Annotated in this window: 106 protein-coding genes and 1 pseudogene (2 of these 107 only partly in view); 54 read left to right on the top strand and 53 right to left on the bottom strand. The window is 69.6% G+C overall.

The features are described 5' to 3' along the window. The 5 genes from HNV26_RS00785 to HNV26_RS00765 all read right to left on the bottom strand — a co-directional run. On the bottom strand, positions 1-441 hold the 5' portion of the coding sequence (locus HNV26_RS00785) for a cupin domain-containing protein (protein WP_366816712.1). Its footprint begins 210 nt before the window's first position; 441 of the gene's 651 nt are visible here — the first part of the coding sequence; it begins with the start codon at positions 439-441; the stop codon falls past the left edge of the window. 41 nt (positions 442-482) lie between these two features. Further along, positions 483-1,307 carry a 2,3,4,5-tetrahydropyridine-2,6-dicarboxylate N-succinyltransferase gene (locus HNV26_RS00780; protein ID WP_090487878.1) on the bottom strand — a complete coding sequence of 275 codons (825 nt, stop codon included), beginning with the start codon at positions 1,305-1,307 and terminating at the stop codon, positions 483-485. 53 nt (positions 1,308-1,360) lie between these two features. Next, entirely contained in the window at positions 1,361-1,678 is a 318-nt protein-coding gene (locus tag HNV26_RS00775; protein ID WP_216611671.1) for a hypothetical protein, read from the bottom strand. Between the two features lie 224 nt (positions 1,679-1,902). After that, positions 1,903-2,418 carry a hypothetical protein gene (locus HNV26_RS00770; protein WP_171441125.1) on the bottom strand — a complete coding sequence of 172 codons (516 nt, stop codon included), beginning with the start codon at positions 2,416-2,418 and terminating at the stop codon, positions 1,903-1,905. Positions 2,419-2,444: 26 nt separating this feature from the next. Beyond that, entirely contained in the window at positions 2,445-2,681 is a 237-nt protein-coding gene (locus HNV26_RS00765; protein ID WP_237078921.1) for a SelT/SelW/SelH family protein, read from the bottom strand. A gap of 188 nt (positions 2,682-2,869) precedes the next feature. On the opposite strand from HNV26_RS00765, the gene HNV26_RS00760 reads away from it, so the two are divergent. Together HNV26_RS00760 and HNV26_RS00755 are read left to right on the top strand one after the other, a co-directional pair. Beyond that, positions 2,870-4,312, top strand: coding sequence for a pyridoxal phosphate-dependent decarboxylase family protein (locus tag HNV26_RS00760; RefSeq protein WP_171441123.1), 1,443 nt, complete (start codon positions 2,870-2,872; stop codon positions 4,310-4,312). Between the two features lie 81 nt (positions 4,313-4,393). Next, positions 4,394-5,113 (top strand): glycosyltransferase family 2 protein, encoded by a 720-nt coding sequence (locus HNV26_RS00755; RefSeq protein ID WP_171441122.1) that lies wholly within the window; start codon positions 4,394-4,396, stop codon positions 5,111-5,113. 42 nt (positions 5,114-5,155) lie between these two features. Here HNV26_RS00755 and HNV26_RS00750 read toward each other — a convergent pair whose 3' ends face one another. Both HNV26_RS00750 and HNV26_RS00745 read right to left on the bottom strand, forming a co-directional pair. Continuing rightward, a complete protein-coding gene (locus HNV26_RS00750; protein WP_171441121.1) occupies positions 5,156-7,255 on the bottom strand; it encodes a monovalent cation:proton antiporter family protein in 2,100 nt (699 codons plus the stop codon). A gap of 139 nt (positions 7,256-7,394) precedes the next feature. Further along, positions 7,395-7,844 (bottom strand): hypothetical protein, encoded by a 450-nt coding sequence (locus HNV26_RS00745; protein ID WP_253816032.1) that lies wholly within the window; start codon positions 7,842-7,844, stop codon positions 7,395-7,397. Positions 7,845-8,231: 387 nt separating this feature from the next. On the opposite strand from HNV26_RS00745, the gene HNV26_RS00740 reads away from it, so the two are divergent. From HNV26_RS00740 to HNV26_RS00730, 3 genes are all read left to right on the top strand, one after another. After that, a complete protein-coding gene (locus tag HNV26_RS00740; protein ID WP_171441119.1) occupies positions 8,232-10,208 on the top strand; it encodes a hypothetical protein in 1,977 nt (658 codons plus the stop codon). A 184-nt stretch (positions 10,209-10,392) separates the two neighbouring features. Then, on the top strand, positions 10,393-10,944 hold the full coding sequence (locus HNV26_RS00735; RefSeq protein ID WP_171441118.1) for a putative ABC transporter permease: 552 nt from the start codon (positions 10,393-10,395) through the stop codon (positions 10,942-10,944). A 169-nt stretch (positions 10,945-11,113) separates the two neighbouring features. Beyond that, positions 11,114-12,148, top strand: coding sequence for a rod shape-determining protein (locus HNV26_RS00730; RefSeq protein ID WP_011556714.1), 1,035 nt, complete (start codon positions 11,114-11,116; stop codon positions 12,146-12,148). A 58-nt stretch (positions 12,149-12,206) separates the two neighbouring features. On the opposite strand, the gene HNV26_RS00725 is transcribed toward HNV26_RS00730, so the two are convergent. Together HNV26_RS00725 and HNV26_RS00720 are read right to left on the bottom strand one after the other, a co-directional pair. Beyond that, on the bottom strand, positions 12,207-12,965 hold the full coding sequence (locus HNV26_RS00725; protein WP_171441117.1) for a glutathione S-transferase family protein: 759 nt from the start codon (positions 12,963-12,965) through the stop codon (positions 12,207-12,209). A 208-nt stretch (positions 12,966-13,173) separates the two neighbouring features. Further along, the gene (locus HNV26_RS00720) at positions 13,174-14,208 is read right to left on the bottom strand and encodes a zinc-dependent alcohol dehydrogenase family protein (protein WP_216611670.1); all 1,035 of its coding nucleotides are present in this window, start codon (positions 14,206-14,208) and stop codon (positions 13,174-13,176) included. Positions 14,209-14,305: 97 nt separating this feature from the next. Here HNV26_RS00720 and HNV26_RS00715 point away from each other — a divergent pair, with 97 nt between their 5' ends. From HNV26_RS00715 to HNV26_RS00705, 3 genes are all read left to right on the top strand, one after another. Continuing rightward, positions 14,306-15,223 (top strand): LysR family transcriptional regulator, encoded by a 918-nt coding sequence (locus HNV26_RS00715; protein WP_171441116.1) that lies wholly within the window; start codon positions 14,306-14,308, stop codon positions 15,221-15,223. A gap of 134 nt (positions 15,224-15,357) precedes the next feature. Then, positions 15,358-15,663 (top strand): DUF378 domain-containing protein, encoded by a 306-nt coding sequence (locus tag HNV26_RS00710; protein WP_090487855.1) that lies wholly within the window; start codon positions 15,358-15,360, stop codon positions 15,661-15,663. Between the two features lie 423 nt (positions 15,664-16,086). Beyond that, positions 16,087-17,010 (top strand): bestrophin family protein, encoded by a 924-nt coding sequence (locus tag HNV26_RS00705; RefSeq protein WP_171441115.1) that lies wholly within the window; start codon positions 16,087-16,089, stop codon positions 17,008-17,010. Positions 17,011-17,108: 98 nt separating this feature from the next. Here the strand turns inward: HNV26_RS00705 and HNV26_RS00700 are convergent, their stop codons facing one another. Both HNV26_RS00700 and HNV26_RS00695 read right to left on the bottom strand, forming a co-directional pair. Beyond that, a complete protein-coding gene (locus tag HNV26_RS00700; RefSeq protein WP_171441114.1) occupies positions 17,109-17,492 on the bottom strand; it encodes a VOC family protein in 384 nt (127 codons plus the stop codon). Between the two features lie 100 nt (positions 17,493-17,592). Next, positions 17,593-18,324: a helix-turn-helix domain-containing protein gene (locus tag HNV26_RS00695; protein WP_090487849.1), complete on the bottom strand. Its 732-nt coding sequence runs from the start codon at positions 18,322-18,324 to the stop codon at positions 17,593-17,595. 126 nt (positions 18,325-18,450) lie between these two features. Here HNV26_RS00695 and HNV26_RS00690 point away from each other — a divergent pair, with 126 nt between their 5' ends. Further along, positions 18,451-18,849 (top strand): hypothetical protein, encoded by a 399-nt coding sequence (locus HNV26_RS00690; protein ID WP_171441113.1) that lies wholly within the window; start codon positions 18,451-18,453, stop codon positions 18,847-18,849. Between the two features lie 16 nt (positions 18,850-18,865). Here the strand turns inward: HNV26_RS00690 and HNV26_RS00685 are convergent, their stop codons facing one another. Continuing rightward, positions 18,866-20,158 carry a type I restriction enzyme HsdR N-terminal domain-containing protein gene (locus HNV26_RS00685; protein ID WP_171441112.1) on the bottom strand — a complete coding sequence of 431 codons (1,293 nt, stop codon included), beginning with the start codon at positions 20,156-20,158 and terminating at the stop codon, positions 18,866-18,868. 189 nt (positions 20,159-20,347) lie between these two features. On the opposite strand from HNV26_RS00685, the gene HNV26_RS00680 reads away from it, so the two are divergent. Next, positions 20,348-21,241, top strand: coding sequence for a symporter (locus HNV26_RS00680; protein WP_253816030.1), 894 nt, complete (start codon positions 20,348-20,350; stop codon positions 21,239-21,241). On the opposite strand, the gene ppsA is transcribed toward HNV26_RS00680, so the two are convergent. Further along, positions 21,238-23,577, bottom strand: a complete 2,340-nt coding sequence (gene ppsA / locus HNV26_RS00675) for a phosphoenolpyruvate synthase (RefSeq protein WP_171441110.1) — start codon at positions 23,575-23,577, stop codon at positions 21,238-21,240. The two genes, HNV26_RS00680 and ppsA, sit on opposite strands and share 4 nt — an antisense overlap. A 301-nt stretch (positions 23,578-23,878) precedes the next feature. Between ppsA and HNV26_RS00670 the strand changes: the two genes are divergently transcribed. From HNV26_RS00670 to rpsD, 4 genes are all read left to right on the top strand, one after another. Beyond that, positions 23,879-24,934 carry an NAD(P)-dependent alcohol dehydrogenase gene (locus HNV26_RS00670; protein WP_171441109.1) on the top strand — a complete coding sequence of 352 codons (1,056 nt, stop codon included), beginning with the start codon at positions 23,879-23,881 and terminating at the stop codon, positions 24,932-24,934. A 33-nt stretch (positions 24,935-24,967) separates the two neighbouring features. Further along, positions 24,968-25,105: a short-chain dehydrogenase gene (locus tag HNV26_RS00665; protein WP_171441108.1), complete on the top strand. Its 138-nt coding sequence runs from the start codon at positions 24,968-24,970 to the stop codon at positions 25,103-25,105. 110 nt (positions 25,106-25,215) lie between these two features. Next, entirely contained in the window at positions 25,216-26,556 is a 1,341-nt protein-coding gene (locus HNV26_RS00660; protein WP_253816028.1) for an MATE family efflux transporter, read from the top strand. A 139-nt stretch (positions 26,557-26,695) separates the two neighbouring features. Further along, positions 26,696-27,328: a 30S ribosomal protein S4 gene (rpsD, locus tag HNV26_RS00655; protein ID WP_171441106.1), complete on the top strand. Its 633-nt coding sequence runs from the start codon at positions 26,696-26,698 to the stop codon at positions 27,326-27,328. A 62-nt stretch (positions 27,329-27,390) separates the two neighbouring features. Here rpsD and HNV26_RS00650 read toward each other — a convergent pair whose 3' ends face one another. Then, a complete protein-coding gene (locus tag HNV26_RS00650; protein WP_171441105.1) occupies positions 27,391-28,392 on the bottom strand; it encodes an alpha/beta fold hydrolase in 1,002 nt (333 codons plus the stop codon). A 250-nt stretch (positions 28,393-28,642) separates the two neighbouring features. Here HNV26_RS00650 and HNV26_RS00645 point away from each other — a divergent pair, with 250 nt between their 5' ends. After that, positions 28,643-30,313 (top strand): carboxylesterase family protein, encoded by a 1,671-nt coding sequence (locus HNV26_RS00645; protein WP_171441104.1) that lies wholly within the window; start codon positions 28,643-28,645, stop codon positions 30,311-30,313. Positions 30,314-30,415: 102 nt separating this feature from the next. On the opposite strand, the gene HNV26_RS00640 is transcribed toward HNV26_RS00645, so the two are convergent. The 4 genes from HNV26_RS00640 to HNV26_RS00625 all read right to left on the bottom strand — a co-directional run bounded on the left by HNV26_RS00640 (position 30,416) and on the right by HNV26_RS00625 (position 36,842). Next, positions 30,416-30,643, bottom strand: a complete 228-nt coding sequence (locus HNV26_RS00640; protein WP_253816026.1) for a hypothetical protein — start codon at positions 30,641-30,643, stop codon at positions 30,416-30,418. 20 nt (positions 30,644-30,663) lie between these two features. Beyond that, on the bottom strand, positions 30,664-33,228 hold the full coding sequence (locus tag HNV26_RS00635) for a polynucleotide kinase-phosphatase (protein ID WP_171441103.1): 2,565 nt from the start codon (positions 33,226-33,228) through the stop codon (positions 30,664-30,666). After that, entirely contained in the window at positions 33,225-34,625 is a 1,401-nt protein-coding gene (locus HNV26_RS00630) for a 3' terminal RNA ribose 2'-O-methyltransferase Hen1 (RefSeq protein WP_171441102.1), read from the bottom strand. The genes HNV26_RS00635 and HNV26_RS00630 overlap by 4 nt, the downstream gene beginning before the upstream one ends. Before the next feature lie 129 nt (positions 34,626-34,754). Beyond that, positions 34,755-36,842 (bottom strand): prolyl oligopeptidase family serine peptidase, encoded by a 2,088-nt coding sequence (locus HNV26_RS00625; protein WP_171441101.1) that lies wholly within the window; start codon positions 36,840-36,842, stop codon positions 34,755-34,757. Positions 36,843-37,270: 428 nt separating this feature from the next. Here HNV26_RS00625 and HNV26_RS00620 point away from each other — a divergent pair, with 428 nt between their 5' ends. The 3 genes from HNV26_RS00620 to HNV26_RS00610 all read left to right on the top strand — a co-directional run bounded on the left by HNV26_RS00620 (position 37,271) and on the right by HNV26_RS00610 (position 40,370). Next, entirely contained in the window at positions 37,271-38,002 is a 732-nt protein-coding gene (locus HNV26_RS00620; RefSeq protein ID WP_171441100.1) for a 2OG-Fe dioxygenase family protein, read from the top strand. 162 nt (positions 38,003-38,164) lie between these two features. Next, positions 38,165-39,331 carry a bestrophin family protein gene (locus HNV26_RS00615; RefSeq protein ID WP_171441099.1) on the top strand — a complete coding sequence of 389 codons (1,167 nt, stop codon included), beginning with the start codon at positions 38,165-38,167 and terminating at the stop codon, positions 39,329-39,331. Between the two features lie 4 nt (positions 39,332-39,335). Then, positions 39,336-40,370 carry an acyltransferase family protein gene (locus HNV26_RS00610; RefSeq protein WP_171441098.1) on the top strand — a complete coding sequence of 345 codons (1,035 nt, stop codon included), beginning with the start codon at positions 39,336-39,338 and terminating at the stop codon, positions 40,368-40,370. Positions 40,371-40,399: 29 nt separating this feature from the next. On the opposite strand, the gene HNV26_RS38845 is transcribed toward HNV26_RS00610, so the two are convergent. Then, positions 40,400-40,801 carry a hypothetical protein gene (locus HNV26_RS38845; RefSeq protein ID WP_216611688.1) on the bottom strand — a complete coding sequence of 134 codons (402 nt, stop codon included), beginning with the start codon at positions 40,799-40,801 and terminating at the stop codon, positions 40,400-40,402. Positions 40,802-40,903: 102 nt separating this feature from the next. Between HNV26_RS38845 and HNV26_RS00600 the strand changes: the two genes are divergently transcribed. Next, positions 40,904-41,152: a DUF2171 domain-containing protein gene (locus HNV26_RS00600; protein ID WP_171441097.1), complete on the top strand. Its 249-nt coding sequence runs from the start codon at positions 40,904-40,906 to the stop codon at positions 41,150-41,152. A 3-nt stretch (positions 41,153-41,155) separates the two neighbouring features. Here the strand turns inward: HNV26_RS00600 and HNV26_RS00595 are convergent, their stop codons facing one another. After that, positions 41,156-42,541 carry a phosphatidylglycerol lysyltransferase domain-containing protein gene (locus HNV26_RS00595; RefSeq protein ID WP_171441096.1) on the bottom strand — a complete coding sequence of 462 codons (1,386 nt, stop codon included), beginning with the start codon at positions 42,539-42,541 and terminating at the stop codon, positions 41,156-41,158. Between the two features lie 234 nt (positions 42,542-42,775). Between HNV26_RS00595 and HNV26_RS00590 the strand changes: the two genes are divergently transcribed. From HNV26_RS00590 to HNV26_RS00565, 6 genes are all read left to right on the top strand, one after another. After that, on the top strand, positions 42,776-43,489 hold the full coding sequence (locus HNV26_RS00590) for a hypothetical protein (RefSeq protein WP_171441095.1): 714 nt from the start codon (positions 42,776-42,778) through the stop codon (positions 43,487-43,489). After that, entirely contained in the window at positions 43,486-44,073 is a 588-nt protein-coding gene (locus HNV26_RS00585) for a hypothetical protein (RefSeq protein WP_244171514.1), read from the top strand. Before HNV26_RS00590 ends, HNV26_RS00585 begins: the two co-directional genes overlap by 4 nt. A 47-nt stretch (positions 44,074-44,120) precedes the next feature. Next, on the top strand, positions 44,121-44,699 hold the full coding sequence (locus HNV26_RS00580; protein ID WP_171441094.1) for a Wss1p-related putative metallopeptidase: 579 nt from the start codon (positions 44,121-44,123) through the stop codon (positions 44,697-44,699). Between the two features lie 13 nt (positions 44,700-44,712). Continuing rightward, positions 44,713-47,265, top strand: coding sequence for a M1 family metallopeptidase (locus HNV26_RS00575; protein ID WP_171441093.1), 2,553 nt, complete (start codon positions 44,713-44,715; stop codon positions 47,263-47,265). Continuing rightward, positions 47,262-48,626 (top strand): DUF6986 family protein, encoded by a 1,365-nt coding sequence (locus HNV26_RS00570; RefSeq protein WP_171441092.1) that lies wholly within the window; start codon positions 47,262-47,264, stop codon positions 48,624-48,626. Before HNV26_RS00575 ends, HNV26_RS00570 begins: the two co-directional genes overlap by 4 nt. A gap of 192 nt (positions 48,627-48,818) precedes the next feature. Then, positions 48,819-49,925, top strand: coding sequence for a hypothetical protein (locus HNV26_RS00565; protein ID WP_366816711.1), 1,107 nt, complete (start codon positions 48,819-48,821; stop codon positions 49,923-49,925). A 15-nt stretch (positions 49,926-49,940) separates the two neighbouring features. On the opposite strand, the gene HNV26_RS00560 is transcribed toward HNV26_RS00565, so the two are convergent. From HNV26_RS00560 to HNV26_RS00545, 4 genes are all read right to left on the bottom strand, one after another. Further along, positions 49,941-51,008: a DUF2804 domain-containing protein gene (locus HNV26_RS00560; RefSeq protein ID WP_171441090.1), complete on the bottom strand. Its 1,068-nt coding sequence runs from the start codon at positions 51,006-51,008 to the stop codon at positions 49,941-49,943. A 128-nt stretch (positions 51,009-51,136) separates the two neighbouring features. Next, the gene (locus HNV26_RS00555; RefSeq protein ID WP_171441089.1) at positions 51,137-52,309 is read right to left on the bottom strand and encodes an ABC transporter permease; all 1,173 of its coding nucleotides are present in this window, start codon (positions 52,307-52,309) and stop codon (positions 51,137-51,139) included. Then, positions 52,306-53,043 (bottom strand): ABC transporter ATP-binding protein, encoded by a 738-nt coding sequence (locus HNV26_RS00550; RefSeq protein ID WP_141253215.1) that lies wholly within the window; start codon positions 53,041-53,043, stop codon positions 52,306-52,308. The genes HNV26_RS00555 and HNV26_RS00550 overlap by 4 nt, the downstream gene beginning before the upstream one ends. 13 nt (positions 53,044-53,056) lie before the next feature. Then, positions 53,057-54,574: an alpha/beta hydrolase gene (locus HNV26_RS00545; RefSeq protein ID WP_171441088.1), complete on the bottom strand. Its 1,518-nt coding sequence runs from the start codon at positions 54,572-54,574 to the stop codon at positions 53,057-53,059. Positions 54,575-54,659: 85 nt separating this feature from the next. Between HNV26_RS00545 and HNV26_RS00540 the strand changes: the two genes are divergently transcribed. The 5 genes from HNV26_RS00540 to HNV26_RS00520 all read left to right on the top strand — a co-directional run bounded on the left by HNV26_RS00540 (position 54,660) and on the right by HNV26_RS00520 (position 57,933). Next, positions 54,660-55,502, top strand: coding sequence for an LEA/WHy family protein (locus HNV26_RS00540; RefSeq protein WP_171441087.1), 843 nt, complete (start codon positions 54,660-54,662; stop codon positions 55,500-55,502). A gap of 106 nt (positions 55,503-55,608) precedes the next feature. Beyond that, positions 55,609-56,001 (top strand): aspartate 1-decarboxylase, encoded by a 393-nt coding sequence (gene panD / locus HNV26_RS00535; RefSeq protein WP_011556755.1) that lies wholly within the window; start codon positions 55,609-55,611, stop codon positions 55,999-56,001. 108 nt (positions 56,002-56,109) lie between these two features. Continuing rightward, positions 56,110-56,553, top strand: coding sequence for a hypothetical protein (locus tag HNV26_RS00530; protein WP_011556756.1), 444 nt, complete (start codon positions 56,110-56,112; stop codon positions 56,551-56,553). 3 nt (positions 56,554-56,556) lie between these two features. After that, positions 56,557-57,189: an EcsC family protein gene (locus HNV26_RS00525; RefSeq protein ID WP_171441086.1), complete on the top strand. Its 633-nt coding sequence runs from the start codon at positions 56,557-56,559 to the stop codon at positions 57,187-57,189. A 159-nt stretch (positions 57,190-57,348) separates the two neighbouring features. Next, positions 57,349-57,933, top strand: coding sequence for a MarR family winged helix-turn-helix transcriptional regulator (locus HNV26_RS00520; RefSeq protein WP_171441085.1), 585 nt, complete (start codon positions 57,349-57,351; stop codon positions 57,931-57,933). Between the two features lie 411 nt (positions 57,934-58,344). Here HNV26_RS00520 and HNV26_RS00515 read toward each other — a convergent pair. After that, a pseudogene (locus HNV26_RS00515) lies at positions 58,345-58,917 on the bottom strand (ISKra4-like element ISMfu2 family transposase); the annotation flags it as partial. Positions 58,918-59,183: 266 nt separating this feature from the next. Between HNV26_RS00515 and HNV26_RS00510 the strand changes: the two are divergent. The 7 genes from HNV26_RS00510 (at position 59,184) to HNV26_RS00480 (ending at position 65,721) form a co-directional block, all read left to right on the top strand. Beyond that, positions 59,184-59,882 (top strand): DUF6484 domain-containing protein, encoded by a 699-nt coding sequence (locus tag HNV26_RS00510; protein WP_171441084.1) that lies wholly within the window; start codon positions 59,184-59,186, stop codon positions 59,880-59,882. A gap of 10 nt (positions 59,883-59,892) precedes the next feature. Then, positions 59,893-61,188, top strand: a complete 1,296-nt coding sequence (locus HNV26_RS00505) for a TIGR02270 family protein (protein ID WP_171441083.1) — start codon at positions 59,893-59,895, stop codon at positions 61,186-61,188. Positions 61,189-61,201: 13 nt separating this feature from the next. After that, entirely contained in the window at positions 61,202-62,326 is a 1,125-nt protein-coding gene (locus tag HNV26_RS00500) for a DUF2169 family type VI secretion system accessory protein (protein ID WP_171441082.1), read from the top strand. Next, positions 62,323-63,387, top strand: a complete 1,065-nt coding sequence (locus HNV26_RS00495; RefSeq protein WP_171441081.1) for a hypothetical protein — start codon at positions 62,323-62,325, stop codon at positions 63,385-63,387. Before HNV26_RS00500 ends, HNV26_RS00495 begins: the two co-directional genes overlap by 4 nt. After that, positions 63,387-64,487, top strand: coding sequence for a PAAR-like domain-containing protein (locus HNV26_RS00490; protein WP_171441080.1), 1,101 nt, complete (start codon positions 63,387-63,389; stop codon positions 64,485-64,487). The genes HNV26_RS00495 and HNV26_RS00490 overlap by 1 nt, the downstream gene beginning before the upstream one ends. 178 nt (positions 64,488-64,665) lie before the next feature. Continuing rightward, positions 64,666-65,394: a hypothetical protein gene (locus HNV26_RS00485; RefSeq protein ID WP_171441079.1), complete on the top strand. Its 729-nt coding sequence runs from the start codon at positions 64,666-64,668 to the stop codon at positions 65,392-65,394. Between the two features lie 105 nt (positions 65,395-65,499). Then, positions 65,500-65,721, top strand: a complete 222-nt coding sequence (locus HNV26_RS00480) for a hypothetical protein (RefSeq protein WP_253816024.1) — start codon at positions 65,500-65,502, stop codon at positions 65,719-65,721. Here the strand turns inward: HNV26_RS00480 and HNV26_RS00475 are convergent. Beyond that, entirely contained in the window at positions 65,718-67,430 is a 1,713-nt protein-coding gene (locus tag HNV26_RS00475; RefSeq protein ID WP_171441078.1) for a carboxypeptidase regulatory-like domain-containing protein, read from the bottom strand. The two genes, HNV26_RS00480 and HNV26_RS00475, sit on opposite strands and share 4 nt — an antisense overlap. 4 nt (positions 67,431-67,434) lie before the next feature. Beyond that, on the bottom strand, positions 67,435-68,298 hold the full coding sequence (locus HNV26_RS00470; RefSeq protein WP_171441077.1) for an exonuclease/endonuclease/phosphatase family protein: 864 nt from the start codon (positions 68,296-68,298) through the stop codon (positions 67,435-67,437). A 312-nt stretch (positions 68,299-68,610) separates the two neighbouring features. On the opposite strand from HNV26_RS00470, the gene HNV26_RS00465 reads away from it, so the two are divergent. The 5 genes from HNV26_RS00465 (at position 68,611) to HNV26_RS00445 (ending at position 72,234) form a co-directional block, all read left to right on the top strand. Further along, positions 68,611-68,901: a hypothetical protein gene (locus tag HNV26_RS00465; RefSeq protein WP_253816022.1), complete on the top strand. Its 291-nt coding sequence runs from the start codon at positions 68,611-68,613 to the stop codon at positions 68,899-68,901. A 47-nt stretch (positions 68,902-68,948) separates the two neighbouring features. Further along, a complete protein-coding gene (locus HNV26_RS00460) occupies positions 68,949-69,554 on the top strand; it encodes a hypothetical protein (protein ID WP_253816021.1) in 606 nt (201 codons plus the stop codon). A gap of 133 nt (positions 69,555-69,687) precedes the next feature. Next, entirely contained in the window at positions 69,688-70,323 is a 636-nt protein-coding gene (locus HNV26_RS00455) for a hypothetical protein (RefSeq protein ID WP_253816018.1), read from the top strand. A gap of 117 nt (positions 70,324-70,440) precedes the next feature. Further along, positions 70,441-71,142: a hypothetical protein gene (locus HNV26_RS00450; protein ID WP_253816016.1), complete on the top strand. Its 702-nt coding sequence runs from the start codon at positions 70,441-70,443 to the stop codon at positions 71,140-71,142. 108 nt (positions 71,143-71,250) lie between these two features. Next, the gene (locus tag HNV26_RS00445; protein ID WP_216611668.1) at positions 71,251-72,234 is read left to right on the top strand and encodes an Ig-like domain-containing domain; all 984 of its coding nucleotides are present in this window, start codon (positions 71,251-71,253) and stop codon (positions 72,232-72,234) included. Between the two features lies 1 nt (position 72,235). Here HNV26_RS00445 and HNV26_RS00440 read toward each other — a convergent pair whose 3' ends face one another. Together HNV26_RS00440 and HNV26_RS00435 are read right to left on the bottom strand one after the other, a co-directional pair. Continuing rightward, positions 72,236-73,555 (bottom strand): MFS transporter, encoded by a 1,320-nt coding sequence (locus HNV26_RS00440; RefSeq protein ID WP_171440344.1) that lies wholly within the window; start codon positions 73,553-73,555, stop codon positions 72,236-72,238. Positions 73,556-73,598: 43 nt separating this feature from the next. Continuing rightward, entirely contained in the window at positions 73,599-74,186 is a 588-nt protein-coding gene (locus HNV26_RS00435) for a Crp/Fnr family transcriptional regulator (protein ID WP_171440343.1), read from the bottom strand. A 65-nt stretch (positions 74,187-74,251) separates the two neighbouring features. Here HNV26_RS00435 and HNV26_RS00430 point away from each other — a divergent pair, with 65 nt between their 5' ends. Further along, a complete protein-coding gene (locus HNV26_RS00430) occupies positions 74,252-75,499 on the top strand; it encodes a sterol desaturase family protein (RefSeq protein ID WP_171440342.1) in 1,248 nt (415 codons plus the stop codon). 7 nt (positions 75,500-75,506) lie between these two features. On the opposite strand, the gene HNV26_RS00425 is transcribed toward HNV26_RS00430, so the two are convergent. Next, positions 75,507-76,346: a hypothetical protein gene (locus HNV26_RS00425; RefSeq protein WP_171440341.1), complete on the bottom strand. Its 840-nt coding sequence runs from the start codon at positions 76,344-76,346 to the stop codon at positions 75,507-75,509. Beyond that, positions 76,343-78,799 (bottom strand): TonB family protein, encoded by a 2,457-nt coding sequence (locus tag HNV26_RS00420; RefSeq protein ID WP_171440340.1) that lies wholly within the window; start codon positions 78,797-78,799, stop codon positions 76,343-76,345. Before HNV26_RS00420 ends, HNV26_RS00425 begins: the two co-directional genes overlap by 4 nt. Positions 78,800-78,915: 116 nt before the next feature. Here HNV26_RS00420 and HNV26_RS00415 point away from each other — a divergent pair, with 116 nt between their 5' ends. Then, positions 78,916-79,803, top strand: a complete 888-nt coding sequence (locus HNV26_RS00415) for a hypothetical protein (RefSeq protein ID WP_436410023.1) — start codon at positions 78,916-78,918, stop codon at positions 79,801-79,803. A 7-nt stretch (positions 79,804-79,810) separates the two neighbouring features. Here the strand turns inward: HNV26_RS00415 and HNV26_RS00410 are convergent, their stop codons facing one another. The 7 genes from HNV26_RS00410 to HNV26_RS00380 all read right to left on the bottom strand — a co-directional run bounded on the left by HNV26_RS00410 (position 79,811) and on the right by HNV26_RS00380 (position 86,689). Next, positions 79,811-81,046: a hybrid sensor histidine kinase/response regulator gene (locus HNV26_RS00410; RefSeq protein WP_171440338.1), complete on the bottom strand. Its 1,236-nt coding sequence runs from the start codon at positions 81,044-81,046 to the stop codon at positions 79,811-79,813. Positions 81,047-81,239: 193 nt separating this feature from the next. Then, positions 81,240-81,614 carry a thioredoxin gene (gene trxA / locus HNV26_RS00405; RefSeq protein ID WP_171440337.1) on the bottom strand — a complete coding sequence of 125 codons (375 nt, stop codon included), beginning with the start codon at positions 81,612-81,614 and terminating at the stop codon, positions 81,240-81,242. Positions 81,615-81,627: 13 nt separating this feature from the next. Continuing rightward, positions 81,628-81,951, bottom strand: coding sequence for an FKBP-type peptidyl-prolyl cis-trans isomerase (locus tag HNV26_RS00400; RefSeq protein WP_011556774.1), 324 nt, complete (start codon positions 81,949-81,951; stop codon positions 81,628-81,630). 150 nt (positions 81,952-82,101) lie between these two features. Further along, a complete protein-coding gene (locus HNV26_RS00395; RefSeq protein ID WP_216611667.1) occupies positions 82,102-83,238 on the bottom strand; it encodes a hypothetical protein in 1,137 nt (378 codons plus the stop codon). A gap of 165 nt (positions 83,239-83,403) precedes the next feature. Then, entirely contained in the window at positions 83,404-85,296 is a 1,893-nt protein-coding gene (gene nadE / locus HNV26_RS00390) for an NAD(+) synthase (protein WP_171440335.1), read from the bottom strand. A 78-nt stretch (positions 85,297-85,374) separates the two neighbouring features. After that, positions 85,375-86,031 carry an LON peptidase substrate-binding domain-containing protein gene (locus HNV26_RS00385; RefSeq protein WP_026114049.1) on the bottom strand — a complete coding sequence of 219 codons (657 nt, stop codon included), beginning with the start codon at positions 86,029-86,031 and terminating at the stop codon, positions 85,375-85,377. A 46-nt stretch (positions 86,032-86,077) separates the two neighbouring features. Beyond that, positions 86,078-86,689 (bottom strand): hypothetical protein, encoded by a 612-nt coding sequence (locus HNV26_RS00380; protein ID WP_171440334.1) that lies wholly within the window; start codon positions 86,687-86,689, stop codon positions 86,078-86,080. A 52-nt stretch (positions 86,690-86,741) separates the two neighbouring features. Here HNV26_RS00380 and HNV26_RS00375 point away from each other — a divergent pair, with 52 nt between their 5' ends. Beyond that, entirely contained in the window at positions 86,742-87,731 is a 990-nt protein-coding gene (locus tag HNV26_RS00375; RefSeq protein ID WP_171440333.1) for an alpha/beta hydrolase family protein, read from the top strand. Between the two features lie 27 nt (positions 87,732-87,758). Here the strand turns inward: HNV26_RS00375 and espC are convergent, their stop codons facing one another. Further along, complete coding sequence (espC, locus tag HNV26_RS00370) at positions 87,759-90,287, bottom strand: serine histidine kinase EspC (RefSeq protein ID WP_171440332.1); 2,529 nt, start codon at positions 90,285-90,287, stop codon at positions 87,759-87,761. Between the two features lie 131 nt (positions 90,288-90,418). On the opposite strand from espC, the gene HNV26_RS00365 reads away from it, so the two are divergent. Continuing rightward, on the top strand, positions 90,419-90,640 hold the full coding sequence (locus tag HNV26_RS00365) for a DUF5683 domain-containing protein (protein ID WP_026114050.1): 222 nt from the start codon (positions 90,419-90,421) through the stop codon (positions 90,638-90,640). A 57-nt stretch (positions 90,641-90,697) separates the two neighbouring features. Here HNV26_RS00365 and HNV26_RS00360 read toward each other — a convergent pair whose 3' ends face one another. From HNV26_RS00360 to HNV26_RS00335, 6 genes are all read right to left on the bottom strand, one after another. Continuing rightward, complete coding sequence (locus HNV26_RS00360) at positions 90,698-91,819, bottom strand: HupE/UreJ family protein (protein WP_171440331.1); 1,122 nt, start codon at positions 91,817-91,819, stop codon at positions 90,698-90,700. Continuing rightward, on the bottom strand, positions 91,816-93,036 hold the full coding sequence (locus tag HNV26_RS00355) for a tetratricopeptide repeat protein (RefSeq protein WP_171440330.1): 1,221 nt from the start codon (positions 93,034-93,036) through the stop codon (positions 91,816-91,818). Before HNV26_RS00355 ends, HNV26_RS00360 begins: the two co-directional genes overlap by 4 nt. Before the next feature lie 144 nt (positions 93,037-93,180). Beyond that, positions 93,181-93,840 (bottom strand): HAD family hydrolase, encoded by a 660-nt coding sequence (locus tag HNV26_RS00350; protein ID WP_171440329.1) that lies wholly within the window; start codon positions 93,838-93,840, stop codon positions 93,181-93,183. An 85-nt stretch (positions 93,841-93,925) separates the two neighbouring features. Next, entirely contained in the window at positions 93,926-94,510 is a 585-nt protein-coding gene (locus HNV26_RS00345; protein ID WP_171440328.1) for an ExbD/TolR family protein, read from the bottom strand. A gap of 26 nt (positions 94,511-94,536) precedes the next feature. After that, positions 94,537-95,025 carry an ExbD/TolR family protein gene (locus HNV26_RS00340; RefSeq protein ID WP_090487712.1) on the bottom strand — a complete coding sequence of 163 codons (489 nt, stop codon included), beginning with the start codon at positions 95,023-95,025 and terminating at the stop codon, positions 94,537-94,539. A 122-nt stretch (positions 95,026-95,147) separates the two neighbouring features. After that, complete coding sequence (locus HNV26_RS00335; RefSeq protein WP_171440327.1) at positions 95,148-95,885, bottom strand: MotA/TolQ/ExbB proton channel family protein; 738 nt, start codon at positions 95,883-95,885, stop codon at positions 95,148-95,150. 325 nt (positions 95,886-96,210) lie between these two features. Here HNV26_RS00335 and HNV26_RS00330 point away from each other — a divergent pair, with 325 nt between their 5' ends. Further along, on the top strand, positions 96,211-97,101 hold the full coding sequence (locus HNV26_RS00330; RefSeq protein WP_171440326.1) for a GspE/PulE/PilB domain-containing protein: 891 nt from the start codon (positions 96,211-96,213) through the stop codon (positions 97,099-97,101). Between the two features lie 184 nt (positions 97,102-97,285). Beyond that, complete coding sequence (locus HNV26_RS00325) at positions 97,286-98,401, top strand: bifunctional methionine sulfoxide reductase B/A protein (RefSeq protein WP_253816014.1); 1,116 nt, start codon at positions 97,286-97,288, stop codon at positions 98,399-98,401. A gap of 8 nt (positions 98,402-98,409) precedes the next feature. Here the strand turns inward: HNV26_RS00325 and HNV26_RS00320 are convergent, their stop codons facing one another. Genes HNV26_RS00320 through HNV26_RS00310 form a run of 3 tightly spaced genes read right to left on the bottom strand, consistent with a single transcriptional unit; the run spans position 98,410 to position 103,981 of the window. Then, the gene (locus HNV26_RS00320) at positions 98,410-100,326 is read right to left on the bottom strand and encodes a GAF domain-containing sensor histidine kinase (RefSeq protein ID WP_216611666.1); all 1,917 of its coding nucleotides are present in this window, start codon (positions 100,324-100,326) and stop codon (positions 98,410-98,412) included. Continuing rightward, positions 100,316-102,298, bottom strand: coding sequence for a PAS domain S-box protein (locus HNV26_RS00315; protein WP_366816710.1), 1,983 nt, complete (start codon positions 102,296-102,298; stop codon positions 100,316-100,318). Before HNV26_RS00315 ends, HNV26_RS00320 begins: the two co-directional genes overlap by 11 nt. A gap of 54 nt (positions 102,299-102,352) precedes the next feature. Next, a complete protein-coding gene (locus HNV26_RS00310) occupies positions 102,353-103,981 on the bottom strand; it encodes a right-handed parallel beta-helix repeat-containing protein (RefSeq protein ID WP_253816012.1) in 1,629 nt (542 codons plus the stop codon). A 401-nt stretch (positions 103,982-104,382) separates the two neighbouring features. Between HNV26_RS00310 and queD the strand changes: the two genes are divergently transcribed. From queD to HNV26_RS00285, 5 genes are all read left to right on the top strand, one after another. After that, the gene (gene queD / locus HNV26_RS00305) at positions 104,383-104,745 is read left to right on the top strand and encodes a 6-carboxytetrahydropterin synthase QueD (RefSeq protein ID WP_171440323.1); all 363 of its coding nucleotides are present in this window, start codon (positions 104,383-104,385) and stop codon (positions 104,743-104,745) included. Positions 104,746-104,787: 42 nt separating this feature from the next. Further along, positions 104,788-105,537, top strand: a complete 750-nt coding sequence (gene ydfG / locus HNV26_RS00300) for a bifunctional NADP-dependent 3-hydroxy acid dehydrogenase/3-hydroxypropionate dehydrogenase YdfG (RefSeq protein WP_171440322.1) — start codon at positions 104,788-104,790, stop codon at positions 105,535-105,537. 140 nt (positions 105,538-105,677) lie between these two features. Further along, positions 105,678-106,115 (top strand): hypothetical protein, encoded by a 438-nt coding sequence (locus HNV26_RS00295; protein ID WP_171440321.1) that lies wholly within the window; start codon positions 105,678-105,680, stop codon positions 106,113-106,115. Position 106,116: 1 nt separating this feature from the next. Further along, entirely contained in the window at positions 106,117-107,241 is a 1,125-nt protein-coding gene (locus tag HNV26_RS00290; protein WP_171440320.1) for an alpha/beta fold hydrolase, read from the top strand. Continuing rightward, the gene (locus HNV26_RS00285; protein ID WP_090487692.1) at positions 107,238-108,146 is read left to right on the top strand and encodes an alpha/beta fold hydrolase; all 909 of its coding nucleotides are present in this window, start codon (positions 107,238-107,240) and stop codon (positions 108,144-108,146) included. The genes HNV26_RS00290 and HNV26_RS00285 overlap by 4 nt, the downstream gene beginning before the upstream one ends. A gap of 19 nt (positions 108,147-108,165) precedes the next feature. Here HNV26_RS00285 and HNV26_RS00280 read toward each other — a convergent pair whose 3' ends face one another. From HNV26_RS00280 to HNV26_RS00260, 5 genes are all read right to left on the bottom strand, one after another. After that, entirely contained in the window at positions 108,166-108,915 is a 750-nt protein-coding gene (locus HNV26_RS00280; RefSeq protein WP_171440319.1) for a queuosine precursor transporter, read from the bottom strand. Between the two features lie 40 nt (positions 108,916-108,955). After that, entirely contained in the window at positions 108,956-109,735 is a 780-nt protein-coding gene (locus HNV26_RS00275) for an SDR family NAD(P)-dependent oxidoreductase (protein WP_171440318.1), read from the bottom strand. Between the two features lie 30 nt (positions 109,736-109,765). After that, complete coding sequence (locus HNV26_RS00270) at positions 109,766-110,605, bottom strand: dihydroneopterin aldolase (RefSeq protein WP_171440317.1); 840 nt, start codon at positions 110,603-110,605, stop codon at positions 109,766-109,768. Next, positions 110,602-111,327, bottom strand: a complete 726-nt coding sequence (locus HNV26_RS00265; RefSeq protein WP_140795766.1) for an SDR family oxidoreductase — start codon at positions 111,325-111,327, stop codon at positions 110,602-110,604. Before HNV26_RS00265 ends, HNV26_RS00270 begins: the two co-directional genes overlap by 4 nt. 121 nt (positions 111,328-111,448) lie before the next feature. Then, positions 111,449-111,880 (bottom strand): hypothetical protein, encoded by a 432-nt coding sequence (locus HNV26_RS00260; RefSeq protein ID WP_253816010.1) that lies wholly within the window; start codon positions 111,878-111,880, stop codon positions 111,449-111,451. 126 nt (positions 111,881-112,006) lie between these two features. Between HNV26_RS00260 and HNV26_RS00255 the strand changes: the two genes are divergently transcribed. After that, positions 112,007-112,335, top strand: partial view of a class I SAM-dependent methyltransferase gene (locus tag HNV26_RS00255; protein ID WP_171440315.1) — the beginning only. Its footprint extends 388 nt past the window's final position; only the first 329 of its 717 coding nucleotides appear in the window; it begins with the start codon at positions 112,007-112,009; its stop codon lies off the right edge, out of view.

Below are 112,335 nucleotides of genomic sequence, written 5' to 3'. Positions count from 1 at the left end.
GGGGTAGCGCCCCCCCGGGTGGAGCCGGAGGATGGCGGCCATCGTCCCTGCGCGCGCGGGGCCCGGCTCCACCGGCATCAGCTCCGAGCCCTCCACCGGTCCGGGCATCCACGCCGCCGGGTCGCCCACGGCGTCCAGCAGCGCCAGCGCCCGCTCGCGCGACAGGTCGAAGAAGGCCGCCACCCGGTCCGCGAAGCGGGCGAGCCGCCCCGGCCCCTCCATCTGGTCCATCAACCGCGCCAGCACCGCGGGCGGCGGCACCACCAGCGACGCCAGCGCCGCGTGGGTGGACACCAGCCGGTCCGCCACCTCGCGGCACCTCGCGCACTCCGCGAGGTGCTGCTCGACGGACGCCCGGACTGGGGCCTCCAGCATCCCCAGTGCCCATTCGGGCAGGATGTCGTCCAGATGGTGCGCCATCGTCACGTTCCGTGCCGCCACACGCCTTCTACGGCGCGCGCGGGCTGCTGGATTTCAAGCCTTTACACCGCCACCGCGAAGTCGCGCAGCGCCGCATTGAGGCTGGTCTTCTGGTCCGTGGACTTCGTCCGCTGACCGATGATGAGCGCGCACGGCACCATGTACTTGCCGGCCGGGAACTGCTTCTCCCGCATGCCGGGAATCACCACGCTGCGCGCGGGGACGCGGCCCTTGAAGACACGCTCCTCGGGGCCGGTGACGTCGATGATTTGAGTGGACGCGGTGAGCACCACGTTGGCGCCCAGCACCGCCTCCTCCTCCACCACGACGCCCTCCACGACGATGGAGCGGCTGCCCAGGAAGGCACCGTCCTCGATGATGACGGGCGACGCGGAGGGCGGCTCCAGCACCCCGCCCAGCCCCACGCCGCCGGACAGGTGGACGTGCTTGCCCACCTGGGCGCAGCTGCCCACCGTGGCCCACGTGTCCACCATGGTGCCCGCGCCCACGCGCGCGCCGATGTTCACATAGCCCGGCATCACCACCGCGCCCTTCTCCACGAAGGCGCCGTAGCGCACCGTGCCCGGAGGCACCACGCGCACGCCCGCCGCCTCCAAGCCCTTCTTCAGCGGCACCTTGTCGTAGAACTCGAAGGGGCCCACCTCCATCACCTTCATCTCCGACACCGCGAAGAAGAGGAGGATGGCCTCCTTCACCCAGGCGTTCACCTTCCAGCCGTCCACGCCCTTCTCCGCCACGCGGAGCTCACCCGAGTCCAGCCGCGCCAGCGTCTCGCGCACGGCGGCCACGTGGGCCGCGTCCTTCAACAACGTCCGATCCGCGAACGCGGCGGACACCCTCTGGGACAGCTCTTCGATAGGGGCCATGGCGCCTCCTTGAAGCACAAAACCCCGCGCGGCGCCGCACCTGGTTGAAGGGCTCAGGCGGGAGTGGACGCCTCGTCCAGCTCGGCCAGCGGCAGGGTCTGCGTGGGAATCTCCGCGTGTGCGCCCTTGTCGGCCGCCACCACCCGGCCCGGCATCTGCCCCGCCAGGAACACCGAGCCCCGGGAGACATGCCGCACGCGGGCCAGCGGGAACTCCGTCCACTGCCGGCTGAAGGGCCAGCGCCGCGCATAGAGGTGCTCGCGGCCAATGAGGGCCACGTAGCCCAGCATCGCCCCGCTTTCGTCCCGAACCCGCAGTCCACTGGTGAGGGAGCGCCGCTCGTAGGGCGACGCGACTGTCGGCCACGCCATGCGTGTCACCTCCTGTGCCCTAAAGCTGGGTGCCCCTCGCCATGTCCGGGAGCGGTCCACCGGGGCCTGATTGCCGCCCGGCTGCCTGGCCGCCTGCCCCGCGCGGCACTCGGCTCTTCCTGCCTCTCCTGGGTTGGTGACTGGACGCTTGCACATCCACGGCGAGGGACGCGGAACGTGAGCGAGCCGCGCGTGGCGCCGTTCACGTTCTTGTGAGGGGCATGTCAGTGAAAACCGTCCAAGGGGATGATGAGCGAGTCCTCCCCGTGGCATCCATCCACAATGGGCGCGTCCCTGCCTTTGACGCCATAGGAGGCCGATACGTTCATCAACGGCGGACGGCCCTCCTTGAGCTCATGCCGAGCGCAGCAGACCTGCAGCCACGCGGCGCCGAGCCTCCAGTCATGGCAGCGCTGATGCAGCCCGCCATACCGCAGCGGGATATGCGGTTTCAGACTGCGTGGCGCGCCGAAATCCTGCTCCAGGTACCGGCGCACGCTCTCCAGCGCCTCCGGACAACTCCCCTGCCGGAACGTGGCAATCGCGTCGACGCGCTGAAGCGCACCTTCGCTCGTGAACGAGGATATGAGATGCCCCTGGTATGCCCCCAGGGACACCTTGTTCCCGAGCTTCTCGACCTCGGCGCGAGTCATTGCGGGATGCAGCCGCGCAAAGACAGACTTCTCAGCCGCCGCCAGGGACGTGACCCCAAGAAGAGCAGCAACGCCCAGGACCCTCATGGCACAGCGCCGTGCAGACATTCCCACTACCGCCCCAGCACCTTCGCCACCGCGTCCACCACCTCGTGGTCCGTGGGGAATGCGAGCGAAGCCTTCCGGATGACGACCTTGCCACCCACGGCGACCTCGTAGCTGCCCGAAGGGCCCGGCAACAGCTCCGCCTCTACATCCAGCTCATCCTTCAATGCGGCCGCCGCACGGGCGGCCCGAGGCCTGTAGCCTCAAGCGGTACAGTAGGTAATCGTCACCTTCGGGTCGGCCATGGCCATCCTCGTCACGTGAGCAGGGCACACGGCATGCGCGCCCCAGGCGCCAGATTTAGTGCGCGCCGCCACCACACGCCACCCCGCCTGCTCACTCGCCCCTTCCTACCAGGGGTTCTCCGCACACCCGGTAACGGACGAAGGGGCCATTCCGCCCTCGCACCGACACGGTTACGTTCCGCCGCGCCATGACGGATTTTCGAGCGCGAATCGCCGCCGCCTACGATGCTGACGCCTTTCGCCGTGAATCCCACCGGCTGATGGACACGCTCTCCGACTACCTCGCGCGCACCACCCGCGCCGAAGGTCCCGTGCTCCCCTGGGCCGCCCCCGCGGTGAACGTGGACCGCTTCGCCGCGGCCTTCCCCGAAGCGCCCACCGGCGACTTCGCGGACCTCATCACCCGCGTGCTCTCCGGCTCCAACCACCTGCACCACCCACGCTACGTGGGTCACCAGGTGACGGCCCCCGTGCCGCTGGCCGCCCTGTGCGACGCGGTGTCCTCCCTGCTCAACAACGGCATGGCCGTGTACGAGATGGGCCCCGTCTCCACCGCCATGGAGCGCAACGTCCTGCGCTGGATGGCCGCGCGGCTCGGCCTGCCCGAAACAACCGACGGCGTCCTCACCTCCGGCGGCTCCCTGGGCAACCTCACCGCCCTGCTCGCCGCGCGGCAGGCCAAGGCCGGCTACGACGCGTGGAACGGCGGCGCCCACGCCGGCCCGCCCCTCACCGTGCTGGCCGCCCAGACGACGCACTACAGCCTCGCCCGCGCCACCCGCATCATGGGCTTTGGCGAGGGCGGCGTGACGCCCGTCCCCGTGGACGAACACTTCCGCCTGCGCCCCGAGGCACTCGACGCCGCGCTCGAGTCCGCCACCCGCGCTGGGCGCAAGCCCATCGCCGTGGTGGCCAGCGCCGGCTCCACCGCCACCGGCGCCTTCGACCCACTGGAACCCGTGGCCGACTTCTGCGAGCGCCACGGCCTCTGGTTCCACGTCGACGGCGCGCACGGCGCCTCCGCCGTCCTCAGCCCCGCCCACCGGCACCTGGTGCGCGGCATCGACCGGGCGGACTCCGTGGTGTGGGACGCCCACAAGGGGCTGCTGATGCCCGCGCTGGTGACGGCCGTCCTCTTCCGTGACGGCGCCCGCTCCTTCGAGTCCTTCTCCCAGGAGGCCAGCTACATCTTCCACGGCGACGCGGAGCGCCCCTGGAGCGACGTGGCCCTGCGCACCCTGGAGTGCACCAAGGAGATGATGGCCCTCAAGGTGTACGCCTGCCTCGCCGTGCTGGGCACCCGGCTCTTCTCCGACGCGGTGACGGAGTCCTACGAGCAGACCCGCCGCTTCGCCCAGCGCCTCTCCGCCGCCAGCGACTTCGAGGTCGCCGTGCCGCCCGAGTGCAACATCCTCTGCTTCCGCCACACGCCCGCGCACGTCCCCGCCGAGCAGTGGGACACCCTCCAGACGAAGCTGCGCGAGCGACTGGTGACTCGCGGAGATTTCTACCTGGTGCAGACAAAGCTGCCCCGTGGCGTCTATCTCCGTGTCACCCTCATCAACCCGCTCACCACCGACGCGGACCTGGATGCCCTCATGGACGCGCTCCGGGCCGCGGCGCTCCGCTGAACGCCGCGCTCCACCCGGCCCGCACCTTCCGCGCCAGAAGGTCGCCCCGTGACGCAAAATGCGGTACAGCCGCAAAACGCCATGCTCGTCTCACTCGTCATCCCCGTCTACAACGAGATTCCCACCCTCGCCGAACTGCTGCGCCGCTGCGTCGCCGTCGACTTCCCGAAGGAGCTCGTCCTCATCGACGACTGCTCCAAGGACGGCAGCCGCGAATTCCTGCGCCAGCTTCAGGAGCAGGGAGTGGGTCTGTTGGGCGGTACACCGCGCAACCGCAACGAGGTGCGCGTCCTCTTCCAGGAGAAGAACCAGGGGAAGGGCGCGGCGCTGCGGCGAGGCTTCACCGAAGCCACGGGTGACATCATCATCGTCCAGGACGCGGACCTGGAATACGACCCGCGCGACATCCCCAACGTCATCCAGCCCATCATCGACGGGGTCGCGGACGTCGTCTTCGGCAGCCGATTCACCGGCACGCCCCGGCGCGTCCTCTATTACTGGCACACCGTGCTGAACAACGTGCTCACCACGCTGTCCAACATGACCAGCGGACTGAACCTCACCGACATGGAGACCTGCTACAAGGCCTTCCGCGCCGAGGTGCTGCGCTCCGTGAAGGTGGAGGAGGACCGCTTCGGCTTCGAGCCGGAAATCACCGCCAAGGTGGCCCGTGGCCGCTGGCGCGTCTTCGAGGTGCCCATCAGCTACCACGGGCGCACCTACGAAGAGGGCAAGAAGATTGGCTGGAAGGACGGCGTCCGCGCCCTCTACGCCATCGCCAAGTACAGCGTGAAGCGGTAGGCCCCGGGGGCGGAACGAACGCCGCCCCCAGGCCCGTGTCCCTTAAACCTGGGCGCCCGTCGGCTCCGGCGCCGAGGCGGGCGTCGGCGCACCGGTGAGCAGGCTCTTGGCCGCCTCCACCGCGTCCTGCGTGCCCGTCAGCGCCAGCACGTCACCCGGCTGCAGCACCTCCTGCGCGGACGGCACGGACACGCTCGAGTCGCCGCGCCGGATGGCCAGCACCGTGGCCCCCGTGAGGCCGCGGAGGTTCACCTCGGCCAGCGTCTTCCCCGCCGCGGGACTGGAGGCCTCCAGCCGCACGGGCACGGGCTCGCCCAGGCCCGGGAGCACCTTGGAGACGTGGTCCAGCGCGAGCTCATCCGCGCCCGGCTCTCGCGAGTGGGACTGCGCCGCCAGCGCCTCCACGATGACCTGCGCGCCCGCGCGGACGTGGCCGTGCAGGTTGGTGGCGCCTCGCCAGAACGTCACGCCCAGCGCGCCAATCAGGGCCAGCACCACGAGGGGGCCCATGGCACCCCGCACGAAGGGCTGGGTAATCGCCACCACGGGCACGCTCACCAGCAGGATGATGCCCAATTGCAGCGTCACCAGCAGTACGCGCCGGGGCGCCGCCGCCAGGTCCACCCGCCCGTCCTTCCGCCCGGGCAGCGCCGCCTCCGCCAGCTCCTCGCCCAACCGGCGCGCCACCTGCACCACGCCCACCAGGAACGGGATGGAGAGCAGCACCGCGCCGCCCAGGATGATGTAGCGGGACAGGTTCTCATCGATGCCCAGCCGCTGCTCGATGAGGGAGCCCAGCTTGCCCGCCGTCAACGAGGTGCCAATCACCAGGACAATCAGCAGCACGGCGTCCAGCACCATCAACCGCGCCAGCCGCCGCACCGAGGCCCCGAACGTCTGGCGCCGGGGCGCGTCGCGCAGCCGCTCGACCCAGGTGCCGTACAACGTCACGAACGTCTGCAGCGGCTTGGGCAGCTTGCGGTCCACATAGCTGGCCACCGGCCCCGACACGCGAATCAACAGGGGCGTCGTGAGCGTCGTCACCGCGGAGACGGCCACCGCCACCGGGTAGATGAAGTTGCCCGTGGCCTTCAGCGACAGGCCCAGGCCCGCGATGATGAAGGAGAACTCGCCAATCTGCGCCAGGCTCAGGCCCGCCTGCACGGAGGTCCGGGTGCTATGCCCCGTGAGGAACGCGCCCAGCGTCACGCTGAAGAGCTTGCCCACGATGACCACGACGGTGAGCACCAGGATGGCGGCCCAGTGCTCCGCGATGAGCGCCGGGTTGATGAGCATGCCCACGGACACGAAGAAGATGGCCGCGAAGATGTCCTTCACCGGCTGCACCAGGTGCTCCACCACCTTCTCCTCGCCGGACTCCGCCACCAGCGAGCCCGCCAGGAAGGCCCCCAGCGCCACCGAATACCCGAAAGCCTGCGCCAGCAGCGCCACCGCGAAGCAGATGCCCACGCTGGCCACCAGGGTCGTCTCCGGCTTGTTGAGCTTCACCACGTAGCGCACCGCGCGGGGGATGATGAACAACCCCACCGCCACCAGCCCGACGAGGAACGCCACCAGGCGGCCCGTCGTCAGCGACAGCTCCCCCACGGACAGGCCGGTGCCAGAGGAGATGGCCGTCAGCGTCGCCATCAGGAGGACGGCGATGAGGTCCTCGACGATGAGGACGCCCACCACCAGCTCCCGCAGCCGGCCCCGGATGTTCTGCTCGTCGAAGGCCTTGGCGATGATGGTGGTGCTGGACACGGAGATGAGCGCGCCCGTGAAGAGGCTCTCCAGGGTGGTCCACCCGAAGGCGCGCCCCACCACGAAGCCCAGCCAAATCATGATGCTGCACTGGATGACGGCGGTGACACCCGCCGTGGGGCCCACGGCGAACAGCTTGCGGAGGCTGAACTCCAACCCCAGCGAGAACATCAGGAGGATGACGCCCAGCTCCGAGAGCGTCGTCACCACCTCCGGGTTGGCGACGAGCGGAATCGGCAGGTACGGGCCAACGACGAGGCCGGCCAGGATGTAGCCCAGCACCACGGGCTGGCGAAGCTTCTGGAAGAGGACCGTCGTCACTGCCGCGACGCACAGGACGACGGCAATGGCTTGGAGGACCTCGTGGGCTCCATGCATCGGTACACCTCGAAAAAAACAACCTAGCGGAAGATTGAGGTTCAACCCGGCCCGGCGGAGTGCGTCGGACCGCGCATCATGCGGGAGGAAACAAAGAAGGCAGGCGCGTTACCCGCCGGCCCGACTCCGAGCGCAGTCTTCAGCCGTGCCCGGGAGGGCCGCGCAACGACTGGGTGACGAGCGTCGGCCGGTCACCGGCGTTGCCGCCTCGCACCATCAGGGCCGCGGAGCGCAGCAGCCGGACGGTGTCGGTGGCAACGGCCTGCCGCCGTTCTCGGGCCTGACGGTGGGCTTCATGGAAGCCCGGCTGGAAGGACTCTCGCTCCCGGCCCAGGGCCGGTTTCGTCTTCACCCCGGCCGGGGCGTTCATCACCGCGGCCCAGGTGTCGCTCCCCACCCCGGCCAGGTGCCCACAGCGCAACTGGCGGGTGCGCTTGCCCACGAAGGCCACGCCGCCCCGGTCCACCCGCGCGCCGTTTCTCTCGGAGGGCCCGTACACGGCGTGGACCTCGGCGGCCACCACCTGTTCCAGCGCGTTGCTCCCCGGCACGGACGCAAGCGCCGTCCCCAGGGCAATGGCCAGCAGCATCCCGCGCGCGCGTCGCCCGGGTGGGGATAGCGGGGCTGTCGGGCCGGCGGGGCACATCCGCTCCTCCTGTATTACGCGGGTGCCACCCAGTAAAGCGCTCCCCCGCAGCGGGAAAACGCCAATTCAGCGCTCGGCCGCCAGGTTTCTGCCGCGCCGACGAAACTCTTCCACCTCATTTCCTGAGAATCCCCGCAGCCCTCACAGATTACCCGCTCTTTCCAAAGGGCAGGAGTCGTCCGTGCCTGCTTTCAAGACTCGACACTGCCGAGGGCTTCGGCGGGCCCGCCACAAGGCCCCAGCCGGCACCACACCCTGAAGCGCGCACGCGCCGCGTCCCGCCCCCGCGAGACGACCCACGGCCGTGACAGCCTGGAGAAGGAAGCCCCCATGGGAATCGGAAAACTGATTGGCGGAGCGGCGGACGCGGCGAAGCGGGCCGCCGAGGCCGCGGCGAAGCGTGCGGCGGAGGCGGCCCGGCGCGCGGCGGAGGCGGCGGCACGCAAGGCCGCGGAGGCCGCGGAGCAGGCGGCGGCCAAGGCGCAGGAGGCCAAGGAGAAGATCTCCAACGTGGCCCAGGAGCGGACCCGGGACGTCTTCGAGGGCGCCAAGGACAAGGCCGGTGACGCCGTGGGCGGCGTGGCCAACGCCACCAGGAACGTCGTGGGCGGCGTGGCCAACGCGACGCAGAACGTCGTCGAGGGCGCCAAGGACAAGGCCGGCGACGCCGTGGGCGGCGTGGCCAACGCCACCAAGAACGTCGTGGGCGGCGTGGCCAACGCGACGCAGAACGTCGTCGAGGGAACCAAGGACCGCGTGCAGGACGCGGCGGGCAACGTGCGCAACGCCGCCGGTGACGTGTTCGAGGCGGGCCGCACCGCGACCCAGCGCACGCTGAGCGCCACGGGCACCGCGGCCGCCGTCACCGCGAATGGCCTGGGCAATGTCCTCAAGGATGCGGCGGAGCGGGCGGGCCCGGTGCTCGACAAGGCGACCGACATCGCCGCGGACGGCCTGGACGTGGCGGGCCGGGCCATCCAGGACGCGCCCACGCTCAACCCCCTGCAGGGCATCACCAACGACATCATCGGCGGGGCGCTCCAGGGCACCGCGGACGTGGTGCGCGACCCGGTGGACACCGCCCGGGCCATTGGCGACGCGGTCAACCTCAACCGGCAGGTGGACCAGCTCAAGCCGGGTGAGAGCACCTCCATCAGCCTCTACGCCGAGGCCAACGGCGCCACGCTGGCCGGCAAGGTGAAGGGCACCCTGGGCGTCAGCCGCAGTGAGGAAGAGGGCGGCGGCTACACGGTGTCCGTCACGGGCGAGGTGGGCGCGGGCGTCGCGGCCAAGCTGGGCGCCAAGGGCGCGGCGGACGTGGGCGCGGAGGCCTTCGGCACCGCCGGGGCCACGGTGGAGTTCAAGTTCGACACGGCCGAGGAGGCCAAGAACGCCACCCGCATCATCGCGGCCTCCACCGCCACCGCGGGCGCCACCGCGAGCAACCCCGTGCTGGGCGCCGGCGTGAATCACGTCCTTGGGGATCCGCTGTCGGACCTGGCGGGCCTGACGAAGAACATGAGCGCCGTGGAGTTCAAGCTGGGCGCCGAGGCCAGCGTCAACGCCGAGCTGGGCATGAAGGGCCTGCCGGAGGCCATCAGCGCGGGCGCCGGCGCGAGTGCCGGAATCAACCAGAGCACCACGGCCCGCATCGAGATGGAGGGCGGCAAGCCCCAGAAGCTGACCCTCAAGCAGAGCCTCGAAATCAACGGCGACGCCAGCGCGTCCGCGGGCGTGGGCATCCCCACCGGTGGAGGGGACTCCGTGTCGCTGCCCACCAACGCGTCCGCGGGGGTGTCCGGCTCGCTCGGGGTGGAGCTGGAGCAGAGCGTGGAGCTGCCCGAGGGCTTCAACCCGACCGACTTCATCAAGGACCCGAAGGGCACCGCTCGCGAGATTGGCGCCAGCGTGCGTGACACCCATGAGGCCAAGCTGACGCTGACCGACTCGCGTCAGGCCAACGCGTCCGCGCTGGGCCTGGGCGGCGCGACGGGCCGCGAGGTGAAGGCGGAAATCAGCGGCAACATCAACGACATCGCCACCAGCGGCGCCTTCGGCAGCATCGCCCGGGGCGACGTGGGCCAGGCGCTGAACCAGCTCAAGGACAAGGTCGAAATCAAGGCCACCGTCCAGGACAAGCACAAGGTCACCGGCGACTTTGGCGTGGGCGTCCACGCGGGCGTGGGCGGCGGCGAGGTGGGCCTGTCCACCGAGCGCACCTACGTGGGCGAGGAGCAGGACCTCAACGCGGCCCAGCTCGCCGAGCTGTACCTCACGCAGCGCTGGTCGGCCGGCATCCCGGGCTGAGCCGGCGCTGTCGGGGGCCCGCCCGCCCTGGGCGGGCTCCTGGGCGTGTGGGCCCGTGTCGTCCGAGTTGGATTCCCTCCGGGGACAGCCACACCGTCCGCCATGGCACAGCCGAGGCAGGCGGCCAGCACCGACCCCAGGGGGCGGGAGTGCCCCTTCTGCGGGGCAGCCTTAGCTTTCCGAGGTGCTTTCAAGATTCCTCGTCTATGGGTGCGTGGGCTGGGTGCTCGAGGTGATGTTCACCGGCACGGGGGCCGCGCTGAAGAAGGACCGGAACGCCACGGCGCGCACCTACCTGTGGATGCACCCCATCTACGGAGGCACGGCGCTGGCGCTGGAAGAGGTCTCCGCCCGGCTCAAACCCGTGCCCCGACCGCTGCGAGCCCTGGTCTACACGGGGCTCATCTTCGGCGCGGAGTACGGCACGGGCTGGTTGCTCAAGCGCCTGCTCGGCCGCTGCCCGTGGGACTACGCGCCGCACAGGTGGAGCGTACACGGCCTCATCCGGTTGGATTACGCCCCGGCCTGGTACCTTACCGCCCTGCTGTTCGAGCCCGTGCGTGACACGCTGCTCCACGTCACCAGCGAGGCCCTGCGCCAGACGCCGGAGTACCGTGACGCGGAGGCCCAGGGGACGCTGCCGCCCACGGCGCTCCCCGAGGAGAAGCCGCTGGAGGCGGGGCTGGTGGCGGCGCGCCTCGAGTCGGCGCAGGCCGAGCCCGCGCCCACCCCCTGAGCGCCGGAAGCGCCGCGCCCGCGTCCGCTGGCCGACTGCCCCCCAGGCGGATGTGAAAGCCACTACCGGCTTTTCTTCCTCCGTGCTGCGTCGCGTAGTACCTTGGCCCGCGCCTGCCCCCGCCATGACGGGGAAATTCCGCCGACCCCCCGAAAGTTCCCGCCCCCGTATGTTTGACTGGCTTCACACTCTCTTCTCGCGTGACCTCGCCATCGACCTCGGCACGGCGAACACGCTCATCTACATCCGCGGCCAGGGCATCGTCTCCAACGAGCCCTCGGTGGTGGCCGTCCAGCAGGACGCGCGCGGGGGCAAGAAGGTCCTCGCGGTGGGCAAGGAAGCCAAGGAAATGCTCGGGCGCACCCCGGGTAACATCGTGGCCATCCGTCCGATGAAGGACGGCGTCATCGCGGACTTCGAAATCACGGCCGCGATGCTGCGCTACTTCATCCAGAGCGCGCACAACCGCAAGACGCTCGTCAATCCGCGCATCATCATCGGCATCCCCTCCGGCATCACCGAGGTGGAGCGCCGCGCGGTGCGCGAGGCGGCGGCCAACGCGGGCGCCCGCGAGGTCTACCTCATCGAGCAGCCCATGGCGGCGGCCATTGGCGCGGGCCTTCCGGTGACGGAGCCCAGCGGCAACATGATAGTGGACATCGGCGGTGGCACGTCCGACGTCGCGGTCATCAGCCTCGCCGGCATCGTGTTCGCCAAGAGCGTGCGCATCGGCGGCGACAAGCTGGACGAGGCCATCATCCAGTACGTCAAGCGCAAGTACAACCTGCTCATCGGTGAGCGCACGGCGGAGCTCATCAAGATGGGCATCGGCACCGCGTACCCGACGGACGAGGTCATGACCATGGAGATCAAGGGTCGCGACCTGGTGGCCGGCGTGCCGCGCACGCTGACGGTGTCCAGCGACGAAGTGCGTGACGCGCTGGCGGAGCCCGTCAACGGCATCGTCGAGGCGGTGAAGCTGACGCTGGAGCGCACCCCGCCCGAGCTCGCCGGCGACATCGCCGACCGCGGCATCGTCCTGGCCGGTGGCGGCGCGCTGCTGAAGAACCTGGACACGCTGCTGCGCGAGGAGACGGGCCTGCCCGTGTTCCTCGCCGAGGACCCGCTCTCCGCCGTCGTGATTGGCGCGGGCAAGGCGCTGGAGTCGCTCGACATCCTCCGGCAGGTCTGCCAGCCGGGCTGAGCCTCCGGGCTTCGGCTCCGCGGCGCCACCTCTCACGAGGCTGGCGCCGTTTCGCTTTTCAGGGCGCTGTTCGCGCGAGTGGTTCAGGACGGCGGTGCTTCGCGTAGAGGCCGTCCCGCCACTCGAGCAGGTCCGGGAAGCGGGAGGCGAGCGCCGCGTCGCTCCACACCGCTCGCGTCCCCGGCCCCAGGGGAAGGTAGCCGTCGTCCACCGCCCTCACGAACTGGAGCATCAGCGCGGCCGTGATGTCCGCGTAGCTGAAGCGCGACAGCAGGTAGTCCCGGCCGCCCAGGGCTTCACGCAGGCGCTCCAGCGTGGGGATGACCTTCTCATGGACGGCGGCGGCGATGTCCACGGGTGTCTGGTGCTTGCGGGCCACGAAGCGCGCGCCCAGCCTCGCGGACGGTGCCAGGACCGACCGGAGCCCCGCGGGCAGGAAGGCGGGAAGGCTCTCCACCTGGGCCTGACGACTCTCCAGCAACGCCGCTACCACCTTGGCGCGCGCCACGGAGAGCACCTGCTCGCTGTCGTCCTCCCAGCGCTGAATCACCGGGAGGTCCGTTGCGGGGAAGAGCGGCTCCCCCTGCCCCAGCTCCTCCGCGCGCCGCGCGATGACGAACGAGCCGGGAAAGGCTTCGCCCTCGTCGATGAGCAATGGCACGGCGGGCCGCACGCCCCGCGGCGTACGCCAGCGCAGCAGCGGCTCGCCGATGAGCGGCAGGTGCTCGCGGTAGCGATAGGCGACGCGGTGGTGGTCCAACGCCCAACGGGTCTTCTCCGTCCAGGGCGAGTAACTGAGTCCATGGAGTGTGCGCATGCCGCCCGGGACAGTACGCCCGGGCGCCTGCGCCACTCCAGGCCCGCTGACGCTTCAAACCCTCGCAGCGCCGCCCGAGCCCGTCGTTATGTCTTCCGCCAACGCATGGCGTGGTCTTTCACCCTCGCACGCGTCTGTCTTTCGTCCTGGAGCACCACCACCGGCCCCCACGGTCGCGTCGGGGCGCACGATTCGCCGTGGGTCCAGGTCAAGCCGTGATGACCAGCTTGCCAAACGGTCCGCGGTCCAGGTGCTCGAGCGCCGAGGGCAGCGCATCGAGCGAATAGACAGTGTCGACCACGGGCTTCAATGCCAGCCGGTCCACCGCGCGCACCAGGTTCTCCAGCCCGCGCCGGTGTCCGACGAAGATGCCCTGGATGACGCCGGAGCTCAGGAACAAGGGCTGCACCGGGAAGCGGCTCTCGAAGCCCTCGAACACGCCGATGAGCGAGACGCGCCCATCCGACGCGAGCGCCTTCACCGACTTGCCCAGGTTCTCCCCACCCACCAACTCCAGGATGTGGTCGGCCCCCGCGCCTCGCGTCAGCTCGAGCACCGCCGTATGCCACTCCGGAGTGTGGCGACGATGGATGCCGTGCGCGGCGCCCAGGGCCTTCACGCGGGCCAGCTTGCCCTCGTCCCCCGAGAGCACGATGACCTCCGCGCCCATGGCGGCGGCAAGCTGCACCGCGAACAGGGACACGCCGCCCGTGCCCTGCGTCACCACCGTGTGCCCCGGACGCAGCCCGCCCAGCTCCACCAGGGACGTCCACGCGGTGAGGCCGGCGCACGGCAACGTGCTCGCCTGCACGTCATCGAGTGTTTCGGGAGACGCCACCAGCCACTGCTCCGGCATGACGACGTACTCGGCCAGCACGCCCGGCGCGCTTCCGCCCAGGCTGCGCACCGTCCCACGCGGCACGGGCCCGTCCACCCAATCCGTCTGGAAGTTGGCGATGACGCGCGCCCCTTCCTTGAAGCGCTGCACGCCCGCGCCCGCCGCGACCACCACGCCCGCCATGTCCGAAGCCGGCGTGAAGGGCTGGTGCGCCGTCAGGGAGCCTCCTCCGTCGAGCATCAGCTTCTCGCGGTAGTTGAGGGAGACCGCCGACACGCGAATCAACACCTCACCAGCACCCGGAGAGGGAATCGCCACCTCCGCCAGTTCCAGGTGCGCCCGTCCCGCCTGCTTCGCCTGCCAACGCTTCATCGTCGCGCCCATCGTCCGCTCCGCGTCCTGCATGAAAGTGATGCGGGAGCTATACGGACGAAGCAGCGTCGCCAGTGGCGACACTTTGTCGAGTCACTGGAGACGTGCAGGCACCAATGGGAGCAGCGTCATGAGGGACCGCCTTGGGGGCGTCTTCGCCTTCGTCCAGGCCGTGGAGGCAGGGAGCTTCGCGCTCGCCGCGGAGCGCATGGGGCTCTCACGCTCGGCCGTGGGGAAGAGCATCGCGCGGCTGGAGGAGCGTCTGGAGACCCGGCTGTTCCAGCGCACCACGCGTCGGCAGAGCCTCACCGAGGACGGCCAGTCCTTCTACGAGCGCTGCGTGCGCGCATTGGCGGAGCTCGAGGCGGCGGAGACGGCGCTGGACTCCGGACGGCGCGCGCCCACGGGCCGCCTGCGCGTCAGCGCGCCCGTGATGTTCGGCCGGCACTGCGCCGCGCCGCTGCTGCGCGAGCTGGTCCTCCAGCATCCGGGACTGGAGCTGGAAATCGCCTTCAGCGACCGGATGGTCGACCTCGTCGAGGAAGGCTACGACCTGGCCCTCCGCGTCGCGCCACTGGCGGACCACGCGGGACTGACGGCGCGCCGGCTGGGCGTCCAGACGATGTCCGTCTGCGCCGCGCCCGGCTACCTGAAGCGCCACGGCCGCCCGAAGACACTGGAAGACCTGGGCGAGCACGATGCGGTCGTCTACGGCCGCAACGGCGTCAACAAGCCCTGGCGATTCCCGGACGGACAGGGCGGCGAGCAGCGCATCGCCGTCCAGGCACGCCTGCGCTTCGACGACGTGGAGACCATCATGGACGCCGCGGTGCAGGGGGCCGGGCTGGCGTGGCTTCCTCGCTGGCTCATCGCCGAGCACCTGAGCAGCGGCAGGCTCGTCGAGGTGCTGGAGACTCAGCGCCCCTATGGCAACGAAATCTACGCGGTGTGGCCTCAGAGCAAACACCTGACCTCGAAGGTGCGCGCGGCCATCGACCTCCTCGTCGCGCGCATTCCCGAGCGACTGGTGGATACCCACTCCCGCTGAGCCGCATGGCGTCCGGAGCACCGAGCCGGACAATCGGTGCCGGAGGAGTAGCCAGGACGCGTCCGGGCAACACCTTATCCGGGAGGCATCACCCACCCGCACGGGTGGAACACACCTAGCCAAGGATACGAGCCATGGAACGAGCGGATGCGGACCGAACCAGAGGAGGGCTCGCCAAGGTGATGGCCGTCCTGGCCATCATCGGCGCCATCAACTGGGGCCTGATTGGCTTCTTCAATTGGAACCTCGTGAACGCGCTTTTCGGCGGCGAGACACGGACGGCGATGAGCGCGCTCAGTCGCCTCATCTACTCCATCGTGGGTCTGTCGGGCGTCGCGCTGGCGCTCACCTTCCCGTGGAAGAAGAGCATTGGAACCACCACGACCACCACGCCGAGAACAGACGTGGGGCTCCACCGCAGAACCGAAGTGCGTCCCTGACGCTGGAGGGCCCGCGGTTCCCACGGCCCCCTGAGTCCACCTCGGGCGATACGTTCGGCGCCCCGCAACGCAGCGGTTCCGCCTCGGCCCACCAGGACAGGGCCGGGGCCTCCGCACGAGGAAGCCGTCACCATCGAAGACCTCGCCGGCAACAGCCGCGAGGACTTCATCGCGGTGGCCTCCGTTGGATACGCCGCCCACTTCAATACGCCGCTCGACGGAGCGCGTGACTCCTGGGGCATCGCGGCGCACCAGGGGACGATCTCCGTCGCGCATGTGGCTGGCATCGACACCATCGGGCGGATTCACGACGGACCGTGGCACACGCTTACCAGCGGGCCCCGCTCCCCCTAATCGCCTGAACAGGCCCCCAAGAGGAGCGCTTGCGACCCGGAGGCATTTGGCGCAGGAAGGTCCCTGCTCGTGATTGTCCGTCCTCGCCTCAGCTCGCTTCGGCTCCTCTTCGTCGTGCGCGGGACCATCCTCCCGCGCGTCCTGCCCCACGTCCTGGGCATCGCGGCGCTCTCCGCGCTCGTCGTCTGGGCGTACCGGCAAGGCTATCTGGCTCTGCAGATCTCCTCACCGGCGCCGCTGTCCCTGCTGGGCATCGCGCTCTCCATCTTCCTCGGCTTCCGGAACAACGCCTGCTACGACCGGTGGTGGGAAGCCCGGAAGCACTGGGGCGCGCTCATCATTGAACTGCGTTCATTCTCCCATGAGGCCATCGCGCTCCTGGGGGACGACGGCAGCGGAGCGCAACAGACGATGCGCAGGCTGGTGAGGCGGAACATCGCCTTCGCCCACGCGATGGCCGCGCACCTGCGCGGGCATGACGCCCGGGAGGACATCAGCCGCCTGCTGCCAGAGCCGGAGGCCTCGCGCGTACTGGCCAGCCAGAACCGCCCCAACGCCCTGCTTCGGGAGCACGACCGGGAGCTGGCCTCGCTCCTCCGGGAGAAGCATCTCACCGACATCACCTGGAGCGAGCTGCGGACGCACGTCCATGGCTTGTTGAACGTGCTCTCCGCGTGTGAGCGCATCCGCTTCACGCCCCTGCCCTTCACGTACACGGTGCTGCTGCACCGCACCGCCTACCTGTTCTGCCTGCTGCTGCCCTTTGGTCTCGCGGAGGCGCTGGGTTGGTTCACGCCCTGGCTCGCGGCGATGATTGCCTACACCTTCTTCGGGCTCGACCGGCTGAGCGACGAACTGGAGGAGCCCTTCGGCACGGAGCCCAACGACCTCTCCTTGCTGGCGATGGCGCGCAGCGTGGAGATGAACCTGATGGAGGCGCTGGGCGAACCGCAGCCCGAGCCGCTGAAGCCACGCGACTTCGTCCTCCCGTGACGGGCCCGCGCCACGCTTCCATCACATCGGCTCCGTAGGATGGCTTTCGCAGTCCTTCCTCGATTGCTCGCCCCAGAGTCCCCAGGACAGCACACGGCTCAGGCCGGGCCCTGGCCCTGCAAGACGGCCAGCACGTTGCCTGAAGGGTCCTTGAACCAGGCAATGGGCGGCCCCGCGTCACCACGGACGATGCCCTTCGCATCCGCGTCGAAGCCGTCGTACCGCTCGAAACGCACGCCGCGTTGGGACAGCGCGTCCACCGCCTTGTCGATGTCCTCCACGGGGAAGTTGAGAATCGTGAACGACGCCGGGGTGTGGTTGTCCTTGGGATAGACGAGGATGTCCCTGCCGCCCGCGATGTGCAGCGTCAACATGCCGTCCGACTCGGACGTCTTCAGGCCCAGCGTCTCGCCGTAGAACTTCCGGGCCGCCGCCACGTCGCGCACCGAGAAGCCGCTGAACGCCTTCGTATCTCCGAACATGCCTGACTCCCTGACTGGATGGCCGCCGTACCCGGCGCTCTCCTTCAGGTGGACATGGACCGAGCCCGACGCAACGACGCGGCCCGCGGGGAATAATCCATCACATCGGGTGGAACTGCTCGATGGTGATTTCCTCCACCAGGGCATCCTGGGGGGCGCCGAAGCTGGTGAGCGTGGTGTACCAGTGCGTCGTCGCGCCATCGCGGGTGAAGGTCAAGGGCACCAGCACCGAGCCGGCGTTGGCGGGCCGCAGCGCGGTCAACGCCTCGACACCTGGCTGGGCCAGGACACGGGCCAGGACCGATGCCACGGGTGAGCGGGGGCCCCGCATGCGAGCGCCCTCCCGCAGCCGGTGGAGCAGATACCCGGCAATCTCCTCCCAGTTGCCAATGGCCGAGCGCACGGGCCCGGGCACGAAGACGAGGTCCATCAGGTTGACCTGTCCGAGCGCCTCACGCGGCTGCCCCATCATCGCGAGCGCGCCCGCATTGGCCTCGAGCACCGTCGAGGACGAATCCACCACGATGGCGGGATACGGCTCATGCGACGCGAGGATGAGCCCCGCGGCCCGCCGCACCTCCGCCAGCTCCGCGCTGTGCCAGCCGCGCTCGCCGAACTGAGGCGCGAACCCCGCCGCCACCAGCAGGGCGTTGCGGTCTCTCAACCCCAGCCCCAGGGCCTCCGCCAGCCGCAGCACCAGTTCCTGGCTGGCCCCGGAGCGGCCCGACTCCAGGAATGACAGGTGACGCGCCGATACCTGCGCCTCCAGCGACAGGGCCAGCTGGCTCTTGCCGCGCAGCGTTCTCCATTCCTTGAGCAGGGGTCCAATCATCGCCGTGTCCCTTTCCGAGCCCAGACTGCCCCAGGCCGTGACGCGGGACGATGACCTTCGAGGTAATTGAGAACATTCCCTGCCAGGAACACTGTGCTCCCGTTCCCAGCCACCCGGAGAGCCCAGATGATGCCCCAACTGCTTCGCAATCCCCGCTTCGTCTACCGCTTCGACGCCGCCGCCTCACTCCTCATGGGCGTGGCCCTGTTGCTCCTGGCCCCCACCCTCACCCAGCTCGCGGGCTGGACCCTGCCGTCCACCTTCCTGTTCAGCGTGGGCCTCTTCCTGCTGCCGTGGTCGGCCTTCAACCTCTGGGTCGGGTTCAAGCAGCCCGTCCTGGGAGCAGCCCTGGTGCATGTCCTGGTGGACGCCGCATGGGTGGTGGGCAGTGTGCTGCTCGTCGTCATGCACGCCCAGGAGCTCACGCCCCTGGGGACCGCGCTGCTCGCCGGGCAGGCCTTCGCCGTGGCGGGCGTGCTGGCGCTCAAGGCCGTGGGGCTCACGTCGCTTCGCGCGGCGGCGTGAGCACCGCGGCGGAGCGTCAGCCCGTGATGACCTTGAGGGCGGGCTTCCCGTCCTCGTGTGTGGCGGCGTCTGGAGACGGTGACTCGTCGCGCACCGTCTTGGACAATTCCAGGCTCCGGCTCACCAGCGCCTTCAGCGCCCAGACCTGCGGCACCGATTCGATGAAGACGCGGCTGATGCCCAAACCCGCGGGCGCCGCCTCCACCTCGAAGCCCGCGGCAATGGCGCGGGCCTCGTCGACCGGCACCCAGGTGACGATGCTCTTGCGCTTGCCATTGCTGAAGAACCGGGCGAACCACTTCGTGGGCCGCTTGAAGGACACGTTGAAGTAGGACGCCGTGTCCCGGTAGAGGATGTCCTCGGCGGCGGCGCCGTTCTTGACGCAGATGTCCCGCACCACGCCGAAGAACTCCAGCTCCGTCTCGGTGGTCTCCACGGCGGCGCGGCCCTTCTCATCGGGCGCGGCACGGCCATCCGCCTCGAAGGGCCTGGCCGAATCCGGCTTCACCCCATTGGCGCCCTCCTGCGCCACCGCGGGCTCCGCGCCCTCGTTGAGCCGCTGGATGCGCTCCTTGAGCTTGTTCAGGAAGTCGTCGCCCATGACCCGCAGCAGCGTCGGCTCGATGGCCTCCTTCGCGACGTCCGCGAGCCGCTCCATCACCGCGGTGGTCCGCTTCCCCTTGTAGATGTCCTCCGTGAGCCACTTGAGGAAGGCTTCGTGCTCTCCGGGCGCTTTCAGGGCGGACGCGAGCTTGTCGATCATCCCCTGCCGGTAGCGGCTGTTCTCCGCGTCCGTAATCAGCGTCGTCGCGTTGAAGGCCTCACGGCTGAACTTGGACAGGAACTTGGCCACCTTCACCCAGTCCGACTTCGTGTCCTCCAGAGAGAACGTGAAGAAGGGCTCCGGGTCCATGACGTTGGGGTTCTCCAGGTCCCCGAAGAAGAGGTAGTGGCACCCGTCGGTGATGATGCCGAAGTGGAGCTCCGGCAACTGCGCCAGGTAGCGCGCCAGCTGCTGTGCGCGGGACTTGAGGTCGGTGCCCAAGGGCTTGGTTTCGATGACGATGAGCGGCTTGGTGCCCGTCTGGTCGAAGATGGCGAAGTCCATGCGGTCCGGCAGCTTCTTGCCGTCCCCCTGGACGAAGTCCGCTGTGTATTCCAGGCGGACCTCCCGGGGAACGCTCGGGTCGTAGCCGAGGCTCCGGATGAACGGGACGACCAGCGCGATCTTCGCGGTCTCCTCATTGGAGATGAACGCCTTGTTGTCCTGATAGCGTTTGACCAACTCCAGCAGATGGTTCGCGTCCATGGCACGTCCCCTTGCCCGGGCATGCGAGGCGTCCGGGCGCGAAGGTGATTTCAAGGCGCGGGGGCCTTGGCGGCCATCCCTCCCAGGGGTGAGGCCCGGCCTCTTGACTCCGCGACCGCTCCGAGGAACGCGCGCACGGCTGGCCGCCCTGACGTGCCCGACGAGGCGCTCCGTGCGCATCCTCCATCCATGGACGCCGAGGTGACCGCCGCGCTGAGCGTGCGGGACGGAGTCGAGTTCGCGGTCGGGCACCTCGTCGTGCTCATGGGGTTCGTCCTCGGGCTCGCCGTCGACGCGAGCGCCGTGAAGCGGGCCATGCGGCTGCCGGCCTACGCGCGGGGCCTTCCCCTCGTCCTGTTGGGCGTACCGCTGCTCGCCCTGCTCGTGGTGAACCTCCTGCCCCTGCCCCCCATCGCCGCCGGCATCCTGCTGCTGATGGCCGTCAGCCCTGGCGTGCCCAGCGTCGCGGTCGCGGCCTACCGGCAGCGCGGCGACTTGAGCCTCACGGTGGCGCTGTCCCTCACCCTGTCCCTGGCGGCCATCGTGTGCCTGCCGCTCTCACTGCGGTTGCTCAGCGATTTCTTCCCCGCCGTGTTCAAGGCCCCCACCACCGTCCAGCTCCTCAAGCGGGTCATGCTGCCCTTCCTCGTGCCGCTCGCGGCGGGCTGGGCACTGCGCGCGTGGCGGCCGATGCTGGCCAGGCGACTGCTGCATCCCATGCTGTGGCTCTTCAAGGCCGTGTTCGTCGTCGCCGTCCTGCTCCTGCTGTTCATCAGCGGCCCGAGGCTGCGCGACGTGGACGGGTGGATGGTGCTGGGCATGCTGGTGATGACTTTGGGCTCCGCGATATTGGGCCACGTGGCGGGAGCGCCCCGGCCTGAAGACAGGACCGCGCTCGCGCTCGCCGCCGTCTTCGGCAATCCCTCCATCGCGCTGGCCGTCGCGACGGCCAGCTTCCAGGACTTGCGGCTGACGCCCTTCCTGGCCGTCTATCTGGTGCTGCGCACGCTGGCGCTGCTCCCCTACCTGCTCTGGAACAAGCACCACCTCCGGCACGGAGTGCCCCACGCTGGCAGGACCTAACAGCCCTGGAGCGTCGCCCGCTTCGAGGCGGCCAGCAGCAGCCGCTGCTCCGCGGCCGCAATCACCCGCTGCGTCGCGAGCACCGCCCCGGGGTCCACGGAGATGGACGTAATCCCCGCGCGCACCAGGTGCTCCGCGAAGTCCGGCCGGTTCGACGGCGCCTGTCCACACAGCGAGGACGTCAGGCCCGCTTCCTCGCACCCGCGAATGATGTCGCCAATGGCGGCCAGCACCGCGGCGTCCGCTTCGTCGAACAGCTCGGCGCACGACTCGGAGTCCCGGTCCACGCCCAGCATGAGCTGCGTCAAATCATTCGAGCCGATGGACACGCCATCAATCCCACACTTCGCATAATCGTGGAGGCGGTAGACGATGGAAGGCACCTCCGCCATCACCCACGTCTTCACCCCCCGCTGCCGCCCCAGCGGACTGCGGGCGATGAGCTCCAGACACGCCTCCAGCTCCCAGAGCGTGCGCACGAAGGGCAACATCACCTGGAGATTGGGCGTCTGCTCGCGGACCCGCGCGAGCACCTCCAGCTCCAGGTTGAACACGTCGGGCTCGCGCAGGTACCGGTAGGCGCCCCGGAAGCCAATCATCGGGTTGGACTCCTTGGGCTCGAACTCAGCGCCGCCTTCCAGTCCGCGGAACTCGTTCGTCCGGAAGTCCGTCGTCCGGTAGACCACGGGGCGCGGATGGAAGGCTCGCGTCGTCTGGAGCAGGGCCCCCGCCATGCGCTCCACGAACTCCCCCCTCCGGCCCTCCGCGATCAGCTTGCGTGGATGCACTCCCCCCAGGGCCTCCGTGAGCATGAACTCGGCGCGCAGCAGGCCCACGCCATCCACCGGAAGCGCCGCGGCCTCGCGAGCCTGCGCGGGCAGGGCCAGGTTGACGTAGAGGCGCGTGGCCAGCACCGGGGCCGCACCCACCGTGGATGCGGTGACAGGCGCCTCCACCGCCCGTGGACGTGGCGCCTCCTGTCCCTCCCGGACTTCTCCCGTCGAGCCATCCACCGTCACCGCCTCGCCGTCTCGCAGCGTGCGCGTGGCGGTGCGCGTTCCCACCACGCAGGGCTTGCGCAGCTCCCGGCTGACGATGGCCGCGTGGCACGTCATGCCCCCCCGGTCCGTGACAATGGCGGCGGCCCGCCGCATGGTGGGGACCCAGTCCGGCGACGTCATCTCCGCCACCAGCACCTCGCCCGGCTGGAGCTGCCGTCCCTCCGCCGGTGACGCCAGCACCCGCACGCGGCCGGCCGCCACACCGGGCGACGCCCCCAGCCCCTGCACCAGCGCCTTGCCCGCGTGGCCTTCCTCCGGCGGTGGCACGGCGGACCTTCCCAGCGTGGTAATCGGGCGCGTCTGCACCAGGAACAAACGTCCGCGCTCCTCCGCCCACTCGATGTCCTGCGGCGCACCGTAGTGCTGCTCCACCCGCAATCCCAACCGCGCCAGCTCCAGCACCGCCGCGTCGTTCAGCACGCGCGCATGGGCCTGTTCCGGACTCAGTGTCTCCCGCTGCGTGTGTCCTTCGGCATCGCGCACCAGGCGGACACGCTTGTCACCCACCCGGACCTCGCGCACGCAAGGCCCCTTCTTGGAGACACTGTACGTATCCGGCTCCACCTGCCCGCCCACCACGACCTCTCCCAGCCCCCAGGCTGCCTCGATGACGATGCGGCCGGTGTCTCCCGCAGACGGGTCCGCGGTGAACATCACGCCCGCGCGAGCCGCATCCACCATGGCCTGGACCACGACGGCGATGGCCGGTTCCTCGGTGAGCCCCTCCGCTTTGCGGTAGGCCACCACACGCTCGCCGTAGGCCGAAGCCCAACATGCCCGGAGCGCGTCCATCAAAGCGTCTTCGCCCAACACGTGGGTGAAGGACTCGTGCATGCCCGCGAAGGACGTTGCCGCCGAGTCCTCCGAGGTCGCCGAGGAACGCACCGCCACGGCCCGGTCCGCCCCCAGTTGCTGATACGCCTCCAGGATGGCGGCGCGCAGCCGCTCCGGAACGGGCGCGCTCCGCACGCGCTCGCGGAGCTGCTGCGTGACCTGGGTCAGCGACGAAGGGTCATCCGGGTCCACCTGCGCCCAGAGGTGGCTCAGCTGGGCACGGACCGGCGCCATGGCCTCCTGGAAGGCGGCGGCGGTGATGACGAAGCCCGGCGGAACAGGCAGCCCCGCCCGCGTCATCTCGCCCAGGTTCGCGCCCTTGCCCCCCGCCAGCGCGACGTCCTTGCGGGACAGCTCGCTGAACCAGAGCAGACGAGGCGCGGCGGCCACCTCCGGATGCTCGGCTTGCCGTGGCTTCTCCGTGTCCGGTGAGACGTTCATGGTACCGCTCCCTGAAGCAAACGCCTGATTGCGCGGACGCTGCGCACCGGCGCTCGCGCACGAAGTCCTCATCCCCGCCTGAAGCGGGCGCGACTCACCGAGGACAATGCGGCCGGTGCCAGGTGATGACATCCACCCGGGCCCGGAGCGCGCGGGCCCGAGCCGCCGCCACGGCCACATGCGCCCGGGCATGCGCTCGGCATGAACTCCACCGCCGCATCTCCCCGCCCGCGCGGATGACGCCCTCCGGCACCGTGCCGAGACTTCACGAGTGGACACCCACGAACCCCCGGGAGGGAGCATGCGAGCCAATGTCTTTCAGGCTGTGAACCGCTTCGGCATCGAAGAGGTGGAGCGGCCACGCGCGGGAGCCGGCGAGGCGGTCATCCGGATGACGCTGACCACTGTCTGCGGCACGGACCTGCACATCGTCCGTGGCGAGTACCCGGTGCGCCCGGGGCTCGTCATCGGTCACGAGCCCGTGGGCGTCATCGAGGAGCTGGGTCCCGGCGTGACGGACTACCGCCCGGGGCAGCGTGTCCTCGTGGGCGCAATCACCCCGTGTGGGCAATGCAGGGCCTGCCTGTCCAGCCACCTCTCGCAGTGCGGCCACGGCGCGGGCTATGAGGCCCTGGGAGGCTGGCGCATGGGCAACACCCAGGATGGCGCCCAGGCCGAGTACATCCGCATTCCCTCCGCGCAGGCCAACCTCGCGCCCATTCCAGATGGGCTCACCGACGAGCAGGTCATCCTCCTGTCGGACATCGCCTCCACGGGCTTCAGCGGCGCGGAGGCAGGCGGCGTGCGCATCGGCGATGCCGTGGTCGTCTTCGCGCAGGGGCCCATCGGCCTGTGCGCCTCCATTGGCGCGCGATTGATGGGCGCCTCGCTCGTGGTCGGCGTGGACGGCGATGAGGCGCGGCTGAAGCTGGCCCGGAGGATGGGCGTGGACGTGGTGCTCGACCACCGTCAGCAGGACGTCGTCGCCGAGGTGAAACGGCTCACGGGCGGCGGCGCCGACGTGGCCATCGAGGCGCTGGGCACCCAGCAGACTTTCGAGAGCGCGCTGCGCTGCCTGCGGCCCGCGGGCACGCTGTCCAGCCTGGGTGTGTACTCGGGCAAGCTTCAGTTGCCCTACGACGCGTTCTCCGCCGGCCTGGGGGACTACCGCATCGTCACCACCCTGTGCCCAGGAGGCAAGGAGCGCATGCGCCGCCTCATGGACCTGGTGCAACACAAGCGCATCGACCTGTCGCCGCTCATCACGCATCGCTTCAAGCTCGCGGACATCCAGGAGGCCTACGCCCTCTTCGGCGAGCGCCGTGACGGCGTCTTCAAGGTGGCCATCCAACCGTGAGCCCCGCCCCACTCCGTGGGGTGGCGCTCGAAGGTGACTCCTACAGACGTGGTGAGTCTCACGCCGGCTGCGCTGGAAGCCAGCGAGGAGGAAGTGCTCGCCGATGACGTGAGCCGCATGGCCAAACAAGGCTTGTCCTCCGGTGGCTATCCTGGTGCGCTGAGCGCGTGAGGTGACGTCCCATGGGTGACGCAGCCAGCAGCGACGCAACCCCAGTGCAAGATGCAGCGCCCGGGTCCACACCTTCCGCGCTCCCCGGACGCGCATCACTTCAAGACGCGATGCTGCGGGGCCCCCTGCTGAAGCCCCTGCTCCAGCTCGCCGTGCCCACCACGCTGGTCCTGATTGCCCAGTCGTTGGTGGGCGTGGCGGAGAACTGGTACGCGAGCTTCCTGGGCACGGAGGCGCTGGCGGGCGTCTCCCTCGTCTTTCCCGTCGTGATGTTGATGACGATGATGTCCAACGGAGGCATTGGCAGCGGCGTGGCCTCCGCGGTGGCGCGAGCCCTGGGCGCGAACCGGCGGGACGATGCGAACGCCCTGGTCTGGCATGCCGTGGTGCTGGCGTTGGCCCTGGGCCTTGTCTTCAGCGTCCTCGCCTGGATGACCGGCCCCGCGTTGTACACGGCGCTGGGTGGACAGGCGGGCGCGTTGGACGCCGCGCTCCAGTATTCGAACTACGTGTTCGCCGGCTCGATTCCCTTCTGGCTGGTGAACCTGCTCGCGGCGGCGCTGCGCGGCGCGGGCGAAGTGCGCGTCCCGGCGCTGGTGACCCTGGTGGGCGCCGCCGTCTTCCTCGTCGTGACGCCAGGGGTCATCTTCGGCTTCGGCCCGGTGCCCGCGCTGGGGCTGGCGGGCGCTGGGCTCGCGATGACGCTGTTCTACGTGGTCGCGGCGCTCTGGCTGCTGCGCTACATGGCGTCCGGACGGGCCGCGGTCCGCCTCGCGAAGGGGCCGCTGGAGCCGCGGCTGCTTCGCGACATCCTGCGCGTGGGTCTGCTGACGGCGTTGAGCTCGCTGCAACCCAACCTGATGGTGATGGTCATCACCGGCGCCGTGGGCCTGTTCGGCGTGGAGGCGCTGGCCGGCTATGGCATGGCGTCGCGCCTGGACTACCTCATCATCCCGATTCTCTTTGGCCTGGGCACGGCCGTGCTGACGCTGGTGGGCACCAACGTGGGTGCGGGACAGCACGAGCGCGCCCGGCGCATCGCCTGGTTGGGCGGCGGGCTGGGCTTCGTGGCCGCGGGAGCCATTGGACTGGCCGCGGCGCTGGCGCCCGAAGTCTGGCTCCATGCCTTCAGCCGCGAGCCGGCTGTCGTGGCGCCGGGCCTGGACTACCTGCGCATCGTGGCGCCGTTCTACGGACTGCTGGGCCTGGGCTTCGTGCTCGCGTTCGCCGCACAGGGCGCGGGCCACGTGCTGTGGCCCTTCCTGGCGGGCACCTCGCGCCTGGTCATCAGCGCGGGCGTCGGGTGGTTCGTCGCCGCGCGGCTCGATGCGGGGCTCTCCACGTTGTTCGCCATGGTGTCCGCCGGACTGGTGGCCTATGCCGGCGTCACCGTCGTGGCGGTGCTCGCAGGCGCCGTCTTCCGCCGGGAGACGGCGCCGCGCGACACCTGAGTCTCGCTGTCCAGCCCGCGCCCGCGTCCCCACTTCGAATTCCGGACTTGACCGCCGGCCCAATCTGACCCTATTGAAATTGACACTGATTATCAACCTCATTTCCACTCCAGGCACCGGGAGATGGTCGGAGGAACACGTGGCACGCGACTTGGGACCGCGGGGGAAGATGGGTCGTCGGCTGGGGATTCCGCTTTCGCGCATCACCACGAAGGACCCGGACAAGGATTCGGTGCTGCGCCGGCCCTATCCTCCTGGCCAGCACGGTGCCACCGCGCGCACCAGCGTGAGCGACTTCGCGCGCCATCTGCGAGAGAAGCAGAAGCTGAAGCTGTACTACGGCCTGATGGAGAAGCAGTGCCGCGCGGCCTTCCAGGAAGCGAGCCGGGCGCCGGGCAACACCGGCACGGTGCTGCTGCAACTGCTGGAGAGCCGGTTGGACTCGCTGGTGCTTCGCGCGGGCCTTGCCACCAGCATCCGCCAGGCCCGGCAGTTCGTGCGCCACGGCTACCTTCATGTGGATGGCAAGCGGGCGGACATCCCGAGCGACCGCGTCAAGCCTGGCAGCGAAGTCCGCTTCCACGCGGCGCACCTGAAGCTCCCCGTGGTGAAGGAGTCCTTCAGCCGGATGAAGTCGCGGTCCGTGCCCGCCTACGTCCAGGTGCTGGGTGAGGGCGAAGGGCTGCGCTACGTGCGCCTGCCGGAGCGAGAGGAAATCCCCGTGGACGTGAACGAGCCCTTCATCGTGGAGTACTACGCACAGCGGAGCTGAGCCGTTCTCCGCGGCGCTCTGTCCGGGCATGTGGCTTGGACAGACACCGCTGGCGTGGCGTGCTACGGCGCGGGGGCGGCGGCGAAGAAGTCGCGCATCCGCGTCACCACCTCCGCCCGGTTCGTCAGCCAGATGTAGTGCCCCGCGCCTTCCAGTCGCAGGTGTCTCCAGCCAGGATGCCCCTGCAACGCGTCCTCCAGGTCCGCCTCGTGCTGCTGGATGTCGGGCAGGAAGTCGCGGGCTTTCTCCCGAAACTCCAGCGGCAGCGACTCGGCCGCCACCAGGGCCTCTACCCAACCCGCGAAGCCCTGCCCATCCGACAGGGACAACACAGGCCCCTGCACGCGCCCGAGGTCCATGATGGCCGCGCCCCGGACGGACTGCTCCATCGCACCAGGATGGCGGCGCTCGCGCAGGTAGGCCCCTGTCGCGGCGTCGAACACATACGCCTGTTCAACTTCGTGCGCGGGGAGCCCTCCGCCCAAATCTTGCGCCAGCCGCTCCGCCACCGCCTGCCGTGAAGGAAGGCCGTCGAGCACGGAGAACGGCAGCGGCGGCAACGGCTCGCCCTCCAGGAACGCGGCAATCTCGCCCCGGCTGTCGGTGGCGTCCAGGTAGACGAGTGCCTCCACGCGCTCGGGGTGGTGGAGCGCCAGCCACGTCAGCTCGTCCCCCGCCAGGGAGTGGCCCGCGAACGATGCCTTCGACAGCCCCAGCGTGTCCAGCACCCCCAGGACATCCGTGGCCAGCGTGGCGGTGTCATAGCCGGTGTCGGGCCAATCCGAGGCGCCGTAGCCACGGCGGGTAAGCGCGTAGACGTGGTGCGTGTCCCGGAACTCGAGCGCCAGCTCGTCGAAGATGTGGGCTGTGCTGCCCATGCCCGCGAGGAACATGAGCGCCGGGCCCTGGCCGCCATAGTCGAGCACCTCCAGCTCGACGCCCCGGACAGCCTCCACACGCGTCACCTGGTGCAGGGACGGCGTGTCATCAGGCCCAGGGGGCAACGGAGCGGAATCACAACCAGCCCACAAGAGAAGCGCGGCACCCACGAGGTTCGTTCGCATGCGCTTGGGAATACTGGCGAGCGCCTTCGCCAAGCACCAGCGCACGCCGGGGCTGCCTCTCCCCTTGCCCGCATGGGGTGGGTGATGGTGCCGCCATACCTCCTGGCCCTGCGGGGAGGAGTCCCCCTCAAAGCGCGGAGCCAGGCCCACGCCCCAGAAACACATAAATACGAGTATTCCAAGATTTCAGCTTTAGAACTACCATTGCTCCGGCCACCGGAGCCCACTCATAGCCACCATTGGATTTTTCATGCATATTCATGACCGCATCAAAAAGGCCGTCTTCGCGCTCGCAATGATTGCCGGGTGTGGCAGTCCCGAAGCCGTGGACCCTTCCGGCGACGTCACCGCGACGGCGCCGCTCCTCACCAGCAGCAAGCTGACCCTCACCGCCTCCATGGTGCAGCCCGACGGCGTTCGTCCCGTCGCGGGTCCGTACCAGAACCTCTTCGATGAGCAGGCGCTCGTTGGAGACCCTCGCGCGGGAACGGGCGCCGCGCCCGTCACCACCTGGGGTGACGCCATCTTCAACGATGCCGCGTACCCCATGGGCCTCATCATCGACCTGGGCGCGCTGTATGACATCACGGAGATTGGCGTCTTCGACACCTTCGACAGCGGCAGCGTGTCCTTCGCGGCCGGCGAGCCGGGTGCCTGGACGCCAGTGACGAACATCACCCTGACCCGGTGGCAAGCCTGGTGGGTCGTGCCCGTCACCCAGCGCACGCGGTACCTCCACCTTACGAGGACCCGCTATGCGGGCATGAACGAAGTCGTCATCTACGGCGCCCCCGTGACGGGCGAGCCGCCCGCCAACCTTCCGCCCACGGTCTCCGCCGGAGCGGACCAGACGGTGATGCTGCCCACGAATGCCGCCCCCCTCACGGGCACCGCGACGGACAGCGACGGAACAGTCGTGACGCGGCAGTGGACCCAGGTGTCCGGTCCCAATACCGCGACCCTGACGGGCGCCACGACGCTCTCCGCGACGGCGTCCGGGCTGGTGCAGGGGCTCTACGAGTTCGAGCTGACGGTGACGGACGACGACGGCGCTACCGCCAGCGACAGAGTGAAGGTCCAGGTGACACCCGCGCCCACGGGCCGTGGCACCACGCAGGAGGTCTACAAGTCACCCTCGACGCCGGGCGGCTACGGCTATGTCGTGTACCTGCCGCCCGGTTACGAAGAAGGCTCGAACTGGCCCATCGTCTTCTTCCTCCACGGGATGGGCGAACAGGGAGATGGCGGTGTCGACCAGCTCAAGAGGGTTCGTACGCACGGGCCGCAGGCGTACATCGACCGGGAGGGGAAGGACTATCCCTTCATCCTGGTCTCTCCGCAGACGAGCACGTCGGGATTCTGGAGCACCTATGAAGCCCAATACAACCTGGACCCCTTCTTCGAGCACATCCTGGCGACGTTCAAGACAGACAGGAAGCGCGTCTACCTGACGGGCCTCAGCATGGGCGGCGCGGGGACGTTCAACTACGCAGCGCTCTTCCCCTCGAAGCTCGCCGCCGCCATCCCCATCTGCAAAGGAGGCTACGGTTCAAGCGCCGCAGATGCCCTGAAGATGGTCCAAGCAAACCTTCCCATCTGGGGCTCACACGGCCTGCTCGACCAAGACACCTACTACATCGCGACCGCCACCTGGTTCACGGACCTGGGAACCGCCATGGGCGGCACCGGTGGCGTCATGAGCACCTACCCCTCCCCGGCTCGTACAGGGACGGCGTTCTTCCGGCCCGGGAGCGGGCAGTGGGAGTGGATTGATGGACAGACGAACACCGACACCACGGGCGCCGAGCCGGTGAAGCCCGTGCTCTTCACCCTCTTCCACGATGGCAATCACTACATCTGGGACCGGGTCTACAAAGAGCCCAAGGTGTTCGCCTGGATGCTGGCCCAGCAGCGCCCCTGAGGCGCGCACCGCCACGGGCTTCAGCGCGGATCGCGCGGCGTAGGAGGCTCCTCGCGAGCTTCATACGCGGCGCGGGCCTGCTGCACCGCACCAGAGCACCTCTCAGACTTCCTCGCAGACATCTGGCGGGAGCCGGGCCAGGAGCACGTCCCGTGCGTCTCTGGGCGACTGAGCCCGGCGCGCATAGGCAATGCCGCCCACGAGCGCTACCAGGGCCAATCCAAACCAAGGCCACCGGATGAAGTACGAGAACGACGGCTGCCCCTCCACCACCTCACAGTGAGGAACGAGCGAGTCGGTCGCCACCATCCCAGCCGTGACGAACGCCATGGGGCCCATCTGAGCCTACATCAAAGCCGAGGGTCCACCGGCTCACTCTCCAAGGCGAGGACGCCAAAGACACACTCGTGTACGCGGCGCAGCGGCTCGCCTCGCGCGAACCGCTCCAGACCTTCGACCCCGAGCGCGAACTCACGCAGCGCCAGGGAGCGCTTCGTGGACAAACCCCGCTGACGCAGCCGCTCCAGGTTCGCGGGCGCGGTGTACTCCGGGCCGTAGATGATGCGCAGGTACTCCGGACCTCGTGACTTGATGGCCGGCTGGAGCAGCCCCTTGCGCCCACGCACCGCGAAGTCGAGCGGCTTGACCACCATGCCCTCCCCTCCTCGCGCCGTGAGCTCCTCCCACCAGCGCACGCCCTCCGCCACCGCGGCTTCATCCTCCAGCGCCACCACGCGGAACGGTGTCGCCACCAGCAACGTCGCGTCCGCCTGGCACACCCGGGCGAGCGTCTCCATGTGCCACACATGGTCCTTGTCCATGTGCGCCACCCCTTCCGTCGCCAGCAGGTGGAACGGCGCGAACCGCACGTCCTCCAGCGAATGCACGGGCCAGCAGTAGCGCCGGTAGGCCTCCACGTACTGCTCCACGCTGCGCGCCTTCTCGCCGAAGCGTGCGGCCAGCTCCCCTACTTCCAGCCCGCGCCCCACCGCCTGCTCCAGCACCGACACCACGTCCGTGAGCGCCGCGCGTGAAGCCGCCCCCACCGATGCGTATTGGTCGCGCAGCAACTCCTGGGCCTTGAAGGACCAGGGCATCAGCTCCCCGTCGAGGCACGCCCAGTCCGTCTGGTGCGCCTCCCAGAAACCCGACGCGGTGAGCGCCGCGCGCACCCGCGCGAGGAACGCCGCTTCGAGCCCTGTGTCCGAGAAGAAGCGGCGCCCCGTGCGCGTGTAACAGACGCCCAGCTCGCCCGTCGTGACGCCGAAGCGTCGCCGCGCCGCGGCCTCGTCGCGGGCGACCACGACCACCGCGCGCGAGCCCATGTGCTTCTCCTCGCACACGACCTTCGCCACCCCTTCCTTGCGGTAGTAGGCGAGCGCCTCCGCCGGGTGCTCGAGATAGCCCGGCGCCTTGCTCGTCTCCGAGGGCGACATCGTCGGCGGCAGGTAGATGAGCCACTTCGGGTCGATGGCGAACCGGCTCATCGCCTCCAGCGCCGCCGTGGCGTTCTCCTCGCGCACCGTCACGTTCTGGCTCAGCCGCGTCGTCACCACGCGCTTGCCCCGCACGTCGTCGATGTCCAGCAGGTCGTCATGCACCTGCTGCGCGCTCAGCCCGCCCCCTGGCGTGACGGCACCGCCCAGCGGCCGGATGGACTCCGCGTAGGCGCGCGCCGCGGGCACCGAGACGAGCTCCCGCTCCGGATAACGCAGCGCCGTCAGCTTGCCGCCATACACGCAGCCCGTGTCCACGCAGAGCGTGTTGTTGAGCCAGTCCGCCTCCAGCACTGGCGTGTGCCCGTACACCACCGCCGCCCTGCCCCGGTACTCCGCGGCCCAGTTGAAGCGCACGGGCAGACCGAACTCATCCGTCTCGCCCGTCGTCTCCCCGTACAGGGCGAACTCACGCACCCTGCCGGAACCACGGCCCTGCATGGACGCCTTGAGGCCCGCGTGCGCCACCACCAGCCGCCCCTCGTCGAGGACGTAGTGCGAGACGAGCCCATCGATGAAATCCACCACCGCCTTGTGGAACTCGGGCGGCTCGCGCTCGAGCTGCTCCAGCGACTGGGCAAGCCCGTGGGACACCTTCACGTCCCGGCCGCGCAGCTTGCGCATCAGCTTCACTTCGTGATTGCCCGGGACGCACAGCGCGCTGCCCGCCGCCACCATGTCCATGACGAGCCGGAGCACGCCCGGGGTATCCGGCCCCCGGTCCACCAGGTCTCCCACGAAGATGGCCTTGCGGCCCTCGGGCGGACGCACGTCGAACCCTGGCGTCCCATCCGCCCGTGGACGCACCTCGTAGCCCAGCTTGCCCAGCAGCGCCTCCAACTCCTCCCGGCACCCATGAACGTCGCCGATGATGTCGAAGGGCCCGTGCTCGTGCTTGCGGTTGTTCCACAGCGGCTGCCGCACGAACTCGATGGCCTCCAACACCTCCGGTTTCAGCACGTGGACGTGGCGAAAGCCCTCGCGCTCCAGCCCTCGCAGCGAGCGGTGCATCTGCTGGAGTTGGTTGCGCACCACGTGAGCACCGAAGGCCCGGTCGGGCCGCTGGCTGTTGCGCTCCTGGCACGTCTTTTCGGGGACGTCGAGCACCACCGCCACGGGCAGCACGTGGAACTCGCGCGCGAGCTCCACCAGGGGCTTGCGCGCCTCCGGCTGCACGCTGGTCGCGTCGATGACGGTGAGCAGCCCCCGCGCCAGCCGCTTGGCCGCGACGAAGCGCAGCGTCTCGAACGCGTCCTTCGTGGCCTCCATGCTGTTCTCGTCGTCGGAGACGATGCCCCGGTAGGTGTCCGACGACAGGACCTCGGTCGGCTTGAAGTGCCGGCGCGCGAAGGTGGACTTGCCCGCGCCGGATGGACCGATGAGCAGGACCAGGGAGAGTTCAGGAATCGTGAGCTTCATCGCGCGAACACCGCCATCTGGGTCGGCGCACCGACGTCCGGGTCCAGGGGCCCCACGGGGAGGAAACGAACGCTGTAGCCGAAGCGCTCGCAGATGCCTCGGGCCCAGGACTCGAACTCGGCCCGGGTCCACTCGAAGCGGTGGTCGCGGTGGCGGAAGGTGCCCGCGGGGAGCGATTCGAAGCGCACGTTGTATTCGGCGTTGGGCGTGGTGAGCGCCACCACGTTGGGCCGGGCGGACTCGAAGAGGACGCGCTCGAAGGCCGCGAGGCGCGGCGGGTCCAGGTGCTCGATGACCTCGATGACGGAGGCGGCCTCGTACCCGGCCAGCCGCGCGTCCCGATACATGAGGGAGCCGTGGAGCAGCTGTATCCGGCGGCGCTGAAGCTCCGGCATCCGGTCCAGGTCCAGCCGGTCCCGGGCAATCTCCAGCGAACGGAAGGACACGTCCATGCCGAGGATGTCGGTGAACTGCCGCTCCTTGAGCAGGGCCCGGAGCAGCTTGCCCTCGCCGCAGCCCAGGTCCACCACGCGCGTGGCACCGCTCTGCTTGAGGACGGCGACCACCGCCTGGAGCCGCTGCTCGTTGAGGCTCAGCCGCGACTCGAGCGCGGCTTCCTCCTGGTTGCGCGCCTGCGTCCCCTCCTCCGGCTCGGGCGCTTCGTCACCGGAGAGCCGCTCCAGCGCTTCGCGCGCGAGGCTCCTGCGGTGACGCAGGTAGCGCCGGGTGATGATGTCCCGTTCCGGGTGCGCCGCCAGCCAGCCCTCCCCGTGCCGCAGGAGCTTCTCCACCTCCTCGTCGCCCACCCAGTAGTGCTTGTCGTCATCCAGCACGGGAATCAGCACATAGAGGTGCGTGAGCAGGTCGCTCAGGCGCGTGCGGGCCTCCAGCGTGACGGTGAAGTAGCGGCTGGGGCCCCAGTCTGGGACCGTCTCGTCCAGCGCATGCCGCGTGGCGGTGACGGTGTAGCCCAGAGGCTCGAAGAGCTTCCGAAGGAAGGGCTCGCCACCACGACAGGGAAGCACGGAGAGGCGGGCCACCAGTGGAAGCGGCTGCCCGGCCAGGTCCGGCCGCTCCTTGCTGCTGCCCGACATCGCGTTGCGAAAGGTGCGTGCGAGCGCGACGCTCAGGAACGACGAGGCCACGTAGGGCCGGTCATTCACGTACTGCTCCAGCACACCGCCTTCGCCCGAAGGGCCGCGACGCTCCCTGACGAGCCCGACGGGGTCGACCTCCAGCAACAACGCCACCGTGGTGCGCGCCTCCGTCGCCTCCGGATAGAAGACGTGCGCGTGTCCGAAGGACAATTCGAACGACTGCGGGCGGTGCGGGTTCTTGTGGAGCAGGTACCCGAGGTCGGTCGCGGGATGATGCGTCGTCGAGAGCGTCAGCAGCATGGCCTTCCCAACTTCGGTTCCACGGCGTCAGGGAGGTTTTCCATGACGCGGGAATGTAGCGCGGTGAAGACCAGGGGCTCCGGACGATCCTGACAGCCTCAGCCTGCCCGGCCGCATGCCCCCGGGCGTTCAGTCCATCAACTGCCGCGACAAGTAGACGTGGTGCAGCGCCCACCGGCGCGCGTTGAGCATCGGGTCCGAGTCGTTGGAGTGCCCGCCGTCGGTGTTCTCGTAATACAGGTACGGCAGCCCCATGGCCTCCAGGCGCGCCGCGAACTTCCGCGCGTGGCCCGGATGGACGCGGTCATCCTTCGTGTTCGTGGTGATGTACGGCGCGGGGTAGCGCACGCCCTCGCGGAGGTTCTGGTAGGCGGAGTACTTCGAGATGAACGCCGCGTCCCCGGGCACCTCCGGGTTGCCGAACTCCCCCACCCACGACGCGCCCGCTGGCAGCAGGTGGTAGCGCATCATGTCGATGAGCGGGCTTTCGATGACGGCCGCGTTGAACAGGTCCGGGCGCTGCGTCATCGCCACGCTGGTGAGGACACCGCCGTTGGAGCGGCCGTAGATGCCCATGTAGCGCGGGGAGCTGATCTTCCTCCGCACCAGGTCTTCCATCACCGCCGCGAAGTCGTCGAACGCGCGCTGGCGGTGCTCCCGCAGGGCCGCCTGGTGCCAGCGCGGACCGAACTCGCCTCCGCCCCGGATGTTGGCGACAACGTAGGCTCCTCCGCGCTCCATCCACAACTTGCCCTCCTCCGGCAGGTAGACGGGCGGCTTGGACACCTGGAAGCCGCCATAGCCATACACCAGCGTCGGCAGCGTGCCGTCGAGCTTCCGCGCCTTCGGCCGCACCAGGAAGTACGGAACCCGGGTGCCGTCCTTCGACTTCGCCCAGGACTGGTCCACCTGGAGCTTCGAGGCATCGAAGCGCGCGGGCAGCGACTTCACCTTCTTCACCGTGCCCGCCTTCGCATCCGCCAGCCACAGCGACGTCGGCGCGAGGAAGCCCTGGGACTTCACGAAGAAGCGGTCATGCGATGACGACGTCGCGGTGATGGCGACCGAGGCGTTCTTCGGCAAGGCCAGCCGTTTGCGGCTCCAACGGTTCTTCACCGGCGTGTAGACATCCAGCGCGCCCTTCACGTCCTCATAGAGGCTCACCAGCACCTGGCCCCGCGTCGCCGCCACCGATTCGATGGCCTGACGCGCTCCTGGCTGGAAGAGCAGCGCGGGCTTCGCCTTCGCCGGGTCCGCCTTCAGCGCGGCCAACGGGTACGCAAGCAGCGCGCCCTGCTTGAAGCGGCCCCAGTCCTCTTCAATCGTGAAGACGACCTGCCCGTCCACGAAGGCCTGGAGCGAGGACTTCCGGGGAAACGGGAGCCGCACGGGCGCCGCGTCTCCCAGCAGGTAGTACTCCGACTCGAAGAAGGTCACCGCGCGGTTGACCAGCACCGCCCGCAGCGCGCCGTCCGCGTCCCGCAGCGGCACGGGGGACGCGGAGACGTCGGTGCGCTCGCCCCGGAAGACCTCCTGCGCCTCCGTCAGCGGCGTGCCCCGCTTCCAACGTTTGAGCACGAAGGGATAGCCCGACTCCGTGAGCGTGTCCCCGCCCCAGTCGCGCCCCACCAGCAGCGTGTCCGCGTCCAGCCAGGACGCTGACAGCTTGCCCTCCGGGACCTGGAAACCGCCTTCCACGAAGTGCTTCGCGGCGGCGTCGAACTCGCGCAGCTCGACGGCGTCCTTGCCTCCGTTGGACAGGGAGACGAGGCAGCGCTGGTCCGCGGGAGGCAGGCAGTTGCTGCCCTTCCAAATCCAGTTGGCCTTCTCGGCCTTCGCCAGCGCGTCCACGTCCAGCACCGTCTCCCACGGCGTCTGGGCGCGCGTGTAGCCATCCAGCGAGGTGTGCCGCCAGATGCCTCGGGGGTTGTCGCGGTCCTGCCAGAAGTTGTCCACACCGCCAGCCCGGAAGCCGGGCGAGGGAATGCGGTCGGTGGAGGTGAGCAGCTCGAGCGCCTGGGCGTGGAAGGTCTCGAAGCGCGGGTCCTTCTCCAACACCGCGAGCGTCCGCGCGTTCTGCGCGCGAACCCATTCGAGCGCCTTCTCGCCCTGGACCTCCTCGAGCCACAGGAAGGGCTCCTGGGGTGGGGCCTCGGCCGTCGCCACGGAGGAGGTCAACAGCCCGGTCAGCAACGACGCCACGTACGCCCTTCTCATGTCCTCATCTCCCGATGCCCGAGGTTGCCCCCCAACAGACCGAGCCGCCTCCCATTCCCCCGACCATAACGCCTGTGCCACGGCGGCCATGCTGGCGGGGCCGCGAGCGCCCGTCGCGCGTGCATCGCCTCGGGACTGGCGGTGATGGCCTGCAAGGGAGTATGGGTCGCGCCACATACGCCCCCGGAACGGCCGGCACCGCGCGTGGTGACCTCAGGAGTGGAACAGGTGGTGATGACAGGACCCAGCGACAAGGGGAGCGGCTCTGGCCCTGGATGGGCGCGGCGCTCGGAGCGCGGTGGTCCCTCGCGGCGGGAAGAGGCCCCACACTGCCGCGCCTCCAGCGCCTGGGCGACCGCGTCACCTGCGGCTCCCTTCCCCCAGCCCCTCCCCGCTTCCGCGGGCCCGTCTCCCAGAGTCCGACGCCCATGAGCTTCCAGCCCCCCGTCACCCCCACGTCCCAAGTCCCCAAGGCCCTCGGCGAGCATGGCTACGCCGTGCTCACCCGCGACGGCCTCTGCGAGCTCGCGGGCATCGACTCGCCCGCGCTGGACGCGCTGCGGCCGTCCTGGAACGAGCTGCCGCTGGACGGCTTCCTCCGGGATGGTGGCCGCTACCGCTCACGACGGCACTCCTGCTTCATCGTGGACGGCGACTCGGTGACACAGGTGCCTCACCGCGCGCACTGGCAGCCGGTGGAATACAACGCGCTTCACGGCGGCATGGAGCGCTGGTTCGAGCCCGTGCAGCCCGACATCGTGTCCCAGCCGGTGTGGTCGGGGCTGATTCGAGGCATCGCCGCGTGCTGCTCCCAGCTCAAGGGCGCGCGCCCCTGGTACGTCGAGGCCCACCAGTTCCGCATCGACACCACCGACGGTATCGGCCGGCCCACACCCGAGGGCGCGCACCGGGACGGCGTGGACTTCGTGGCGGTGCTGCTCGTGGGCCGCGAAGGCATCAAGGGCGGTGAGACGCGCGTCTTCGAAGCTGACGGCCCCAACGGCCTGCGCTTCACGCTGACGGAGCCCTGGTCCGCGCTGCTGCTGGATGATGCGCGCGTGATTCACGAGAGCACGCCCATCCAACCCCAGGGCGACACCGGCCACCGGGACACGCTGGTACTCACGTTCCGGGCCGGGGGGTTCCAGGGCCCCGAGTAGCGCCCGGGAGCGCCGCTGCTCGCTCCAGGACACTTGCATCTCCGGTCCGCGTGCTGGCCTGACACACACGCGCGGACGAGCGGGGTGCGTGCGTTGCCAGTCCGCGCCCGCGTCATTAAACGCATGGCGCAAGGCGACCGTACCCCCTGGAGCATTCCCCGAATGATTGTTGGCCGGAGGCTGTCCTGGCACATCATCCTGCGTTACACCGGCAGGGGCGTTGTGGTGCACGTCCTCTTCGCGACGGCCGTCATCGTGGGCTACCGCGTGTTCGACGCCTCGTGGATGGCGGTCCCCGCCATGCCCGTGTCGGTGCTCGCGGCGGCGCTGGGCGTCCTGCTCGCGTTCCGCAACGGCTCCGCATACGACCGCTGGTGGGAAGCCCGCTCGCTCTGGGGCGGCGTGGTGAATGCGTCTCGCACATTCGCCCGGCAGGTGTTGACGCTGCTGCCACGTCCGGAGCGCCAGGGCAGTGACGCCCTGGCGGAGCTGGAGCTGGCGCCGCCGTCATCACCGTTGCTGCGCACCGCGGCGGAGCGCTCCAGGCCCTTGCTGACGGTGACGGGCACCCGGGCCAGCGACGGCGCGGTCCGCGACCAGCTCGGCCAGGCGCGCGTACATCCGGAGCAGGGCAGCCCCCGGGCGAAGCTCGCCGAATTGGGCACCATCCCCCAGACGGAGGGCGCGGCCCGTGGCGTCATCACCGCTGGCATGGTGGAGGACATCACCGAGGACGCGCGCGAGTTGGTGTACGCGCAGATTGGCTTCGTGAATGCCATGCGCTGCCACCTGCGACGGCAGGACCCACTGCCGGAAATCGTCCCCTTCTTCCGGCCCGCCGTCATCGAAGCGCTGCGCGAGGAGCAGAACGTCCCCTCCGCCCTCCTCTTGTGGATGGGCACGCGCCTGCGCCGCATCTACGGGCAGGTGTCCGACGCGCAGAAGGTGCTCTTCCTGCACGTGACGATGGACCGCACGCTGTCCGAGCTGACGAACCTGCTGGGCGCGTGTGAGCGCATCAAGAACACGCCCCTGCCCCGCCAGTACGACATCCTGCTGCTGGCCATGACACGGGCCTACCTGGTGCTGCTGCCCCTGGGGGTGGTGAAGGAGCTCGGCTGGCTCACCCCGCTCGTCACAGCCGTCATCGCGTTCCTCTTCATCGGACTGGACGCCGTCGGCCGCGACATCGAATCGCCCTTCGAGGACGACGTCAGTGACACACCCATGACGGCGCTCTGCCGGACCATTGAAATCAACCTGCGGCAGATGCTGGGAGAAACGGAGCTCCCCCCTCCCGTTCAGCCTCGAGATGGGCTTCTCTATTGAGGTTGTGACGACCGCTGGCCGCATCCCGCTGTTCGAGAACGTGCGAGGCATCCTCATCACCCTGGTGGTGATGGGGCATGCGCTCGAGCCCCTGCTCGGCCGGGAGCCGCTCGCGAAGGCGCTCTACTCCGGCCTGTACCTGTTCCACATCCCCGCCTTCGCGTTCCTCTCCGGCCACCTGTCCCGCGCGGACAGCGGGCCCCGCGCGCTGAGCGCCATCGCCTGGGGGCAGCTCGCGCCGCTGGCCGTGTTCCAGGTGCTGTACGTCGCCTTCGACGCGTGGGTGCTCGGCCGGGGCTGGAGTTCCCATTGGCTGGTGCAACCGTACTGGCTGCTGTGGTTCCTGCTGAGCCTCGGGTGCTGGCGGCTGATGCTGCCCCTGCTCCTCCGCCTGCCCAAGCCGCTGATGTGGGCCGTGGCGCTGGCGCTCGTCGCGGGCCTGCTGCCCTGGGTGGGCTACCTGTTCGGCCTGTCGCGGACGTTCGTGTTCCTGCCCTGCTTCGTCGCCGGTCACCTGACGCGAAGGGAGTGGCTGCTGGCCCCTCGAAACACCCGGGGCTGGCGCCTCGTGCTCGCGGCGTCCCTGGCCGCGGCCCTGGGCGCATGCGTCGGGGCGGTGGCCATGGGAGCCCTGCCCGCGCCCGCGCCGCAGTGGCTCTACGGGAGCAGCGGCTACGCGGTGCTCGGCGCCACGGCGCTCACGGGCATGGCGGCGCGCGCGGCGCTCTTCTGCGGTGCACTGGCGCTGACATGGGCACTCTTCACGCTCAGCCCGCGTCAGGAAAGCGCGCTCACGCGGCTGGGTGGACGGAGCCTGGCGCCCTTCCTCCTGCACGGGTTCGTCGTGCGCGCCGCCGAGTACGTGGGCGCGTACGCGCTCCTCCAGGGGCCCGTGGGCGTCGTCCTCGCGTTGGGAGCGGGGGCGCTGCTCACGGTGCTGCTGGGCCAGCCTTCCGTCGTCCAGGCCACGCGCCCGCTATGGGAGCCTCGGTGGCTGTTCCAGCGGAAGCGTGACGCCGTGCCGGGCCTGGGGCGCTGAGCGGGCCTGCTTCTTCCCGCAGTCCGGCTTCACGCCCTTTCGCTTGGCGTAGACGTACGCCTCCATGGCGCGCATCCGCGGGTCACCATCCGCCAGCGGCCCAGCTGCACCTGGTACTTCGGATACGTCTCCGGATGCGTGTTGGACGCGTCCGGGTGGCTCATGTCACAGGAGATGCCCACCGTGCCGCCAATGGCCTGGGCGGCATGGAAGACGCGGTGGCCTTCGTCCACGAACACCACGTCGCCCGCGTGGCAGGCGTTGCAGCGAGCCTTGCCGTTGAAGAGCTTCTCGCCCAGCAGCACCCGCTCTGGCGTGGGCGCGAGGCTGGCTGGGATGGACAGCTTCCACAGCGCCGCGGACACGCCCGGTGGCAGGTCGGCGGGCGGAGGCGCCGCTCCCTTCGCGGCGGCCTGGGTCAGTTCTTTCATAAAACCACCGCTATTCCCGCACCGCGGTCCTGAAATGGCAGACACCTTGCGTGGGCTGCCGAACATCCCGGGCGCGTGCATCTTTCGCGAAAGGAGGGCGTCATGTGGGACCCAGGAGAGCTGCGCGAGGGCATGGCCGTGAGGGACGAACACGGGCGGAGGCTCGGCACGGTGGTGCATATCGGAGACACGCACTTCGAGCTGGAGCAGGGCTGGCCGCCCAGCCGTGACTTCATGGTGAGCTTCCACCTGGTGGCGCGGGTGGACCATGGTGAGGTGTTCCTCCACCCCGGCCATGGCGCCACCGTCCCCACGGAGGATGAGACGCCCGACAGCGGCGCGTACATCTGACGGCTAGCGTCCGGGCAGGCGCAGGTCGCGGGAGATGAAGAGCAACCCGGACGCCGTCGCTGGCGCGAGCACGGCCAGGGCGATGAGGGCCCCGTCCAGCGGGCTCCGGGCGAGCGGCACGTTGTAGGTGACAGCCTGGACGAACGTCAGACACGCGTCCGCCGCCGTCAGCCCGCCCAGCGCCGTGGCCAGGGCGTCCCGCCAACGCCGCACCAACGAGAAGAGTCCCACCGTCAGGCCCACATCGAACACCACCCACGCCCACTGCACCTGGACGGACGGGAACCAGCGCGCCGTGGAGGGCAGCGCCAGCAGCGCGGTCCATGGGACGAGCAGCACGGCGAGCGCGTGCACCAGCAGGCGCGGGCGCCGCAGCAGCGTGGCGATGCCGAAGCGCAACAGGCCGTCCTGCGCGAAGGCCCGCAGCGCGTCGTACACCGCCGCCAGCCCGCCCCGGGGCTCGGGATAGGACAGGTGGATGGGCACCCAGGCGTCGGGGCGGAACTTCCCCTTGAAGGTGCGCAGCCCCTCGAAATCGAAGAGCGGCCGGCCGCACGCCCGCGCCAGTCGCAGCCATGGCCGCACCGGCCCCGCGAGCGGCGCCAGCCCCAGCGTCACGTAGCGCCGCCCGGTGGCGGCCGCCGCGCGCATGGCCGCGTCCACCAGCGCCTCCGCGGTGCCATTGGGCGCCTCCGGGTCCCGGAGCAGGTCCTGGAGGAACCAGCCTTCGCGGGCATAGACAGGCGACACCGACAGGAAGCCCACCACCTCGCCCGCCACCTCGGCGACGAAGGCGTGCCGCTCGCTCGCGAAGGCATGAGGACGAAGCTGGACCAGGAAGCCCATGGGCGCCATGCGACGGGACGCCAGCCAGCGGGCCTTCAGCCGCTCCACCGCTCGCCGCGTGGGGTGCAGCGGGTCCCCCAGCTCCGTGACGGGCACCTCGCGGACCTTCACGCCTCGCGCGCGGGCACGGCGCAGTTGCTCTCGCAGGCTGCGGCTGCCCCGCACCACGTCGTCCCAGTGGACCGGGTCCCAGACGGGCTGCTCGCCGATGGGCAGCGACGCCATGGGGGCCAGCTCCATGAAGCGCGGCTCGGTGGCGAAGAAGCACACGCGCCGGTCCACGGCTCGCGCGGCCACGCGGAAGCCCTCCGCCACCGAAGCCAGCCGCTCCGGCGCGGCAATGGGCACCCCGGCCGCCACCCAGGCACCGCCCGTATCCACGTACGCCACGCACGCGTCGCCCGCCGGGTCGAACCAGTACCGGAAGCCGGGCTGTAGAACCTGGAACGAGGTGGCGTTCCAGCCGTACCGGCGCAGCAGCGCCAGCACCTGCTCGCGTGGCTCCGGGCCAGCCGGGGCCTTCTGTTGAGAACGTCCTTCCACGCGCGGCAGAAGGTATGTGCCCCACCCCGTGGGCCGCAAACGAGAACACGGCCCGTCCTGCCGTGGAACACGTGGCACGTACCACGTGCGTGAGCGGGCGCGATGCGGGGAGGTCTCCGGAGACCGCACGCGCGCACCATCCGACGGTCGAATCGCGCGAGGGCAGGCAGGCACTCGCATCAAGAGAAAGTCGGCCTAACGTGCGGGCCCATTCCTCCACCAGGAGCCCGTGGATTGAAACCTCCCTCGAACGCCGCCTGCGCGCTCGCGATTCTGCTCTCTCCCTGTCTGGCCGCCGCCGATGAAGACAATGCCGGTGGCGTTCGCACCAACACCGCGCGCCTGCTGACGACAGATGCGGCGGAGATCATCGACGCGCCCGTGCTGGGGCTCCAGCGCGCGGCGCTGCCGCTGTTCGCGGGACTGGCCGTGGACACGTCGATGTATGCCAATGCCTTGCTGGCCCCCAACGTGGGGCTGCGCTGGGCGATGGCCGCCGGTCCACACCGCGTCGTCGTGGGAGCGCGCTACACGCACTTCGTGGGCGCGTCCGTCTACTCGGACATCGTGACGTCGGAGGCGGACACGCCGGCGCTCCAGCGCTTCGAGCCCGAGCTGTCCGGCCCGTCCTTCTACGGCGTCTATGGCCTGGCGCTGGGCGCCGTGCTGGTGCAGGGCGAGGCGCGCTACGGGGTCTACACCTCCGACTACCTGGCCTTCACCGGCGCGCTGGCCTTCAACTTCGCGGGCCACTGGTCCGTGGTGGGCGAGGCCGGCGTCCGCGTGAAGGGCGGCGCCACCCTGCGCGCCGCGGCGGGCATCCGCTACGGCGGAGAGCACCTCGGCCTGGGCCTGGGCGCCACCTACGTGGACATGAGCGACCCGGCCCTTCCAGGTGAGAGCCTGCCCGTCCTTCCCGTCGTCGACCTGTCGTGGAGCTTCCGATGATGATGCGCGCCCTGCTGCTTCCCTGTGTGCTGCTGCTGTCCGCGTGCTCGGCGGAGATCGCCATCCAGACGGAGCCCTTCGACCAGGTGGTGCCCGTCACCTCGCTGCTCGAACCCGTCTACGCGGAGGTGGCGCTCGACCTGCCGGAGGAGTCCGTCAACACGCAGGACCTGGACATCATCGTCAACGAGGTCGCCGCCACCCTCGTGGTGGTCAACCCGTCCCCCACGCTCACCGTGCGCACGTCCGCGCGCCTGTCACTCACGGGCAGCGCCACGCCGGACAACCCGCGGCTCTACACGGACTTCAACCGGCCAGCCTATTACGACAGGGCGGCGGAGATCCTCGCAGAGCGGACCTTCCAGCCCGACTCTCGCACGCCGGTGCGCATCGACTCGCCGGCGCTCAAGGAGGCCATTGGCCGGCGGCGCGTCTGGGTCATCGTCAGCAACACGGTGGTCCGCTCCGGCCTCACCCTGCCCCAACTCCCGGCGCAGATTCGCCTGGAGGACATCGTCTTCCAGGCCCTGCTCACCAAGCCCTTCCCCGGGCTGGGCGGCGCGCTGGAGGCCGGCGGCCTGTAGCCAGTCGAGGGCGCGGGTGGGAAGCTTCCGGCTGAACCGACTCGCCCGTGACCTTCGCCTACTACGACACCCTGACCCCTGCCCAGCAGCGCATCTACCGGATGAGTGATTCGGTGAGCGCGCTCCGGCTCCGCGAGCCGCGGACACTGGAGCCCCTGGTGTCCGCGCTGCGCGAAGCCCTGGCCACGGGCAGGCAACCGGAGACCGAGCACGCCACCGCCCGGCTGAGCGACGCCCTCTGCGAGCGGCTGGACCTGTTCGCGCCGCGGGTGGAGGTGCTGGAGGTCCGCCCCTCCTCCACCACCGGCGAGTTGCACGGCATGTACACTCTGGAGCGGGGCCGTCGCCCTCGCATCCAGCTGTGGATGCGGACCGCGAAGCACGCGCGGGTGGTGGCCTTCCGCACCTACCTGCGCACCCTGCTGCACGAGCTGTGTCACCACCTGGACTTTCTTCTGCTGGAGCTGCCCGCTTCCTTCCACACGGAAGGCTTCTTCCAGCGGGAATCCAGCCTCTTCCACCAGCTGGTGCCCCGCCCGGCCCGGCCCCGGCGTTCCGGGGCCAGGAAGGGTGTGACTGCGGACACCCCTGACATAAGTCCAGGCAGGCGGCGGCGCGGAGGCTAGATTCCGCGTCCCTATGGCGCATCCGACCGAAGACAAGAACTTCCGCCTGCCGACCTCCATCCGTCCCCGCCGCTACGCGGCCACGCTGACCCTGGACCTGGACGCGAAGTCCTTCTCCGGCCAGCAGACCATCGACCTGGACGTGGCGGCGCCGTCGAACGAAATCACCCTGCACGGCATCGCCCTGGAGCTGAGCGACGTGACGTTCCGCGCCGGTGGCCAGCAGCGCAAGCCGGCCTCCATCCAGCCCGCGCAGGCGAGCGAGACGGTGGTGCTCCGCTTCGATGAAGCGCTGCCTACGGGCGCCGCGTCGCTGGACGTCGCGTGGACGGGGCGCTTCACGGAGGGGCTGCGCGGCCTGTACCAGGCGGGCAAGGTGGCGGCCACCCAGTTCGAGGCCGCCGACGCGCGCCGGCTCTTCCCCTGCTTCGACGAGCCCGCCTTCAAGGCGCGCTGGGCCCTCACCGTCCGCGTCCCGGCGGGGCTCACCGTGCTGGGCAACGGCCCGGTGGTGAAGGACACGCAGGAGGGCAACCTGCGCGCGGTGACGTTCCAGGAGACGGAGGTGCTCAGCAGCTACCTCATCGCCCTGGTGGTGGGTCCGCTGGTGGGCACGGACGCGCAGGACGTGCAGGGCGTGCCGGTGCGGACCTGGGCGCTGCCGGAGAAGGCGCACCTGACGCGCTTCGGCCAGGACGTGGCGCTGGCGGTGCTGCCCAGGCTCCAGGACTACTTCGGGCTGCCGTATGCCTTCACCAAGCTGGACCAGGTGGGCATCCCCGACTTCGAGGCCGGCGCCATGGAGAACGCCGGCCTGATTACCTACCGCGAGGTGGCGCTGCTGCTGGACCCGGCCACCGCGCCGCTGTCGGTGAAGAAGCGCGTGGCGGAGGTGGTGACGCACGAACTGGCGCACCAGTGGTTCGGCAACTGGGTCACCATGGTGTGGTGGGACGACCTGTGGCTCAACGAGGCGTTCGCCACGTGGATGGCCTTCAAGATTGTCGACCAGTGGCGCCCCGAGTGGCGCATGTGGCTGGACTTCGACGCGCACCGCGCCAGCGCGCTGCACCTGGACGCGCTCAAGTCCACGCACCCCATCCACGGCGAGGTGCGCAACGCGGGCGAGGCCGGTGAGAGCTTCGACGCGATTACGTACGAGAAGGGCGGCGCGGTGCTGCGGATGATTGAGGGCTTCCTCGGGGAAGGCCCCTTCCGCGAGGGCATCCGCCAGTACATGCGCAAGCACGCGCGCGCCAACGCGGTGAAGGAAGACTTGTGGAACGCGCTGGGCGACGCCGCGAAGCAGCCGGTGGAGGAGCTGGCCACCGCGTGGGTGGGCCAGAGCGGCTTCCCGTTGGTGACGGCGACGCTGGACGGGCGCGGACTGTCGCTGTCGCAGCGGCGCTTCTACAGCGAGCCCGGTGTGCAGAGCAGTGAGGTGTGGCCGGTGCCGGTGGTGCTGCGCTACGAGGACAGCACCGGCGTGCGCGAGCAGCGCGTGCTGCTGCGGGACGCCCAGGCCACGGTGAAGCTGGAGGGCGAAGGCGAGGTGAAGTGGCTGACGGCCAACGCGGGCTCCACCGGCTTCTACCGGGTCGCCTACGACAAGCCGGGCCTGGCGAAGCTGGCGACGAACCTGAAGTCGCTGGCCCCCTCCGAGCGCACCGCCCTGCTGGCGGACCAGTGGGCGCTGGTGCGCGCGGGCCAGGCGTCGGTGGCGGACCTGCTGGACCTGGCGGGCCGCTTCGGTGACGAGGAGGACGACTCCGTCCTGGATGAGTTGGTGGGCCGGCTGGCCTACGTCGAAGGCCGGCTGACGGACGGCGAGGACCAGGTCCGCTTCCGCGCGTGGGTGGAGAAGCTGCTGGGGCCGGGGCTGAAGAAGCTGGGCTGGCAGTCCGCGCCGAACGAGGCGGACCGGGTGAAGCTGCGGCGCGCGTCGCTGGTGCGCGCGGTGGGTGGCCTGGCGCGCAGCCAGGACGCGCTCGCCGAGGCCCGGCCCCGCGTGGAGCGCATGCTCCAGGGACAGCGGGACGCGCTGGAGCCCAACCTGCTGGACGCCGCGGTGGGCATGGTGGCGCGCGCGGGCGACGCGGCGCTCTTCGACACCTTCCTTCAGAAGATTCCGTCCGAGCCCGACCCGGCCACGCAGCGCCGCTACCTCATGGCGCTCACCGCCTTCGAGGCCCCGGAGCTCACGGAGCGAGCGCGCGGGCTGCTCTACACGGACACGGTGAAGACGCAGGACGTGGCCAGCTTCGTGGCGGGGCTGCTGGGCAACCGCGTCGGCCGCGACGCGTGGTGGGCGCAGATGCGCACGCAATGGAAGGACGTGGTGGCCCGCACCGGCGGCGCCCCCATGCTGCTGCGCCGCATCGTCGAGGCCATGGGCATGCTGCGCACGCGCGAGCACCTGGAGCAGATGCGGGCCCTGCTCGAGGCCCAGCCCATCCCCGAGGCGCAACAGGCCACGGCGCAGACACTGGAGCGGCTGTCCCAGGATGTGGCGCTGCGTGAGCGCTGCATGCCCGAGGTCTCAGCCTGGTTGAAGCGCCAGCCGTGAAGACGACGCTGACAGAAGCGAGCCTCTCGGGTGTGCGGGAGGCCCTGCGGCAGGCCAACGCGGGGTTCGAGCGCGCCTACCCGGGGGACTCGACCCAACGGCAGCCGGTGCACGTGGTGTACGGCGGCGCGCACCTCTTCCGGGCGGAGACGGCCCGGAAGCTGGGCGGCATCGCGCTGAACACGCTCAAGTCGTACGCACCGGATGCGCCCGTGCTGGCCCACGGGCTGGGGCTGCCCCAGCGCGGCCGCTTCGCCCAGCGCGTCTACGCGCGCGTGGTGGCCAAGCTGGAGCACGAGCCGGTGGAGGACCTGCGCATCGACTTCGAGGATGGTTACGGGCACCGCTCCGACGCGGAGGAGGACGGGCACGCCGTGTCCGCCGCGGAGGAGATGGCGCGCGGGCTGGCCCTGGAGCTGCTGCCGCCCTTCATCGGCATTCGGGTGAAGTCCTTCACCGAGGAGCTGTTCGACCGCGCCACGCGCACGTTGGATTTGTTCCTCACCACGCTGCTGGAGCGCTCGGGTGGGAAGCTGCCGCGCGGGTTCGTCGTCACGCTGCCCAAGGTGTCGCTGCCGGAGCAGGTGGCGGCGCTCGCTCGCGTCCTGGAGGTGCTGGAGACGCGGCACGGGCTTCCGGTGGGCACCGTGGGCATCGAACTGATGGTGGAGACACCCCAGGCGCTCTTCGACCCGCAGGGCCGGCTGCACCTGCCCACGCTGGTGGCCGCGAGCGCGGACCGCTGCACCAGCGTCCACCTGGGCGTGTACGACTACACCGCCGCGCTGGGCGTCAGCGCGCATGCGCAAACGATGCGGCACCCGGCCTGCGACTTCCTGCGGGACTTGGTGCAGGTGTCGCTGGCGGGCACGGGCATCCGGCTGGCGGATGGCGCCACCAACGTCATGCCGGTGCCACCGCATCGGGTGAAGCAGGACGAGCCGCTGCTGCCCACCGAGCGCCGGGAGAACATGGAGGCGGTTCACCGGGTCTGGCAGTTGTCATACCGGCACATCCGGCACTCGTTGGAGCGGGGCTGGTACCAGGGGTGGGACTTGCACCCGGGCCAGCTCCCCGTGCGCTACGCGGCGGTGTATGCGTTCTTCCTGGAGGGGCTGGACGCGGCCTCGCGCAGGCTCAATGCCTTCATGGAGAAGGCCGCGCAGGCCACGCTGGTGGGAGACGTCTTCGACGACGCGGCCACCGGGCAGGGCCTGCTCAACTTCTTCCTGCGGGGCCTGAGCTGCGGAGCCCTCACCCAGGACGAGGTGCTGGCCGCGGGCCTCACGATGGAGGAGCTGCGCAGCCGCTCCTTCCGCGACATCGTCGCGTCACGCCGCGCCCGGGCCACTTCCGGCTAGGCCGCGGCTCCAGGCTTCGTCATGCGACGTCTCGCGCTCCTGCTGTGCTTCTCCTCCGCCTGTGCCGGGCCGTCCGTGACGACGGTCCGGCCGGAACCCTCCGTTCCGCAAGCGCCCGCCGCACCAGCAAGGCCCCCACCCACGCCATCCGGCCCTCTCGCGCGCGAGTTGGCTCCGCTGCCCAGGCAGCGCGTGACGTCCACGGAGGGCATCTTCACCGCCGAGGTCGAAGCCGTGGCGGCGCCCAAGCTGACGCGGCACGAAGGCTCCACGCGCCTGGAGGTTCCCCTGGGCACGGAGGCGCCGCTGAGCTGCTTCGTGTACGAGCGCCCCATCGACGCGGCGGGCGCGGTGCTCGCGGTGGCGAAGGCGGTGCAGGGCAACAAGGGCGTCACCGTGCGGAGCCTGACTCCCACGGACGTCTCCGTCGTCGCGAGTGCGCCGGTCATGTTCGTGGACGTGGACTATGAAGTGGCCACGTCCGGCGACAGTGTGGGTGTGGGCAGGCTGAAGCTGATGGTGAGCGCGAGCCCCGAGCTGCCCCTGCTCTGCGCGCATGACGAGCCCGGCTACGCGCGCACCTTCCAGCGCATCACGACGGGCCTGGCCTCCACGCTCCAGGTGCCGGGCCATCCTCGGGCGCCCGCGCCCATGGCGGAACTTCGGGTGCTGAAGCTGGATGACCGGCTCGCGGGCTTCGACTGGCGCATCGGGCGGAACTTGGAAGCGGGTGCGCAGCGCACGGAAGCCTCCTTGAGCTTGCTGCTACCAGGGGCCTCGAATGGCCCACGCGCGGAGGACCGCACCGTCACCACCATCACGGATGACGCGGGCGAACTATTGGAGCAGCGCCACGCCCATTCCGAGAACGGCAACCTCACGCTCCAGGTGACGCTCCGGCGCGAGCGGCCACCCAAGTCCCCTCCGCGCGAGACGCCCAGCCGGGTGTACCGCTATGAGGGGCGACAGGGCACCCGACCGCTGAAGGGGACCTTCACCTCGAAGCGAGGACTCGCCACCGAGGCGATGGTCCGCATGGGCGTGCGCGAAGGGCTGCTCACGGGCGAAGCGTCCGAAGTGTTCTTCGACGTCTACCGTCCGGCGGAGCTGCTCTCCGGGCCCACGGAGGTCGTGCTGCGCAGGACGCCCTCCGCCGGGCCACGAGCCCTGACCGTCATCATGGGTGCAACCCGCGAGGAGGCACGGGCCAACGCGAGCGGCGCATTCGAGTGGACCGAGCGCACCCTCCCGGAGGGCCGCCTCACGTCCGAACTCGTCCACGACAGCCCGCCGCCCTGAGCGCGGCCCCTCACCTCACCAGAGCATGTCCTGGTCCTCGGTGACGCCGGGGACGTTGGACAACTCCAGCGTGCGGCTTCCCACGCGCACCGTGCCGTTGAAGAAGCCCACCGGCTGCGCGAAGTGGCTCACGACGAGGCGCAGGTTCCGGTCCTCGCGGTGCACATGAAGGGGCTGGAAGCGCAGGTCCACCGCGCCATCCACCGTCGCCAGCCGCCACGGCGCCATCAGGTCCTTCGCGTCGTATTCGAAGCGGGCGCGCGCCAGCGGGTACAGCTTGTCCCCCAGCCACAGCGCGTTCTCGTTGGCGTCCGCGTTGCCCTCGTTGAAGCCCTCCACGAGGTTGATGCCCACCGGCGTGCCATCCGCCAGTCGCCCCGACGCGAAGGCCCAGCGCCACGCGGTGTGCCGCGCCAGGTAGCCCTGCGTGTAGTCCATGCCGCCCACGCCGCCGTCCAACCGGAAGCGCTTCCCGCCCGCCTCCAGGCTGCCGAAGGTGAGCAGGCCATTGCTCTTCATGGTGACGTTGACCAGCCCGTCACCCTCCACTGGCGCCACCACGGTGAGCGCGGGCGGGCCGCCGGCCACCATCATGTCGCCCTCCCACTGGAAGGACTGGAGGCTTCCAGTGCGCAGCCGGCTGACGTCCACCGCCACCCGGTAGCGCTCGTCGTCCTCGCCGCGCTGCACCGACAGCCGTCCGCCCAGCGTGCGGAAGGAGGCCTTGAGGCCCTGACCCGGCTTGTCGCCCAGCACCACCATGGGGCCGGGCGTGCCCAGGAAGCTCACGTCACACAGCGGCTTGCGCTCACGCAAGTCCAGGGCCACCGCGAAGGCGCTCGACGTGTAGCCCAGGTCCACCACCGCGAAGAGCGCGGCGACCTCGGGCGTGGCCGCGAAGGTGTAGTGCCAACGCTTGCGCTTCAGCAGACGCGTGGTGCGGCCCGGGGCCCACTGCCCTCGCAGGCGCGGCAGGTCCACTTCGGGCAGCTCACCCTGGTAGGTACCGAATCGGGGCTCCCCCCCGGAGGTGGCCACGGACACTGGCGCGGGAGGGAACAAGGCGTCTTGCTCTGGCTTCATCTGGCCCCATTGGAAGGCAAAGGCGCGTGGCTGTCATGTCAGGCCGCCGCCCAGGCGCCACCCGCCGACAGTGGCACCTGAGAGGTTGTGCGGAGCGTAACGCAACAGCGGCGCGATGGGGACCCTCGTCAGCCCCGGCCGAAGACGATGCGCTCCTGGGACAACAAACGCGCGGTGACCGCCAGCGACACCACCGTGAGCAGGATGCTGGACGCGCCCGCGATGAGGAACGGCAGCGCGCCCAGCGGCTCACCGCGCATCACCTCGCCCGCGAGCACCTCCTGGCCCAGCACCGGCACCGCGAACATCCACATCTTCGGCTGGAGCGGCGACAGCGCCAGCACCATGCCCGGCAGCATGGGCACCACCATCAGGAGGGACAGGTACGTCTGCGCTTCCTTGAAGGAGCGTGCATAGGTGGACACCCACACCTGCACGGCGGAGACGGCCAGGGCCAGCGGCAGCACGGCGGCCGCCATGCCCAGGGCGGCGGGCGCGTCGAAGCGGGCCTTCACCCCCAGGTCCTCCAGAGGCACGCGCCGCACCACCAGCATGTAGGCCACCACCGTAATCAGCACCGCCGCGACGGCCATGACCACGGTGGCCAGCCACTTGCCCGTCACCACCGCGCTCCGGGGCGCCGGGTTGAGCAGCAGGGGCTCCAGCGAGCCGCGCTCGCGCTCACCCGCCATGGCGTCGCTGGCCACCTGCATGCCGCCCGCGAAGGCGGCGATGACCAGGAAGAGCGGCACCATGTTGAGCAGCCCCGCCGCGGTGCGCTCCGGCGTGGACAGGTCCGCCTCCTGCACCCGCACGGGAATGGCCAGGTCCGGCGAGACGCCCCGCGCGTAGAGGCGCTGGTTGCCCAGCATGTGGGCGTACGCTTCCAGCAGCCGCCGCGCGCGCAGCACCGACTGGCGCGCGGACTGGCGCGAGCTGTCCACCACGAGCTGCACCTCGGCGGTGCGCCCGGCGGAGTACGATTCGGCGTAGTCGTCCGGCACCACCAGCACCGCGTCCAGCGAGCCCGCCCGGATGCGCGACTCGTAGTCCTCCGGCGCCGCTTCCAGCTGCGCTCCGTAGCGCTCCAGGAAGGCCATCAGGCTGGGGGCATGCTCCCGCCCCACCACCGGCAGCGCCAGCGGCCGGTCCTGCCGGTACCAGGAGGCCAGCAGGTTGAACATCACCATGAACACGACGGGGCCAATCAGCGGCCACATCAACGAGGTGAGCACCGAGCGCCGGTCGCGCAGGTGGTCCTTCAGCTCCTTGCGGAAGACGGAGAAGGACAGCCCGCTCATTGCATCAACCCCTGGTCCGTGCCGATGGTGGCCACGAAGGCCTCCTCCAGGCTGTCCTTTCCGGTGCTCGCGCGCAGCGCATCCGGTGTCCCGTCCGCCACCACCCGCCCGTGCGCCACCACCACGATGCGGTCACACAGCGCGGCCACTTCCTGCATCACGTGACTGGAGAACACCACGCACCGGCCCTCATCCTTCAGCCGCCGCAGCAGCGTGCGCACCGAGCGCGTGCTCATGACGTCCAGCCCGTTGGTGGGCTCGTCCAAGAGCACGTTGCGAGGCCCGTGCACCAGCGCCCGCGCCATGGCCACCTTCACGCGCTGGCCCTGGCTGAAGCCCTCCGTGCGGCGGTCCGCGATGTCCCGCATGTCCAACAGGTCCAGCAGTTCATCCACGCGCTTGTCCAGCGTGGCGCCGGACAGGCCGTGCAGCTCACCGTAGTAGCGCGCGTGCTCGCGGGCCGTGAGGCGCGGATAGAGGCCACGCGCGTCCGGCAGCACGCCCAGCGCCCGCCGGGCCTCCTGCGGCCGCTGCACCACGTCCACGCCGTCCACCAGCGCGGTGCCGCGGTCCGGCCGCACCAGCGTGTAGAGCATGCGCATCGTCGTCGTCTTGCCAGCGCCGTTGGGGCCCAGCAGGCCGGTGATGACGCCGTCCTCCGCCGTGAAGGACACGTCCTCCACCGCCGTCACCTTCTTGCCAAAGCGCTTGTGCAGGTTCCTGGCTTCAATCATGGCGCGCGCGTCCTCAAGGCACCGGGCCGGCGAAGGAGGTGAAGAAGGGAGGACGGGTGAGGTTGGTGCCGCACGCGGACGACAGCCCCTCCACGCTCCCTTGGGTCAGCAGGTCCAGCATCAGCGTGCGCGCGCAGTCCGCGCCAATCGTGTTGTGGCCCACGCCGGGCACCACCACGTGCAGGCTGTTGGAGAGCGTGCGCTTCGCCTCCTCGGCCCACGCGGGCGGCGTCACCGGGTCCAGCTCGCCCGACAAGAGCAGCGTGGGCACCGACGACACCACCGGCTCGCGGTAGCCCTGGGGCAGGCTCCCACGCGGCCAGTCCGCGCAGACGGAGAGGACTTCGCGGCCCATGGTCGGACCGAACCAGGTGCCCTGCGACTCGCGCACCAACGCCGCCTCGTCGTAGAAGGGCGCGTCCTCCGCGCACACGACGGCGAAGTAGAGACCATGGCTCACCGTGCGTCCCAGGTTCTCCGTCAGGCCCACGCTGAGCGCGACGAAGGGAGACCAGTCTCCCTGCGTGGCCCGGTCCAGCATCAACGGCACCAGGGAGGACATCTCCGGGCTGTAGAGCTGCGCGAAGAGCTGCGACAGGAAGGCGCGGCGCGACAGGACGACCTCCTCCAACACGCCGGTGCGCGGGTGCGCCACCTGGGTGCGCGCGGGCGTGGTCTCCAGCGTCGTCAGCAACGCCTCCGTCCTGGGCCGCAGGTTCGGATACGCCTGGGTGCACGCCGCGTCCGCCTCGCAGTTCGCCAGCAGCCGGTCCAGCGCCTGCTGCGCGTCGCGGGGCGCGAACAGCGGCAGGTACAACCCCATGGGCGCCACGCCGTCCAGGATGGCGGTCCGCACGCGCTCCGGGTGCTGCCGCATGTACACGAGCGCCGCGCGCGTGCCGTAGGACACGCCCCAGAGGTTGAGCTTCTCGTAGCCCAGCGCCTCGCGGACCTCGTCCAGGTCATCCATGGCCACGGGCGTGGTGTAGTGCCGCACATCGGCGTCCCAGCCCTCTCGGCACTTGCGCACCTCCTCCGCCGCCTTGCCTTCCTCGAGCCGCGCGGACAGGCCCTCTTCCGGTGAGTCCGTCTTGCAGTTCAGCGGATTCGAGTCCCCCGTGCCTCGCTGGTCCACCAGCACGATGTCGCGCTTGCGGCGGATGCGCTCCACCGCCATCAACACCTGCGTCGAGCGCGACGCGGCCTGGCCCGGGCCTCCCGCCAGCAGCACCAGCGGATCCGGCTGCGGCTGCGCGGCCAGCGCCGGCACCACCACCACGCGCAGGGGAATCTTGCGGCCCGTGCGCGCCGCCCGGTCCTCGAAGACCTCATAGGTCCCACACTGGGCCTGCGTGGCCAGCCCCTCCAGGCGGCAGGGCTTCAACGACAGCGTTCGCCGCTCCGCGGGGTCCTGGCTGCTCTTGGAGCAGGACAGCGATGCCGCAGCCAGCAGCCCCAGGGCCAGCAAGGCGCGCCAGGGCGGAAGATGGGAGGAGATGTGTGCACGGACCCCGGACAAGGGTGCCTCCATCTGGGTACGGGAGGCTCCCCACATAGCACCTCCCACGGCATTGGATTGAATCCCGCGCGGAGAAGGGGCGTCCGGTGATACGCCCATGCCCACCATGAAACGTGCCCTTCTCGTCCTGGCCGTCCTTGGACTCACCACGCTCAGCGGCTGCGCCGCCTTGCAGAAGATGCTGAAGGGGGCTTTCAAGAAGCCCACCCTCTCCTTCAAGACGGCCCGGCTCGCGGATGCGTCCTTGTCCGACGCCACCATCAACCTGGTCTACGAGCTGAACAACCCCAACGGCTTCGGGTTGAACCTGGCCGAAGTGGACTACGCCTTCTTCGTGGAGGGCAAGCAGGTCGTGGCCGGCAAGCCGCGCTCGGGACTGGCGCTCAAGGCCAATGGCAAGAGCGAGCTCGTCTTCCCGGCCAACGTGAAGTTCGCGGACGTGGTCCCCGTGCTGGAGACCTTCCTCAAGCAGGACAAGGCCGCCTTCAGGGCGCAGGGCACGCTGGGCGTGAAGACGCCCCTGGGCGTGCTGAGCTTCCCGCTGGCGAAGGAGGGCACCTTCGAGGTCCCCAAGATTCCGCAGGTGTCCTTCCAGGCGCCGCGCATCAAGGACATCACCCTGACCGGCGCCACCGTGGAATTCCCGTTGTCGATCACCAACCGCAACAGCTTCCCGCTGCCGGTGGCCGGCATCACCGGCGCGCTGAAGGTGGCGGGCGCGGATGTGGGCACGCTGTCCACCGGCAACCTGGGCAAGCTGGACGGCAGCGGGACGAAGCAGGTCACCCTGCCCCTCACCATCAGCTTCGCTCGCGCGGCGAACGCGGCCCTGGCCCTGCGCTCGGGCGGAAATGCGCAGGTCCGCCTGGACGGCAAGCTCACCTCGGAATCCCAGAGCGTTCCCCTGAGTCTCAATCAGCTCGTCAATTTCGTTAAGTGACGCCTGCCTGCACTGCGGGCAGGGGGAACTGAACACAGGGTTGTCCCAGGGCGCCTCAGACGTTACGGTGGGGCGTCCTTGCCGCTTTTCCAAGGTCGAGACACACATGCGCCGCATCCTCTTCAAGTCGAAAATCCACCGCGCGACCGTGACCCAGGCTGACCTGGATTACGAAGGGTCCGTCACCATCGACCGCGACCTGCTTCGCGCCGCCGACATCGTGGAGAACGAAAAGGTCGCGGTCTGGAACATCACCCAGGGCACGCGCCTGGAGACCTACGCGCTGGAAGGTGAGGCCGGCAGCGGCGTCATCTGCATCAACGGCGCGGCGGCGCACCTGAACAAGCCGGGCGACCTGGTCATCCTGGCCACCTTCGCGGAAGTGGAGGAAGCCGAGGTGGCGAACTGGAAGCCCACCGTGGTGTTCGTGGACAAGGACAACCGCGTGGTGCCCGGGCAGACGAAGGAGATTCCGGGCCCGCAGCGCCGCTCGGCCTGACGTCCCGCGCCGCGGCGGTCCGCTGGCTGCTTTGCCCCATCGAACGCCTTTTGCCATGCTCCACCCTTCCTTAAAGGGTGGGGTCGTGAGCCCCGAGGAGTCGATACGATGAGGCGGTCGTGGGTGAGCGCTGGCGCGCTCTCGCTGGTGCTGACAGGTTGTACGGGCACGGGGGCCTTCCGTCCGGATCCGAACAACGACGACCCGCTCTACGGGGTCATCCCTGTCGTGAAAGCGCCACCACAGAACCGGTGCGCTGCGCTCGGCACGTCCTCCGCGCGGGGCTCGTGTGACGACGCCCTCTATCTGGCCACCGAGTACACCCGTCGGCTTTCGGTGGGTGATGAAATCTGCCTCGAGGGTGGCTACGGCGAAGACCCGGGCTCGGCGTGCAAGGCGCGCGCGGCCATCATCGACACCTCGCCCAATCAGGTGAAGCTGGAGGTGCGCGGTCCGAAGCCGGACTCGCGCTGGTTCAACGTGGAGATGCGGCACGCCTGGTACGAAGAAGGCGCGCTGGTGGACCTCTACCTGTCCGAGCGGGGTTATTGAGGGATGGGTCTCTACGACAGCGTGGCCGAGCGGCTGGCCTTCATGAAGAAGATGACTCCGGCGGAGCTGAAGAAGCTCGGCTCGGCGCGGCTGTCGGACATCGTCCTCCAGGAGGTGGCGCGCTCGCGTGTGCGCATCGCGACCCTGGAGAAGCGCTACCCGCAGGCGCCGCCGCGGGAGCTGGCCCAGCGCATCGTGGACGAAAAGAAGAGCCTCGCCAGCATGGTGGGCGGGGTGAGCGGGGTATTCGGGCTGGTGGCGTTGCCGGCGGACCTGCTCTTCATGGCGTACCTGCAAATCATCCTGCTCACGGACGTGGCCACCCTCTACAAGGTGAACCTCAAGACGGAGCGGGCGCGCGGGGAGATGCTGGACTTGTTCGGCTACGCCAACGGCCTGGGCCCGCTGCCTCGCGCGAGTCCCAAGGTGCTGGGAAAGCTGGCCGCCATGCTGCTGGAGAAGGGCGGCATGCAGACGCTGGGGCGGGCCATGCCGCTGGTGGCCGCGCCCGTCACCGCCTACTTCAACAACCAGCACATCCAGATGGTGGGCGAGCAGGCCGTGCGCTTCTACGAGGGCTTCGACAAGGCCCACGCCAAGGCGAAGGCCCAGCGCAAGAAGGCCAGCGGCGCCTGACGGACCGCGCCCCGCACATTTCTTTCGGTGGGTCCGATATGCCTTCCGTGCCGGACCGTTGATCGCCCTGGTGGGGCCTTTGCCCCCTTGGAAGACGGGCGGTCATCGGGACTCCTTGGCCGGAGGGACGATGACGCCCGAGAGACGGAGGCGACCAGGATGTCCGAGCTCTCGGCGGAAGTGCGGGTGCAGGTGGCGCGGCTGAGGAATCTGCTCATCGACGTAGCGCGCTGCGGTGCGTTGGGCAGCCCCCTGGGTGCCCTACCCCATACCGAGCTGGACCCGATGGAGGTCCAGGCCGTCTGGTGGCTGAAGGCGGAGAGCCTCCTTCCCGTCAACGTCCTCGCGGATCGGCTGGGCGGCATTGCCCCACCCCGGCTGAGCCGGCTGCTGGACCGGCTGGAGGCCGCGCAGCTCGTCCAGCGCGAGCGCTCCGTGCGGCATGACCGGCGGCGCGTTCGGGTGAGGCTCACGGAGCAGGGGCGCGCCCTGGCGGAGCAGGCGGACTCGGTGGTCCAGGAGCGCATGGCCCGGCTGCTGATGCCGTTGGAGGGCGAGCAGCGCAGCGCGCTGATGGACCTGTTGGAAGGGTGGGTGGAGGCCCTGGGCGGCAAGAACCGCGCGCCGGAGCCGGCCACCGAAGGGGGCGAGACGGATGCCCCGGTGGCCGAGGAGTTGGAGCCCGCCGCGGCGCCCAGGCGTACTCACACGGAGCTGATGGCCATCACCGCCAACGCGGCTTGAGTGTTGATGGTCTTCAGAAGGCGCGGGAATCTGGTCTCCCCGGGTTGAGGAGTTGACTTCGAGCCAATGCGCTCCAGCACTGGCCGATGGCCTCATGCAGTCGCGGGCTCCCCGAGTCACAGGGGCGCCGTCAGTCGCCGAGCGGGGAGAGATTGCCCATCACGCAGTGGGGCACGGCGAGCTCCGACCTTCCTTCAGCCGCACTCTGTTCACAGGCTGACGGCGAGCTGCCTTTCCTGGTTCAGAACGCGCGGCCTCGTCCGCGCGCTCTCCAGCTAGCGGCAGCGATTGCCACCGCATTCACTGCAATGACGCTCACGCGCCGACAGGTCTGGCGCCCATCCAGCTCACGCAGCGCTCCGCCCCCGCACGCTACGACGCGAGCGTGAGGTTCATGGCTGCGTCCCATCATTCAGAGAGTACTAGCGCTCGCAGGTCCAGAATGTGCTGACCAGCCTCCTTCCAGCGCGTTCCCGGGCGCTTCATGCGCAGAGCGGCCAACGACTTACCTGTGGCCTCGACGCTGCGGCTGCCGATAGGCAACCCCCTCGCTCGTGCCACGGCGTCGTGCATCAACTCGCCGTGGTTTTCCATGTAGGTGATTGCTTCGTGCACCGGCCGCCGGTCGCCGCGGACGACGTCCCGCCTTCCGCAGGCGTGCAACGCACTGACGAGGGTCCACACCGCGCCGGGCATTTTGACCAGCGACAGTTTCGATTTCTCACACAGCACGCGGGCCTGCTCTTCCCCTGCCCCCACGAGCGCCGCGGCCCCGAGCTTCTCCATCAGGTGCCAAGAGTCCACCAGACGCACCCCCTTCTTAGCCGCGGAAGCATGGGCTGCGAGGGTTTGGTCCAGCAAAGATCGCGGTTCGGGAGTGCCATCGGTGAGGGCGGCAACGTGTAGGGCGGACTTCCTGGAGGCCAGCGCCTGGACGTCACGGGCCAGGCGCTCGGCCAATTCATGAGCGTCGCCCAAAGCCATCCATATCAGCGTGAATTCAATTCGGGGCCAATCCTTCACACCGAGCACGCCTTATGCACTGCGAGTCAGCCCAGGCCTGTAGGGTTGCGACGTAGCTACAAGTGAGGTGGTTTGAATCGCTGCGCGCCCTGGGGTAGTTCAGCCTCCGCGAAGGCCGAAAGCCTTACCCATTCACGTTGTCCATCCAGCGCCCTATCGTTGCGTTTCAAAGAGGGGGAGTCTCCATGAGTCACCTGTTACCTTTGCACGTCACCTCCCTCGATGTGATGCTGGAACCTCTTTGGGAGAGTCACCTGGGGCGCATCGTCGGGACGGACGGCGAGGGGCGGCCCGTGGTGGACTTCGACGGCAATCCCGTGGGCCCTCGCGTGGCACGCAAGGCTGTGCGGTTGGACGCAGAGGGAACTCGGGCTGCCGTCGAGTCACGTCAGCCAGTGGAACTCCGCTTCGAGGAGGGAGACCCGCGGCTTCCCATCATCACCGCCCTGCTGCCCGTTGCTCCTCGGACCTTACATTCGGATGCAATTCCGGGCGCGCGGGTTGAGGCCGCCGAGTCGCCCACTCACGTCATCCAAGGCCGGGACGGGCTCGTGCTGCGCTGCGGGGACGCTGCCGTCACCCTGCTGCGCAACGGGAAGGTCTCCCTGCAGGGAACGTCCGTCGAGACTTCGGCGGAGGGCACCGTGCGCATCAAGGGCATGGCGGTTCAAGTCCACACGCAGGGTGCGCTGGGCGCCCGTGGGGGCCAGGCCGATGCAGAAAGCCATCCAGCGGAATGTCTCCGCACTGGCGACGGCACGGCGGACATCCAGGTCATCCAAAGCAGGGAGAGCCTCGTCCTACGGTGTGGCAGGGCGCGCCTGACGCTCCTGCGCAACGGACGAATCCTGCTGGAGGGGACCTACGTGGAGACGTGCGCTGAGGGCGTCGTCCGTCTCCAGGGCGGCTCCATCCAAATCAATTAGGGGGCGTGCCATGGTGTTGGAGGACGTGCTGGAAGAGCACCTGGACGAGGCAACTTTCAGGTGGCTGCAGTGGGAGCGAGTTCTGGAGGCTCCGGACTTCACCCTCTCGGACGTGGCGAGACAGGAGGAGCAGCTGGCGGCACACCTGCATGGACTGGTGCTGGGCGGCGCGGAGGCCGCCGATTCCTTGCTCTGGCCCGCCCTGGACTCCGGAGAAGCAACGCGAATCACCGCTGCCGCCTATGCGTTGCTGGGCCAGGGACACGTCCAGGCCCTCCTCAACTTCATGGCCGGTGACGCGCTCGAGGCGAGGGCGGCTGTCCGACGCGCGGTGGAGCTGACTGCGGCCCCCAACGTGGGTGAGCACCTGTTGCCGCTTCTGAGGCGGGATGACGTCTCCCTTCAGGCCCAGCTTCTGGAGGCGATGGCCTTCCGCCACGAAGCGCCTCCTGAATTGCTTGCGGAGTACTTCCTCCACGATGAGCCGCAGGCGCGGATGGCGGCGTTGCGCGCCAGCCCGCCTCTTCCCGAGGCCACCCTGCGCCGGCTCCTCCCAGGACTCCTGGAGTCCGGGCACCCGGGGATTCGCGCCGCGGCGATGGAGGCTGGCCTCACCTCGGGCGCGCGGGTGGCCTGGGAGGCCTGCCGTCAGGCGGTGCGCGCGTGCAATGCCCACACGCCCCAGGCCATGGTGCTGCTCGCCCTTTTCGGCGCCGACACCGACACGGCCCTGCTGGTGGACATGTTGGGGGCGCGGGACATGCGCCCGCATGTACTCTGGGCCCTGGGCTTCAGCGGGCGCCGCGGCGCCATGGAGGCCTGCCTCGCGCTTCTGGAGGACCCCCTGGTGGCACGGCTGGCGGGGGAAGCCTTCTCGGCCATGACGGGCCTCCAGCTAGAGGGCCTCTATGCCCTCCCTCCCGGAGAGCAACCCGAAGGAGCACCGCTGCCACCTGAGTTCCAGGAAGACCTGGACGCCGACCTAGTGCCCAGACCCGAGGATGACCTGCCCTGGCCGTGCATCGGTGCGGTGAGGTACTGGTGGAAGGAGGCTCGTCCTCGCTTCCATGCTGAGCGCCGCTACCTGAACGGCCAGCCTCTTGAGGGGCCCGTGTTACTGGAGTCCCTCACGCACGGCCCCATGCGGCGCCGGCACGTGCTGGCGCGCGAGTTGGCCATTCGCAGCAAGGGCCAGCACCGCATTCCTACCCGGGCCTTCACCCAGCGCCAGTGGGCGGCATTGGCCCAGGCCCGCGTGGCCTGCGCGCAACTGAGACTCTTACCCATGGAGCGCACGCTGCGCTGACGCGAGGACCGCCATGCAAATCAGCGAGAACACCACGGGCATGTCCGCGGGCCTCACCGTGGCGACGGACGCCCTGGCCCGCGAGCACTGCGTCGTCGCCGTCAAAGGCACCTTCCTCATGGACAGCCGCGGCGAGCCCAAACTGGCGGAAGTGCAACGTCCTGTGGCGTACACGGACGAGCACCAGGGGGCCCCCGAAACAACGAGCCTCCTCCGGGAGAATGACTTCGCATTGACGAAGCCCCTGGTAGACCTCCTCGTGCAGGGCCATGCCGTCGCGCCCCACGGGCGCGCGACGGAAGCGATGCTGGTGCGGGTGGAGATGCCGGGCCGTCACAAGGACCTCCGCGTCACGGGAGACCGCCACTGGGACAAGGGGATGATGGGCGTGAAACCCACGCCTCCCAAGCCCTTCGTCCGCATGCCCCTTCGCTACGAACTCGCCTTCGGTGGGGTAGACACCTCCCACCCGGAGCCGAAGCACCACGGTGCGGAGCTGCGCAACCCGGTGGGCCGCGGTTTCCGGCAGAACCCTCGTGTCGCGGATGCGGTAGGGACGCCGCTGCCCAACCTGGAGCACCCCCGGCACTTCCTCGACAGGTGGGATGGGAAGACGGTGCCGGTGGGCCTGGGGCCAGTGGGCCGTGGTTGGCAGCCTCGCCTCGCCCACGCCGGCACGTATGACGAGCGCTGGCTGGCGGAGGACTACCCCTTCCTCCCTCGGGACTTCAACCCGCGCTACTTCCAGTGCGCGCCCGAGGACCAGCAACTGCCGACCCTGCGAGGGGGTGAGGTGTTCCGGTGCCTGGGCCTGGCCGAGTCCGGCCCCTGGATGGTGACGCTGCCGCGCCTCCATGTGCCAGTGGCCTTCCGCTTCCGCGAGTCCGACGTCAGCACGGAGGCACGCCTGGACACGGTGGTACTCGATGCGGATGCCCGCGAAGTGGTGGTGACGTGGAGGGCCTGCGTACCGCTGGGCAAGAAGCTCTCCCACCTTCGCGAGGTGCAGGTGGGACTGCCACGCCCGAGCGTGAAGGAGGGGCCGGTGAGGTACCTGCGCGGCAAACCCTACTTCCGGGGGCTGGGCGCCCTGGTCTCATGGAGGCAGCGCACGCGGCGGCCGGGAGAGCCGGCATGAGCGCCACGCCCCTGTACATCGCCGCCGCGGGCATGGCCTGCCCGCTGGGCCTGAGCGCCGAGTCGGCCGGGGCCGCCCTGCGTGCGCGGATGAACCGTTTCAAGAGGAGCCGCTACCACGACGACGACGGGGCGCCCATGGTCCTCTCGGAGGTGTCGACGCTCGCCCCCGAGTTGCGGCGCGAGGAGCGCGTCCTGGGACTGCTGAGCATGGCGGTGGCAAACGCCGTGAGGGGCCTGGAGGAAGTCGAGCTCGCCCACCTGCCCTTGCTGGTGGGCACGTCAACCCCGGAGCGCCCAGGCGGTGTCCCGGAGGTGTTTCCCCGGGCACTCGAGCACCTTCACCAGGCACACGGGCTTCGCCTGGAGGGCACCCTGTCTCGAAGCCTGGCCTTGGGGAATACGGCGGGACTGCGGGCGCTGGCCGAAGCCCGGCTCCTGCTGGCCCGTCACCCGTGGCTTCCCGGCTGCCTGGTGGCCTCGGTGGACACCTTCATCAACGCCCCGAGTCTCGACGGACTGCTTCGACAGGGGAGGCTGCTGCGCCCGGACAACTCGGATGGAGTGATTCCCGGGGAAGCCGCCGCCTGCCTCCTGGTGACGCGCAGTCCTCGTCGCGACGACGCATACCCGCTGCGACTGGCGGGCCTCGGCTTTGGACAGGAGCGGGCCACGCTGCAGTCGGATGAACCGCTGCGCGGGTTGGGGCTGGCGCAGGCCTACCGAGAAGCCCTGGCCGAGGGTGGTGTGGACATGGCCGAGGTGGACTTCCGCGTCGCTGACGCCTCCGGAGAGGGCTATGGCTTCAAGGAACTCTCCCTGGCCCTCTCTCGGCTGCTGCACACGCGCAGGGAGTCCACGCCGCTGTGGCTCCCGGCGGAGTCCCTGGGGGAGACAGGGGCGGCCTCGGGCCTGGTGGCCCTGGCCTGGGCCTCGGTGGCCATGCGCCACGGGTATGCGCCCGGCCCCCGGACCCTCATCTCCACGTCCGACTTGGCCGGGGGGAGAGCCGCGGCACTGTTGCGCGGTCCTGACACGTACACTCCACGAGGGATGCCCTGATGAAGGTATTCGCCGATGGCAACGAGGTGGCCTGCGCTGACGGGGACGGGAAGGTGGTGGCGGCCTTCCCGGACGTGTGCATGAGCCCTCCCCCACCGCCAGCGGGGCCGGTGCCGGTGCCCTACCCGAATACGTCCTTCTCCCGGGACATGAAGCAGGGCAGCAAGCGTGTCACCATCAACGGCAAGCCCGTCATGTTGCGAGACCAGTCCTATTACGCGACGTCCCCGCTGGGGAACGAGGCCGCCACGCGCAACTTCGGAGCGGGCCTCATCTCCCATCAGATTACGGGGAAGACCCACTTCATCTCATGGTCGATGGATGTCCATTTCGAGGGCAAGAATGTCCCGAGACATATCGACCTCACGACCTCCAACCACGGCAGCAACGCGAACAACGCCGTCCCCTCCCCCAACCTCGCGCAGGGTGCCACGAGCAGCCCAGGCCAGGCCACCTTCAACGCCTGCCCGTGTTGCAACGGGCCGCTCCACGAGAATCAGAAGGACCCGGTGACCGGCCAACCCTTCGAGACAGTGCCGGAGATGGAATTCTACGGGCGTATCGCGCAATACCGGATGAGTCGACGTGCGGAGATGCAGGGCATTCTCCAGCAGGTCGCGGAGGGCAGGATGCCGATGCCCCCCTGGGCAAACAAGCTCGACGCGAAGTCCGGCCTTCCCGTCAAGGACAACATCATCCGCATGGGAGACGAGTGCGAGCGCGACTTCAAGAAGCTCCAGGAGCTCCGACAGAAGCACCCCGACTGCCCCAACGTGCACAACCCTCCGGACCAGGGGTGTGGTGTCCACTTCAAGGTTCTGCAGCCTGGGCTGGCAGGAAACACCAAGGACGGTGGACGCTGGGATTCAGCCCGAATGCAATCAATCGAAGATTGGCGCCTGAAGGGGCATGCCATCCCCAGGAACGACAAAATAAACCACATGACCCCGGCGGATGCCGGCGGATGCCCCTACTCGGTTCAAAACCTCGTTCCCACTAGCGTCCTCAAAGGTGACTGCCTGGAAATTGAAGATACCCAGACTCGCCTTCAGAACATGATGCCTCCCAAGAACGACGAACGTAAGCTGCTTTTTCGGTGAGTCCATGCGCCCTTCCTATCTTCGGCACAGCTTTCTCCCTTGGGGTCATGGTCTACATTTCGCAAAGCCACCACCGCCCGACGTCGCGGACCCGCGTCACCTCGCCAGTGATGATCCCTGGCGTGTAATTCCTTGTGTCCTGGCAAACCTCCAGCAAGGCAGGTTCGAAGTCTCTCGGATGCTCGTCAGACTGATGCATCAGGAACGGGACGCGGAGCTCTGGAACGTCTGTGCGACGCTCCTATCCTACGCCGCCCCCTACTCCGTCATACGTGAGATTGAAGCCTCCTCCGAGGAGTTGCTGAAGTCTGATGAACATAGTCCATACACCCGACGTTACTTCTGCGAGATCCTTTCACGCTCGGCCGGCGTGTGGGGCGTGCCCCACTTGATTCGCCATTATCGGGAACTGAAGGACCGAAAAGTTGAATCCGAAGTGGAATACTACATTTCACTGATGCTGGAGCCCGAGCCGGGGGCAATTTGGCACGGCCCCCGGGTTGTGTGGGAATCCAACGAATTGCCGCCCCCCTTCGAGGAGTCCACGCCATTGTTCATGAAGGAGGAGTACCTCAACCTGGTCGAAAGCACATTCCAGGAGGTTGTTTCCACCCAGAAGCTCTTCGAGCAAGATGCGCTTTGGGAGGGGGGACGCTTGGATATTGGGGCTGTCGCACAGCGCCTCCTGACACGGGTTCGCACTTGTATACACCCGGACCGCATCGAGGTAGGGCGTATGCTCCTCGAAGGCACCACAGGATTGGATTTTCGCGGATTCTTCGATGGCTCTGGCCGACTGCAGAACCTCACTGCGGCTGCAATTATCGAGGAATTCCTCGAACGGGGGGATGCCGACAAGTATCAGCCCGGTGTCCGCTACTTCTTTGGCCATCGAATCCCAGATTGAATGCGCCTGGTCGTAAGCGCCGCACGGTGGGATTCCCCAGACGCGTCGGCGCGAGTGGCTCCTCGACATCGACTTCCCGAAGCGCGAAACTGCGCCTGCCCCCCTGTGAAACGCTCCGCGAGCGCGCTATCTCACTCCCAGTTGGACCCGATGAAGGTCCAGGCCATCTGGTGGCTGAAGGCGGAGAGCCTCCTTCCCGTCAACATCCTCGCGGAGCGGATGGGCGGCATCGCCCCACCCCGGCTGAGCCGGCTGGAGGCCGCGCAGTTCGTCCAGCGCGAGCGCTCCGTGCGGCATAACCGGCGCCTCGAGCGGGGTCTCCCCTAAAGCTGGACGCGAACCTCGCCTTCTCGCCGGCAGGCCTCGGCGACTTCCCCTGTCCAGGGCGCGTATCCCTCCGCCTCCACCTCCAGGTGAAGGCCGAACGGCCTCACGCGCCCCAACCGCCAACGTCCCCGCGCATCCGTGAGTCCCCACGCGGGAGGCAGTGAGCTCACGTCACTGGATGCGGTGACGCGCGCGCCGAACACCGGTTTGCGCCCATCCGTGACGAGCACCTCGCAATCGTTCCCCTCCACGTCCACCTGGAAGGTGACGGTGCCGTCCACCATGTCCTCGCCCACGTCCGCGGCGGTGCTGGTGTAGACCTCGTGAACAGAGAAGGACACCAGCAGCCGATAGCGCCCAGGCTCCTGGATGGACACAGCCATCCCATCCTCCTCCTGGATGTATGCGCCGGCGGAGGCCAACTCCCACTGCTTCTCGTGGTGCCACCGTTGGAGGACGAACACGGGATAGGGCTTCCGGGTCCGTGCCTCTATCTGTGCCCGCATGGCGGCATCCATGCGCAGCACGAGCCACCGGTAGGCCTTCACGCGCCACGTCACCTCTGCGTCCCGCACACCCGGTTCGGGCCTGAAATCGAAAGCCTGTTCCGTCGCGGTCACCGGACGTCTGGAAACGGGCGATGCCACCTCGACGCGGAAACGGGACGGCTCCCAGGACGGCAGCCTTGACGCGACAAAGCGCCCATCCTGCGCGAGCGGGATTTCCACGTCCCCCGGCCCCAGGAGCCTCGCGCCTTCCGGTGGACGGAACGTTCCTTCCAGCTCCACCGTCCCCCGCAGCGTCACCGCCTCACCCACGCCTTCAGGAAAGAGCGAACCCACGTCCAGCACCACCGGCTCCACACGCCCCTCGCGCAGAGGCACCTCCACCCACGCGCTTTCCCTTCCCGCCGCGCTCCGGAGTACCAACCCCACGGCGGGGTCCGTGGGCAATGGCAGCAACTCCAGCGACTTCCCCACAGGGAGCGGAAGCGCCGTACCGTCCGCGAGCGCGGAGGCGATGTCCGGCGCGACATGCCGAATCACGGGCAACAGTTCGCTCGCGCGCTCCGCGTCGCGAACATCCCGGGACACACCACGCACCACACGAAGTGAGAACGGGCCATGCTCGGGTCGCACGCCCGTGAGCCGCACCCGCACACCGGTGGGCGCCCGGGCAGGCAGCACGGCCTCCACGACGCCCGTGGTGCCCCCCTCCTCAAGCACCACGTCGCCCAGCCAGAACGTTCCATCCGCTGCCCAGGCCACCACCCGGTAGAGCGGTACCACGGGAACGAGCACCGGTCCCAACGTCCCCCCCGTCGCGGACGGCGTCACCTCCACGGGCCGCCACTCCAACACGTTGGCCAGGTCCTCCAGCCGCACAGGCCCGGCGCCCTGGCGCCCCTCGCGCTTCGACACTTCCCACACGTGCCGGTCCGCGTCGGAGATGGAGGCCTCGCCCACGCGGGCCTCTCCCTGGAAGGGCACATCCCCTTGCAGCACCACGCGCAGAACCAGTCCCTCTGAGTGCGGGGGCTCCAGCTCCACGGGCGGCGGCGGGCTCACGGGGGTTGGGGCTTCCGTGCGTACAACGGGCGCGCGCGCGGGCGTCACCGGCGCGGCGACGTCCGCGGGCCACAGCCACCACAGCACGAGCGCGGCCAACACCAGCGCGGCGCCCCCCACACCCCATGCGCGACGTTTCAAGGTCTCAATCCGTATCGCTGGCGGAATACAGCGTCAGATAGATGGGCGCGTGGTCTGACAGGCGGGTGACGAAGTCCCGCGTGTTCCCGATGTAATCGCGCCCCGCCGAGGAGAACTCTGTCACGTATTCGGGCTGCATCCAGAAGTGGTCGTAGGCATTCACGTAGCCACCACTCAGGTTGATGGTGGTGGCCACGTTCAGCTTGCATTCCACCGTGGGAGACAGCGCCACCAGGTTCGCCCAGGACGCCGCCGTGCACGCCATGTTGTGGTCCCCCACCAGGATGACGTCCTGGTCAGTGCGGCTGGCGTCCTGCACCGACTTGAACACCGCGCCAATCTGTTTCACCTCGGCGTCGCGGTCGGAGGGATTGCCCCAGACGGTGTGCCAGTTGATGAACGTGTAGTCCGCGCCCGTGGGCGTGTGTCGCACGCGGACGATTTGCGGCTCGCGCTCGAACGTGTCGCCGGTGTCCCCATACACACTGGATGACAGCAGCGACACCGTGTCCTCCCGGTACAGCACCGCGTAGATTTCCTTGTACGATGAGCGCCCGATGAGCGGCGTCTGCGCATAGCGCCACTTCACGCCGGAGACCGCGTTGAGCTCCGCCACGATGGCCGGAGCCACGCTGGCATTCATCACCTCTTGCAGGAACACCAGGTCACAGCCGTTGTTGGAATTGCTGTTCGCGCCGTACTGCCGCCAGATCTGCTCCGCGTCCTCGCGATACGTCTGCTCCGCGGTCCACCCCTCGTGACGCAGGTTCCAGCTGACGACCCGTAGGTATGAGCCCGCCTGGGCCCACGAGGGAACAGCCAGGACGACCAGCACCACCACGCGCAACAAGAAGGACGCAAATCCCATGGAGTGACCTCGGCGTGAGAGGGGCGGCCATGCGGGGCCGCCGCACGCGCGGACCGAGCGCGTGCAACGGTCCTAGTGGATGAGGTTCGTGACCGGCAACCCACTCTCCTAAAAAACAAGAAACACGAGGTCTTCAAAGACCCACTACGGCGCGACGCCCCCTCCGCGCACGTCCTCACACCACCGCTTCGCCCCTTAAACGCAACTTGATTACACATGAATCGTGGTGTCACATTGTCGCGAGCGTTCCTGGAATGGGGATCTGGCTGGGACGGCAGAGCTCCGTCCTGCCACGAAGGAGGGCGCGTCATCGTGAGCCGACTCATCTGGAGCATGGGACTCGTGGGACTGGCGCTGGCGAAGTGGCATGCCCAGGTGGAAGCCGACGTGCTGCCCGTCCAGGCCGAGCCACCTCGTTGCTTCGTGGCTGGCTGCGTCGCGCGCGTCACCATCCCGGACCGCGACTCATTCCAGGAGTCCTTCCGCCGCACCGCCGACCTGCGGCTCGGCGAGGGCACCACGCACATGCAATTGCCCCCCGAGCGCCGGGCATCGGGCGAGGTCGTGGCCGCGTGGCTCGTCCTGCGTCCCGCCACCCACTGAACACCCACCCCTGTCACCCCGCAGTACCCCTCCAAGGAGCAACCACCATGAAGCTGGAGTTCCCCTTCAAGCAGTCCCTGCTCGCCACCAGCGTGGCCGTCCTGCTCGCCGGCTGCGGCGCCCCTGTCGAGGAGGAGTCCCCCGTGGCCCCCGAGGCCGCCGCGCTAGAGAGCAACGACGACGCCCTGTTCAGCATGCTCCCCGCCTGCGAGGAGCCCGAGGAGTTGGAGCACGTCGTGGAGCACGCGTGCTACCACGCCGAATACGGCCCCTTCGACCCCATCACCGCTGCCGCCCTGGACGCGCCCGTCCTGGTGGATGTCAGCCAGGCCCACACCGCCTACCAGGTCACCCTGCCGCAGCGCTCGCCGTTCAACTACGCCGGTCGCGTCTCGTTCCTCCCGGACGAACCGGGTGAGTTCGCCTTCATCCTGTCGCGTCAGCGAGGTCTGCGCATCTTCGAGGCCGCCACCGGCACCGAGGTGGCGCAAGAGTGCCGCTACACCGTCCCCACCGAGACCTGCTCCAGCCTGAAGACGGCCTACATCGCGGACCTCGAGGCCAACACCGAGTACTACCTGGAGTTCCGCTCCATCCTCCCCTCCAACGCCGCCTTCACCCTCATCATCGAGGAGGCGGGTCACCACCACTGACCTGACCCGCGGAGCGCCTTGGAGGCCCACAGAGGGAGCGTCCTCCTCCCGCCGTGGGCCTTCGCTCGTGCGCACCTGGACACAAATGCACTTTAGTTGCATCTGAATCCAAGAGACACATATGAAGTACCTCATGCGCCCGACCCTCCGAGTCCTCTTCCTGTCCGCGTGTGCCGCGGCGGCCGTCGCCTGTGGTGGTGACGAAGCCCCCGCCCACATCGAGCCCGGCGACCCCTGCGAGCCCAACGGCCACATCCACCGGGAGCCCACAGGCGACTGGTGTCACTGCAGCAAGGGCTACGTTGCCGCCGATGATGGCCTGGCCTGCGTTCCGGACCCGAACCACGTCCCTGGCGACGGCTTCGACTTTGGTGACGACGGCGAGCACGCCTGCTGGCACGTGACGAACGGTCCCTTCGTCACCGTCAACGCCACCACCACCCGTCATCCCCGCGTGGACGACTTCCACACCTACTACACGGTGAAGCTCCTCCCCGAGAACGGCCAGTACGTGGGGACGTTCAGCTACAAGGCCTTCGCCACCGGCAACTTCGTCGTCTACCTGAGCAGCCCGGACGTGCCCGTCACCCTCACCGAGACGGCCATCAGCACCACCGTGTCCCAGGCCGGCGCCCAGGCCACCGGCGGCTTCTGCGACGAACTGAAGCACATGGTCGGCTACGAACTGACGGACCGCATCCAGTACACGCTCCAACTCGGCCCCACGTCGCTGCCCGAACTCCACATGGTCATCGAGCATGCGCAGTAACGCATCCGGGACGAACCGACCTCCCGCGTTATTGCAATTAAGTTGCGTTTGCATCATGACTGGGGACTGCCGGCGCTCGCGGATTTCGGCGCCTGGCTCACGAAAGGAAGCCTCATCATGAAGCTGACCCAGCGGACCCTTTGCAGTGCACTCCTCGGCCTGGCGCTGACCGCCTGCGGCCCCATGGACGACACAGGGCGGGACTTCACGTCGGAGCAGGAGCATCCCCTGGAGGCCACCTGCGCCAGCGTGGACAACACGGCCATGACGACGCACGCGTGCGCCCATGCGTCCAACCCTGGCGACAACGTGAACGTGAATGGCGTCACGGGGGCGCCCGACATCAGCCCCCAACACAAGCACTACACCGTGACGCTGTCCGGCACCGGCACGGGCAAGGTGACGTACATCCCCGTGACCAGGGCCTCGGCGGGCTCCACCGTGGAGTCCGTCGCGTTCTACGCCACGCAGGACGTCACCATCACCGCCGTGGACAAGAGCGTCACGCCCAACGTCACCCTGACCGCGCTGGTCAGCACCAACGGCATCACCGAGGGCACCTGCACGCTGCACCACGCACGGGTGTTCGACCTCACGGTCGGCCACACCTACGAGCTGAACATCACCGCGCCCACCAGCTCGGTCGGCATGGTGCCCGAGTACCTGCATGACAACCGCGGCCGCTACTACCGGGACGCGGACGGAGATGGCTACGGCGCCAACAGCCCGCTCTACCGCTTCGCGTGTGAGGCGCCCGCGGGCTACGTCACCCAACGCTTCGACTGCGACGACACCAACCCCGCCATCTTCAACTGCTAGCCCGTCACCCACGGGGTGACCTGGGCATCACCGCAGCCCCTCCACCGGGGCGCCCCGCTCACCTCGGGGGGCGCCCCGGCCCTTCTCCCCTCCCTCCAAGGCCCTCCGATGCGAACCGCAGCCACCTCCACCTTGCTCGCCACGTGCGCCCTGCTGGCTCTGGCCGGCTGTGACACTGACGACCCCGTCCCTCCGACGCCGGACGCGGGCACCCGCCCGGATGCGGGGAGCGAACCCGATGCGGGCAGGCAGCCCGATGCAGGAACACAGCCCGACGCGGGTCCGGTCCAGGGCCCCGCGGTCATCGGCTCCACGCCCTCGGAGGGAGAGACGAACGTCCTGCCCGTGGAGCTGTTCAAGGCGGATGCGACGACCACCGGGGTGCGCAAGCTCGTCACGCTCACCTTCGACACGCCCATGGACACCACGGCGGCGGATGTCACGCTCGTCGACCGGACGACGCCGGCCAATGCCCCTCGCACGCTGACGGGCACCTGGTCCGAGGACGACCTGACGCTCTCGGTCGCCATCCCCCGGCCCGAATCCGACCTGCCGCCGCTGGAGGAGGAGACGGCGTACACCCTGGAGCTCGGCGCGCTGCGCGGCGCGGGGGGCCGCGCGGTGGACACGTCGCATGCGGGGCTCGGTGATGGGCGGCTGGACTTCACCACCGGCCGGCGTGACGGCACCGCCGAACACGCCTGCGCCCACGCACTGCTGGAGAGCCCGGTGCCCGTCACCGCGAGCGCCTCCCCCACCATCTACCCCGCGACGGATACCTCCCACGAGCTCTACGGCCTGACGCTCCCCGCCAGCGGCACGTCGTTCCTGGGCTACACGGAAGTCGTGTCGGGAGAGCGCCGGGACGAGCCCGTCGTCCTGTACCTCAACCACGCCATCCCGGTGGCGGTGCATGACATGACGGAAGGCGAGGACGCTGTCGCCTCCGCGCTGGAGCCCGCCCGGCCCGTCTGCCTGCCCGCCATCACCCACACGCTGAAGTTCACCGCGCCCGGCGGCGACCGCTTCCTCCGGCTCACCTTCGGCCCGACGGAGCGGGAGACGTTCACCTTCGTCTTCGAACGCTACTGAGTCAGCGCTCGGTGGCGGGGTGCAGCGCCGAGCCCCGCCCCGCGCGCAGCAGGTGCAGCGCGATCCCCACGCCCATGACACTCACCGCCGCCACGTAGTGCGCGGGCGCATGGGGCGACGCCTTCATCAGCAAGGTGACGACCAACGGGGTGAGCCCGCCGAAGAGGGCGTAGGCCATGTTGTATGAGAAGGAGAGCCCCGAGAAGCGCACCGGAGCGGGGAAGGCGCGCACGATGGCGGTGGGGACCACGCCCACCACGCCGACGCAGAAGCCCGCCAGCGCGGACAGCGGCACCAGCGCCTCCGGCGATGACGCCGCGCCCAGGTACAGCGCATACGTCGCCGAGAGCATCAACGCGCACCCCAGCCCCAGCGACGGCCCCACGCCCACCCGGTCCGCGAGCAGGCCATACGCCACGCAGCCGAACGTGAGGCTCAGCGTGGCCACGCTGCTGGCGACCAGCGCTTGCGTGGCGGTGATTGCGTGCAGGGTCTGCATCAACGTGGGCGTCATCAGGATGACCACGACGATGCCGGCGGTGAGCACCCAGGTGAGCAGCATGGACATCACCACGGTGCCACCGTGGCCTCGCAGCACGGCCTTGAGCGGCAGCTCCCGCACCAGCGCCTTGCGCCGCCGCAGCTCCTCGAAGACGGGCGTCTCCGCCAGCCACCGGCGGAGGAACACCGCCAGGAAGCCGAACACGCCGCCGATGACGAAGGGCGCTCGCCAGCCGTAGGCATTCACCTGCTCGGGGCCCAGCAGCGAGTTCACCGCCGTGGCCACCAGCGAGCCCAGCAGGATTCCGAACGTGAGGCCCGCGGTGAGCGTTCCGCACGCCAGCCCCACCCTGCGCGTGGGCACGTGCTCCGACACGAAGACCCAGGCCCCCGGGACTTCACCGCCCACCGCCGCGCCCTGTACCGCGCGGAGCAGGAGCAGCGCCAGGGGCGCCGCGTAGCCCGCGGTCTCATAGGTGGGCAGCAGGCCAATCAGCAGCGTGGGCACCGACATCATGAACACGCTCAACGTGAACATGCGCTTGCGGCCCGCCCGGTCTCCGAAGTGGGCCATCACGATGCCGCCCAGCGGGCGCGCCAGATAGCCCGCGGCGAACAGTCCGAAGGCCTGCAGCTGTCGCAGCCACTCCGGCGTATCGGGCGGGAAGAAGAGCTCGCCGATGACCTTGGTGAAGAAGACGAAGATGATGAAGTCGTAGAACTCCAGCGCGCCACCCAGCGCCGCCAACGTGAGCGTCCGGGCGTCTTCACGGGTCAATGGCCGCTGCGGGAGGTCCTGCGAGGGTGGGAGGGAGGACATGGCGGGTCGGCGTTCGATGAAACCATGGACCGCGCCGCAGCGCTCACTCCGCCCGCTTGCGGCGCCGTGACACGATGCGGCTCAAGGCCACCTCCGTGATGCCCAGGTAGGCCGCGACGTCCCGCTGAGGGACACGCCCGTGCAGGTGGGGATGCTCCTGCCAGAAGCGCTCCAGGCGCTCCTCCGCGGACAGGTCGAGGAACTCCTGCTCGCGACGCTCCTTCAGGAGGTAGTGACGCTCCGCCACTCGCCGGGCGAGCTGGGCCCAGCAGGGGTGGCCGGTCTCCAGCGATTGGAGGTCATTCGCCTGGAAGGCCAGCACGCGGCCCGGCTCCAGCGCCTCGATGGCCGTCATGGAGGGTTGGCCCTGCAACATCTCCGCGTAGGCGCCAATGAACTCACCCTCGGCACGGAAGGCCTTGATGGACTCCTCGCCCCGAGCGGAGACGCGCACCGCGCGGAAGACGCCCTGGAGCACCAGCCCGAAGCGGTCCGCGGCGTCGCCCGGCCGCAGGAAGAGCGCCCGCTTGTCCAGCGCCTGCTCCCGCGCCAACGTCTCCGCCTTCAGCCATTCGCTGGCGGGAAGCGGCGCGAGCGCGGTGATGTGCTCGAAGAGCTTCGGGTATCTCAAGCGGAAGGCACCTGGGCTTAACCCAGGTTAAGGCGGCCTTCCTCCGGGCGCCATACACCGGCGGCATGAGCATCAACGTCTACGCCGTGGCCACGCCCTTCGTCATCGTCCTGGCGCTGGGAGAATTCGCCTACTGCGTCATCCGGCGCAACGGGTACTACGCCTTCCAGGACTCCATCGCGAGCATGGGCACCGCGGTGCTCAACCAGTGCGTCAACGTGGCGGTGGCGCTGCTGGTGCTCCCGCTCTTCATCCAACTGGGGCAGTTCGCGCCCTGGCAGCTGGGTGCGTCCTCGCCGCTGGAGCTGGTGGCGCTCTTCCTGGGCGTGGACTTCCTCTTCTACTGGTTCCATCGCTTCGGGCACCGCACCAACATCGGCTGGGCCGCCCATTCACCGCACCACTCCACCGAGGAACTCAACTACGCGGTGGCCCTGCGCGCGAGCGTGACGCAGCGCCTCTTCTCGTTCCTCTTCTACTGGCCGCTGGTGCTGGTGGGCTTCCCGCCCGAGGCCGTGCTGGCCATGGTGGCCTTCCACCTGGTGCTCCAGTTCATCCCCCACACGCGCGTCATCCCGAAGATGCCCCGGTGGATTGAGTCCTGGCTCAACACGCCGTCGCACCACCGCGTCCACCACGCACGCAACGACATCTACATCGACAAGAACTACGCGGGCTTCCTCATCATCTGGGACAAGCTGTTCGGCACCTTCGAGGAGGAAAAGGAGGCGTGCTCCTACGGCCTCACCTCCCCGCCCAACACCTGGGACCCCACCGTCATCAACTTCCAGGCATGGGCGAAGCTGGTCAGCGACGCGGTGGCCACCAGGAGCCACTGGGACCGGCTGCGCATCTGGGTGATGCCCACCGGATGGCGGCCCGCGGACCTGCCGCCGCGCCCCTCCGTCGGCTGGCAAAAGGACGGCGTGGAGTTGAAGTTCCAGTCCACCGAGTTGCCCGGCGTCCGCGGCTACCTCGTGTTCCAGTTGCTGGCGGCGATGCCCTTCATGCTGCTGGTGAGCCACCACGCCTCGCCGCTGTCCGGCTGGCAGAAGCTGGTGCTCAGCCTGCTCTTCTGGGCCATGGCCACCGCGTGGAGCGGGATGCTGGAGTCACGGCGCTGGAGCCTGCCGCTGGAGCTGGGGCGGGTGCTCGGCATGGGGGCGGCGGTGACGTGGTGGCTGATGCACGCCTCCGCGCCGCAGAGCTGGACCGCGCTGTGCGCGGCGTGGCTGGGCGTGTCGCTCGTCTGGCTGGGGGTGGTGCGCGGCGCCAGCCAGGGCGCCACGCCCGTGCCGCAGGGCTCGCGCTGAACGCGCGTCAGGCGGGCTCCCACGTCCCGGCGAAGGCCGTGTAGCGGCGCACGTTGAGCGTCAGCGCCCGGTACACCTGCGTGTCGGGCGTCAGGTCCACCACCTCGCCGCCCTCGGGCACCGTCACGCGGTCGAAGTGCGCGCCCTCGAACCAGCGGTGCGGCTGCACCTCCACGACGAAGCGGCCGCCCTCGTCGAGCTCCGCCGCGATGGGCACGAAGTCCACGCGTTGCAGCTCGACGGGCGGCGGGAAGTCCAGGGCCACCCGGAACGGAACGTGCGTCTCCTCCCGGGAGGCGGTTCCTTCCAGAATCATCGACCGGCCTCCCAGCGCCGCCCCTTCCGCGCCCAGGGCCCGGGACGGCGGCTGGAGCAGCAACGAGAAGGAGCGCGCCAGCCCGGCGATGCCCGGCGAGCGCCCCAGCTCCCGCACCTCGCCCGCCTCCTCCAGCAGGTCGAACACCACCTCGCGGTCCCACTCGCCCAGCACCGTTCCGCCGGAGAAGAAGTGCCCGTCGTGGGCGTGCGCGGTGGGCAGCAACCACTGTCCCAGCCGTCGCAGGACGCGCGGCGACAAGGCCGTGGGCTCCAGCGGCGAGGCATTCTCGAAGATGTAGATGGGGCCCAGCACCATCACCCCGGACGAAAGGCGGATGCGCCAGCCCGTGTCGGTGGTGAACTCGCCGAGCGATTCCTCCCCGGGTGCCTTCGCGGTGCGCAGGCCCATGCGGAAGGTGACGCCGCGGCCTCCCGTGCCGGAGAGGCCACACGCGGACGCGCCTCCCGCGAGCGCGGTGCCCAACATCCACGTGAAGGCGCGGCGGGTGGTGTGCAGCGGGGACGTCATGGCGAGTCCTCCTGGAGGTCCAGGTGCAGGGTGAGCGTGCCCATGAAGGTGCGGGGCGCGCCCGTGGTGAAGTGACGGGTGGCCATCAGTGACGGGGGCGCATCCGGACCGCGGAAGTTGGACACGTAGTTGAACTCCGACTCGCGCCAGCGCGTGTCGAGCAGGTTCTCCACCGACAGGCCCAACTCCACCGCCTTCCACCGGGCCCGCGTGCCCACGTCGAACAGGAAGATGGGCGCGCTGTAGCGGCCCAGCGGCAGGGGCCGGGGGCCAATGGCGCTGTGTCCCAGGGCCACGTTCCAGTCCACCTGCTGACCCGCGACGCGGGTGGTGCCTCGCAGCGACGCATCCACGCGGCCCAGCAGCTCCGGGATGTAGGGCATCACCGTCCCATCCCACAGCTTCCATGCCGAGCCCCCGGGCACCGGCAGCGTGGCGCGCGCCCAGGCCAACGAGGCCTGGATGTCCACCCGGTCCTGCAACGTCCCGCGCGCGCTGATGAAGGCGCCCAGCCGCTGTGATGCGCCCACGGGCTGATTGCGGCCCACCGTCTCGTCGAACACGAAGTCCTGCGACACGCGCGTGGCGAAGAAGGCGCCGCGTGCCTCCAGCGCCAGCGGCCCGTCCAGCCGCCAGCCCAGTCCCGTCTCGCCCGAGGCCACGCGGGCGTAGGGCGCCAGCTCGGCGTCGGACAGCGCGGCGGCGTCGCTGGAGCGCGCGCCCAGGCCCGCGCTGGTGAGCCAGGTGAGGCGGGGCGTCAGGCGAATCTCGGCGGAGGCGCGCGGGCTGGCGAAGAAGCCGTAGGCCTCCAGGGACTCGTCGGGGAGGCGGGGACCCTCGCGGTCCCCGGTGGGCCGGTTGTGGTCGTCCACACCGAAGAGGAAGGTGTCCAGGCGCACGCCGCCGCGCAGGGTGAGCCACGACACGGGGGCGGCTCGCAACGCGGCGTAGGCGCCGAGGTTCGTGGTGCGGACCTGGTTGTCGAAGACGGTAGCGTAGGGCACACCGCCGCTGTCCCTCAGCCGGCGCGAGCGCGTGCGCACGTCGTCGTAGCGGGCCACATAGCCGAGCTCCAGTGGCTGCGCCTGTCCCAACAGCGTCAGTCCCGGGGTGTAGCGGCCTCGCAGGCCCATGGTGGAGCCGCGGTAGTACCCTTCCGCGTTGTCACCGCGCTGGCGCGCTCCATCCGGCGGGGGGGTGTCCAGCAGGAAGCCCGTGAAGTTGTCACGGATGCGCGTCTGCCGCAGGACGACATAGCCCTGCTGGATGAAGCGCCCGCCGCGCTTCAGCCGTGACTGGAGCTCAGCGGAGAGGATGTGACGCTGCCCCGCGCCGCCCTGGTTGGGGCCGTAGGAGCAGAAGAACTGCGAGTCCGCATCCGGAGCGCACGGCATCCGGGAGTCCACCACGTCCGTCTCCCGCACCACGCCCGGCGATGCGAAGCGCGAGCCATAGCTGGTGCCGAACAGGCGCAGCCGGGACGCGTCACCGACGCGCAGCTCCACCTGCGCCATGACGCCCGCGTTGGCGTAGGAGCGGTTGGGGCCGAAGCCATGGCCCTGACGCAGCAGCAGTCCCACGAAGGTGGCTTCACTGGCCTCCGGCGGCCCCCAGAGCAGGGACAGCCGCCGCGCGGCGTAGCTGCCCGTGGAGAGGGACGCGGTGAGGCCGCGCCGCGCCAGCCCGAGCTGGTACTCCACCGTGCCCGCCACGCCGAAGTCGCCTTGGGATGGGTCATAGGGTCCCTCGGTGACGCGAAGGGACTCCACCAGCTCCGGGATGATGAAGTACGTGTCCGCGTAGCCGTGGCCGTGCGCGTGGGACACCTCGTTGAGCGGTACGCCGTTGAGGCGCAGCTCCACGTCCTTGCCCTCTCCCGCGTCAAAGCCTCGGATGTAGATGCTCTCCGCGTGGCCCTCGCCGCCGTGGTTGGCCAGCATGACGCCGGGCGCCAGCAACATCAGGTCCGACGCGGAGCGGCGCGGCACGTCCGCGAGCTGTCCTACCGGAATGTGGAAGTCGCCCACGGCGACCGGCGGCGGTGCCTGCGAGGCGCCACGGACCGTGGTGGAGAAGGATGGTGGCTGCGGCGCCACGGGCTCGACGGGGTGGACCTGTACCGGCGGCTCGAAGGTGACGGGCACATCCACCCGCACGTCGATGGCCTCCTCGCCGCGCCGTGCCGGCTGGAACCGCCAGCGCAGCGCGGCACTCATCGCGGCGCGATCAAACGCCACGCCAGCGGACTGCCGCACCTCCACCTGGGACACCTCGCCCATGCGGTCGATGGTGAGCCGCAGCAGGACGGTGACGGGCACCTCGGGCGGAGGCACCTCCGTGGGCAGCACGGGCCCAGGCGCATCCAGCGGAACGGGTGGAGTCACAGGCAACTCGCCCGTGGCGCTCAGCACGCAGAGCACCAGAGTCGGAATCCACACGGGTGATGACCTCACGAGTTTCCGGAGCGACCCGCCCTGGGGCGGAAGTCATGCATCCGGGTTGCATCCACACCCCAGATACACCACACCCCGATTGACTCGCAACCATGTTGCAATTAACCATCTATTGCATGAGCGCGAAGCGACGGCAGTCCCGGAAGTGGTGGTGTGCGGCCCTGATGGTGTGGGGCCTGGCGGGCACGGCCTGTGACAACGTGGCCACGGGCGACGTCCAGGTCACGATGAGTGGGGGTGATGGCACGCAGCGTGGACTCCCGGACACGCTCTTCCAGGATGGCTGGTCCATCCAGTTCACCCGCTACCTGGTGTCGCTGGGCGACGTCACCCTCACCTCCGCGGCTGGCGAAACCCACAGCAGCAGCCGCCACGTGCTGGTGGACATCCAGAAGGGCGACATCCCCCTGGTGGAACTGACGGGCGTTCCGGCGGGCCGCTGGGACGTGGGCTTCCGGGTGAGCCCGCCCGAAGCGCGCACCGAGCGGGTGGACGGACAGGTCTCCGCGGAGGACCTCGCGATGATGCGCGAGCGCGGCTTCAGCTACTTCGTGGAAGGCCACGCGACGAAGCAGAACGAGCCCGTGCTGCGCTTCCGCATGGGCTTCCCCGTCAATGCGCTGATGAACAACTGCATCAACGGCGCGGACGGCACGCAGGGCATCATCGTCCCCGAGGGCTCCGTGGCCCGGCCCGAGATCACCATCCACGCCGAGCACATGTTCTACGACCGGCTGGGCACGCACCGGGGCGTGCAGTTGCGCTTCGAGGCCATCGCCGCCACCGCGGGCGAGGACCACGTCATCACCCCCGGGGGGCTCGCCACGCAGGAGCTCACCGACCTCCGGGGCCGCGACGGCAACGAGCTGCGCGATGCCCAGGGCCAGCCCGTCATCTACCAGCCCGGCGCGTTCGACGTGCGCACGCTCCAGGAGTTCATCACCCAGAGCGTGGTGGATCAGGCCCACCTCAACGGCGGCGGCGTCTGCACCGTGGTGAAGTGACGGCGCGTCACGCCGTCATGGGCGCGGGAGAGGTCCCCGCGCCGCTCGCACCGCCGGCGGGCAACCGTACGTCCGCCCGCCGGGGCAGACAGAGCCGGAAGGTGGTGCCCTCGGCTTCCGAGGAACGGACCGTCAGCCGCCCCCCGTGCGCCTCCACGACGGCCCGGGCGATGTAGAGCCCCAGGCCCAGGCTGGTGCGGGCCCGCTCCCGCGAGTCCTCGCCCCGCTGGAAGGGCTCGAACAGGTGCGGCAGCAGCGAGGGAGGAATGGGCGCACCCTCGTTGTGGACCTCCAGGAAGACGGCGTCCGGCTTCTCCCAGGTGGCAAGGCAGACGGCGGACGGCTCCGGGCTGTACTTCAAGGCGTTGTCCAACAGGTTGGCCACCACCTGCCCCATGCGCTCCAGGTCCCAGACGCCGTGCAGGCTGTCGCGTGAGAAGTCGCACCGGATGATGCGGCCCGGCCGGGCCACCTGCAGTTCGTCCACCACCTCGCGGCACAGCTCGTTGAGGTCGCCCGCCCGAGGGATGACGGGGATGCCGCCCCCCAGCCGCGAGCGGGTGAAGTCCGTGAGCAGGTCCACGATGTGCTGGATGCGCTCGCCGCTGCGCGCCACCCGCTCGAACGCCTTCTGCTGCGCCGGCTCCAACGCGCCAATGGCGAGCTGACTCTTCGCCGTCGTCAGCACGACGGAGAGGGGCGTGCGGATGTCGTGGCCGACGATGCCCATGAGCTGCTGCTCCAGTTCGGAGGCCCGCTGCGCCGCTTCCTCGGACCGGCGCCGCTCCGCGAGCTCCACCGCCTGCCGCTTCACCTGCTCGCCGCGCAGGTGCAGCGCCACGAAGACCTGCACCTTGGCGCGCAGGATGTCCGGGTCCACGGGCTTGAGCAGGTAGTCCACCGCCCCCTGGGCATAGCCCCGGGTGACGAAGGCCGCCTCGCGGCTCAACGCGGTGATGAAGAGGATGGGCAGGTAGCGCGTGCGCTCACGCGCCCGGATGAGATTCGCCGTCTCCAGCCCATTCAGCCCTGGCATCTGCACGTCCATGAGGATGCAGGCGAACTCTCCTCGCAGCAGCTCGCGCAGCGCCTCCTCGCCGGAGCGGGCCAGCACCAGCTCCTGGCCAAGCGGCTCCAGGATGGCCTCCAGGGACAGCAGGTTGGCGGGCGTATCGTCGACTAGGAGGATGCGCGCGCGCGGCGTGTCCTCACCCGGCGGGTCTCGAATTACGGAATGCGGCATCGAATCCAGGTGTGAGGTGGGAATACGCGGCCCCGCCAGCCGCCCCATCCGGGCACGACCGATGCGAGCCACGCTCCGACAACACACCCCGGAGCCCTCACGTTCCAGCCCCCAGGTGCACGAGCCCTGAAACACAGCGGGTGGCCGGCGGCGAACATGCCACCGGCCCCCACCCGGCACCTGGTAGCAGCCGTCAGGCCTGCGGCTCACCGCGCTTGGCGGCGACTTCCTTGCGGACCTGCTCCATGTCCAGGGCCTTCACCTGCTTGAGCAGGTCCTCCAGCGCGGCGGCTGGCAACGCTCCGGGCTGCTCGAACAGGAGAATCCCGTCACGAAACACCATGAGCGTGGGAATGGAGCGAATCTCGAACGCCCCGGACAGCTCCTGCTGGGCATCCGTATCAATCTTCCCAAAGACGATGTCCGGATGTTTGTTCGAGGTCTGCTCGAAGATGGGTGCGAAGGCACGGCAGGGGCCGCACCACGACGCCCACCAGTCCAGGATGACGATGCCCTGCTTGGACACCGTCTCCTTGAAATTGTCCTTGGTGATTTCGACCGCCGCCATCAGGTCCTCGCTTTCAACGAACGTCCAGGAGCTCCACCTCGAACAGCAGGGTGGAGTTGGGGGGAATAACGGGCGGGAACCCTCGCGCGCCATATCCCATCTCTGGCGGGATGGTGAGCTTGCGCACGCCGCCCACCTTCATGCCGGCCACGCCCTTGTCCCAGCCCTCGATGACCTGCCCGGCGCCCAGGCGGAACGTGAAGCCCTGGCCCCGGTCCCGGCTGCTATCGAACTTGGAGCCGCTGGTCAGCGTCCCCACGTAGTGCACGGTAACGGACTTGCCGGCCGTTGCCTCCGTGCCGGTGCCCACCTTCACGTCTTCCACATTCAAACCCATCCAACGCTCCTCTGACCGCGTGAAAGGACGGCACCTTAGCGCGACCCCGGCGCCCATGCCCCCCTGGAAAACACGGCGGCGCGGGCCCGTTGGCTACCGGGCACCGCGCCACCGATTCCTGCTCGAACCACCTGGGGCTTCATCTTCGCGTCAGAAGGTACCGCCGACGCTGACCGTGCCCTGGTAGCTGCCGCCTCCCTTGAAGTCCTCGCCGCCGCGATCGATGCCCGGGGCGAAGTCCTTGTCGAAGAGGAAGTTGTAGTTGGCGCGCGCGTCCACGACGAAGTGGCCGACGTGGCCTCGCAGACCCAAGCCCGCGGGCACGTTGCCCACGGTGTCATCGCGGTACCCCAGGGACTCACCGCCCCGGAAGTTGTAGTCGTTGATGCCGATGCCGCCCAGCAGGTACGGCTGCCACGCCGTGGGCGCGATGCCCAGCGTCAGGACGGCCTGACCGCCGTTACGCACGAGGTCCGGTCCGCTCGCGCCCGTCTCCGCGTGGCGGATGTTGTTCAGCGCGCCCGTGTAGCCCAGCTCGAGGCCCAGCACCTTGGACGGCTTGATGGCGGCACGCACGCCCGCGGTGGCACCGGGGCTGAGCTGCGGAGCCAGCGCGCCGGTGTAGCCCTCCACACCACCGCCCAGCATCACCGAGAGGCCTTTGATCTTGTTCTTTTCCTCGTGCTTCTCCGCTTTCATCGGCTCGGCGCGCTCGGCCGACGGCTGGAAGTTGGAGGGAGGCGGCGTCGTGGCGATGCCGCTACCGCCCGTGGCGTCCTCCGGAGGCGGGTACGCGGACTCCGGCTCCGGGTAGACAGGCTTCGAGGAAGGCTGCCCGCTGCCGCCCGTGCCCAACGGCGGCGCCGGCGGCACCATGAGCTGCTCGCTGTCATGCGTGCCCTGGGGCGCGGCGGGAGGCGGCGTCATGGACTTCTGGCCGCTGCCGCCCATGCCCTGCTGGCCTACCGGCTCGCAGCGGACGGGCACGTTCATGTAGACCTCGCCCTGCACGTTCGAGGGCTGCTGGCCGCTGCCGCCGATGCCCATGCTGTCCTGCGACTGCTGACCGGAGACGCCCGGAACGGGCTCCGTCTCCAGGATGAGGGTGTCGTCCTCCTGCAGCAGGTCATCACCGCCCAGGTCGTCCTGCTGTGCCTGGGCCACCATCGCGTCCTGCGGGCCCTGGCTGGTGCTGGCCTGTGGTGGCGGGCAGTCGCCGTCATTGGCAACAGCAACGCCTCCGTACATGAGCGCCGCAACGGCGCCCGCCAGAATCTTCGCTTTCATCCATGCCTCCGTCGTCGAGTGGCAGACATGAAGGTTGTTTCCCGCGCGACGTCCGGCAAGGCGCGGAGACGGCACTCACACCCGGGGGTAATTGCCCGGGGAGCAAGCCACCGGGCGTGGAGGACTGCCCACACCTGCGCGATGCGGGCAGCGGATGGCAGCGTGCTACCCCTGCCGCATCCACTCCGTGCCGGTGACGACGGGCAGTTGCAACGCGCGCTCCCGGTCCAGGTCCAGGTTGCCGATGTGGAGCGACAGCGGTGACTGCACCCACTTGTAGATGGACTGCTGGAAGAGGCGGACGAACTTCTCCACGTAGCCGCTCAAGCGGGATGCCTCCACATCCGGGAACATGGCGGTGAGCGCCTGGACGATTTCGGCGGGCGTCAGCTTCTCACTGCCGTACAGGTAGAAGCAGGCGTCGAGGATGGGGAAGGGCATCAACTCCTCTTCGCCCACCTGGTCATGCGCCAGCTCCGGCCCCGCGGGCCTGGCGAGCACCTTGCGGATGCCCTCGTAGCCCGTGGTGTCCTGGAGGTAGTCGAGCAGGTACATCACCACCGTCTTCGGGACGTTGGCGATGACGGCCAGCGCGCCCATGAGGTCCCCCCCGATGGTGGTGTAGCCCACGGACTTCTCGCTCATGTTGCCCGTCTGCAGGAAGAGTCCGCCGCAGGAGTTGCTCCAGTTCCACATGCGCTGGGCGCGCAGGCGGGCCTGGATGTTCTGCTCGGTAATCGGCGTGACGTCCTTGCCGCCCAGCATCGTCTTCGCGACCTCGCGCTCACGCTCGAAGGCCTCGTCGATGGACACCACCTGGAAGGCAACGCCCAGCTCGCGCGCTATCGTCTCCGCCGCGTCGCGCGTGGCGTCGCTGGAGTAACGGCTGGGCATGTAGAACGCCTGGATGAGCGAACCGGGGTTCTCCGGCCGCGCGCGCTTCGCGTAGCGGTGCGCGATGAGCAGCGTCAGCAGCGAGTCCCGTCCACCCGACAGCGCGATGCCCAGCACCTTGAAGGCGCGCGTCTTCTCGAAGTAGTCGCCCACGCCCAGGGAGAGCGCGTCCAGGATGTCCTCGCACAGCGCATCCCGCGCGGTGCGGCGCGTGTCCGGAGGCGGCAGGAAGAAGCTGCGGTGGGGAGGCACCGGGTACGTCAGCGCGTCGCGCTTCGTGTGCACCACCTGGGTACAGTCCAGCACCGGCACCGCCTGGCCGCCATGCGCCAGCCATGACTCGCGGTCCACGCGCCAGGTGGTGGCCTCGGCGCGCAGGCGCAGGGTGCGGTCCAGGTCCACCACCGCCGCCGCGTAGCCTTCCTGGAAGCGCGGCGTCTCCATGACGTGGCGGCCGTTCTGGTTCAGGAAACCGCCGCCGTCGAAGATGAGGCCGTCGTTGCTGCCCACCGCGTTGCAGTAGGCAATGGTGCACTGGTGGTCCGCCGCGCGGGTGGCGATGAGCTCGCGCCGCGTCTCCACGAAGCCCAGCCGGAAGGGCGACGCGGACAGGTTCACCACCAGCTCCGCGCCGGAGTACGTGCGCCGCCGCATGGGGCCGTCCGCGCTCCAGATGTCCTCGCACACCTCCGGGGACACCACGCCGAAGTCGAAGTGGAACAGGTAGTCCCCCAGCGGCACACCCCGGTGGACCTCCGCCATGCCCGGCTGACCGCGGCCGAAGGTGCGCGCCTCGTAGAAGACGCTGTAGGTGGGCAGCTTCTCCTTGGGGACCAGGCCCAGGATGCGGCCACCGGCCACCACCGCCGCGCAGTTGAGGCGCAGCCCCTGGTGGGCCACGCCCACGCCCACCACGAAGACGGTGGGCATGGGCGCCGTTTCACGCGCGAAGCGCTCCAGCTCCGGCCACTGGCGGTCCATGAAGCCCTGCCACTGCACCATGTCCTCGGCCGGGTAGCCTGCGATGAGCTGCTCCTGGAAGACGCCCAGCGTGACGCCCTCCGCCGCCATCTTCCCCGCCAACGCCAGCGCCTTGTCCGTGTTCCGGGTGAAGGACCCCACGGTGGTGTTCACACTGGCAAGCCCGAGCTTCACGAGCCGCATGGTTGCTCCCGTCCCTTTCGATGACGCGTCCGGCGCGCAGCAATGCGCGGCCCGCCGGACAAGGCAAGCGCAACCCGCTCAGTTCAAGGGGCCGGTGGGCCGCAGGGGCTGGAGCCTGCCGATGAGCGCCCCCACATCCTCCAGCACGCCTTCCAGGCGCTTGCGCACGTCCAGCTCCGCCAGCAGCTCCTGCCGCCGCTCCGGCTCCGGGATGACGGCGGAGGCCACCACGTCCGCGAGCATGCCGCCCTGGGCCCGCGCGGCCACCGGCAGCAGGTTCTCCGCGAAGGACGGCGGGACGCGGCCGGCCAGCTCGAAGACGGCCTGCCGCAGCTGCTCCTCCTCGGGGCCCTCGTAGGGCACGTCCGGCAGCACCTCCGCGAGCACCTCCCGGTAGGCCTTTTCCGTCGTCAGCTCGGACGTCATGCGGATGCGGCTCACGCCCTGGAGGAGGATGTTGTAGCGCCCCTCCTCCACCTGTTCGTCCCAGACGATGACGCCCGCGCACATCATGGGCAGCATGGGCGGACGCCCCCCATAGTTGCCTTCCCAACCGGGCTCGAGCTGGGACAGCGCCAGGACGCGGTCGCCCGCGAGCGCGTCCCGGACGAGGGCCCGGTAGCGCGGCTCGAAGATGTGCAGCGGAATGACGGTGTGCGGGAACAGCACCGCCGACGGGAGGGGGAAGACCTTCAGCGCGCTGGCGGCACGCTCGATGCGTTCTTGAGCGGTCATGGGGGGCACCTTGCAGTGATAAGCCCGGTTCCCCCCAGCCGCATTCCTAACGAGCCCGGGAATGATACGCCCGGTCCCACCGCAAATGGGGCACGTGCGCTTCCAACCACTGGAGGGCCACGTGCGAGGCCTCGTTCTCCACGGCCCCCTGCCGGATGGATGCGGCGGACAAAGCGAGGACATGCCCCGCCCCCGCGATGTCTTCGGCGCGACAGCCGCGCGCGCGCAGCCGCCAGGCCAGACTCCCAAGCGGCGGCGTGGTGCCGTGGCGCCAGAAGTGCAACTCCAGGTCGCACCGCAGCGCTTCCGCCTCACTCCGGGCACGCGCGGCGGAAGAGGCGAGGGACACCTCCAGGCCATCCTCCTCGAACTGGAGCGCGTGCTGGACCGCGTGCGTGCACGCGACCACCTGGCGCCACAAGTCCCACCCGGCCCGAGGCACGCCCACCTCGAAAGGCAGGTGGAGACAATGCCCCGGGGCCACGCCAGCGCGCGTGGAGAGCCGCGCGGGGCTCGCGTGACCGCACACCGCGCCCATGGGGAAGCACCGCTGCATGTGCCGCCAGAACACCTGGACTTCCTCGGGCTGGATGTCCCCCTGGCGGAACCAGGCGCCCACCCGGGGCAGCGACTGGAAGAACCCCTTGAACGAATCCATTGATTCAATCATTTGATTAAACCAGTCGCGGCGTCAAGGGCGGGGGCATAGGATGGTGCGGGTGCTGCGAACCCATCCGGTGGACGTCCTCTTCGCGGGCCTGTCCCGCCGCGCCCGGCTCTTCTCCCAGGGCTGGGGTGATGAGCAGTTCCTCGAAGAGGTCGCGGCGGCCGCGCCGTTCCAGCAGCGGCCTCCGCCCATCACCCCCGAGTGGAGCGCGCCCCGGCTCCAGCGCGGTCTCCAGGTCCGGGATGGCACCTTTCCGTCTCCGCTGGCCCGGCTCGACGCGGCGGCGCGCACGGCGCATGTCCGGTGGCTGAGCGCGGGGCATGGGCCCTCACGCGGCGCCTGCGTCGTGCTCGCCGCGTCCCGTGAGGAGGGCTTCTCGCTGCGAGAGCGCATGTACGCGCCGCTCGCGCGGGAAGGCATCGACCTGTTCCTGCTGGAGAACCCCTATTACGGCCTGCGCCGTCCCGAGGGGCAGAAGGGCGGCGCGCTGCGCACCGTCAGCGACCACGTCTTGATGAACCTGGGCATGGTCGACGAGGCCCGCGCGCTGCTCGCATGGCTGCGGAGCGAGGGCCATGCGCGCCTGGGCGTGGCGGGCTACAGCATGGGCGGCTACATGGCGGCGCTGACGGCGGCCGTCGTCCCGGAGCCGCTCGCCGTGGCGGCGCTCGCGGCTGGAGCGTCTCCCGTCCCCGTCTTCACGCAGGGGCTGCTGTCCTGGTCCATTGCCTTCGCGTTGCTGGATGGCCCCCGGCGCGACGCGGAGCAGGCCCGACGTCGGCTGGGACGGATTTTCGACCTGGCGAACCTCACGCGCTTCCCGCCTCCGCGGCAACCCGAAGCGGCCGTCCTGCTGGCCTGCCGACGTGACGGGTTCGTGCCCGGTGATGAAACGCTCGCGCTGCACGCGCACTGGCCCCGAAGCGAGCTGCGCTGGGTGGACGCCGGGCACGTCACCGCGCTCTTCACGGAGCGAGCCGCGCTGTGCGCCGCCATCCGGGACGCGCTATCGCGGGTGGATGCCACGACGTGAGCACGCGGCCCGGAGCGCGCGCATGCCTCAGTGCCGCACGCCGCCAACGGCCGCCACGGGCGACGCCTCATCCACGCGCGGCTCCGGCCCCATTGCGTCCGCTGCCGTCAAGGCCGTGGCCACCGTGGCCATGAGCAGGTCCGGCCGAACGGGCTTCTCCAAGACGCGGACGGGCACCGTGTCGATGAACGCGCGGGACTCCGGCGTATAGGCACCGCCGGAGATGAACACCACCCGCGCGGCCTGGTCCGGCGCGTGGGCGCACAGGTGCTGGTAGACGGCGGCGCCGTCCGTCTCCGGCATCTGCAAGTCGCACAGGATGATGTCGAAGCGGTGGCCCGCGTCCACCAGCGCCAGCGCGTCGCTGCCCCGCGTGGTGGTGACGACGTCGTGGAACGGCTCCAGCAGCAGCCGCATGGACTGCGCGAGGCGCGGCTCATCATCCACCACCAGCACCCGGCCCCGCCGGGCCGCGGAGGGCGGAGGCGGACTGACGCGTGGCAACGGCCGCGGCGGCGTGGAGGCCTGCACGCGCGCGGGCGGCAACAGCACACTGAAGACGGAGCCCCGGCCCGGCTCGCTGCGGACCTCCAGCTCGCCTCCGTGCGCGCGGACAATCTGCTGGCAGATGGCGAGCCCCAGCCCCGTGCCCTCGCCGCTGGACTTGGTGGTGTAGAATGCCTCGAAGATGCGCGGCAGCACGTGCGCGGGAATCCCCGCGCCGCTGTCCACCACGTCCACGCGAGCCCGGCCAGAGGCATCCGTGCTGGTGCGCACGCGCACCTCGTTCATGGACGGGTTGCCCTCCGGGATGGCCTGCATCGCGTTCACCAACAGGTTGAGCAGCACCTGTCCCAAGCGCGCCTCGCTCCCCGACACGCGAGGCACCGGACCGAACTCCTCCACCAACCGGGCGCGGTGGCGCAGCGCGTGGCTGATGATGCGCACCGCGGGCGGCACCAGCGCGTTGAGGTCCACCAGCCCCGATTCCTGGTTCCCCTGGCGGCTGAACACCTGGAGGTCCCGGACGATGAGGCGGATGCGCTCGGCGCCTTCCAACGCGCCCCGCACGCTGGCCATCGCGTCGCGCATGCCCGACATGCCGCCCTGACTCAATCCGCGCTCGGCGGCCTCCAGGTTCAGCACCAGGTAGGCCAGCGGGTTGTTGATTTCGTGCCCCACACCGGCCGCGAGCGTCCCCACCGCGGCTACACGTTCGGCCGCCACCAGGCGGGCCTGGAGCTCCTTGGTCGCGGAGATGTCGCGGTGGGTGGCCACGAAGTGGGTGATGTCCTCGCCCGTGGCGCGCACCGGGGACAGCAGCACCTCGCTCCACACGAGGCCGCCCTGCTTGTGCGCCAGCTTCACCTCCGCGAACACCGGCTCGCCCGCGAGCAGTGACTGCCGCGTGCGCTGTCGGAACTCCGGCTCCTCCGCGCCGTAGAGCGAGCACGGGTCCTGGCCCACCAGCTCCTCCAGCCGGTATCCCAGGAGCGAGCACAGCGCCTGGTTGGCGAACACGGTGCGCAGCGCGCCTCCCGCGCGGACCTCCGCGATGAGGACGCCTTCGTGCACGCTCCGCACGGAGGTGCCCAGCAGTTGGAGCTGGCCGATGGCGCGCTGACGCTCGGTGCTCGCCGCCGCCAGCAGCAGCCCGGTGACGGCGTTGGCGGCGATGAAGAGCTGCAACACCAACAAGTCCTGCGGCAGGTCATCCGTGGCGAAGGGCCCCTGCCCTCGCGCGGTGCCCGCGATGGAAGCGGCGGCGATGCACAGCGTGGCCGCCGCCGCGCCCCGAGGACCGAAGCGAAGCGCGGCCCAGGCGGACATGGGGAAGAGGAGGAAGGCGGCCGCGTGCGCCGCGCTGTGCGGCAGCTCCGGCACGAAGAAGATGGCGCCGCCCAGCACCGTGGTGAGCCCCGCGAGCACCACCGCCTCGCCGCCTCGCCGCGGCCAGGACCATCGCTTGAACAGCATCAACGGCGGCGCCACCACGAGCACGCCCATCAAGTCCCCCACCCACCACACGCGCAGGCCCGCGGCCAGGAACGCCGAGGGAAGCCGCCCGGCCAGCACGAGGCTCGCCACGCCCACCGATGCGCTCACGCCCAGGCACAGCGCGCCCGCCCCCGCGCACAGCGCGACGACATCGCGGATCCGCTCCAGCCCCTTGTCGAACCCCACCCACCGCAGGAGGCCCGCGCCGAGCACGGCCGCCAGCGTGTTGCCCACGCCCACGCCGAGCGAGGCCATGACAGGCACGTCCCCCAGGAGCGACATGAGCGACGCGCCCACGAAGACGCCGGGCCAGCGTGACACCCCCAGCACGACCAGCGCCGCCAGGGACACCCCCGCCGGAGGCCAGGCCGGGCTGATGTTGCCCACGATGGCCACCTGCTGCCCCAGGGCCCCCGCGACGAGGTACACGACGACCAGGCCCAGCATCTCCAGCAGATGCCGGCCTTGGACTCCACGTACACTGGCTTGGAGCAGCCCGAAGATGACCCATCCCCCCGACACCCGCCCGCCGACCCGGCGGGTATCCATGGAGGCCATGCTAGCCGGGGCACCGCCGGTATTGCACCTGCCCCCCGGTTGACAGGAAGGCAACCGTCCAGGAGCCGATAGGCGCAGTGCAATGGCTTCGAAACTCGCCCGTAGGGGAAGACAAGGAGGTCACCCGAACCATGTCGCGTCCCGCAATCGCAGCGCTGCTGTCTTTTCTCATCCCAGGCGTGGGGCAGATCTACAACGGGGACCTGCTCCGGGGCCTGTTCTGGCTCATCATCACCCCAGGCTTCTGGATTGGCACGGGTGGGTGCCTGGGCTGGGTGTGCCACATCGTCGCCGCTGTCACCGCCCACAACCGGGCGGAGGACAAGGACAAGTACAGAGTCACAGTCGTCTGACGCGGCCGTGCGGCCCCACCGCGGACACGCGGGCGGGGCACACGGCGCTCCCGCGTGTCAGGTAACCGACACGCCCAGGCCCAGGGCGCGCTCCGCCAACCAGAGGCACGCCAGCAGCGCGATGGCCACCGAGCCGCCCACGACGACCGCGCGGCGGTAGAGCGGCGCCTCGCGCAAGGCGAAGGCCAGGGGCAGCAACGCGGCCACGAAGGCCACCTGTCCCAGCTCCACGCCCAGGTTGAAGCCCAGCAGCGCCAGCGCGAGGCTTCCCGCGGACAGCCCCATTCCCGCCAGCACCGACGCGAAGCCGAAGCCGTGCAGCAGTCCCAGCACGAAGGCCACCGTCCAGCGAGTCCCCCACCCCAACGGGCGGACGTTGTCGAGCGCCGCCACCAGGATGCCCAGCGCGATGGCGACCGACACGAAGCGCGGCGGCAGGGAGGCCCAGCCCAGCGTGGCGGCGACCAACGTCAGCGCGTGCGCCACGGTGAAGGCGGACACCACCTTCACCACGTCCCACAGCGCCGCGCCGAAACCCGAGACGGCCACCCACCGCCCGTCCGCGTCGCGGCGCAGGACGGAGGGCAGCAGCAGCGCGAAGAGAAAGAGCAGGTGGTCGGCCCGAGTCACGACGTGCAGCGCCCCCTCCACCGCCATGCGCTCCGCGGTGCGCCAGGGAGACTCGTCCCGCAGGCGCACCCGCGCGAAGTGCTGGGACGCGGAGAAGATGAGCGGCTCGCGCGCGCCCACGCGCACGATGCCCCGGTGAAGCGGGTCATGGTCGAACAGCAGCGTGTAGTCCACGTCCAGCCGCGCGGCGGAGCCGGTGCAGCGCGCGTCGAAGTCCAGCACCGCATAGGCCCCGTCCGAGTGCTGCCGGATGCGCAGCCCGCCCTGGGAAACGAGCGCACAGGGCGCACCTTCCGCCCCGAGCACCAGCCGGCCGAGCACATAGCGCCGGATGTCGGCCTCGCGCGCCAGCACCTCGCCCCAGGTGATGGCGCCGTCTCCGCCCGCGTCCAACCCGAGGACGTCGTCCAGGTCCTGGAGCGACACGTCCCACCGGCCGGAGATGCCTTGGCCATCCGCCTCGGTCAGTCGCAGGTAGCTGTCGCTCGGCTTTTGCGCCAGGGCGGACAGGGAGGCCAGCAGGAGCGACAGCAGGGCAACGCGGCTCATGGCAGCAGACTCCGCACGCGCTCGGCGAGGAAGACGAGCCCCGGGTCCTCGCAGCCCGAAGCTTGAAGGAAGTCCAGCGCGGGCCGGGCCGCCTCCGGTCTGCCGGCGGCCAGCGAGGCTTCGAGCAACAGCCGCACGTCCCAGGGCTCACGCTGTGACGCCCACACGGCCTGCGCCAGCCGGAGCGCCTTCTCCGGCGCCTTCTCCACCTGGAGCGCGAAGCGGGCCTCCTCGCGCGCGAGGAGACTGTCCCCCCGCTGGCGGCTCTCCTCGAACCGGCGGGACAAGGCGTGGGTGACTTCGGGCGCGCGAGACGACCCGAGCGCGTTCTCCGCCAACGCGTGGCGCAGGAGCAACCGGTCGTCCTGCGTGTGGTCCATCACCACGACGGCCGCCTCCCGCGCGCGGCCCGCGTCCAGCAGCAGGTCCGCGTAGGCCGCGCGCGCGGCGTAGTCCTTCGAATCCAGCGAGAGCGCCCGGAGGAAGTAACGCTCCGCCAGACCGACATCCCCCGCCAGCGCGGCGGCCTCCGCCAGCGTGGCCAGTGCGCGCGTGCGTGACTCCTGACCGTGCTCGCTGCGCCGCAGCGCCTCCAACAGGAGCGCGTGCGCCTTGCGCGAATGGCCCGCGAGGCTTCGTACCCGGGCCTCGCACACCGCGACCGTCAACGAAGAGGTCAACGCGGTGAGCCTCGCGCAGCTACGGGCCGCCTCGGCATGCTCGCCTCGAATCCCCAACACCTCCGCGCGCAGCAACCACGCGTCGACGTTGCCGGGGTCCTCCTTCACCACCGCGTCCAGGTCCTCCAAGGCCGCCGGAAAGTCGCGCCGCGCGTGGTGGAAGGTGGCGCGTACCAGCCGCACGCCCGGCGGCGGCGCGTCCAGGTCCCACCACGGACGCAGCGCCGCCTGCGCGCGCCCCAGGTAGCGAGGCTCTCCCAACACGCGGCTCGCCTCGATTTCCAACCGCGCCAGGCGCAGCGCCATGTCCAACTGTCCGGCGTGCCCGGCCAGGGCCTTGCGAAGCGCGGCGCGCTCGCGGGCGCGCGCATCCACACCGACGGCCGGCACGCGCGCCAGGACCTCCGCGGCGTCCCGGGGAATGAAGGGCTCGCGCTCCCCGAAGGAAGGCGAGCGCCCACAACCGAGGACCCACGCCGTGGCCAGGACCACGGCGCGTCTCGCGGCGGAAGGACGGCGGCACATCGGAGCTCGCATGGGCTCCGCACTGTACGCAGCCGTTTTTCGAATGGCGGCCGCCCGGGGACATGGGTCTCCGGAGCAACACACCGCTCAGGGTCGCCGCCCTCTACTCAACAGCGAAGCGGGACTGGAGTGCGCCCGCGCGGGCCTTCCTCCTGTTCAAGGCCTGGCATCCCGCAGCGCCGCCAGCAACTCCGCCGCGGTGGCGGCCACCGCGCGCGCGCCGTGGGCCTTCAGCTCGTCCACCTCGCGGAAGCCCCAGGCCACGCCCACGCCGTACATCCCCGCCGCGCGCGCCGTGTCCATGTCGATGGACGTGTCCCCCACGAAGGCGCAGGCCGCGGGCGGTACGCCCAGCTCCGACGCCAACGCCAGCGCCGCCGCCGGGTCCGGCTTGCGCGGCAGCTCTGGCCGCTCACCGTACACGGCGGCGAAGGAGGCTCGCGGCAGCAGGCGCGCGACCAGGCGCTTCACGAAGCCGTCTGACTTGTTGCTGAGCACCGCCAGCTTCGTGCCCTGCGCGGCCAGCGCGGTCAGCATCTCCGGGATGCCCGGGTAGTGCGCGGTGCGGTCGAAGAGGTGGTCGTCGTAGTAGGCCTTGTAGGAGGCCAGCACCGGCTCGATGAGCGCGTCCTGCCCTGAAGGCACCGCCCGGCGAATCAACTCCCGGACGCCGCTGCCCACGAAGCGCAGGTACGCGGGCTCCGGATGGGTGGGCAGACCGTGGTGGGCCAGCGCGTGGTTCGTCGCATCGGCGATGTCCCCCAGCGAGTCCACCAGGGTTCCATCGAGGTCGAAGATGACGGCACGAAGCAGCATGGAGACGCGTCCTTCTTCAAAAACGAAAACGCCCTGGCCACGAGGACCAGGGCGTCGCGGGGCCCCAAGGCCCCATCACCTGAGGCTACGGGGTGGCCTTGGTGCTGGCGGCCTTCACCGCCTCGGCATCGCCCGCCGTAATCACCGCGAAGTTGATGTTGTTGTAGCCCGCCGTGGCGCAGCTGAACATCACCCGCTTGATGATGGCGTACTCCACGTCCTTGTGGGCCTGGATGTTGATGTCGCCCTTGAAGGTGTTGGCCGTGTCCTGCGCCATGGAGTGGAGGTCCTCGTACTGCTTCTTCATGTCGCGGAGCTTCTCCTCCAGCGACGGGATGTTGAGGTACTCGTCCTTGGTGAAGTCCTCGACGCGGCCAATGATGGTGCCGGAGACGCTGATCTGATCACCGGAGACCATCACCACCGGGTGCATCTCCACTTCCTTGACGTTGACCGCCTCGGGAAGCTCGATGTCCTTGGTCATCATCAGCACCTCACCCGTCGCGGAGAAGTTCGCGATGAGGAAGAGCACGATGATGATGAACATGTCGACCAGCGGGGTGATGAGGAGGTCGGAGTAACCGCTCTTCTTCGCGGTCCCGCCGTGCCCGAACACCTTGGAGTGCTGGAGCCGCTTGCCGTATCGCTTGCCTGGAACCTGAATGGCCATGACGTGTCGTGAGCTCCTTGGGGGGGCTAGCCCATCGCCGCGGACACCGACACCTGGGGAAGCCCAGCGCCGATGCACTCGTCAATGATGCGGACCAGGTCCTCGTAGCGGACCTTGTCTTCAGGTTGCAGGGTGATGGCGGACTGGTCCGGCAGCTGCGCCTTCAGTTCCTTGAAGCGCGCCACCAGCTTGGACAGGTCCGTCTTGCCCTTCGCATCCTTGGTGAGGGGAATCGGATCGAAGGCGCTCTGGTCCGCGGACAGCCGCAGCTCCGTGGGCGTGATGAGCAGGTTGAGCTGGACCGTCTTGGTCTGCTCTTCCTGCTGCTGCTCCTCCTCCGTGGAGGGGCCACCCGCCTGCGAAACCTGGAGCCGGCCAATCTGGGTCCAGACCGCCGTCAGGATGAGGAAGCTGATGGTCACCGCCATCAGGTCGATGAATGCCGTGAGGTTGATGGAGGTGTCGAGCGACTTCTTGCCGCCCTTGCCTCCACCTGTGTCCATTCCGCCGGCCATGGCGTTCTTCTCCTTCGGCCGCGCTCAGTGAGCGTCGGTGAGACTGATGGAAGCGCGCCGCGCGTCCCCACATCCGTGGGGACAGGACAGCGCGCCCGGACTCCGGGTTCCCGAAGGACTTCCTACTCCTCGTCGCGAGCCGCCACGGGGACGTTCAGGTTCTTGAACTTGTCCTTGTTGGCCACGATGAGGTTGAGGACGGAGACGCTGGTCTCGTTGATGTCGTTGATGAGGCTCTGCGTGCGGCCCGTCAGCACGGAGAAGGAGATCAGCGCCGGGATGGCCGTGAGCAGACCGAAGCCGGTGCAGTTCATGGCTTCAGAAATACCGATGGCGAGAATCGCCGCCTTGTCGGCCGGGTTCACGTTGGCCACGGCCTCGAAGCAGGCGATGAGACCGGACACCGTTCCGAGCAGACCGGCGAGCATCGCCGCGTTGCCGAGCATGGCGAGGTAACCGGTGCGGGCCTCGATCTTCGGCGTCTCCCGGAGGCTGGCCTCGTCGAGCGCGGCCTGGACCTCGTCGTTGCCCTTCGGAACGTTCATCAGGCCGGCCTTGATGACGTTCGTCAGCGGCGTGGACTTCTGGCCAGCCACGTAGTTGATGGCCTTGTCCAGGTCACCCGCGTAGATGTGCTTCTTCAGGCCACGCAGGAAGGCCTCCTTGTTGATGGAGGCCTTGCCGAAAAGGATGATGCTTCGCTCGACCATGATGGCGAGTGCCACGATGAGGCAGGCGGCGATGGGGTACATACCCCACTGGCCGGCCTCCCAGCGCATGGCGATTTCTTCGAAGAAGCCCCGCTGAGGGCCGCCGACATTCGCCAGCACGGTCAGGTTCGTCACAGACGCCAGGTCCATCGAGTGTTGCCTCCACAGGCAGCTTGGCCCGCTCCAGCGGACCTTCCAGACCTGACGTCCCCCCGAGCGGACGGTCCACCCGGTTGGGCGGCAGGAATGGATGTTGAAAACGGTGTGCCGACTTTAGGAATGGGCGTGTGGGGTGTCAAGGTAGGGGCAGTGCCGTTAAGTGCTGAAATCTCACAGGAATTTTGCGCTGAACCCCCTCTTGCCGGGCCGTCCTCCAAGCAGCAGCACGGGCATTTTCGGGGGTATTCCCAAGTGCCTCCGGATGTGACACCGCGCTTGCTTCCTGGGTTTCGTCGCGCGTGTTAAGGCCGGATTCATGGCGAGGAAGCGCATTGGCGAGCTCCTGTTGGAGCAGCGGGCGATCAGCGTCGCCCAGCTCGAGGCGGGGCTCGCAGCTCACCGGAAATCAGGACAGCGGCTGGGGGCCACCCTCATCGCGCAAGGTGCCATCACGGAGGCCACGCTCGCGGACGCGCTGAGCCAGGCCCTGGGGCTGCCGCGAGTGGACCTCGCGGCCACCACGCCGGAGTGGGCGGCGGTGCACATGCTGCGCGCGCGCTTCTGCGAACAGCATGACTTGTTCCCGGTCGCACTGGAGAGCACGAGCGGGCGCAAGCAGCTCGTGGTCGCGATGAGTGATCCGCTCAACGTGACGGCGGTGGAGGAGATTGAGTTCACCACCGGCCTCAAGGTCAGCCCGCGCGTGGCGCCGCTGTCCACCGTGCGCGGCGCCATCCTCCGCTACTACCACAAGGTGCCGGTGGCCTCGCCCTCCGCCAGCCGCCCCGCGCCCGCGAGGCCCGCCGCGAAGCCGGTGAAGGCCGCGCCGCCGGTGACACGCCCCATGGCGCCGCCGTCCGTAGAAGATGACGACGAGGAGGTCATCATCGGCGAGGAGCTGCCGCCCGGCGAGGCGACGCAGCGCACGTCCCTGGCAGAGCTGATTCGTGCCCGCGAGGAGCAGAGCAAGCAGAAGCGCGGACAGGCCGGCGCCGCGAAGCCCAAGGCCGCCGTGGCGAACGCGGGCGGCGTGCTGGACGATCTCGACTACCTCTTCGGACAAGCGCGAGAAGACCCGGACCGCGTCGAGGAGCTGGAGCGGAAGTTCTGGGCGCTGATGCGCATCATGGCGCGCAAGGGCCTGCTCACGAACGAGGAGTTCACCCGCGAGCTGGACGACGAGGACAAGGCCAGCGGCGAGTCTTGACGATGCGCCGGGCCGGGAGGAATCGGCCCGTGGCGGCGCGTGTGGCACGGAGCATCTGCGCGGGACGCCCGCCTGCATGCCCTACGGGCCGAGGCCCGGTGCCACCGACTCGGAAACCACCTGGGGGCCCCGCGCGTACACACAGAAGCACCCGCGCTCGCGGGAACTTCCGGAGACCGCGTCCATGCCCACCGCCTCCACTTCCTCATCCCTGGCCCGTCGGCTCATGCCCCTGGCCCTCGCCGCGCTCGCCGTGCTGTCCGCGTGCACCGAGGCCCGCGGGGCCGCGCCCACCGCGCCAGGCCCCACCATCCACGACACCCGCCGCTACGAGAAGCCCTCGGACGCCGAGGTGCGGCGCACCCTGTCCCCGCTGGCCTACGAGGTGACGCAGAAGGGAGCCACGGAGCCCGCCTTCCGCAACCCCCTGTGGAACCACCACGAAGAGGGCCTCTACGTCGACGTGGTGAGCGGCGAGCCCCTCTTCTCCTCGCGCGACAAGTTCGACTCCGGCACGGGCTGGCCCAGCTTCACTCGCCCGGTGGACAGCGCGCGCGTCGTCGAGAAGCGGGACAGCACACAGGGCATGGAGCGCGTGGAGGTGCGCTCGAAGGCCGCGGGCTCACACCTGGGCCACCTCTTCGGAGACGGCCCCGCGCCCGCGAAGACGCGCTACTGCATCAACTCCGCGGCCCTGCGCTTCGTCGGGGTGAATGACCTGGCGAAGGAGGGTTATGGGGCCTGGCTGCCACTCTTCGGCCGCCCCGCTCCGGCCGCCGCCACGAAGCGCCAGGACGCCTCGCCCTTCACGGAGACGGCGCTGCTGGCGGGCGGGTGCTTCTGGGGCATGGAGGACCTGCTGCGCAAGATTCCCGGCGTCATCCAGACGGAGGTGGGCTACACGGGCGGCTCCAGCGCCTTCCGCAACCCCACGTATCGCGACGTGAGCTCGGGCAAGACGGGGCACGCCGAAGCCGTGCGCGTCGTGTTCGACCCCACCCGGCTGACGTACGAGACGCTGCTGGAGCAGTGGTTCTTCCGCATGCACGACCCGACGACGCTCAACCGTCAAGGCAATGACGTGGGCACGCAGTACCGCTCCGCCATCTTCTACCTGTCCGACGCCCAGAAGCGCGTCGCCGAGCAAGTGAAGGCGCGGGTGGATGCCTCCAAGAAGTGGCCCCGGCCCGTCGTCACGCAGATTGTGCCCGCGGGCGCCTTCACCCCCGCCGAGGACGACCACCAGGACTACCTGGTGAAGAACCCGGGCGGCTACACCTGCCACTACATGCGGGACTGAGCGCGGGCTCAGCCCTGCTGGAGCGGCAGGCGCACGATGAAGGTGGTGCCCTCGCCCATGGTGCTCTCCACCGTCAGCCGGCCACCGTGGTTCTCCACGATGCCCTGGCAGATGGAGAGCCCCAAGCCGGTGCCCCGCCCTTCCGGCTTGGTGGTGAAGAAGGGCTCGAAGATGCGCTGCAGGTGCTTGGGCTCAATGCCCGTGCCCGTGTCGCGCACCTTCACCACCGCGTCCTGCCCGTCACGGCCCGTGGCCAGGATGACGGAGCCTCCCGGCGGCATCGCGTGGCACGCGTTGGTGATGAGGTTGACGAACACCTGCACCAGGTTGGCGCGCACGGCGGACAGGGGCGGCAGGTCGATGTACTCGCGCTGGATGCTGACGCGCGCCTGGGCCACCACGTGCTCGCAGAAGCCCACCGCCATGTCCACGATGGCGTTGAGCTGCACCCGCTCCGGCCGGTCCTGCGCCGGGCGCGCGTAGCTGACCAGGTCTCGCGTGAAGCGGAGGATGCGGTGGCTGCTCTCCAGGATTTTTCGCAGCTTCTCCTGGTCCGCCGGGTTGGCCCCCGGCGTCATCCGCGAGCGCTGGAGCAGCGCGTCCGCGTACGTGGCCACCGCCGTCATCGGGTTGTTGATTTCGTGCACCACGCTGGCGGCGAGCTGACCGATGGAGGCCAGCTTCTCCGCGTGGATGATGCGCTTCTCCAGCTCCTTCACCACCGTGATGTCCTGACCGATGGCGATGACGCCCTCCACCTCCCCGTGCTGGGAGAGCTTGGAGGAGGTCGCGAAGGAGACGCGCACCTCCGCGCCGCTGCTCGTCAGCAGCCGCGTCTCGAAGCTGTTCACCGGCTCGCCGCGAATCGCCGCGGCGATGAGCTGGTTGAGCCGCAGGTGCTCGCTCTCCGGGATGAGCCAGAAGAAGTCCCGGCCCAGCACCTCTTCCTTGCCGAAGCCGGTGAGCGCGCTCAGCGCCTGGTTGAAGACGACGACCTGCTTGTCCCGGTTCGCCACCAGGATGAGGGCGTTGGCCTTCTCCAGCAGGTCCTCCAGGTACTTGCGGACGAACGTCAGCTCGTCGATGAGCTTCGCGTTCTTCACCGCCACCGCCACCTGGTTGGCGAGCTGGAGCAGCACGCGCTCGTCATGCGGCACGTCGGAGACGAAGTCCGCCGGGTACTCCATGTTGATGGCGCCGAAGAGTTGCCCGCTGGCAACCAGCGGCGCGCTCACGCCATGGGTGCTGTCCTGGAACAGCAGCGGGACTTCGCCCAGCACCGCCACGCGGTCCACGGGCAGGGACGCGCGATCCAGGCTCGTCTTCTCCACCGCGCGCTCCATCAACACCAGCGGCTCGTGCGCGCCTTCCTTCAGCCGCCCCTCCGCGTAGAGCGACGTGAGGCCGCCCGTCCGCGAGTCGGTGATGCGGATGCAGAACGAACGCCCGGGGAACAGCTCCTTCACGCCGCGAGCCACCGCGGCGACCAGCTCCTCCTCGCCGCCGGCCTCGGCCACGCTGCGGCCCAGGTCCAGCAGCACGCCTTCGGTGCGCGCCTGCTCCAAAAGGGCCCGCTCCGCCACCACCAGCCGGTTGCGAGACAGCTCCGGCTCGTTGCGCGCGCGGACGGCCACCACGTCGCCCCGGCGGGACAGCGTCAGCACCACGCCGGGCAGGTCGGGCAAGAGCTCCACGTCGCAGCTGGCGCCCTCCGCCGGCACGCTGGCGCCAGACAGGGTGCGCGCCACCTCCTCCACGGACACGTGCTGGTCGGCGCAGAAGCGGCGGAAGGCGTCGTTGACGGCGACCAGGCGCAGGGCCGGGTCACACATGGCCGCGGGGGCGTCGAGCGCCTCGAACAGGGCCTGGAAGGACTCCGGGGCAGGGCCGCCGGCGATGCGCACGGCTCGGGTCTCAGTCTTCATGGGAGGTGGCCTTGTCCAGGTCGAGAATCTGTTGCGCCCCCATGTAGGACTTCGTCTCGTAGCGGGTAATCTTGCCAATCTTCCGGACGATTTCCGCCATGCGCTCCGCCTCGCGGTAGATGATGTCCACCGGCTTCCAGGCGAAGTCGTCTTCCTTCAGCTTCCGCTTCAGCAGCTCGGCGTAGCCCATCACCGAGGTGAGCGGCTGGTTCAGCTCGTGCGCGGCGGTGCCAGCGAGCGCGACGATGACCGCGCTCTTCTCGCTCTCCTCCAGCCGCGTCTCCACGTCGGACAGCTTGCGCTCCAGTTGCATGCGCGCGCGCATGTCCGTGAAGATGCCCACGCTGAACACCTCTCGGCCCCCTTCGTAGACGATGGAGGCCGTCATGTTCACCGGCACCCGCTCACCGGAGCGGTGCACCAGTTCCTCCCGGATGAGGGACAGCCGGCCCTTGCCGCCGTGCTCGGGCGCCCGAATCATGGCCATCACCCGCTTCGCCACGCCCGGCGGATAGAGCTGGTGCACGGTGAGGCCGCCGCCCAGGGCCTCCTGCGCGGTGTAGCCGCACAGCGCCTCCGCGCCCTTGTTGAAGAGGATGATGCGCCCCTTCAGGTCCGCCGCGATGATGGCGTCCACCGACGAGTCGATGAGCCGCTCCAGGAAGTCCTTCGTCTGGAGCAGCTCGTCCTCCAGCCTTCGCGCGTCCGTGACGTCGCGGAAGGAGAGGATGGTGGCCGCCTCCTCGTCGCGCAGCGGCGCCGCGGACATGGACAGCGTCAGGCGGCGACCCGTGCGGGTGCACACCTGCACGTCCGCGCCGGAGCGGGCCTCGCCGCGCGCGGCGGTGGTCACCAGCTCCATCAGCACGTTCTCATCCACCGGCTGGGTCACCTGGTGCAGGTGGCGGCCCCGCGCGTCCGGCGCATCCACGTCCAGCATGGCCGCGCCGGACGGATTCAGCGACAGCACGCAGGCCTTGTCGTCGAGGATGGCCACGCCTTCACTGACGTGCGCGAAGAAGAGCTGGTACGGCTTGAACGAGGCCGCCTGCTCCTCCGCGGCCAGGCGGGCCGTCTTCTCCGCCTCCGTCTGCCCGCGCACGGACTGGAGCACGGACGCGTTGCGCAGGGCCACCGCGGTGGCGTGCGCCACGGTGGTGAGGAAGTCGATTTCCCGCGGCGTGAAGGTGCGCCGCCGTCCCGCCGCGCGCAGCAGCAGGACGCCGCGCACCTGCCCGCGGATGGGCAGCGGCAGCGCGGCGATGGCGTGGATGCCCCGGGCGGCCACCGCGCGCCGCTCCACGTCCCCCAGCAGCGGGTGGGTGGAGGCCTCCTGCATCACCACCGGTTTGCCCGTCCGCATCACCTCGCGAATCTCGGGGTAGCGCGACAGGTCGATGCGCAGGTCCTTGAGCGTGGGGTCGTCGCTGGCGGCGACGATGATGCCCTCATCCGCGCTGCGCCCCAGCATCACCAGCGTGGCGCGCGCGATGTCCAGCTTCTCTGCCAGCCGCCGGGTGACGCCGTGCAGCAGCGCCTCCACGTCCGACGTCTCCGCGTAGTCCGCCGTCAGCTCCAGCAGGAGCGCCAGGTCCTCCTGGCTGCGCGCCTGTTCCTCGCGCTCCAGGTGGCGCTCGGCGGCGCACTGGAGCCGCCAGGCCAGCTCGTGCATGGCCACCGGGGCGGTGAGGACGTCCGCCGGCTCGAGCGACTGCGCCTCGGCGAAGTGGCGTTCGCCCGGTGCCACCAGCACCACCAACGTGAGGTCGGCGGCGAGGGCGGCGTCCACCAGGGCCTGCCCCGCAGCGAGCCCTCCCGGCGCGGTGAGGTCCACCAGCGCCAGGGAGGCCTCTTCGAGACCGCCCACCACCCGTAGACCCGCACGCGCGGCGGCCGCGGCCAGCAGCTCCCGCGCGGGTGAGTCCGAGGGCACCAGGGAGATGCCTGATACGAATTCCAGCGAGGACGGCACGTGGAGAGTGGGGTCCAGGGCAGAAGGGGCCCCCACTCTACACGCCCTGCGGGCTCAGGGGCAGTCCGACTCGAAAGCCCCCTGGTCCGGGCCTGACCCGCACCAGGTCAGCCCCAGCGACAGCCCCGCGTCGAGGGCGGGCGAACCCGCCCCCAGGCGGAAGTCCCCGGTGTCGATGTTGACGAAGCCAGGGGTCATCTCCTGGGAGCGGCCGTCCAGCCCGCTCTGCGAGCGCCACTGAGAGAAGCCCATGTCCACGCCGTTCAGCCGGAAGAGGGCCGGGCCCGAATTGCGGAAGTAGAGGTTGGCGTCCACCACCGCCCCCGAGCGCCCGGGGCCGCCGCGCACCGCCACCCCACAGCCAGAAAAGACGTTGTTGCGCACATCCAGGCTGGCGCTCGCCCCGGTGTCGCCATGGCCGAAGGTGAGGCACGGCCCGGGCATGTTCCAGACGGTGTTGTGATGGACCTTCACGGTCGACGTCGTGTCCACGCGGATGCCGCTGCCCTCCTCGCCGCCGCCCAGGCCGTCCCGCACCAGGTTGCGGCGGATGATGATGTTGGTGGGCGGCGAGCCCTGGCGCACCCCGCCGATGCTGATGGCGCGGCCGTTGTTGAAGAAGACGTTGTCCTCCAGGGTGACGTCCTTCGCCGACAGGTGCACCACCACGCCCTCGCCGCGCGACGTGGATGACGTCTTGTGGCCCCAGATGATGTTGCCGCGCAGCGTGACGCGGGTGCACGTCTTCACGTCGACGCCATTCTCCCGGTTCTCATGCAGCTCGTTGTCCTCCACCAGGAGGTTGTCGAAGGGCGTGCCGGAGATGGTGGCGCCGCCCTCCGGGCCGATGCACTGCACCGCGTCCCCGGAGTTGTGGTGGATGTCGTTGCCACGCACCACCACGTTGCGCGCCGTCGTCTGGACGATGACGCCGTGGCTGTCATCTCCGTTGCGGTTGAAGTGGGAGATGGTGTTGCCCTCGATGAGCACATCACGGGCCTTCTCACACACGTTGACGCCCGCGCCCGCGGTGCCGTTCTTCAGCGTGGAGCCGCGCAGCACGCCGTGGTGGGAGCCCACGCCGCGGAACAACACCGCGAAGGAGGCAGTGCCCGCCGCGTCGATGGTGAGCCCCTCGATGCTCCAGTACGCACCGCGCACGTCCACCATGGCGGAGCCGCTGCCGGACGGCTTCAGCACCGGCTTCGCGCCCGGCGCGGCCCGCAGCGTGAGCAGGTTGGACGCCGAGCCCCCCTTCTCCTCCAGCTTGAGGCGCTCGGCGTAGGTGCCCGTCTTCAGGTAGATGGCCTCGCCCGGCCGCACCCACGCCAGCGCGCGCGTCACCGTTCGCAGCGGCGCCGCCTCCGTGGCGGAAGCACTGTCACTGCCGTTGGGCGCCACCCAGAGGATGCGCGAGTACCGAGGCTTGGGTTCAGGCGGAGGCTCCGGTTCTGGCTGGGGTTGGGGCTCGGGCGGAGGCTCCGACGTTCCAGCGTTCGTCGTGTCGTCGTCATCGTGGGTGGGGGGCGTGCCAGGAACGGACGGGTTGCCCGTCGACGGCGCCTCGCTGGAGCCCGGAGGCGAGCCGCTTTCCTGGGCGAGCTCCCCCTTCCCATTGCAGGCCAACAAGGACAGCAGGGCAGCGGAGCAGAGGGCCGTGGACCACGGCGAGCGGTTGCGCATCCTGGCGGACTCCTGGTGTGGGTCGCGGCGCGGGAGGCGCTCGCGAGGACGGCCGCCAATTCCCAGCTCCGCGCTGGTCATTCCCTCCGAGCGCGGCAACCCCTGCCTGCCGGGACGGAGAGGGAGGGGACAGGAAGCGTGGTTTCGCGGGGTTGGGACGGATGCTCCGCATCACCGACAGGTGGGCCTTCGCGGGGAGCTGAAGTGTGATGTGTGCGACGCGCGCGGGAATATTCCCGGGGACTTTTCACACAGAGCGAAGGCCCGAGCCGGGCGTCCCCGGGCGCGTGGGCGCGCGGTGGGGAGCGGCATGCCGGTGTTTCAGGGAGGCAGGGCGTACCTTGACGCCGGGAGGAACGCGCGGGATATGAGCCGCCTTCCACCCGCTGTCAGGAGACACCTTGGACATCTTCAAGGAATTCACCTTCGAGGCCGCACACCGGCTTCCCAACGTGCCGCCCGGGCACAAGTGCAGCCGGCTTCATGGCCACAGCTACCGGGTGGAAATCCACGTGCGTGGCCCGGTGGGCGCGCAGTCCGGGTGGGTGATGGACTTCTCCGACATCAAGGAGGCCTTCGAGCCCCTGCGGCTGAAGCTGGACCACTACTACCTCAATGAAGTGGAAGGCCTGGAGAACCCCACCAGCGAGAACCTGTCGCGGTGGATCTGGAAGCGCCTGCGTCCGGGCCTGCCCCTGCTCAGCCGGGTGGTGGTCCGCGAGACGTGCACCAGTGGCTGCATCTATCAAGGCGAAGACGACTGACACGCCGGGCCCTCGCGGGGCTGGCTCCACGAGGGGACTGCCATGAACGTTCTGATTACCGGGGCCACCGCGGGATTCGGCCTGGCCATTGCCCGCCGCTTCATCCAGGACGGCGCGCGCGTCATCGCCTCCGGGCGGCGCAGCGAGCGGCTGGAGGCCCTGCGCGCGGAGCTGGGCGAGCGGGTGCTCCCCCTGACGCTCGACATCACGGACCGTGAGGCCGTGGAGCGGGCCATCCGCTCGCTGCCGGCGGAGTTCGCCGAGGTGGACGTGCTGGTCAACAACGCGGGCCTGGCGCTGGGGTTGGACCTGGCGCAGTCGGCGCGCGTGGAGGACTGGGACACGATGGTGGACACCAACGTGAAGGGCCTCCTGTACTGCACGCACGCGGTGCTGCCCGGCATGGTGGCGCGCAACCGGGGCCACATCGTCAACATGGGCTCGGTGGCGGCGGAGTGGCCCTACCCGGGCGGCAACGTGTACGGCGCCACCAAGGCCTTCGTGCACCAGTTCAGCCTCAACCTCCGCGCGGACCTGCACGGCACCGCCGTGCGCGTGACGGACATCGAGCCCGGGCTGGTGGGCGGCACGGAGTTCTCCAACGTCCGCTTCAAGGGCGACGACGCGCGCGCGGCGTCCGTCTACGCCAACACCCAGGCGCTGACGCCCGAGGACATCGCGGACGCGGTGCACTGGGTGGCCACGCGGCCCGCGCACGTGAACATCAACGTCATGTCGCTGATGCCGGTGTCACAGTCCTTCGGGCCCCTGCCGGTGAAGCGACAGGGCTGAGCCAGGAGGGCCTCTGGGGCTGCCTACATCCCGGCGGATGTCCATTTCGAGGCACGCAAGTTGAATCTTGGTTCACTTTGGGAGCGCTAGAGCCAGGCTGCGGCGTCCCCTGCGCCGCGCCTTGAGATAACCTCCCGGCCATGAGTCATCCGGAACGACCGCCGCCGTCCCAGGGGCTCCTCGCCCGCGGACTGAAGCTGCTGGGCCATCTCACCCACCCGGACACGCGCACCGGCAAGGTCTTCACCCGCGCCGAGGAGGGCCTCACCCGCGCGGCCGCCAAGGTCACCGAGAGCCCCGCGTACCTGCGCGTGAGCGGCTCCCTCATGCGCCAGGGCTTCAACGCCCGCATCCGCCGCAATGGCCTGGTGGAAGGCGCGCTGCGCCCCCTGCGCCTGCCCACCACCTCCGAGGTGGAGAGCCTGCGCGACCAGCTCCGCCGGATGAATGACCAGGTGGAGGCGCTCGGCACCCAGTTGGAACTGGTGGTGGACCTGCTCCACCGTCAGGAAGGCGCGGAGCCCGAGTCCCCCGAGTCCCCGCCCAAGGAGCGCGCGCCCTCCAAGCGCCGTCGCTGACATGACCGCGTCCACGCCCCAGCGTCTTCGCTCCTTCGTCACCGGGCAGGTCGAGCTGACCCGCGCCGTCGCACACGCGCTCAAGTCGCGGCCCTTCAATCCGTACCCGTACCTCAAGCCCTTCATCGAAAGGGCCTCGGGCGTGCGCGAGCCGCCCATCAGCGCCACGCCGCACACCGTCGTGTACACGCGCGGCAGCATGCGCCTGCTGCGCTACGCGGCCCCGCGCCGGCGCCACCGCACGCCCGTCCTCTTCGTCTATTCGCTCATCAACCGCTGGTACATCCTCGACTTCCTTCCAGGGCGCAGCCTCATCGAGCACCTCACCCGCGAGGGCTACGACGTCTACGCCATCGACTGGGGCGTACCGGGACAGAACGAGGAGCGGCTCACCTGGGATGACCTGCTCGGCGGGCTCATCCAGACGGCGGTGCGGTGGACGCTGCGCGTGAGCAAGAGCCGGGATTTGACGCTCTACGGCTACTGCATGGGCGGCACCATGGCCCTGGCGTACACGTCCCTGTACCCCGAGGGCGTCCGCAACCTGGTGGCCCAGGCCACGCCGGTGGACTTCAGCAAGGGTGGCCTCTACACGCTGTGGACGTCCGCCAACCACTTCGACGTGGACTCGCTGGTGGACGCCTACGGCAACGTCCCCACGCCGGTGCTGGAGAGCGGCTTCCTCATGGCCGCGCCGGTGCAGCGCCTCACCCGGTGGCTGGAGGTGTGCCGCCGCATCGACGACCCGGAGTTCGTCACCACGTTCCTGGCCATGGAGCGCTGGGGCGCGGACCCCGTGCCCTTCCCGGGTGAGGTGTACCGGCAGTACATCAAGGACTGCTATCAGCAGAACCTCTTCCCCCAGGGCCTCATGGAGGTGGGCGGCGAGCGCGTGGACCTGCGCCGCATCCAGTGCGCCATCCTCAACGTCATCGCCGAGCACGACACCATCGCGCTGCCGGCGATGAGCGAGCCGCTGCCCTCCCTGGTCAGCTCGAAGGACTGTGAGACGCGGCGCTACCCCGTGGGCCACATCGGCCTGTCCGCCTCCAGCAGGGGCGCGACGAAGGTGTGGCCCTCCATTTCCGCGTGGATTGGCGCGCGCTCGAAGCCGATGGAACCATGAACGCCTCGTCCGACACCGAAGCCATGGGCGTACAGGTCCGTGAAGGCACCGTCCACCTGCGGGATGGCCGGCGGCTCGCGTACGTCGAGTCTGGAGATTTGAGCGGCCTGCCCGTGTTCTTCATCCACGGCAACCCGGGCTCGCGCCACATGCGCCACCCGGATGACCGGCTCACTCACGCGTTGGGCGTGCGCCTCATCACGCCGGACCGGCCGGGCTACGGCCTGTCGGACTACCAGCCCGGGCGCACGCTGCTCGACTTCCCCGATGACCTGGAGCAGTTGGCCAACGCGCTGAGGATTGGCCGCTTCGCCCTCTTCGGCGTGTCCGCCGGTGGCCCCTACGTCGCCGCGTCCGCGTGGAAGCTGGGCGAGCGCATCACCCGCGCGGCGCTCGTCTCCGGCGCTGCGCCCCTGGCCCGGCCGGGCGCCATGGCGGGGGTGAACCGGGACTACCGCAACGCGTACAGCATGGCCGCGTGGCCGGAGTGGCTGCTGCATCCACTGATGGCCATGCATGACCGGCAGGTGCGCGCCAATCCCGCGCGGGCGCTGGCGGGCCTGCGCTCCCAGGCGTCGGCGGATGACCGCGCGGTGCTCGCGGACCCGCGCATCGCCGCGCAGGTGCAGGGCTGGCGCTACGAAGCCACGCGAAAGGGCGTGGCGGGCATGCGGCGCGAGGCGCACATCCTCGCGCAGCCGTGGAACGTCCCCCTGGAGGAGATTCGGACGGAGGTGGACCTCTGGTACTGGGAGGGAGACAGCATCGTCCCGCCGCAGATGGGACGGTACCTCGCGAACCGGATTCCGCGCGCGGTGCCCCGCTTCTTCCCCGGCGGCGGACACTTCTCCATCTTCTCCCACTGGACGGACATCCTCACGCCGCTGGTGCAGCAGGGAAGCTGAGCCGCTGAGCCCCGCGCGCTCAGGCGGCGCGGGGCTGCTCCTCCTGCGTGACGGGCGGCGCGGGCGGGGCAATGGGTTCGCCGTTCTCCCCCAGCACCACGGGGGCGATGCCCAGCTTGCGCTCGACGAAGGCGTGGCCCAGGTAGATGAAGGGCGTCAGGCCCACCGCGACCAGCAACTTCACCACGTAGGACGAGCAGATGATGCCGAGGATGGTGGCGTTGGGCAGCACGCCCGTCCACGCCACGTACTGCACCACCACCGTGTCGAGGAGCTGCGACACCAGCGTGGAGCCCGTCGCCCGCACCCACAAGTGCCGGTTGCGCGTCAGCCGCTTGAGCCCGTTGAAGAGGGCGATGTCGCAGAACTGGGCCACCAGGTACGCCATCATCGACGCGACGAGGAAGCGCTGTGAGCCGGCGAAGACGTTGTTGAACGCGCCTTCCACCGTCCCCGTGAAGTCCGGCGCACGCGTCAGCGGCGCCCACGGCACCCGCACGGCCATGGCAATCACCACGACCGCGAAGATGGCCATGAAGAAGCCCACCCACGTCACGAAGCGGGCCGCCTTCTTCCCGTAGAACTCGTTGAGGATGTCCGTGAGGAGGAACGTCACCGGGAAGGGCAGGATGCCGATGGACATCACCGCCACCACCGGCCCCACCTTCGCCTCGAACAGCTTCACGCTGATGATGTCGCCCACCACCAGCGAGGTGACGAACACCCCCACCAACACCACGAAGAGCTGAAGCCGTCTGTCGAGGAGCATCCCGTCGTTCTCGTGAGCCGAGGCCACCTCATACCGCGCCTCACTCCCGCAGCAGTAGCCCTCCATCCAGCACCAGCTCGGAACCGGAAATCCACGACGCGCCCAGCAGGTAGCGCACCGCCTCGGCGACGTCCTCGGGGCGCCCCAACCGTCCGAGCGGATGCAGCGCCCGCAAGCCCGCCAGCTGGGCCTCCTGCCGCCGCGTGGACTCGAGCTCGGACAGCGGCCCCTCGCCGGGAGTCAGGCGCACCTCGCGCACCATGTCCGTCTCCACCACGCCCGGCAGCACCGCGCTGGCACGCACGCCTCGCGCCGCACCCGCCAACGCCAGCACCTTCATCACCTGAAGGAGCCCTGCCTTCGCCGCGCTGTACACCGCGCTGGTGACGACGGGCCTCGTGGCCAGCGTGGACGCGATGAACACCTGCGCCCCCCCCGGCTCCAGCACCTCCAGTGCCTGCTCGCCCAGCCGCAGCGGCGCGATGAGGTTGACCTCGAGCTGCGCGCGAAGCGCGTCCTCGCCGATGTGGCCCGGCGGCTGGTGCACCACCTGCCCCGCGCTGTGGACGAAACCGTCCAGCCCTCCCAGCAACCCGGCGGCACGGCGAAGCAGCCCCTCGCGGGCTTCCAGCGAGGCCAGGTCACACGGCAGCGCGAAGGCCCGTCCCGGCCATGCAGTCGTCAGCGACTCCAGCACCTCCGCGCGCCGGCCCGACACCACCACCTGCCCCCCCGCGCGCAGCAGGGCCTCCGCCACGGCGCGACCAATGCCCGTCCCACCGCCAGTGACGAGCACCTTGCGCGTGCCCACCTCACTCATGGGAGGCGCTCCTTGAAGACATGGCCCCGCTCACGGCTGGTTCTCCGCGGGGGAGCCCGGCGCCGCGGGCTCATCCAGCGGGTAATAGGAGTGGCCGGTGACGGGCAGCAGCCCCTCCGGCGGCGGCTCGGTCTCCACCTCGTCCGACGGGATGAAGCCCGGCCTGTCCACGCAGAGCACCGTCTGCTCCGTGGATGAAGGGTTGTCGTAGCGGTGCAGGAAGCCGCGCGGCCAGTGGAAGGCCATGCCCCGGGCCACCGGCTCGAACTGCAGCAGCAACCCCGAGCCCAGCACCAGCTCGCTCTCCTCCATCTGCTGGTGCACGTGCGTGGGGATGCAGCCTCCCGGCTTCACCCGCAGCCGGTAGACGCCATAGCCCGCGCCCTCGTGGATGATGTCCACGCGGCCAAAGCCCTTCTCCTCCCGGCCGTACACCATCTCCGCGGCCGTCCGGTGAATCTGGAGCGACGGCACCGCCAACCCGCCCAGCGCCAGCGGCTTCGTCACCCGCACCGTGGCCGCGTGGACCTGCGCGCGCGGGACGTCGTCGGTGGGCGGCGCCAGCACGTAGCGGCACACCGTCTCGACGGCGGACTCCAGCAGCTCGAAGCGGCAGGCCTCCAGCAGGAAGCGCAGCTCCCCCGCGAGCCGGCCGTAGTTCACCGTGTGCGCCAGCCTGCCTCCCACCGCGGCGGCGCGAGTGTCCAGGAACAGGGCCACGTCCAGTCGCAGCGGCTGGGCCGCGATGCGCTCCCTGTTGAAGATACCCACGATGCAGTCCACCGTGAGGCCCCGCAGCTCGATGACGTCCAGCGGGCGGCCGTCCGGCGTCATGACGACGGGGGGATGGAATGCGTGTTCCGCGCTCATAGCTGTGCGCTCCTGCCGCCATCGACGGCGATGACCTGCCCGGTGATGTACGGCGCCTCGCGGGCGAGGAAGACGACAGTGCGGGCGATGTCCTCGACGTTGCCCTCGCGCCCCATGGGGATGCGGCGCAGCACCGCGTCGCGGGCCTCGGCGTCGAAGTCCTCGGGGAAGGCCACCGTGCCGGGCGACACGGCGTTGACCCGGATGTGCGGGGCCAGCTCCACCGCCAGCGCGCGGGTGAGCATGATGAGCCCCGCCTTGCTCACCGAATAGTGCGCGTAGTGACTCACCGGCCGCTCCCCACCGACGTCGGTGAGGTGCACCACCAGCGGGTCCTTGCCGGCGCGCAACGCGGGGAGCAGGGCCTGGGTGAGGAAGAAGGGCGCGTCCAGGTTCACCGCCATCATGGTGCGGTACTGGTCGCGGGAGATGGCGGCGAAGTCGGTGCGCTCGAAGAGGCCCGCGTTGTGGACCACCACGTCCAGCGCGGGCCACGCCTCGCGCACTTGCGCGGCCAGGGAGTCCACGGCCTCCGGGCGGCTCAGGTCGGCGGCGTGCAGGGTGACGCGGCGACCGAGGCCTCGGAGTTCGTCCGCCAGCGCTTCCAGCGGCTCAAGGGAGCGGTTCGCATGGAGCGCCAGGTCATAACCCGCGCGCCCGAGCGCCCGAGCCACCGCGCTGCCAATGCGGATGCCAGCCCCGGTAATGAATGCGGTCGCCATGCGGCGCATTCAGTAACAGGCCCGGCGGGGAAAGGCACTGCGGACCTGCGGCCGCGAGGCGCGCCGGGCTACCCCCGTATCCCGGCGCGCCCGCGGCGCGGTCCCCCGTGATTCGAATCGTCTAGCGGTAGCCGGCGCTGGCCATGTGCACCCGGCCCGGAGCGTAGGTCACCCACACCCACTCCTGGACCGGCTCGTAGCGGGCCGGCACCCAGCGCTGCTCGTAGAAGCCCCCGGTGCACCGGGTCACCCGCGCGCGGCGGTGGTGGCGCTCGCGGCACACCTCCGGGACCCACACCTGCTCGTAGCGGCCCTGCACCCAGCGGTTCACCGTCTGCAGTTCATAGCGGCCCCGAGCGTGCGGCGGCGGCAGCGGCGCGGGTCCCGGGTGGCGGCGGGCGTCCACGTGGACATCGAAGTTGCCGCCGCGGCCGTCATGCCGGTGCTGCTGGGAGAACCGCGACTTCTCGTTGTCGTCCTTCGCCTGCGCGGCCGTGGAGCCGAGGAACATCATTCCGAAAGCCAGCACCGCGAAACCCGTCTTGAGCGCCATTGTCGTCCTCCTCCATCGTCCTGCTTGAACCTTCTGACGGGGCACCCCGCGGAACATTCAATGCCCGATACCGGCCGCATTTTCAGAGAGAGGGGCCGGTGTGGGTGCGATACACCCCGAGACACCATGTTCCACCGCAAGGGCCCCACCCTCCGGGAGCTGGCCGCGCAGGCCCTCACGTCCGTCGAGCACGGCTACGACCTGCTCGCGCCCAAGTTCGAGTACACGCCCTTCCGCACGCCCGATGCGGTGCTCGAGGCCGCCATGGCCCAGTTGGGCGCGCCCGGCAGCGTCGGCAGCGCGCTGGACGTGTGCTGCGGCACCGGCGCGGCCATGCGCTTCTTGCGTCCGCTCGCGCGGGAGCGCGTGGTGGGCTTCGACCTCAGCCAGGGCATGCTCGACGAGGCGCGCCAGCAGCTCGCGCAGGCGCCGGGCACCGCGGCGCTGGAGTTCAT

It is taken from the genome of Myxococcus xanthus, from assembly GCF_013116825.1.
Taxonomy (GTDB): domain Bacteria; phylum Myxococcota; class Myxococcia; order Myxococcales; family Myxococcaceae; genus Myxococcus; species Myxococcus xanthus_B.
This window is presented reverse-complemented; position numbering and strand designations above follow the sequence as displayed.

Bases quoted from the DNA above. Each gene is read 5' to 3' on its own strand.
- HNV26_RS00780 (WP_090487878.1), bottom strand. From the start codon at position 1,307: ATGGCCCCTATCGAAGAGCTGTCCCAGAGGGTGTCCGCCGCGTTCGCG.
- HNV26_RS00775 (WP_216611671.1), bottom strand. From the start codon at position 1,678: ATGGCGTGGCCGACAGTCGCGTCGCCCTACGAGCGGCGCTCCCTCACC.
- HNV26_RS00770 (WP_171441125.1), bottom strand. From the start codon at position 2,418: ATGAGGGTCCTGGGCGTTGCTGCTCTTCTTGGGGTCACGTCCCTGGCG.
- HNV26_RS00760 (WP_171441123.1), top strand. From the start codon at position 2,870: ATGACGGATTTTCGAGCGCGAATCGCCGCCGCCTACGATGCTGACGCC.
- HNV26_RS00755 (WP_171441122.1), top strand. From the start codon at position 4,394: ATGCTCGTCTCACTCGTCATCCCCGTCTACAACGAGATTCCCACCCTC.
- HNV26_RS00750 (WP_171441121.1), bottom strand. From the start codon at position 7,255: ATGCATGGAGCCCACGAGGTCCTCCAAGCCATTGCCGTCGTCCTGTGC.
- HNV26_RS00745 (WP_253816032.1), bottom strand. From the start codon at position 7,844: ATGCTGCTGGCCATTGCCCTGGGGACGGCGCTTGCGTCCGTGCCGGGG.
- HNV26_RS00740 (WP_171441119.1), top strand. From the start codon at position 8,232: ATGGGAATCGGAAAACTGATTGGCGGAGCGGCGGACGCGGCGAAGCGG.
- HNV26_RS00730 (WP_011556714.1), top strand. From the start codon at position 11,114: ATGTTTGACTGGCTTCACACTCTCTTCTCGCGTGACCTCGCCATCGAC.
- HNV26_RS00725 (WP_171441117.1), bottom strand. From the start codon at position 12,965: ATGCGCACACTCCATGGACTCAGTTACTCGCCCTGGACGGAGAAGACC.
- HNV26_RS00720 (WP_216611670.1), bottom strand. From the start codon at position 14,208: ATGCAGGACGCGGAGCGGACGATGGGCGCGACGATGAAGCGTTGGCAG.
- HNV26_RS00715 (WP_171441116.1), top strand. From the start codon at position 14,306: ATGAGGGACCGCCTTGGGGGCGTCTTCGCCTTCGTCCAGGCCGTGGAG.
- HNV26_RS00710 (WP_090487855.1), top strand. From the start codon at position 15,358: ATGGAACGAGCGGATGCGGACCGAACCAGAGGAGGGCTCGCCAAGGTG.
- HNV26_RS00700 (WP_171441114.1), bottom strand. From the start codon at position 17,492: ATGTTCGGAGATACGAAGGCGTTCAGCGGCTTCTCGGTGCGCGACGTG.
- HNV26_RS00695 (WP_090487849.1), bottom strand. From the start codon at position 18,324: ATGATTGGACCCCTGCTCAAGGAATGGAGAACGCTGCGCGGCAAGAGC.
- HNV26_RS00690 (WP_171441113.1), top strand. From the start codon at position 18,451: ATGATGCCCCAACTGCTTCGCAATCCCCGCTTCGTCTACCGCTTCGAC.
- HNV26_RS00685 (WP_171441112.1), bottom strand. From the start codon at position 20,158: ATGGACGCGAACCATCTGCTGGAGTTGGTCAAACGCTATCAGGACAAC.
- HNV26_RS00680 (WP_253816030.1), top strand. From the start codon at position 20,348: ATGGACGCCGAGGTGACCGCCGCGCTGAGCGTGCGGGACGGAGTCGAG.
- ppsA (WP_171441110.1), bottom strand. From the start codon at position 23,577: ATGAACGTCTCACCGGACACGGAGAAGCCACGGCAAGCCGAGCATCCG.
- HNV26_RS00670 (WP_171441109.1), top strand. From the start codon at position 23,879: ATGCGAGCCAATGTCTTTCAGGCTGTGAACCGCTTCGGCATCGAAGAG.
- HNV26_RS00660 (WP_253816028.1), top strand. From the start codon at position 25,216: ATGCTGCGGGGCCCCCTGCTGAAGCCCCTGCTCCAGCTCGCCGTGCCC.
- HNV26_RS00650 (WP_171441105.1), bottom strand. From the start codon at position 28,392: ATGCGAACGAACCTCGTGGGTGCCGCGCTTCTCTTGTGGGCTGGTTGT.
- HNV26_RS00645 (WP_171441104.1), top strand. From the start codon at position 28,643: ATGCATATTCATGACCGCATCAAAAAGGCCGTCTTCGCGCTCGCAATG.
- HNV26_RS00640 (WP_253816026.1), bottom strand. From the start codon at position 30,643: ATGGCGTTCGTCACGGCTGGGATGGTGGCGACCGACTCGCTCGTTCCT.
- HNV26_RS00635 (WP_171441103.1), bottom strand. From the start codon at position 33,228: ATGAAGCTCACGATTCCTGAACTCTCCCTGGTCCTGCTCATCGGTCCA.
- HNV26_RS00630 (WP_171441102.1), bottom strand. From the start codon at position 34,625: ATGCTGCTGACGCTCTCGACGACGCATCATCCCGCGACCGACCTCGGG.
- HNV26_RS00625 (WP_171441101.1), bottom strand. From the start codon at position 36,842: ATGAGAAGGGCGTACGTGGCGTCGTTGCTGACCGGGCTGTTGACCTCC.
- HNV26_RS00620 (WP_171441100.1), top strand. From the start codon at position 37,271: ATGAGCTTCCAGCCCCCCGTCACCCCCACGTCCCAAGTCCCCAAGGCC.
- HNV26_RS00615 (WP_171441099.1), top strand. From the start codon at position 38,165: ATGATTGTTGGCCGGAGGCTGTCCTGGCACATCATCCTGCGTTACACC.
- HNV26_RS38845 (WP_216611688.1), bottom strand. From the start codon at position 40,801: ATGAAAGAACTGACCCAGGCCGCCGCGAAGGGAGCGGCGCCTCCGCCC.
- HNV26_RS00600 (WP_171441097.1), top strand. From the start codon at position 40,904: ATGTGGGACCCAGGAGAGCTGCGCGAGGGCATGGCCGTGAGGGACGAA.
- HNV26_RS00585 (WP_244171514.1), top strand. From the start codon at position 43,486: ATGATGATGCGCGCCCTGCTGCTTCCCTGTGTGCTGCTGCTGTCCGCG.
- HNV26_RS00575 (WP_171441093.1), top strand. From the start codon at position 44,713: ATGGCGCATCCGACCGAAGACAAGAACTTCCGCCTGCCGACCTCCATC.
- HNV26_RS00560 (WP_171441090.1), bottom strand. From the start codon at position 51,008: ATGAAGCCAGAGCAAGACGCCTTGTTCCCTCCCGCGCCAGTGTCCGTG.
- HNV26_RS00555 (WP_171441089.1), bottom strand. From the start codon at position 52,309: ATGAGCGGGCTGTCCTTCTCCGTCTTCCGCAAGGAGCTGAAGGACCAC.
- HNV26_RS00550 (WP_141253215.1), bottom strand. From the start codon at position 53,043: ATGATTGAAGCCAGGAACCTGCACAAGCGCTTTGGCAAGAAGGTGACG.
- HNV26_RS00545 (WP_171441088.1), bottom strand. From the start codon at position 54,574: ATGGAGGCACCCTTGTCCGGGGTCCGTGCACACATCTCCTCCCATCTT.
- HNV26_RS00540 (WP_171441087.1), top strand. From the start codon at position 54,660: ATGCCCACCATGAAACGTGCCCTTCTCGTCCTGGCCGTCCTTGGACTC.
- panD (WP_011556755.1), top strand. From the start codon at position 55,609: ATGCGCCGCATCCTCTTCAAGTCGAAAATCCACCGCGCGACCGTGACC.
- HNV26_RS00530 (WP_011556756.1), top strand. From the start codon at position 56,110: ATGAGGCGGTCGTGGGTGAGCGCTGGCGCGCTCTCGCTGGTGCTGACA.
- HNV26_RS00525 (WP_171441086.1), top strand. From the start codon at position 56,557: ATGGGTCTCTACGACAGCGTGGCCGAGCGGCTGGCCTTCATGAAGAAG.
- HNV26_RS00520 (WP_171441085.1), top strand. From the start codon at position 57,349: ATGTCCGAGCTCTCGGCGGAAGTGCGGGTGCAGGTGGCGCGGCTGAGG.
- HNV26_RS00510 (WP_171441084.1), top strand. From the start codon at position 59,184: ATGCTGGAACCTCTTTGGGAGAGTCACCTGGGGCGCATCGTCGGGACG.
- HNV26_RS00505 (WP_171441083.1), top strand. From the start codon at position 59,893: ATGGTGTTGGAGGACGTGCTGGAAGAGCACCTGGACGAGGCAACTTTC.
- HNV26_RS00500 (WP_171441082.1), top strand. From the start codon at position 61,202: ATGCAAATCAGCGAGAACACCACGGGCATGTCCGCGGGCCTCACCGTG.
- HNV26_RS00495 (WP_171441081.1), top strand. From the start codon at position 62,323: ATGAGCGCCACGCCCCTGTACATCGCCGCCGCGGGCATGGCCTGCCCG.
- HNV26_RS00490 (WP_171441080.1), top strand. From the start codon at position 63,387: ATGAAGGTATTCGCCGATGGCAACGAGGTGGCCTGCGCTGACGGGGAC.
- HNV26_RS00485 (WP_171441079.1), top strand. From the start codon at position 64,666: ATGCTCGTCAGACTGATGCATCAGGAACGGGACGCGGAGCTCTGGAAC.
- HNV26_RS00470 (WP_171441077.1), bottom strand. From the start codon at position 68,298: ATGGGATTTGCGTCCTTCTTGTTGCGCGTGGTGGTGCTGGTCGTCCTG.
- HNV26_RS00460 (WP_253816021.1), top strand. From the start codon at position 68,949: ATGAAGCTGGAGTTCCCCTTCAAGCAGTCCCTGCTCGCCACCAGCGTG.
- HNV26_RS00455 (WP_253816018.1), top strand. From the start codon at position 69,688: ATGCGCCCGACCCTCCGAGTCCTCTTCCTGTCCGCGTGTGCCGCGGCG.
- HNV26_RS00450 (WP_253816016.1), top strand. From the start codon at position 70,441: ATGAAGCTGACCCAGCGGACCCTTTGCAGTGCACTCCTCGGCCTGGCG.
- HNV26_RS00445 (WP_216611668.1), top strand. From the start codon at position 71,251: ATGCGAACCGCAGCCACCTCCACCTTGCTCGCCACGTGCGCCCTGCTG.
- HNV26_RS00440 (WP_171440344.1), bottom strand. From the start codon at position 73,555: ATGTCCTCCCTCCCACCCTCGCAGGACCTCCCGCAGCGGCCATTGACC.
- HNV26_RS00430 (WP_171440342.1), top strand. From the start codon at position 74,252: ATGAGCATCAACGTCTACGCCGTGGCCACGCCCTTCGTCATCGTCCTG.
- HNV26_RS00425 (WP_171440341.1), bottom strand. From the start codon at position 76,346: ATGACGTCCCCGCTGCACACCACCCGCCGCGCCTTCACGTGGATGTTG.
- HNV26_RS00415 (WP_436410023.1), top strand. From the start codon at position 78,916: ATGAGCGCGAAGCGACGGCAGTCCCGGAAGTGGTGGTGTGCGGCCCTG.
- HNV26_RS00410 (WP_171440338.1), bottom strand. From the start codon at position 81,046: ATGCCGCATTCCGTAATTCGAGACCCGCCGGGTGAGGACACGCCGCGC.
- trxA (WP_171440337.1), bottom strand. From the start codon at position 81,614: ATGGCGGCGGTCGAAATCACCAAGGACAATTTCAAGGAGACGGTGTCC.
- HNV26_RS00400 (WP_011556774.1), bottom strand. From the start codon at position 81,951: ATGGGTTTGAATGTGGAAGACGTGAAGGTGGGCACCGGCACGGAGGCA.
- HNV26_RS00395 (WP_216611667.1), bottom strand. From the start codon at position 83,238: ATGAAAGCGAAGATTCTGGCGGGCGCCGTTGCGGCGCTCATGTACGGA.
- nadE (WP_171440335.1), bottom strand. From the start codon at position 85,296: ATGCGGCTCGTGAAGCTCGGGCTTGCCAGTGTGAACACCACCGTGGGG.
- HNV26_RS00385 (WP_026114049.1), bottom strand. From the start codon at position 86,031: ATGACCGCTCAAGAACGCATCGAGCGTGCCGCCAGCGCGCTGAAGGTC.
- HNV26_RS00380 (WP_171440334.1), bottom strand. From the start codon at position 86,689: ATGGATTCGTTCAAGGGGTTCTTCCAGTCGCTGCCCCGGGTGGGCGCC.
- HNV26_RS00375 (WP_171440333.1), top strand. From the start codon at position 86,742: ATGGTGCGGGTGCTGCGAACCCATCCGGTGGACGTCCTCTTCGCGGGC.
- espC (WP_171440332.1), bottom strand. From the start codon at position 90,287: ATGGCCTCCATGGATACCCGCCGGGTCGGCGGGCGGGTGTCGGGGGGA.
- HNV26_RS00365 (WP_026114050.1), top strand. From the start codon at position 90,419: ATGTCGCGTCCCGCAATCGCAGCGCTGCTGTCTTTTCTCATCCCAGGC.
- HNV26_RS00360 (WP_171440331.1), bottom strand. From the start codon at position 91,819: ATGAGCCGCGTTGCCCTGCTGTCGCTCCTGCTGGCCTCCCTGTCCGCC.
- HNV26_RS00355 (WP_171440330.1), bottom strand. From the start codon at position 93,036: ATGCGAGCTCCGATGTGCCGCCGTCCTTCCGCCGCGAGACGCGCCGTG.
- HNV26_RS00350 (WP_171440329.1), bottom strand. From the start codon at position 93,840: ATGCTGCTTCGTGCCGTCATCTTCGACCTCGATGGAACCCTGGTGGAC.
- HNV26_RS00345 (WP_171440328.1), bottom strand. From the start codon at position 94,510: ATGGCCATTCAGGTTCCAGGCAAGCGATACGGCAAGCGGCTCCAGCAC.
- HNV26_RS00340 (WP_090487712.1), bottom strand. From the start codon at position 95,025: ATGGCCGGCGGAATGGACACAGGTGGAGGCAAGGGCGGCAAGAAGTCG.
- HNV26_RS00335 (WP_171440327.1), bottom strand. From the start codon at position 95,885: ATGGACCTGGCGTCTGTGACGAACCTGACCGTGCTGGCGAATGTCGGC.
- HNV26_RS00330 (WP_171440326.1), top strand. From the start codon at position 96,211: ATGGCGAGGAAGCGCATTGGCGAGCTCCTGTTGGAGCAGCGGGCGATC.
- HNV26_RS00325 (WP_253816014.1), top strand. From the start codon at position 97,286: ATGCCCACCGCCTCCACTTCCTCATCCCTGGCCCGTCGGCTCATGCCC.
- HNV26_RS00320 (WP_216611666.1), bottom strand. From the start codon at position 100,326: ATGAAGACTGAGACCCGAGCCGTGCGCATCGCCGGCGGCCCTGCCCCG.
- HNV26_RS00310 (WP_253816012.1), bottom strand. From the start codon at position 103,981: ATGCGCAACCGCTCGCCGTGGTCCACGGCCCTCTGCTCCGCTGCCCTG.
- ydfG (WP_171440322.1), top strand. From the start codon at position 104,788: ATGAACGTTCTGATTACCGGGGCCACCGCGGGATTCGGCCTGGCCATT.
- HNV26_RS00295 (WP_171440321.1), top strand. From the start codon at position 105,678: ATGAGTCATCCGGAACGACCGCCGCCGTCCCAGGGGCTCCTCGCCCGC.
- HNV26_RS00290 (WP_171440320.1), top strand. From the start codon at position 106,117: ATGACCGCGTCCACGCCCCAGCGTCTTCGCTCCTTCGTCACCGGGCAG.
- HNV26_RS00285 (WP_090487692.1), top strand. From the start codon at position 107,238: ATGAACGCCTCGTCCGACACCGAAGCCATGGGCGTACAGGTCCGTGAA.
- HNV26_RS00280 (WP_171440319.1), bottom strand. From the start codon at position 108,915: ATGCTCCTCGACAGACGGCTTCAGCTCTTCGTGGTGTTGGTGGGGGTG.
- HNV26_RS00275 (WP_171440318.1), bottom strand. From the start codon at position 109,735: ATGAGTGAGGTGGGCACGCGCAAGGTGCTCGTCACTGGCGGTGGGACG.
- HNV26_RS00270 (WP_171440317.1), bottom strand. From the start codon at position 110,605: ATGAGCGCGGAACACGCATTCCATCCCCCCGTCGTCATGACGCCGGAC.
- HNV26_RS00265 (WP_140795766.1), bottom strand. From the start codon at position 111,327: ATGGCGACCGCATTCATTACCGGGGCTGGCATCCGCATTGGCAGCGCG.
- HNV26_RS00260 (WP_253816010.1), bottom strand. From the start codon at position 111,880: ATGGCGCTCAAGACGGGTTTCGCGGTGCTGGCTTTCGGAATGATGTTC.